The 115,343-nt window shown below is 57.4% G+C and carries 98 protein-coding genes, 1 tRNA gene and 5 pseudogenes (2 of these 104 running past the window's edge); 44 read left to right on the forward strand and 60 right to left on the reverse strand.

Going from position 1 to position 115,343, the window contains the following annotated elements:
- The 6 genes from RVM26_RS13985 to RVM26_RS14010 all read right to left on the reverse strand — a co-directional run.
- Window positions 1-102, reverse strand: the 5' end (the start) of a protein-coding gene (locus RVM26_RS13985; protein WP_498939264.1) for an amidase. The gene continues 1,299 nt to the left of window position 1, outside the view; 102 of the gene's 1,401 nt are visible here — the first part of the coding sequence; its start codon is at window positions 100-102; its stop codon lies beyond the left edge, outside the window.
- A gap of 20 nt (window positions 103-122) precedes the next feature.
- Window positions 123-590, reverse strand: coding sequence for a RidA family protein (locus tag RVM26_RS13990; protein ID WP_498939265.1), 468 nt, complete (start codon window positions 588-590; stop codon window positions 123-125).
- Between the two features lie 40 nt (window positions 591-630).
- The gene (locus RVM26_RS13995; protein ID WP_498939267.1) at window positions 631-1,905 is read right to left on the reverse strand and encodes a TRAP transporter large permease; all 1,275 of its coding nucleotides are present in this window, start codon (window positions 1,903-1,905) and stop codon (window positions 631-633) included.
- A gap of 15 nt (window positions 1,906-1,920) precedes the next feature.
- Window positions 1,921-2,442 carry a TRAP transporter small permease gene (locus tag RVM26_RS14000; RefSeq protein ID WP_239297147.1) on the reverse strand — a complete coding sequence of 174 codons (522 nt, stop codon included), beginning with the start codon at window positions 2,440-2,442 and terminating at the stop codon, window positions 1,921-1,923.
- 62 nt (window positions 2,443-2,504) lie between these two features.
- Complete coding sequence (locus RVM26_RS14005) at window positions 2,505-3,506, reverse strand: TRAP transporter substrate-binding protein (protein WP_498939270.1); 1,002 nt, start codon at window positions 3,504-3,506, stop codon at window positions 2,505-2,507.
- 76 nt (window positions 3,507-3,582) lie between these two features.
- Window positions 3,583-4,578 (reverse strand): asparaginase, encoded by a 996-nt coding sequence (locus RVM26_RS14010; protein WP_498939272.1) that lies wholly within the window; start codon window positions 4,576-4,578, stop codon window positions 3,583-3,585.
- 215 nt (window positions 4,579-4,793) lie between these two features.
- Between RVM26_RS14010 and RVM26_RS14015 the strand changes: the two genes are divergently transcribed.
- Window positions 4,794-5,552: a FadR/GntR family transcriptional regulator gene (locus RVM26_RS14015; RefSeq protein ID WP_498939274.1), complete on the forward strand. Its 759-nt coding sequence runs from the start codon at window positions 4,794-4,796 to the stop codon at window positions 5,550-5,552.
- Window positions 5,553-5,756: 204 nt separating this feature from the next.
- On the opposite strand, the gene RVM26_RS14020 is transcribed toward RVM26_RS14015, so the two are convergent.
- Both RVM26_RS14020 and RVM26_RS14025 read right to left on the reverse strand, forming a co-directional pair.
- Window positions 5,757-7,886 (reverse strand): PhoX family protein, encoded by a 2,130-nt coding sequence (locus RVM26_RS14020; RefSeq protein ID WP_498939276.1) that lies wholly within the window; start codon window positions 7,884-7,886, stop codon window positions 5,757-5,759.
- Between the two features lie 134 nt (window positions 7,887-8,020).
- On the reverse strand, window positions 8,021-8,527 hold the full coding sequence (locus RVM26_RS14025; RefSeq protein WP_498939278.1) for an Lrp/AsnC family transcriptional regulator: 507 nt from the start codon (window positions 8,525-8,527) through the stop codon (window positions 8,021-8,023).
- 207 nt (window positions 8,528-8,734) lie between these two features.
- Between RVM26_RS14025 and RVM26_RS14030 the strand changes: the two genes are divergently transcribed.
- The 3 genes from RVM26_RS14030 to RVM26_RS14040 all read left to right on the forward strand — a co-directional run bounded on the left by RVM26_RS14030 (window position 8,735) and on the right by RVM26_RS14040 (window position 12,340).
- Window positions 8,735-9,751: an aminocyclopropane-1-carboxylate deaminase gene (locus RVM26_RS14030; protein WP_498939280.1), complete on the forward strand. Its 1,017-nt coding sequence runs from the start codon at window positions 8,735-8,737 to the stop codon at window positions 9,749-9,751.
- Window positions 9,752-10,163: 412 nt separating this feature from the next.
- Entirely contained in the window at window positions 10,164-11,522 is a 1,359-nt protein-coding gene (gene mgtE, locus RVM26_RS14035; protein ID WP_498939282.1) for a magnesium transporter, read from the forward strand.
- Window positions 11,523-11,596: 74 nt separating this feature from the next.
- The gene (locus tag RVM26_RS14040; protein ID WP_287804467.1) at window positions 11,597-12,340 is read left to right on the forward strand and encodes a sulfite exporter TauE/SafE family protein; all 744 of its coding nucleotides are present in this window, start codon (window positions 11,597-11,599) and stop codon (window positions 12,338-12,340) included.
- A 9-nt stretch (window positions 12,341-12,349) separates the two neighbouring features.
- Here the strand turns inward: RVM26_RS14040 and RVM26_RS14045 are convergent, their stop codons facing one another.
- The 3 genes from RVM26_RS14045 to RVM26_RS14055 all read right to left on the reverse strand — a co-directional run bounded on the left by RVM26_RS14045 (window position 12,350) and on the right by RVM26_RS14055 (window position 16,811).
- A complete protein-coding gene (locus tag RVM26_RS14045; RefSeq protein WP_218313957.1) occupies window positions 12,350-13,243 on the reverse strand; it encodes an EamA family transporter in 894 nt (297 codons plus the stop codon).
- Window positions 13,244-13,349: 106 nt separating this feature from the next.
- Window positions 13,350-14,039, reverse strand: a complete 690-nt coding sequence (locus RVM26_RS14050) for an HAD family hydrolase (protein ID WP_498939285.1) — start codon at window positions 14,037-14,039, stop codon at window positions 13,350-13,352.
- Between the two features lie 72 nt (window positions 14,040-14,111).
- Window positions 14,112-16,811, reverse strand: coding sequence for a bifunctional diguanylate cyclase/phosphodiesterase (locus tag RVM26_RS14055; RefSeq protein WP_498939287.1), 2,700 nt, complete (start codon window positions 16,809-16,811; stop codon window positions 14,112-14,114).
- Window positions 16,812-17,028: 217 nt separating this feature from the next.
- On the opposite strand from RVM26_RS14055, the gene RVM26_RS14060 reads away from it, so the two are divergent.
- Entirely contained in the window at window positions 17,029-18,573 is a 1,545-nt protein-coding gene (locus RVM26_RS14060; protein ID WP_498939289.1) for a sensor domain-containing diguanylate cyclase, read from the forward strand.
- Here RVM26_RS14060 and RVM26_RS14065 read toward each other — a convergent pair.
- The 4 genes from RVM26_RS14065 to RVM26_RS14080 form a co-directional block, all read right to left on the reverse strand.
- Entirely contained in the window at window positions 18,570-19,874 is a 1,305-nt protein-coding gene (locus tag RVM26_RS14065; protein WP_498939291.1) for a TRAP transporter large permease, read from the reverse strand. The two genes, RVM26_RS14060 and RVM26_RS14065, sit on opposite strands and share 4 nt — an antisense overlap.
- 23 nt (window positions 19,875-19,897) lie before the next feature.
- Entirely contained in the window at window positions 19,898-20,461 is a 564-nt protein-coding gene (locus RVM26_RS14070; RefSeq protein ID WP_039174996.1) for a TRAP transporter small permease, read from the reverse strand.
- A gap of 65 nt (window positions 20,462-20,526) precedes the next feature.
- Window positions 20,527-21,516: a TRAP transporter substrate-binding protein gene (locus RVM26_RS14075; RefSeq protein ID WP_039174994.1), complete on the reverse strand. Its 990-nt coding sequence runs from the start codon at window positions 21,514-21,516 to the stop codon at window positions 20,527-20,529.
- Window positions 21,517-21,533: 17 nt separating this feature from the next.
- Window positions 21,534-22,523: a LysR family transcriptional regulator gene (locus RVM26_RS14080; protein WP_498939294.1), complete on the reverse strand. Its 990-nt coding sequence runs from the start codon at window positions 22,521-22,523 to the stop codon at window positions 21,534-21,536.
- 412 nt (window positions 22,524-22,935) lie between these two features.
- On the opposite strand from RVM26_RS14080, the gene RVM26_RS14085 reads away from it, so the two are divergent.
- The 9 genes from RVM26_RS14085 (at window position 22,936) to RVM26_RS14125 (ending at window position 29,528) form a co-directional block, all read left to right on the forward strand.
- Entirely contained in the window at window positions 22,936-23,688 is a 753-nt protein-coding gene (locus tag RVM26_RS14085; RefSeq protein WP_498939296.1) for a 5-oxoprolinase subunit PxpA, read from the forward strand.
- Window positions 23,685-24,389 carry a 5-oxoprolinase subunit PxpB gene (gene pxpB / locus RVM26_RS14090; RefSeq protein WP_189464069.1) on the forward strand — a complete coding sequence of 235 codons (705 nt, stop codon included), beginning with the start codon at window positions 23,685-23,687 and terminating at the stop codon, window positions 24,387-24,389. Before RVM26_RS14085 ends, pxpB begins: the two co-directional genes overlap by 4 nt.
- Window positions 24,386-25,330 carry a 5-oxoprolinase subunit C family protein gene (locus RVM26_RS14095; RefSeq protein WP_498939298.1) on the forward strand — a complete coding sequence of 315 codons (945 nt, stop codon included), beginning with the start codon at window positions 24,386-24,388 and terminating at the stop codon, window positions 25,328-25,330. Before pxpB ends, RVM26_RS14095 begins: the two co-directional genes overlap by 4 nt.
- 372 nt (window positions 25,331-25,702) lie before the next feature.
- Window positions 25,703-25,990, forward strand: a complete 288-nt coding sequence (tnpA, locus tag RVM26_RS14100) for an IS66 family insertion sequence element accessory protein TnpA (protein WP_016915086.1) — start codon at window positions 25,703-25,705, stop codon at window positions 25,988-25,990.
- Window positions 25,987-26,331, forward strand: coding sequence for an IS66 family insertion sequence element accessory protein TnpB (gene tnpB, locus RVM26_RS14105; protein WP_016915087.1), 345 nt, complete (start codon window positions 25,987-25,989; stop codon window positions 26,329-26,331). The genes tnpA and tnpB overlap by 4 nt, the downstream gene beginning before the upstream one ends.
- A gap of 28 nt (window positions 26,332-26,359) precedes the next feature.
- Window positions 26,360-28,015: an IS66 family transposase gene (gene tnpC / locus RVM26_RS14110; protein WP_193365618.1), complete on the forward strand. Its 1,656-nt coding sequence runs from the start codon at window positions 26,360-26,362 to the stop codon at window positions 28,013-28,015.
- Window positions 28,016-28,019: 4 nt separating this feature from the next.
- Entirely contained in the window at window positions 28,020-28,274 is a 255-nt protein-coding gene (locus tag RVM26_RS14115) for a hypothetical protein (RefSeq protein ID WP_498939299.1), read from the forward strand.
- Window positions 28,275-28,402: 128 nt separating this feature from the next.
- On the forward strand, window positions 28,403-28,843 hold the full coding sequence (locus tag RVM26_RS14120; protein WP_498939301.1) for a transposase: 441 nt from the start codon (window positions 28,403-28,405) through the stop codon (window positions 28,841-28,843).
- The gene (locus RVM26_RS14125; protein WP_016915293.1) at window positions 28,731-29,528 is read left to right on the forward strand and encodes an IS3 family transposase; all 798 of its coding nucleotides are present in this window, start codon (window positions 28,731-28,733) and stop codon (window positions 29,526-29,528) included. Before RVM26_RS14120 ends, RVM26_RS14125 begins: the two co-directional genes overlap by 113 nt.
- 89 nt (window positions 29,529-29,617) lie before the next feature.
- On the opposite strand, the gene RVM26_RS14130 is transcribed toward RVM26_RS14125, so the two are convergent.
- The 7 genes and pseudogenes from RVM26_RS14130 to RVM26_RS14160 form a co-directional block, all read right to left on the reverse strand.
- Window positions 29,618-30,808, reverse strand: a complete 1,191-nt coding sequence (locus RVM26_RS14130) for an MFS transporter (protein WP_100732235.1) — start codon at window positions 30,806-30,808, stop codon at window positions 29,618-29,620.
- Between the two features lie 26 nt (window positions 30,809-30,834).
- Window positions 30,835-31,080, reverse strand: coding sequence for a Rieske (2Fe-2S) protein (locus RVM26_RS14135; RefSeq protein WP_162129522.1), 246 nt, complete (start codon window positions 31,078-31,080; stop codon window positions 30,835-30,837).
- A gap of 1 nt (window position 31,081) precedes the next feature.
- Entirely contained in the window at window positions 31,082-32,137 is a 1,056-nt protein-coding gene (locus tag RVM26_RS14140; protein ID WP_100732283.1) for an iron-containing redox enzyme family protein, read from the reverse strand.
- A 2-nt stretch (window positions 32,138-32,139) separates the two neighbouring features.
- A complete protein-coding gene (locus RVM26_RS14145; protein ID WP_083844195.1) occupies window positions 32,140-32,781 on the reverse strand; it encodes a dihydrofolate reductase family protein in 642 nt (213 codons plus the stop codon).
- Complete coding sequence (locus RVM26_RS14150) at window positions 32,781-33,818, reverse strand: hypothetical protein (protein ID WP_100732284.1); 1,038 nt, start codon at window positions 33,816-33,818, stop codon at window positions 32,781-32,783. The genes RVM26_RS14145 and RVM26_RS14150 overlap by 1 nt, the downstream gene beginning before the upstream one ends.
- Window positions 33,819-34,015: 197 nt before the next feature.
- Window positions 34,016-34,207 (reverse strand): hypothetical protein, encoded by a 192-nt coding sequence (locus RVM26_RS14155; protein ID WP_498941805.1) that lies wholly within the window; start codon window positions 34,205-34,207, stop codon window positions 34,016-34,018.
- A gap of 62 nt (window positions 34,208-34,269) precedes the next feature.
- Window positions 34,270-34,802 (reverse strand): annotated as a pseudogene (locus tag RVM26_RS14160) (transposase); the annotation flags it as partial.
- Between the two features lie 195 nt (window positions 34,803-34,997).
- Here RVM26_RS14160 and RVM26_RS14165 point away from each other — a divergent pair.
- From RVM26_RS14165 to RVM26_RS14185, 5 genes and pseudogenes are all read left to right on the forward strand, one after another.
- Window positions 34,998-35,804 (forward strand): acetate and sugar kinases/Hsc70/actin family protein, encoded by an 807-nt coding sequence (locus tag RVM26_RS14165; RefSeq protein WP_156808511.1) that lies wholly within the window; start codon window positions 34,998-35,000, stop codon window positions 35,802-35,804.
- A gap of 13 nt (window positions 35,805-35,817) precedes the next feature.
- Complete coding sequence (locus RVM26_RS14170) at window positions 35,818-36,858, forward strand: AGE family epimerase/isomerase (protein ID WP_083844197.1); 1,041 nt, start codon at window positions 35,818-35,820, stop codon at window positions 36,856-36,858.
- A 117-nt stretch (window positions 36,859-36,975) separates the two neighbouring features.
- A pseudogene (locus RVM26_RS14175) lies at window positions 36,976-38,084 on the forward strand (IS3 family transposase).
- A gap of 17 nt (window positions 38,085-38,101) precedes the next feature.
- Window positions 38,102-38,919 (forward strand): annotated as a pseudogene (locus tag RVM26_RS14180) (IS3 family transposase); the annotation flags it as partial.
- A 150-nt stretch (window positions 38,920-39,069) separates the two neighbouring features.
- A pseudogene (locus RVM26_RS14185) lies at window positions 39,070-39,315 on the forward strand (biotin-dependent carboxyltransferase family protein); the annotation flags it as partial.
- 18 nt (window positions 39,316-39,333) lie between these two features.
- Here the strand turns inward: RVM26_RS14185 and RVM26_RS14190 are convergent.
- From RVM26_RS14190 to RVM26_RS14220, 7 genes are all read right to left on the reverse strand, one after another.
- Window positions 39,334-41,355, reverse strand: a complete 2,022-nt coding sequence (locus tag RVM26_RS14190; protein ID WP_498939305.1) for a PhoX family protein — start codon at window positions 41,353-41,355, stop codon at window positions 39,334-39,336.
- A gap of 103 nt (window positions 41,356-41,458) precedes the next feature.
- Window positions 41,459-41,746, reverse strand: coding sequence for a HipA N-terminal domain-containing protein (locus RVM26_RS14195; protein ID WP_498939307.1), 288 nt, complete (start codon window positions 41,744-41,746; stop codon window positions 41,459-41,461).
- A gap of 3 nt (window positions 41,747-41,749) precedes the next feature.
- Window positions 41,750-41,998 (reverse strand): helix-turn-helix domain-containing protein, encoded by a 249-nt coding sequence (locus RVM26_RS14200; RefSeq protein ID WP_016915307.1) that lies wholly within the window; start codon window positions 41,996-41,998, stop codon window positions 41,750-41,752.
- A 247-nt stretch (window positions 41,999-42,245) separates the two neighbouring features.
- Window positions 42,246-44,399 carry a catalase/peroxidase gene (katG, locus tag RVM26_RS14205; RefSeq protein WP_498939309.1) on the reverse strand — a complete coding sequence of 718 codons (2,154 nt, stop codon included), beginning with the start codon at window positions 44,397-44,399 and terminating at the stop codon, window positions 42,246-42,248.
- Between the two features lie 336 nt (window positions 44,400-44,735).
- Window positions 44,736-46,181, reverse strand: a complete 1,446-nt coding sequence (locus tag RVM26_RS14210) for an NAD(P)(+) transhydrogenase (Re/Si-specific) subunit beta (protein ID WP_498939310.1) — start codon at window positions 46,179-46,181, stop codon at window positions 44,736-44,738.
- Between the two features lie 16 nt (window positions 46,182-46,197).
- Complete coding sequence (locus RVM26_RS14215) at window positions 46,198-47,769, reverse strand: Re/Si-specific NAD(P)(+) transhydrogenase subunit alpha (RefSeq protein WP_096921937.1); 1,572 nt, start codon at window positions 47,767-47,769, stop codon at window positions 46,198-46,200.
- Window positions 47,770-47,966: 197 nt separating this feature from the next.
- Entirely contained in the window at window positions 47,967-48,890 is a 924-nt protein-coding gene (locus tag RVM26_RS14220) for a LysR family transcriptional regulator (protein ID WP_016915317.1), read from the reverse strand.
- A 157-nt stretch (window positions 48,891-49,047) separates the two neighbouring features.
- Between RVM26_RS14220 and speB the strand changes: the two genes are divergently transcribed.
- On the forward strand, window positions 49,048-49,953 hold the full coding sequence (speB, locus tag RVM26_RS14225; protein WP_498941769.1) for an agmatinase: 906 nt from the start codon (window positions 49,048-49,050) through the stop codon (window positions 49,951-49,953).
- A gap of 39 nt (window positions 49,954-49,992) precedes the next feature.
- Here the strand turns inward: speB and nusG are convergent, their stop codons facing one another.
- Window positions 49,993-50,283 carry a transcription termination/antitermination protein NusG gene (gene nusG, locus RVM26_RS14230; protein ID WP_498939312.1) on the reverse strand — a complete coding sequence of 97 codons (291 nt, stop codon included), beginning with the start codon at window positions 50,281-50,283 and terminating at the stop codon, window positions 49,993-49,995.
- Between the two features lie 33 nt (window positions 50,284-50,316).
- On the opposite strand from nusG, the gene RVM26_RS14235 reads away from it, so the two are divergent.
- From RVM26_RS14235 to RVM26_RS14260, 6 genes are all read left to right on the forward strand, one after another.
- On the forward strand, window positions 50,317-50,547 hold the full coding sequence (locus RVM26_RS14235; RefSeq protein WP_498939314.1) for a hypothetical protein: 231 nt from the start codon (window positions 50,317-50,319) through the stop codon (window positions 50,545-50,547).
- A gap of 9 nt (window positions 50,548-50,556) precedes the next feature.
- Window positions 50,557-50,784, forward strand: coding sequence for a hypothetical protein (locus RVM26_RS14240; protein WP_498939315.1), 228 nt, complete (start codon window positions 50,557-50,559; stop codon window positions 50,782-50,784).
- Window positions 50,785-51,011: 227 nt separating this feature from the next.
- Window positions 51,012-51,677, forward strand: coding sequence for a hypothetical protein (locus RVM26_RS14245; protein ID WP_498939317.1), 666 nt, complete (start codon window positions 51,012-51,014; stop codon window positions 51,675-51,677).
- An 8-nt stretch (window positions 51,678-51,685) separates the two neighbouring features.
- The gene (locus tag RVM26_RS14250; RefSeq protein WP_498939319.1) at window positions 51,686-52,387 is read left to right on the forward strand and encodes a hypothetical protein; all 702 of its coding nucleotides are present in this window, start codon (window positions 51,686-51,688) and stop codon (window positions 52,385-52,387) included.
- Window positions 52,384-53,058, forward strand: coding sequence for a hypothetical protein (locus tag RVM26_RS14255; protein WP_498939321.1), 675 nt, complete (start codon window positions 52,384-52,386; stop codon window positions 53,056-53,058). The genes RVM26_RS14250 and RVM26_RS14255 overlap by 4 nt, the downstream gene beginning before the upstream one ends.
- 62 nt (window positions 53,059-53,120) lie before the next feature.
- Window positions 53,121-54,158: an IS630 family transposase gene (locus RVM26_RS14260; RefSeq protein ID WP_498938783.1), complete on the forward strand. Its 1,038-nt coding sequence runs from the start codon at window positions 53,121-53,123 to the stop codon at window positions 54,156-54,158.
- A 361-nt stretch (window positions 54,159-54,519) separates the two neighbouring features.
- Here RVM26_RS14260 and RVM26_RS14265 read toward each other — a convergent pair whose 3' ends face one another.
- Entirely contained in the window at window positions 54,520-55,335 is an 816-nt protein-coding gene (locus tag RVM26_RS14265; protein WP_498939323.1) for an alpha/beta fold hydrolase, read from the reverse strand.
- A 394-nt stretch (window positions 55,336-55,729) separates the two neighbouring features.
- On the opposite strand from RVM26_RS14265, the gene RVM26_RS14270 reads away from it, so the two are divergent.
- The 5 genes and pseudogenes from RVM26_RS14270 (at window position 55,730) to RVM26_RS14290 (ending at window position 61,508) form a co-directional block, all read left to right on the forward strand.
- Window positions 55,730-56,659: a helix-turn-helix transcriptional regulator gene (locus RVM26_RS14270; RefSeq protein WP_498939325.1), complete on the forward strand. Its 930-nt coding sequence runs from the start codon at window positions 55,730-55,732 to the stop codon at window positions 56,657-56,659.
- A gap of 108 nt (window positions 56,660-56,767) precedes the next feature.
- Window positions 56,768-58,843: a TonB-dependent siderophore receptor gene (locus RVM26_RS14275; RefSeq protein WP_498939327.1), complete on the forward strand. Its 2,076-nt coding sequence runs from the start codon at window positions 56,768-56,770 to the stop codon at window positions 58,841-58,843.
- A gap of 188 nt (window positions 58,844-59,031) precedes the next feature.
- The gene (locus RVM26_RS14280) at window positions 59,032-60,201 is read left to right on the forward strand and encodes a M20 metallopeptidase family protein (RefSeq protein ID WP_498939329.1); all 1,170 of its coding nucleotides are present in this window, start codon (window positions 59,032-59,034) and stop codon (window positions 60,199-60,201) included.
- 51 nt (window positions 60,202-60,252) lie between these two features.
- Window positions 60,253-60,425: pseudogene (locus RVM26_RS14285) on the forward strand (AbgT family transporter); the annotation flags it as partial.
- Window positions 60,426-60,536: 111 nt separating this feature from the next.
- The gene (locus RVM26_RS14290; RefSeq protein WP_498941771.1) at window positions 60,537-61,508 is read left to right on the forward strand and encodes an AbgT family transporter; all 972 of its coding nucleotides are present in this window, start codon (window positions 60,537-60,539) and stop codon (window positions 61,506-61,508) included.
- Between the two features lie 2 nt (window positions 61,509-61,510).
- On the opposite strand, the gene RVM26_RS14295 is transcribed toward RVM26_RS14290, so the two are convergent.
- Window positions 61,511-62,407, reverse strand: a complete 897-nt coding sequence (locus RVM26_RS14295; protein WP_081194444.1) for a LysR family transcriptional regulator — start codon at window positions 62,405-62,407, stop codon at window positions 61,511-61,513.
- A 266-nt stretch (window positions 62,408-62,673) separates the two neighbouring features.
- On the opposite strand from RVM26_RS14295, the gene RVM26_RS14300 reads away from it, so the two are divergent.
- Window positions 62,674-62,760 (forward strand): small membrane protein YohP, encoded by an 87-nt coding sequence (locus RVM26_RS14300; RefSeq protein ID WP_443089279.1) that lies wholly within the window; start codon window positions 62,674-62,676, stop codon window positions 62,758-62,760.
- A gap of 57 nt (window positions 62,761-62,817) precedes the next feature.
- On the opposite strand, the gene pcaF is transcribed toward RVM26_RS14300, so the two are convergent.
- The 3 genes from pcaF to RVM26_RS14315 are packed head-to-tail and all read right to left on the reverse strand — an operon-like array spanning window position 62,818 to window position 65,637.
- On the reverse strand, window positions 62,818-64,020 hold the full coding sequence (gene pcaF, locus RVM26_RS14305) for a thiolase family protein (protein WP_498275621.1): 1,203 nt from the start codon (window positions 64,018-64,020) through the stop codon (window positions 62,818-62,820).
- 10 nt (window positions 64,021-64,030) lie between these two features.
- Window positions 64,031-64,804, reverse strand: a complete 774-nt coding sequence (locus RVM26_RS14310; protein ID WP_096921927.1) for a CoA-transferase subunit beta — start codon at window positions 64,802-64,804, stop codon at window positions 64,031-64,033.
- Window positions 64,804-65,637, reverse strand: coding sequence for a CoA transferase subunit A (locus tag RVM26_RS14315; protein WP_498939332.1), 834 nt, complete (start codon window positions 65,635-65,637; stop codon window positions 64,804-64,806). Before RVM26_RS14315 ends, RVM26_RS14310 begins: the two co-directional genes overlap by 1 nt.
- A 206-nt stretch (window positions 65,638-65,843) precedes the next feature.
- Between RVM26_RS14315 and RVM26_RS14320 the strand changes: the two genes are divergently transcribed.
- Window positions 65,844-66,638: an IclR family transcriptional regulator gene (locus RVM26_RS14320; protein ID WP_498939334.1), complete on the forward strand. Its 795-nt coding sequence runs from the start codon at window positions 65,844-65,846 to the stop codon at window positions 66,636-66,638.
- A 199-nt stretch (window positions 66,639-66,837) separates the two neighbouring features.
- Window positions 66,838-67,551, forward strand: coding sequence for an SDR family NAD(P)-dependent oxidoreductase (locus RVM26_RS14325; RefSeq protein ID WP_039174877.1), 714 nt, complete (start codon window positions 66,838-66,840; stop codon window positions 67,549-67,551).
- Window positions 67,552-67,628: 77 nt separating this feature from the next.
- Here RVM26_RS14325 and RVM26_RS14330 read toward each other — a convergent pair whose 3' ends face one another.
- From RVM26_RS14330 to hglS, 4 genes are all read right to left on the reverse strand, one after another.
- Window positions 67,629-69,131 (reverse strand): tripartite tricarboxylate transporter permease, encoded by a 1,503-nt coding sequence (locus RVM26_RS14330; protein ID WP_039174875.1) that lies wholly within the window; start codon window positions 69,129-69,131, stop codon window positions 67,629-67,631.
- 31 nt (window positions 69,132-69,162) lie between these two features.
- Window positions 69,163-69,654 (reverse strand): tripartite tricarboxylate transporter TctB family protein, encoded by a 492-nt coding sequence (locus tag RVM26_RS14335; protein ID WP_039174873.1) that lies wholly within the window; start codon window positions 69,652-69,654, stop codon window positions 69,163-69,165.
- Between the two features lie 97 nt (window positions 69,655-69,751).
- Entirely contained in the window at window positions 69,752-70,741 is a 990-nt protein-coding gene (locus tag RVM26_RS14340; RefSeq protein ID WP_498939338.1) for a Bug family tripartite tricarboxylate transporter substrate binding protein, read from the reverse strand.
- 178 nt (window positions 70,742-70,919) lie between these two features.
- Window positions 70,920-72,284 carry a VOC family protein gene (gene hglS, locus RVM26_RS14345; protein WP_498939339.1) on the reverse strand — a complete coding sequence of 455 codons (1,365 nt, stop codon included), beginning with the start codon at window positions 72,282-72,284 and terminating at the stop codon, window positions 70,920-70,922.
- Between the two features lie 284 nt (window positions 72,285-72,568).
- Here hglS and RVM26_RS14350 point away from each other — a divergent pair, with 284 nt between their 5' ends.
- Window positions 72,569-73,453 (forward strand): LysR substrate-binding domain-containing protein, encoded by an 885-nt coding sequence (locus RVM26_RS14350; protein ID WP_096921921.1) that lies wholly within the window; start codon window positions 72,569-72,571, stop codon window positions 73,451-73,453.
- Between the two features lie 77 nt (window positions 73,454-73,530).
- On the opposite strand, the gene RVM26_RS14355 is transcribed toward RVM26_RS14350, so the two are convergent.
- A complete protein-coding gene (locus tag RVM26_RS14355) occupies window positions 73,531-74,436 on the reverse strand; it encodes an iron-siderophore ABC transporter substrate-binding protein (RefSeq protein WP_498939342.1) in 906 nt (301 codons plus the stop codon).
- Between the two features lie 155 nt (window positions 74,437-74,591).
- Between RVM26_RS14355 and RVM26_RS14360 the strand changes: the two genes are divergently transcribed.
- Window positions 74,592-76,766 (forward strand): TonB-dependent receptor, encoded by a 2,175-nt coding sequence (locus RVM26_RS14360; protein ID WP_498939343.1) that lies wholly within the window; start codon window positions 74,592-74,594, stop codon window positions 76,764-76,766.
- 401 nt (window positions 76,767-77,167) lie between these two features.
- Here the strand turns inward: RVM26_RS14360 and brxL are convergent, their stop codons facing one another.
- The 10 genes from brxL to RVM26_RS14410 all read right to left on the reverse strand — a co-directional run bounded on the left by brxL (window position 77,168) and on the right by RVM26_RS14410 (window position 94,208).
- Window positions 77,168-79,219, reverse strand: a complete 2,052-nt coding sequence (gene brxL / locus RVM26_RS14365) for a BREX system Lon protease-like protein BrxL (RefSeq protein ID WP_498939345.1) — start codon at window positions 79,217-79,219, stop codon at window positions 77,168-77,170.
- A gap of 12 nt (window positions 79,220-79,231) precedes the next feature.
- A complete protein-coding gene (pglZ, locus tag RVM26_RS14370; RefSeq protein WP_498939347.1) occupies window positions 79,232-81,730 on the reverse strand; it encodes a BREX-1 system phosphatase PglZ type A in 2,499 nt (832 codons plus the stop codon).
- On the reverse strand, window positions 81,727-82,368 hold the full coding sequence (locus tag RVM26_RS14375; protein WP_498939349.1) for an HNH endonuclease family protein: 642 nt from the start codon (window positions 82,366-82,368) through the stop codon (window positions 81,727-81,729). Before RVM26_RS14375 ends, pglZ begins: the two co-directional genes overlap by 4 nt.
- Entirely contained in the window at window positions 82,365-83,645 is a 1,281-nt protein-coding gene (locus tag RVM26_RS14380) for an AAA family ATPase (protein ID WP_498939351.1), read from the reverse strand. Before RVM26_RS14380 ends, RVM26_RS14375 begins: the two co-directional genes overlap by 4 nt.
- A gap of 10 nt (window positions 83,646-83,655) precedes the next feature.
- Entirely contained in the window at window positions 83,656-87,183 is a 3,528-nt protein-coding gene (gene pglX / locus RVM26_RS14385; RefSeq protein ID WP_498939353.1) for a BREX-1 system adenine-specific DNA-methyltransferase PglX, read from the reverse strand.
- A 130-nt stretch (window positions 87,184-87,313) separates the two neighbouring features.
- Complete coding sequence (locus tag RVM26_RS14390; protein WP_498939355.1) at window positions 87,314-88,981, reverse strand: ATP-binding protein; 1,668 nt, start codon at window positions 88,979-88,981, stop codon at window positions 87,314-87,316.
- 9 nt (window positions 88,982-88,990) lie between these two features.
- A complete protein-coding gene (gene brxC / locus RVM26_RS14395) occupies window positions 88,991-92,560 on the reverse strand; it encodes a BREX system P-loop protein BrxC (protein ID WP_498939357.1) in 3,570 nt (1,189 codons plus the stop codon).
- A 43-nt stretch (window positions 92,561-92,603) separates the two neighbouring features.
- Entirely contained in the window at window positions 92,604-93,215 is a 612-nt protein-coding gene (locus tag RVM26_RS14400) for a DUF1788 domain-containing protein (protein WP_023008353.1), read from the reverse strand.
- Window positions 93,212-93,826, reverse strand: coding sequence for a DUF1819 family protein (locus tag RVM26_RS14405; protein WP_498939359.1), 615 nt, complete (start codon window positions 93,824-93,826; stop codon window positions 93,212-93,214). Before RVM26_RS14405 ends, RVM26_RS14400 begins: the two co-directional genes overlap by 4 nt.
- Window positions 93,827-94,131: 305 nt before the next feature.
- Window positions 94,132-94,208, reverse strand: a tRNA-Arg gene (locus RVM26_RS14410).
- 154 nt (window positions 94,209-94,362) lie between these two features.
- Here RVM26_RS14410 and RVM26_RS14415 point away from each other — a divergent pair.
- Window positions 94,363-95,358, forward strand: coding sequence for a TRAP transporter substrate-binding protein (locus tag RVM26_RS14415; RefSeq protein ID WP_498939361.1), 996 nt, complete (start codon window positions 94,363-94,365; stop codon window positions 95,356-95,358).
- 67 nt (window positions 95,359-95,425) lie between these two features.
- Window positions 95,426-96,412, forward strand: coding sequence for a LysR family transcriptional regulator (locus RVM26_RS14420; RefSeq protein ID WP_498939363.1), 987 nt, complete (start codon window positions 95,426-95,428; stop codon window positions 96,410-96,412).
- A 46-nt stretch (window positions 96,413-96,458) separates the two neighbouring features.
- Here the strand turns inward: RVM26_RS14420 and RVM26_RS14425 are convergent, their stop codons facing one another.
- Window positions 96,459-97,850 carry an FAD-binding oxidoreductase gene (locus RVM26_RS14425; protein WP_498939364.1) on the reverse strand — a complete coding sequence of 464 codons (1,392 nt, stop codon included), beginning with the start codon at window positions 97,848-97,850 and terminating at the stop codon, window positions 96,459-96,461.
- Between the two features lie 292 nt (window positions 97,851-98,142).
- On the opposite strand from RVM26_RS14425, the gene RVM26_RS14430 reads away from it, so the two are divergent.
- Genes RVM26_RS14430 through RVM26_RS14440 form a run of 3 tightly spaced genes read left to right on the forward strand, consistent with a single transcriptional unit; the run spans window position 98,143 to window position 100,963 of the window.
- Window positions 98,143-99,183, forward strand: a complete 1,041-nt coding sequence (locus tag RVM26_RS14430; RefSeq protein ID WP_287804755.1) for a TRAP transporter substrate-binding protein — start codon at window positions 98,143-98,145, stop codon at window positions 99,181-99,183.
- Window positions 99,183-99,704, forward strand: a complete 522-nt coding sequence (locus tag RVM26_RS14435; RefSeq protein WP_498939367.1) for a TRAP transporter small permease — start codon at window positions 99,183-99,185, stop codon at window positions 99,702-99,704. The genes RVM26_RS14430 and RVM26_RS14435 overlap by 1 nt, the downstream gene beginning before the upstream one ends.
- Window positions 99,701-100,963: a TRAP transporter large permease gene (locus RVM26_RS14440; RefSeq protein ID WP_193461289.1), complete on the forward strand. Its 1,263-nt coding sequence runs from the start codon at window positions 99,701-99,703 to the stop codon at window positions 100,961-100,963. Before RVM26_RS14435 ends, RVM26_RS14440 begins: the two co-directional genes overlap by 4 nt.
- A 70-nt stretch (window positions 100,964-101,033) precedes the next feature.
- Here RVM26_RS14440 and RVM26_RS14445 read toward each other — a convergent pair whose 3' ends face one another.
- The 4 genes from RVM26_RS14445 to RVM26_RS14460 form a co-directional block, all read right to left on the reverse strand.
- A complete protein-coding gene (locus RVM26_RS14445; protein WP_498939369.1) occupies window positions 101,034-101,987 on the reverse strand; it encodes a D-2-hydroxyacid dehydrogenase family protein in 954 nt (317 codons plus the stop codon).
- Window positions 101,988-102,263: 276 nt separating this feature from the next.
- The gene (locus tag RVM26_RS14450) at window positions 102,264-103,253 is read right to left on the reverse strand and encodes a TAXI family TRAP transporter solute-binding subunit (RefSeq protein WP_287804762.1); all 990 of its coding nucleotides are present in this window, start codon (window positions 103,251-103,253) and stop codon (window positions 102,264-102,266) included.
- A 67-nt stretch (window positions 103,254-103,320) separates the two neighbouring features.
- A complete protein-coding gene (locus RVM26_RS14455) occupies window positions 103,321-103,722 on the reverse strand; it encodes a carboxymuconolactone decarboxylase family protein (protein WP_096921871.1) in 402 nt (133 codons plus the stop codon).
- On the reverse strand, window positions 103,722-105,674 hold the full coding sequence (locus tag RVM26_RS14460) for a TRAP transporter permease (protein ID WP_498939372.1): 1,953 nt from the start codon (window positions 105,672-105,674) through the stop codon (window positions 103,722-103,724). The genes RVM26_RS14455 and RVM26_RS14460 overlap by 1 nt, the downstream gene beginning before the upstream one ends.
- Window positions 105,675-106,134: 460 nt before the next feature.
- Here RVM26_RS14460 and RVM26_RS14465 point away from each other — a divergent pair, with 460 nt between their 5' ends.
- The 3 genes from RVM26_RS14465 (at window position 106,135) to RVM26_RS14475 (ending at window position 110,282) form a co-directional block, all read left to right on the forward strand.
- On the forward strand, window positions 106,135-107,331 hold the full coding sequence (locus RVM26_RS14465) for a CaiB/BaiF CoA transferase family protein (RefSeq protein ID WP_498939374.1): 1,197 nt from the start codon (window positions 106,135-106,137) through the stop codon (window positions 107,329-107,331).
- A 12-nt stretch (window positions 107,332-107,343) separates the two neighbouring features.
- Window positions 107,344-108,252 (forward strand): hydroxymethylglutaryl-CoA lyase, encoded by a 909-nt coding sequence (locus RVM26_RS14470; protein ID WP_498939376.1) that lies wholly within the window; start codon window positions 107,344-107,346, stop codon window positions 108,250-108,252.
- A 65-nt stretch (window positions 108,253-108,317) separates the two neighbouring features.
- On the forward strand, window positions 108,318-110,282 hold the full coding sequence (locus RVM26_RS14475; RefSeq protein ID WP_498939378.1) for an aconitate hydratase: 1,965 nt from the start codon (window positions 108,318-108,320) through the stop codon (window positions 110,280-110,282).
- Here RVM26_RS14475 and RVM26_RS14480 read toward each other — a convergent pair.
- From RVM26_RS14480 to ureC, 5 genes are all read right to left on the reverse strand, one after another.
- On the reverse strand, window positions 110,279-112,039 hold the full coding sequence (locus RVM26_RS14480) for a methyl-accepting chemotaxis protein (protein ID WP_498939380.1): 1,761 nt from the start codon (window positions 112,037-112,039) through the stop codon (window positions 110,279-110,281). The genes RVM26_RS14475 and RVM26_RS14480 overlap by 4 nt on opposite strands.
- Before the next feature lie 272 nt (window positions 112,040-112,311).
- On the reverse strand, window positions 112,312-112,944 hold the full coding sequence (gene ureG / locus RVM26_RS14485; protein ID WP_498939381.1) for an urease accessory protein UreG: 633 nt from the start codon (window positions 112,942-112,944) through the stop codon (window positions 112,312-112,314).
- A gap of 23 nt (window positions 112,945-112,967) precedes the next feature.
- Window positions 112,968-113,681 (reverse strand): urease accessory protein UreF, encoded by a 714-nt coding sequence (locus tag RVM26_RS14490; protein WP_498939383.1) that lies wholly within the window; start codon window positions 113,679-113,681, stop codon window positions 112,968-112,970.
- Complete coding sequence (gene ureE, locus RVM26_RS14495; RefSeq protein WP_498939385.1) at window positions 113,671-114,222, reverse strand: urease accessory protein UreE; 552 nt, start codon at window positions 114,220-114,222, stop codon at window positions 113,671-113,673. The genes RVM26_RS14490 and ureE overlap by 11 nt, the downstream gene beginning before the upstream one ends.
- A gap of 148 nt (window positions 114,223-114,370) precedes the next feature.
- Window positions 114,371-115,343, reverse strand: the 3' portion of a protein-coding gene (gene ureC, locus RVM26_RS14500) for an urease subunit alpha (protein WP_498939387.1). 743 nt of this gene lie beyond the right edge of the window; only the last 973 of its 1,716 coding nucleotides appear in the window; the start codon falls outside the window, past its right edge; it ends in the stop codon at window positions 114,371-114,373.

The raw sequence follows: 115,343 nt of genomic DNA on the forward strand, positions 1-115,343 counted from the left end.
GGCCGCTATAGATGCTTCGACAAGTTCGGTCGCGGTTAGGGTACCTGCACGTAGGCGTGCATGCTGCTCGCGTAAAGGTAGATGAATGGGGGAGCTCTGCATCTTGTACTTCCTCTGAGAACTTAGCGCACTTCAAAAATCGCTTCGACTTCTACCGCCGCATTGCCGGGTAGTGTCGCCACCCCAATGGCAGTCCGAGCATGGCGGCCTGCCTCGCCGAGCAGCGCGACAAATAGCTCTGAAGCGCCGTTGATGACCAATGGAACGTCGTGAAAACCCGGCGCCACGTTGACGAAGCCATTCATACGAACGCAACGCACTACACGAGAGAAGTCACCATCAACCGCATCGCTCAATTCAGCCAGAAGGTTGAGTGCACACGCTTGAGCCGCCAGCTTACCGGTTTCAAGGTCAAACTCAGCCCCCACCTTGCCCGGATAGAGAACATCACCGTCACGCTCGCAAATCTGCCCGGCTAAAAACACCTGATTGCCCAATCGAGACCAAGGCAAAAAGAGGCCGCGCGGTGTCGGAATGGCCGGTAACGTCAGGCCCTGCTCAGCCACCGCTTGTTCAATCGTTTTACTCACTGTTCGTTATCCTTATTAATTAACGCGTTCAAACGACTCATTAATAAATCAGAGAGGGCAGCCAAGTACTAAGCCACGGCATATAAGTAATAATGATCAGTGCTAGCAACATCAAAGCAATCAGCGGTAAGCACGCTTTAAATACTTCCTGAAGCGACATTTTAGATATCGCCATGGCCACAAATAGGTTTAGACCGACCGGCGGGGTAATCATACCGACCGAGAAATTGATCAGCGTAATGACCCCAAAATGCACTGGGTCTACTCCAACCTGTGCGGCGATAGGCTGCAATAGCGGCGAGAGCACGATGATGGCCGACGCGCTATCGAGGAAAAAGCCAGCAACGATCATCACGACATTAAACAGCGCCATTACTTGAAACGGGTCGTCTGTCCACGACAGCACCTCGCCAGCCAGTTGGCTGGGCGTACCGGTAATCGCGAGCAACCAAGAAAAGGCAGAGGCTCCCGCCGTAATCAGCAACAGCGTGGCAGAGATTAAACCGGAGCTTCGTAGCGTCCCCATCAATTCCGTGACATCAATGGTGCGATAAACCACCATGCCGACGAACAGTCCGTACATGCAGGCGACCGCTGCCGATTCGGTTGGAGTAAAGACGCCGCTATAAATACCACCCAGCAAAATCACTGGTAGTCCCAGGCCCCAGGCAGCATCTTTAAAGGCGACTAAAATTTGCCGCAGCGAAGGAAAAGGAGCGCGTTCGTAGCCTTTGATGCTGCTAAAGATGATGCAGTAGGCGATGAGAATCGAGGCAATCACAATGGCGGGCAGCAGGCCCGCTGCAAACAGCCGTCCCACCGACGTACCGGTCACTGAGCCGTAGATAATCAACGCAATACTCGGCGGCACGATCGGCCCCAAGGTACCGGCGGTGGCGATCAACCCAATCGCAAAGCGCTTATCGTAGCCAGCAGCGACAAGCGCCGGGAACATGATCGAGCCAATCGCCACCACCGTTGCCGGGCTCGAACCTGAAATGGCCCCGAAGAACAAACACGACAGCACCGTGGCCGCTGCCAAGCCTCCTGGCACCCACCCTACCAAGGCCTTGGCGAGATTGATCAGCCGGTCGGAAAGTCCGCCAATCCGCATTAGCTCTGCCGCCAGGATGAAGAATGGAATCGCCATCAGCGAGAAGTTGTTCATACCGGTAAACATGCGCATTGGTACGATGACGGGGTTGGTGGCACCAAAGAACTCGATGGCAAGGAACACCGCCAATGCCAAAGAGGCAAAGATGGGCAGCCCAAGCAGTAGCACGGCAAAAAAAATCGGTAATAAGGCAGTAATCATGGTCGCTCTCCAGGGTTAAATGAGCTTATCCGACTCAGCCACAAGCTCTTCGGAGAGACTTACCGGCGGCTTTTTCCAGACTTCATTGATGACCCATAAATAACGCAGAGTCAGCAGCACTCCGGAAACGCCAATCGGCAGATAGAACCATGCCATTGGCAGGCGGAGTGCCGCGGTCAACTGCCCGCGATCCAGCGTACTGAAATAGAGCACAAAGCCGTAATAGGTCATGAAGCCAGCGAACACGATACCGATCAGCGCTGCGATCATATGCAACCAACGGTTCACAGAGGGCGAGGCAATGGCATTCAGTACATCCACCGATATATGCGTGCCATGGCGCACCCCCATACTGGCGCCGACGAAACTCATACAGATAATGGAGTAAATAACGACTTCTTCAGCCCAAAATAGCGAACCGCTAAAGCCGTATCGATACACGACTTGGATGGTGGTGAGGATGGTCGCAATCGACATGAAAACGACCATCGCCACACTTTCCAAGCGATCAAGACATTTGTTGAGCGCTTCGAACATGAGATATCCACACCCTGAAAGGGGTAAGAAGAGAAGAGCAGGGCCTTAGCAGACACCCTGGATCAATATTCGATACCCACCGCGTCGTATACTTTATGTAGCAACTCAGTGGTGACGATATCTTCATACTCTTCGTGTACCGGCATGCTGGCTTCAATGAAGGCGTCACGCTGTTCTGGGGTGAGTTCGTTGATCGCTATTTCGTCTTTGATCTCTTCCATGATGGTCTCTTCGTCCTGCAGCGTTAGTGCACGGGACGTATCTCGACCGTTATCGAAGGCTTCCAACATGATCGCTTGCAGATCTTCCGGCAGCGAGTCCCAGGCGTCCTGGTTCATGACCGCCGCATAGGCGTGATACGCGTGATTGGTCAGCGAGAGGTAATCCTGCACTTCATGGAAGCGCATGGTGTAAATATTGGCGAGTGGGTTTTCCTGCCCCGACACCACGCCCTGCTGTAGGCCGTTATAAACTTCGGTGAAGGCCATGGCGGTGGCGTTCGCCCCCAGGTTTTCATAGGTGGAGATGATGATCGGTGCCTGCATGGTACGCATGCGGATACTGTTCATATCATCGGGGGTTTCGATTGGGCGATCATTATTGGTGATATGGCGAAAACCCGCTCCCCAGAAATTGAAGCCGTGCATGTTATGGCCGTTCAGCGTGTCGAGAATTTCGCGGCCCACTTCACCATCCAGAGTGTTTACCATGGTGTCGTAATCGGCAATCAAGAACGGTAGATCCAAGATCTGCATGCGCGGCTCAAAGTTACCCAGGGTAGCCGTTGGCGGGATGCCGATATCGACCAAGCCCATCTGAATCTGCTCAATGATTTCGACGTCACCACCCACCTGAGCGGCAGGAAGTACGTTAATCTCGATACGTCCGTCGGACTTTTCCTCTACCTCTTCTTTGAAGCGCAGCGCCGCCTGGCCGTTCGGCGTTTCTTCAATCAACACATGGGCAAAGCTGAAGGTATAGTCGGCCGCATGAAGTTGCGCCGCACTGAGAGAAGCAACGGCAATAGCCGCAGAGAGGGTGGCCTTTTTCAGCGTTAGTTTCATGTCCAGCACCTTATTTAGTTATGGTAAATTGATGTTTAGTTTCCTGTTATTGCAGTTGAGCAGGTTAAAAGGCCGCTCACGCCATCAAGCGTTCCATCGCATCCCCCAACGCTTCGCGCGGGGTACTACTCAGCAGTAAGGCAAGGGCAAGCCTTGCCTTGCGTGCGCTGATATCGTTGAGCGCGATCACTCCAGCCGACGTCAAATCGGCCAGGCTGCCGCGAAACTCATAGCTGGTGTTCACCGGCCCTTGAGCACAACTACTCACGACCGCGACAGGAACACCCGAGCTAACCAATGCGCGTATGTCGTTCATCCAACCAGGGGGCACATGGCCTCGGCCCAAGCCATCGATCACTATCCCTTTCGCACCACTCTCCACGCAGGCTTTCAACAGCGTGGACGACGCATCCAGATAAGCGGGCAGTAGGTCGACACGGGGAAGCGGGGTATTCCACTCTTCGACGGGGGGCGCTATCGCCGTTCCCGTGTGATATAGCTTGAGCCTTTGCCCATCGATATAGCCAAGCGAACCGACCCCAGGGGCGTCAAACCCATGCAATTGGAAGCTGCTCACTTTACGAGCATGGCGCGCGGTAAACAGCGTCTCGTTGAACACCACGACACAGCCCAGCTGACTCAATTGGGAATCTGCCGCCGCCACGATGGCATCGCAGATATTTTTAAAAGCGTCAGTACCTAGCTGGTGTGGCGCCCGCTGGGAACCGGTAATCACGCAGGGTTTATCTGCTGGCAGCGTCAGCGATAGAAAGTAAGCGGTCTCTTCCAAGGTATCGGTACCGTGGGTGATCACCAGACCGTCCACATCGGCTCGCGACAATGCTTTCCGCCCCTCGCAATGGAGTTCAGCCAGATCGGCGAGCGTAACGGCGTTACTCGGTTTCTGCAGGATCGACCTCACTTCTACCGTGGCGTCGACACCTAACGGCAGCGCCACTTGATCCAGCAACTGCTCGCCGCTTAATCCTCCTGACAGGCTTCGACCTGAATCACAGGGCTTGCTCGCAATAGTGCCGCCTGTGGTCAACACCACGATGTGTTTTTTGACCATGCATGTTCTCGTGTTTTTATGTCTAAAATAAAAAGACAGACATCAGATGTCTGATTTCAGACTAGGATGAAGAACGAGCCTTTCGCAAGGCCGCCAAACAAAATAATAGATAATAACTATATTTCCTTTAATTATATTAAGCCGAGTATCTTTAGCCGCTAGGCTTAGGGTATTGATAAAATGAAGAAAACACCGATGAGCCACGTGAGGCCCACATGAGTTTTAAACGCCAGCCCGAGCCTCGCTCGACACATGCACCTGCGTTTGGTGATTCAATGGAACGCAGTTCCGTTGCATTGCAACTGCTGGAACGCATTAAAGGTGCTCTAATACGGGGCGACCTCAATCCTGGAGATTACCTGCCCTCAGAAACGGAGCTGACACACACCCTGGGCATTGGCAAATCCAGCGTTCGTGAAGCGATCAAAATGCTGCAAGCAATAGGGATCGTTGAGGTAAAACGGGGTCAAGGCACCATGATTCGCCGAGAACCAGGCACGCCGCTCGTCGACCCGATGGCGTTCGGGATGATTCTGGCGCGAGGCATGACGCGGGATGTACTGGAGTTTCGCCGCATGTTCGAACCGGCTTACACACTTCAAGCAATGCACAGTGCAACGGCAGAGGATCACCTGCGAATACAGCAAAGTATCGACGCCATGGAAGAAGCTATCAGTGTGGGAGCTCAGACCTCGAAGCACGATATCGCCTTCCATCGTGCTATTTTACACAGCACACATAACCCTATGACGATTCGTGTCGGGGAAACGCTACTGCAACTCATTGAGGCTGCGCTGGAAACCTCTATGCGTTCGCTACCGAAAACAGCATTGAAGGACCATAAAGCAATCTATGCTGCCTTCAAGGCGGGTGATACCGACGGTATTCATGCAGCAATAGCCGTTAGTAGTGAAAGCTGGGAAACAAACCTTACCTATAAAGGCGACGGGGAATTAGGACCCGCATCAAGTTAATCGACTAGCAGCATCGACGAATCACTCATGATGTGAACTCTCTTTTGCACAAAGCCTCTCCCATTCACTTGGTTCTACGTGCTTCATATAACGTTGGAAAAGTGAGCCAACCCAAAAAAAGAGCGCCGCACCTTAAAAGGCTCGACGCTCTGCATCAGCAGTGAACTACTAACTGCTCAAATATAGCCACTGCCTCGCTTAAGTTTATACTCCCACCGGCCCTCCATCGCGCTTCTGGATGACCACGGTGGCTGCACGCGGGCGCACCTGGCCACTCGCTGACGCAGTGGCGTCTTGCACTAAGGCATTGCCATCTGCTGGCCAGTTGCCGGGGTGTTGGATGTTGATGAACAGCGCGGTTTTATCCGGCGTGGCAAAGATACCGGTGACTTCGCAGCCGTTCGGACCCACCGCAAAGCGCTTGAGCTGCTGTTGGTTGCTGCTGTTAATCACCGGGCCGGTGCCGCGAATGTCGTCCAGCCCGTTGGGCACCACCGCCAAAAGCTGATCGTTGGTATGCTCGGTAACACCTTCGTAGCCGTTGTCGGTTTGAATCCACAGAATACCTTGGCCACCGTCGCGCTCATCGAACCACAGGCCATCGGGGCTGGCAAACTGGTTCATCTCGTTTAACCCTGAGTGGTTATCCACATCGTCGGCCGCCGCGCCGAACACGAAGACCTCCCAGGTAAAGGCGTTGGGCAACCGGCTCTCCCGCCAACGGATCACATGCCCGGCTTCATTATTGGCACGGGGGTTCGCGGCGTTCACGGGCGCCGTTGCGAAACCTACTCCCGGCTCGGCCAGCTCGCTGCCATCGTTCGTGAAGGTCGCATCGCTGCCCTCTTCGCTGCGCTGGGAGTTATTGGTGAGCGTCAGGTATACCTCACCGGAGGCCGGGTCCACCGTGGCCCATTCGGGGCGGTCCATTGGCGTTGCGCCCATGAGGTCGGCCGCATCGCAGGTATTGATGATGATGCCTGCCAGGTCGTTCTCGGCTAGGCCAAGTGCGGCAGCCAGCGTGCGACCAGCCTGAGTTTTGGCACTCGGTGTGAGCGGCAGCCACTCGCCGCTACCATCAGCATGGAAGCGCGCCACGTACAGCGTGCCGTTATCCATATATTTACTGCCAATGGCGAGACGGTCGTACTCCGCGCCGGGACGGTTGGCATCGGCGGGATCCCAGGCGGCATCAGAGACGTATTTGTAGACGTATTCGTTGCGGGCATCGTGGCCTGAATAGTAAACGATCGGCTTGCCCGCTTCTAACTTGCCCAACCAGCACCCTTCATGACGAAAACGCCCCAGCGCCGTGCGTTTCACCGCGCGAGCACCGCTATAGGGGTCGACTTCGACCTGGTAGCCGAAGGTACGCGCTTCGTTGCGGTAGTCATCTTCGGCACGCTCACCGCGCGGAGTGATATCAAAGCGCTCGAACTCGCCGTTCTGCTCTGTCGCGTCGCCTGCCGAGGTATCCCAACCGTAGCGGCTTTTATCGGTGGGAATACCGATGCGTGCATCGTCTGGGAAGCGCTCGCCACGGTTGACGAAGATATCGGGCCAGTTCTCTTCACAGGCGATATAGGTGCCCCAGGGGGTCACGCCGTTACCACAGTTGTTGTTAGTACCTCGGGTTTGCGTGCCGTCAGGGGAGAATTGGGTTTTCACATAGTCGCTACCGGCCACGGGGCCGGCAAGGTCCATCACCGTGGCGCTGGTGAAGCGGCGGTTATAGGGAGAGTCGGTCACGTGCGACCACTGCCCGCTGGCGTTTTTTTCAACCTCCACGAGGGTGACGCCATGGGCGTTGATTTCGGTGCGCGACTCTTCCGCCGGGCGTTTGCCTCCCGCATTGGTAGGGCCACCCTGGGGCGCCCATAGCGCATCCTGCTCGATATACTCATTGTTGAGCGCTAGCACGAAACGCCGCGACGCGCTGTCGACATCCAAGGCGAATCCGGCCATACCATCGTGGTTCATGCCAACGCTATCGGCCTGGCGCTCGGCGGTCATGTGTAGATCGGGCTGCCACTCTGCGGATGGGGTGAGCGGCGTGCCCCAGGGCACCAGCACCTGGGCCACATAGCCTTCCGGTACCACCACCGCATCGGTGCGAGAACCACGCACCGCTTCAAATGCGAGAGTCAGCGGCGTCTTGGCCTGCTCGCCTGCTAGCGCTTGGGCTGCGCCGCCAAACCCCAACATCGACGACGCCGCCAGCCCCAGGCCGCCCCGCATCACATCGCGCCGAGAGACGTGCTTTGCCAGTACCTCGGCAAATGGCTGGTTATGGCTGTGGTTAAACAGGCGGTGATCTTCGATTGCCTTGCTCATGGTACTCCCCTCGTCATCATTAGCCCGTACGAACTACGTGTTGTTTTCGAGGGAGAGTATTAGGTAAAGATGAAAGATGTATGACGCAATCACGACGGTTTATTGACGACCGAGCATGCCGTGGGCCATTAGGACTAAATCGGTACCTTGTGGGTCGACACCACCTCCCGCAGCCCCATGAACGAACGAATCTGACGCACGCCGGGCAGGTAGAGTAACTGCTCGGCGTGTAGCCGGTTGAAGCTTTGGCTGTCCCTGGTGCGCACCAGCATGAAGTAGTCGAACTCCCCCGTAACCACGTGGCACTCCATGCAGCCCGACACTTTTTGAGCCGCCGCCTCGAACGCCGCGAAGGATTCTGGCGTCGAGCGGTCCAGCACCACGCCAATCAACACCACCATGCCGGCCTGCAGGGGCTCCGGGTTCAGGTGGGCCACGATTCGGCTGATCACCCCGTCCCGCTTGAGCTTTTCGACACGCCGCAAACAGGCCGCAGGGCTGAGGTTCACCTGCTCGGCCAGCGCCACATTGGAAAGCGTCGCATCCTCCTGAAGCAGCTTGAGAATACGCTTGTCGATACGATCCAGCTCACCGCCCATGGCATGGGGCTCCGAGGCCCCTCCCGCTCGCTTGGCACTCATTATTGTTTACTCAAATAACGAATTTACGAATTAATCGAACCTACAAACGCAATCAGACAATTCATTATTGTTTATAACCCCCTTATTTCGCAACCCGCCTGGACACACATACGCCTACTATAAACCTCAGTGAGCACGCCAACGTTCCAACCACCGTTACCCAGCGATCCTTGTCTATCGCGTTGACTGCCAATGCAGGAGCTTGCCATGAACCTTGAACGCTACCCCCGTTATCCACTGACGTTCGGCCCCTCCCCGATCACACCTCTCAAACGGCTGAGCGCCCATCTGGGCGGCGAGGTCGAGCTGTATGCCAAGCGCGAGGACTGCAACAGCGGCCTGGCCTTCGGCGGCAACAAGACCCGCAAACTGGAGTACCTCATTCCCGAAGCGCTGGAGCAGGGCTGCGATACGCTGGTGTCGATTGGCGGAATCCAGTCCAACCAGACGCGTCAGGTGGCTGCCGTCGCGGCGCACCTGGGCATGAAGTGCGTCCTCGTGCAGGAGAACTGGGTGAACTACTCCGATGCGGTGTATGACCGGGTCGGCAATATCGAGATGTCGCGCATCATGGGGGCCGACGTTCGCCTGGACGCCGCCGGTTTCGATATCGGCATTCGCCCTAGCTGGGAGCAGGCCATGGAGGATGTGCGCCAGCAGGGCGGCAAGCCGTTCCCCATTCCCGCGGGCTGTTCCGAACATCCCTACGGCGGTTTGGGCTTCGTCGGCTTTGCCGAAGAGGTACGCCAGCAGGAGAAAGAGCTGGGCTTTACCTTCGACTACATCGTGGTGTGCTCGGTGACCGGCAGCACCCAGGCCGGGATGGTGGTGGGCTTTGCCGCCGATGGCCGCGCCCAGCGGGTGATCGGCATCGACGCCTCGGCCAAGCCTGAGCAAACCCGGGCGCAGATTCTGCGCATTGCCCGCCATACCGCCGAGCTGGTCGAACTGGAAGGCGGCATTGCCGATGACGATGTGATCCTGGACACCCGCTACGGCGGCCCCGAATACGGCCTGCCCAATGACGGCACGCTGGAGGCCATTCGCCTTTGCGCCCGCCTGGAAGGCGTGCTCACCGACCCGGTGTACGAAGGCAAATCCATGCACGGCATGATCGATAGGGTGCGCAACGGCGAGTTTCCGGCGGGATCCAAGGTGCTGTATGCCCACCTGGGCGGCGCTCCCGCGCTCAATGCCTACAGCTTCCTGTTCCGCAACGGCTGACCAGACCGAGTGTGGTTGGGCCATGCCCAAGCCCGAGCGGGCAACTGCTCGGGCTTTTTGGCGAGGGGTGGCCAATCCAACAAAAGCTATACAAATATGTCACATCCATTAGACTCATCTGGCATGCCTGCAAGCCAATGAGGTGACACCATACCATCGCCACTCCCCCTTCGCCTGACCCTGGACGAACTGGCCCAACTGGCCGAACCGCGGCCCGAGGTCGAACTGCACGGGCTCGACATGGGCTGGTACATTGTCCGGCTCCATCGTGACGACTCCGTCAGTCTGCTCAGCACGGCCCAAGGGGCAATCCCCTCGTGGCTTTCAACCTGACCTGCCGATAAGATGGTCAATGAGCCATCATGGGCTTCCAAGCAGTTGTTTCAAAAAGTTTTCCCAGAGGATGGGCTCTATGCGTGACGAAGAGAAGTACACCAATACCGAAGAACAACTGCTGTACCTGCAAAAGTTGTTGGATGACGAAGACACCCTAGCCCTGCACGAACTGTTCAATGAACTCGATTTTCTGGCCATCGCGCGCACCCTCGAGTCGTTCCCTGCCAAGACCCGAGACCAGCTATGGGACTACATTCCCGAAACCATCATTGGTGAGGTGCTGGCGGAAGTCGACGAAGACATCCGCGCCGACTACATCGAAGACCTGACCGCCAGCGATGTCGAGCAGATCGTCAAAGGCCTGGACGCTCAGGAAGTCGCCGAGGTTCTCGATGTTGCGGACGAAGAGATCAAAACGTCCGTTTATGCCAGCCTGGACCAGGAGATTCGCGCCCAGGTCGAAAACCTCTACACCTATGAAGAGGACATGGTGGGCCGTTACATGGACCCGGAAACGGTCAATGTAAAACAAGGCGTCTCCCTGGAAGCCGTTCAGCGCTACATTCGTATCCATCGGCTGCTGGATGTCGACTCTCAGCAGGTCATGGTGACCGACAAGGATAAACGCCTGCTCGGTACACTGACGCTGATCGACCTGGTCAAGCAGTCGCAGGAGTGCTCCGTCGACGAATTCATGGATAGCGCGCCTTATACCTTGCATGACCAGATGAAGGTCAGCGACGCTGCCAGCCTGCTGCGCTCGAAAGAGCTTCATTTCGTGCCCGTGTGCAACAGCGAAGGGCAGTTGGTGGGCCAATTGAATGCCGCCGACATACTCGAAATCACTCAGGATGACGCAGACCTGACGCTGAAACACATGTCCGGCGTCAGCGATGAGGAAGAAGTGTTCACCCCCATCTTACGCAGCGCGAAAAGCCGGGGTATCTGGCTGGGCATCAATTTGCTGACGGCTTTTCTGGCAGCCTTCGTCATTGGCCAGTTCGAGGCGGTGCTGGACCAGATCGTGGCACTCGCCATTCTCATGCCGGTCGTGGCCAGCATGGGAGGGATTGCCGGAAGCCAGACCCTGACCGTGGTCATACGCGGTTTGGCCCTGGGGCAAATTGCCGGTAACAACAAACGCTGGCTCTATAACAAGGAGCTTTGGGTCGGCATGAGCAACGGCCTGGTATGGGCCCTGGTGGTGGGCGGCATTTCCTACCTGTGGTTTGGCCAGACCCTGATCACGCTAGTCATTACCCTCGCCATCTTCATCAACATGAGCCTCGCCAACCTCTCGGGCGTACTGATCCCGCTGGTGCTGAAGCGCCTGCAGATCGACCCGGCTCTGTCTGGCGCGGTCATTCTGACCACCGTGACGGATGTAGTGGGATTCCTCTCGTTTCTGGGGCTCGCGACGCTGATCATTTTGTGATCAGCCAAGCGGTCTATCGGGTAAGATGTCCTTCGCCCGCTAACCTTTAACCGACCCAAGCATTCGAGGCGCCCATGCTTCCTGATTACTCCGTCATCGCCTGGCTGTTGATCATCTTTTCTGTCTATTTGACCGGGGTGTCCAAGGGCGGATTCGCAGGCGGGTTCGGCACGCTGTCGGTGCCCTTGATGGCCCTGGCGATCAGCCCTACCCAGGCGGCGGGGCTGCTGCTGCCGCTATTGCTGGTGATGGATGCATTTGCCGTCAAAGCGTGGTGGGGTAAGCACGATAGCGCGGAGGTATGGCGCTTTGTGCCGGGGCTTTTCATTGGCGTGACGGTGGGCACTTTGCTGTTTGGCAGCCTGAGCGAGCAGGGCGTGCGGCTGGTGCTGGGCATTCTCTCGGTCGTGTTTGCGGCCTATATGCTGCTCAAGCCCGTGGCGAAAAAACCCATTTCCACCTACTGGGCACTGCCCGCCTCTAGTGTGTGCGGCTTTACCAGCTTCATTGCCCACGCGGGCGCGCCACCGATGAACATGTACCTGATGCCGCGCAAGCTCACGAAAGAGACCTTTATTGCCACCTGTACGGTGACCTACGCGGTGGTCAACAGCATCAAGCTGGGCCCTTACGTATGGCTTGGCGAGGTCAACATGACCAGCGCCTGGGCCTCGCTGCTGCTGGTACCGGTTGCCTGGATCGGGGTGCGCAACGGCCTCTGGCTGCAAAGCCGCGTCAATGAAAAGCTGTTTTATCGTCTGGTGATCATGGCCATGTTCGTGGTGGGCCTCAACCTGGTCTGGCAGGCGCTGCGCTAGCGGCAAGCATTACAGCGCCACGATCAACAGGCCCAGCAGCATCACCAGCGTGCTCAGCGTCTTGGCGCTGGAGGCAGGCTCCTTGAGCCACAGCACCCCCATCAGCACGCCAACCGGAATCGAGAGCTGGCGCAGCGCCACCACGTAGCTGACCTCGTCGGTCAGCGCCATGGCCATGAGCACCAGCCCGTAGGTACAGGTCATCATCAAGCCCGTGGCCACCAGCATCGTCAGCCCCTGCTGTCGCAGCGCAGGCAATCGGCGGCGCTCTGCCGGCAACACGGCCAACAGCGGGAGCGCCCACAGCAGCGTCATCAATGCCTGCAGAACCATGAAGACCGCCCCTGCCGTCAGGCTGCTATGGCCAGCGCCTTGCATGACGCCCAGGGCTTGCTTGTCGATCAGCGAGTACCCCACGGTGCCCACCGCCGCCAGCAGCGCAAAGCCCATGGCGGGGGAAAGATACGAAGCAAGACGGCGAGCCTCGGGTCGGCTGAGCGGCAAGCCCAGCGCCCCTAGCATGATCAGCAGCATGCCGACGCCATCCCAGAGGCCAAGGCCACGATTGCCCAGCCAGGCAATCGATACCAGTGGCACCATCACCACCGGCAAGGCACGGGCAATGGGATAGAGGACGCTCACCTCTCCCCGGGCGTAGGCCCAGGCGAGCCCTCCCATATAGAGCATCTGGCAAAACCCGGACAGCACCAGCCAGCCCCAGAAGGCACCCGGCAGCGCCGTCAAGGAGGGGCCCAGCACCAGCAGCGGCAACAGCGCCACACCCCCAGCGCCATAAGCCAGCGCAAACGACCCAAGCGAGGGCGCGTTGCGCTTGCCCAGCACGTTCCACCCTGCGTGCATGCACACAGAGACCAGCACCAGCGCGAGCGCGGTGGAACTCATACGGAAGCCACCAGGGCAGGATCAGCGGGGTAGTTGATGAAACGGTAATCAGGCAGGTCGTGCGTCATGGGCTGGCAAATGCGTGGTGGGTTGACGGTTCACAAAGCTAAATGCTCTGCTCGGTATCGGCTCGCCAGTCTAAGCGTCGCCAGCCTTCGACGCCAGCCACCTCCGCCAGCACCGGGTCCGGGTTGACGGCAATCGCACAATCGACATATTGCAGCAGCGGCAGGTCGTTGCGGGAATCGGAATAGAACGTGGTATGGCACGCTGGACGCCCCTGCTCCGCCAGCCACTGCTGTAGCCGCGTGACCTTGCCGCCACGGTAGGAAAGCACCCCCACGCTGCGCCCGGTGTACACGGCGCCGCCTGGCAAGCGGTCCTGCTCCAGCTCCACCGCCAGCACGTGGTCGATCCCCAGCATGGCCGCTATGGGCGCGACCAGATGGCAGGCCGACGCCGAGATCAAGACCAGCGTATCGCCCGCCTGTCGGTGCACATCGAGACAGCGCCATGCCTGTTCGAAGATGCGTGGCTGCAGGTGAGTAGCCACGAAACGCTCGACTTCTTTTTGAACGTCGTCGACCCGACGGCCACGCAACGGCGCCAGCGTCATGGCCAGGTACTCTTCCAGCTTCAACTTGCCCGCATGATAAGCCTGCTGCATCGCTTCTGCGCGGGCCAGGAACCCTTCGGCATCGCTGACCCAGCCTTGCTCTATCATCCATAAATTCCAGCGGTCGCTGCAGTCTCCATCCAGGAGGGTGTCATCAAGGTCGAACAGGGCCAGGCGCATGGCAAACTCCTATCGTCGCGGTATGGCGCGCGTAGGGTATGCCATGGATGATGACAGGACGATGACGCGCGGCTAGCCCTGGCGGCTTAGCCAGGTGGCGGCAAACTCAGCCGCCGGCAGAGGCCGCCCAAACCAATACCCCTGAGCCTGATGACAGCCCAGTTGTGCCAGCAGCTCGGCCTGGGCCTGCTGCTCGACACCCTCGGCCAGGGTTTTCATGCCCAGCGCGTTGGCCATGGCGATGATGGTCTGCACGATGGCGCGATCATGGGGGTTGTCCAGCATGTCGCGCACGAAAGAGATATCGATTTTCAAGGCATCCGCCTCGAATCGGCGCAAATAGGAAAGTGACGAATATCCGGTGCCAAAGTCATCGATCAGCAGCGCATACCCCGCCTGACGCATGGCCTGGGTAATCATGACCGCCTGGTCCGGATCCCGCATGAAGTCGCTTTCGGTCAGCTCCAGGGCCAGCGCTTGCGGCGGCACTCCTTGGGTGAGCCGCGCGACGTGCTCGGTCAGCCGTGGGTCGGCAAACTGCTGGGCGGCCATGTTGATCGACAGCCGCCCAGGCAGCGGAGTGCCCGCCACCTGCCAGTCCGACCACTGACGCGCCGATGCTTCCAATACCCAATCGCCCAGCAGGCGGATCAGCCCACGCCGTTCGGCAAGGGGGATGAACTCGCCGGGGCTGACCCAACCCCACTCCGGGTCATGCCAGCGGCAGAGCACTTCGGCACCGGTCAGTGCATAGGTCTCAAGGTCTACCTGCGGCTGAAAGTAGAGTTCCAGACGCCGCTCGATGATGGCGCGGTGCAAGCGTTCGGTCATCCACTGCTGGCGCTCCAGCGTGCGGCGCATGGTCTGCGTATAGGGAGATATGCCCGCATCGCGCTGCTTGGCATCGTGCAGCGCAATGCTGGCGGCGTTGAACAGCTCGGCGGGGGCGGCCACGTCGCTGGGGTAGCGCGCGAAACCGATGCTGGCATCCAACTGAAACTCACGGTGCTCCAGATGAATCGGGTGCCTGATGGCCTCGATCACTTGCCTGATGAAGGCTTCCAGTGCTACTCCCTGATGCTGCGGCAGAAGTAGTGCGAACTCATCGCTGGAGAGCCGCGCGCAGTGGCCGCTCAGGTCATGCAGCCGCTGGAGACGCCTGGCGACGGTGGCCAGCAACGCGTCTCCCACCTGATGGCCATGCAGGTCATTGATCTCCTTGAAACGACGCAGGTCCAGCAGCACCAGTGTCAGCGACTTACGCTCGCACTGGGCCTGAGCGCCCAGCGTCGCCAACTGCTCCATGAAATGGGCGCGATTGGGCAGCTCGGTGATGGTATCGATGTAGGCCAACTGGTGAATACGGCGATGATCTCGGCGCCGCTCTAGCTCGGCCGCCGCACCGGTCGAGAGTATTTGAAGCACCGATGTGGCAAAGGCATTGGTGGACAGCGGCTGTCGGTAGAACACCATCATGACCCCAATGGCATCACCCTGGGCATTATCCAGCCGCCGCCCGATCCAGGCCTCGGCCCTCAGGGCGTTGCCCGGCAGCCAGTAGCCAGCACTGTGCAGTTCGGTACTTTCCTGTTCGATGACCACTTGCTCGGCGGGCGTGCCAGGCAAGGCAAAGTGCCCGCTCGCCTGAGCCTGGCCGTCCACGACCAGGCTGACCAGACTGGCGGTGCGTACCGGCATGGCACCGGTTGCATCAGGCAAGCCTTCACCAGGCAGAGGGGGCTCCAGCAGGGCAATCAAGCCTGCATCTGCCTCCAGCAGGCGCGTCAGGGTCGTGATCAGCTCAAGGAAGTAGTCATCCCCGATCCGCGAGGTCACCGTGGACGCCACCTCCACCACGGCTTGCTGCACCCGCTGCGACACTTGCTGATCGGTCACATCGGTAATGAAGCCTTCAAAGCAGAGCGGCTCGCCGCTCTGCGTATAGATGGCCTGGCCCTGCTCCCAGACCCAGCGTTCGCGCCCATCGCGATGCCGGAGCCGATAGATCACGCGGAAAGGGCAGCGTTCTTCGACCGCCCGCTGCGCGGCCGCCGAGAGGCGAGGGAAGTCTTCTGGGTGCACCAGCTCACCAAAGCTGATGACGCGACTTTTCACCAACTCATCCGGGTGGTATCCGGTCAGCGCCGTGGCGCCTTGGCTCACCAGCAGCATGGTCCAGTCGCGATCGTTTTGGCACCGGTACGCCATGCCGGGCAGGTGATTGAGCAGGGTATCCAGACGCCGCTCGCTCTCTTTGGCTGCCAGCTCGCTTGCCTGCAAGGCGCTTTCGGCCTGGCGACGGCCCAGCTCGGCCCCCGCCTGGGCTGCCGCAATACGCAGGATTTCGTTCTCGAGCCCATCGAATGCCCGTGGCCGATTGCTCAATACCGCCAGAATGCCAATGGCCGCACCATCGGCAGCAAACAGCGGCAAGCCCATGTAGCTCTCGGCGCCCAATTGCACCAATAGCTCATCTTGCGGAAAACGCTCTTGCACGTTGCAGGGGTAGAGGCAGGGTTGGTGGCCCACGACGGTTTCGCAGGGTGTCCCCGTCAACGAGTAGCGGATATTGCTCGCCAGCGCACCGCTTGACCATACGGACAAGGTTTCCGCTATATTAGGCGCTCGGATCGCTGCGATCAGGACATGCTCTACCGCCACCAGTCGCGCCAACTGCTCCACCAGCGCATCGAAAAAGGAGGGCCGGTGGCTATGCCCAAGCCCTTCTGCCAGTTGGCGAAACATCTCTGCTGCTTCTTGTCTGGTGTGCATCACGGCACTCGCTTGTGTCATTTTTAAGCAGCTCGGCTTTGACTCTTTTTAACCTGAATTCAGGTAAAAAAACACAGTGACATTTGCAGCATAAACCAGGGTCTTAGGGATAGAGGCTGTACCACCGTCATATCGGTGCGGCGTACACTATGGTAAACAATAGCTTTCCCTATACGATAAGTCGCCCACTCCGCTGTTCGGCGTACGAGGAGATCACATGACGGGCTCAGCCGCCATCAGCGACGCGTTCTACCATGAGCTTGCCAGTCAGCTCCCCCCTACCCTGGGGAGCACACTGCAGAAGTGTCAGGGGCTTCCGTCACTGCCTGCCGTTGCCATGCGTGTCCTGGAAGTTGCCAGCACGGCTGAGGCGACCCTGACGGACTATGCCACGACCATCGAACATGACCCTGCCCTGACGGCCAGAGTGCTGAGCGTGGCCAACAGCGTGCACTACCTGCGCGCCAGCCAACCGCCCTTGACCTGTTTCGAAGCGACCCAACGGCTGGGCACCGATGCCACTCTGGCAACGGTGCTCAGCTTCAAGCTATTTGAACAGCACAACGGTACGCCTAGCCAGCGCCTTTATTGGCAGCGCGCCTTTACGGCGGCCGTTACGGCCAGCTACTTCGCCCAACAGCACTGCCCTGAACAGGCAGGACGGGTGTTCACAGCCGCACTGTTGCAGGACATTGGCATGCTTGCCTTGCAGAAAGCCTTCCCGGCAGATGCGGAGCCTCTTTATGGTCATGAAGGCGTGACACATCAACAGGTCATACAGGCCGAGCAATGCCTGTTTGGCTGCGATCACGCGCTGGTGGGTGCATGGCTACTGTTGAAGTGGGGCGTACACGAGACACTGGCGCGTAGCGTGTATGAAAGCCATGGTCCGCTGGATACCGACAACCTGGCGGATCTGTGCATCCGTTTGTCGGGGCTGGTGGCCGATGCCTGGCTCTCCCCCGACCCGGCCCAGGCACTGGCGCTGCTGATGCGCCAATCAAGCCTGATGGCACTCCCTCAGCCATTGGCCCTTGATACGCTGCTGACCCATCTGCAGCAAACGCTGCCACCGCTGTCGCACTCGCTCGACATTCCGCTAGCCGTGACCGTGGATAGTTACTCGTTGATCGAACGTGCCCATCAGCGCTTGTTCGAACACACGCTGATGCTCAGCACTCAGCTGGAAGCGCAGCAGAGGAGCAGTGAATCGCTCCTGAAGGACTACACGCAGCTCGAACAACGTAGCCGCATCGACCCGCTGACCCAGCTAGCCAATCGCGCCTGGCTGGAAGAGCAGTTGCATGAATGCTTCGAACGCTGCCGCTCCCGGCAGCGCACGCTCTCGGTCGTGTTCATCGACCTGGATCACTTCAAGGTGCTGAATGACCGCTACGGCCACCAGGCAGGCGACCAGGTGCTTGCCCAGTTCGGCAGTACGCTGTCGGCCCTGACTCGGGCGGGTGACCTGGCGGGCCGCTATGGCGGTGAGGAGTTTCTGGTCATCCTGCCCGACGAAACGGCCGAAACGGCTCAGCATTTTGCCGAACGGATTACCCAACGCCTGCAGGAGCAGCCCATGGCCGAGGTTGGCCGGGAGCTGCTTTATATCTCCGTCTCGATCGGTATTGCGTGTCTCGACGATGGCGAGTTTGCCAATGAAAGAGAGATGATCGACGCCGCCGACCAGAGCATGTACGCCATCAAGCGCGCTGGTCGGGGCGGTATTGCCGTATATGGGCGTGATCTTCCCTCTCGTTAACGATTCATCGCCTGGGGCAGGTACAGCGCAATTTCAGGGAAGATATGCATCAAGGCGATTGCCAACAGCATCAGCAGAAAGAACGGTAGCGTTGCCTTGGTGATGGTCAGGATATCCTTGCCGGTAAGCCCCTGGATCACGAACAGGTTGAACCCGACGGGCGGCGTGATTTGCGACATCTCCACCACGATCACCAGATAAATCCCGAACCAGATCAAATCAAAGCCCGCCGCACTGACCACCGGCATAATGATGGCGGTCACCAGCAGAATCAGTGAAATACCGTCCAGAAAGCAGCCCATCACCAGCAGCAGAGCCGTCAAGGCAATGAGCAGCACCGTCGGCGACAGCCCCATTTCCCCAATGGCACGGGCCAGCTGCATGGGCACCTGAGTAAAGCCCATGGCCGAGGTCAGGAACGAGGCCCCGGCAATGATGAAGGCGATCATGCACGCCGTCCGCACCGCCGCAAACAGTGAGCTGGTGAAAATGGCTCGGTTGAAGTGGCCGTTGAAGTAAGCAATCACCATCGACAGCACGACCCCCACGGCGGCGGCTTCCGTCGGCGACGCCAAACCACCGTAAATGGACACGATAATGCCGCCGATCAGCAGCAGTATCGGCATGAGCGCCCAGGTATTGCGCAGCTTTTCCGCCAGGCTCATGCTCGACTCGTCGGCACCGGTCAACTGTTCCCGGTTGCCCTTGAGCAGCGCCCAGAGCACCAGATATGCCATGAACAGGGCCAGAATCATCAGGCCCGGCCCGATACCGGCCATGAACAGCCGTGAGATCGACTGCTCGGTCACCACGCCATACACGATCAGCACGATGGAGGGAGGAATGAGCAGGCCCAGGGTGGACGCACTGGCCAACGTACCAATGGCCATATTGCTGTCGTAGCCTCGACGTTCCAGCTCCGGCAGGGTCATTTTACCGACCGTGGCACAGGTGGCTGCCGACGAACCGCACACCGCCGCGAACATGCCACTGCCGATGATATTGGTATGCAGCAGACGGCCCGGCAGGCGGTTCAACCAGGGCGACAGGCCACGGAACATGTTGTCGGCCAGCCCCGAGCGAAACAGAATCTCGCCCATCCAGATGAACATGGGCAGCGCCGTCAAATCCCAGCCATAGCTGGCACCCCAGAAATCGGAGGCCAGAATCGGCCCCGGTGAAAACGGGCTAAAAAACTCCAACGCGATCCACGCCGTTCCGATCAGCGCAAACGCGATCCACACCCCACTGCCCAACAGCAGCACCAGGGTAAACATCGTCACCAAGCTAAGTAGTAGCACAGGAATTCTCCAGAGTAGCCGAGCTAGGGCATCTCGCTGTCATCGGTGGCCGTCGCTTCGCGGAAGCTGGACGGGTCGCGGGCGGCAATGCGCAGCGCCGTGATCAGCGCTTCCAACAGCGCCAGACACAGTAATCCCACCCCCGTGGCTAACACGGTTTGCGGAATCCACAGCGGAATGGCCATGAACCCCGACGAGACATCGTTGTATTGCAGGCTTTCCCTGGCCAGTTCGATCAGCCCGTACCCCAGCAGCAGGCTGATGGCCAGCGCGACGATGAGACCGAAGACTTCAAACCAGACGCGAATGGCGGACGGCAGTCGCGAAATCAGCAGGGTGACACGAATGTGTGCGTGGTGAACGAAGGTGTAGGCCAGCCCCAGAAAGGTGGCGCCGACCAGCAGGTAAGAGGCCATTTCCGAGACCCCAGTAATGCTGATGCCCAGCCGCCCCAGGCCCACCAGCACCAGCAGTGCATCCACCAGCCGGAAGGTGACCTGCAGGGCGATCAGCGCACAAATCGCCACCATGCACGCGGCGGCTCCCCAGGCACCCAGGCGGTAGAGTTTGTCGAATTTAAACGTCATGTTCGCATGTCTCGCACAGTGCGCAGAGAAGAAGGGGCGGTCACACCGCCCCACGTGGAGCCAGATTATTCGCCGCGCTGGGCTTGATAGGTTTCCAGCGCTTGTTCGGCTTCATCATCGGCACGGGCCAACCAGTCGGCAAACAGCGCATCGCCTGCTGCCTGCAACGCCGCAGCCACGGCCTCATTGGGCTCGGAAACGCTAATGCCGTTGGCTTCGAGCGCCGCCAGGCTGGCCTCGTTGTTATCGCGGCTCATCTGCCAGCCACGCTCTTCGGCACGGGCTGCCGCTTCCATCAGCGCCTCCTGGGTGGCCTCGTCCAGACGATCAAAGCTGCGCTGGCTGATGAACACGATGTTCTTCGGTAGCCACAGGTTGGCATCGGTATAGTCCGAGACATAGTCCCAGGCGGCCATGGAGTTACCGGTCGAGCTGGAGGTAATCATGGCATCCACACGGCCGGTGCTGAACGCCGTGGGGATGTCCGACTCTTCGGTTTCGGTGGGGCTGCCGCCCAGGTTGTTGACGAAGCGCTGGGTGTTGATATTGGGCGCACGCACGCGCAGTCCTTCGAACTGTGCCGGGTCGGTCAGCGGTTTGGCGGTATAGATTCCTTGGGCGGGCCATGCCACGGCGTAGAGCGGAATCAAGCCCTCGTAAGCGAACAACTCCGTGATCATCGGTTTGGTCGCTTCCCACAGGGCGTAGGCATCGTCGTAACTACCGGCGACGCCTGGCAGGGTGTCGACCTCGAAAATCGGGTCATCGTTGGAGAGTACCGACAGGAACACCTCACCGGCATCGATGGTGCCACGGCGCACTGAAGGCTTGATCTCACCATGCGATACCAGCGAGCCGCCGCTGTGTACCGTGATGGTCAGCTCACCACCCGTGGCCTCGGCCACGTCTTCGGCGAACTGTTTGGTGTTTTGAGTATGGAAACTGGCATCGCCGTAGGGCGTGGCCATGGTCCACTGGGCAGCTTGCGCCGTGGCAGCGGCGGCAAGACTACAGGCAGTGGCCAGCAACAGCGGAGTCGCAAAACGTGTACGCATGGGAATGATCCTTTTGTTCATATTGATAGGGATGATGCAACGGGGTGGGAAGGAAGCACGCCAGGGGTCACCCAGCGGCCGGTAGAAGCGGTATGACGAATGTCGCTCTGCTTGTCATGGGCATAGCCCCGTGCGCACTCCTGGGCCAGACGGCCCACGCTGCGGCAAAACCGGGAGTGGTTGGCCGTGCGCCAGATGACGTCGTAGTGCATGGCAGGCAGCGGCGCGGGCAGCGCCAGCCGGTACAGCTCGCCCCGCTGCCACTCCTCCAGCACCGTGGCCACCGGCAGGGCACCGATGCCCAGCCCTTCCACGGTGAGCCGCACGATGGTCATCAGCGTACTGACACTATGGATACGCGGCTGACGAACGCCCTGGTCGCTCAAGTAGCGCAGCAGCTCTTCATAAGGGCGCGCCAGCTTGCCAAACGAGATGAACGGCAGGCTACTTGCCCAGGCATCGGGGTGCTCGCCCAGCATCCGCGCATGACGGGGCGACACGAACATGCCCATTTCATAGGGGCTGAGGGTGTCGTACTCGATGTGTTCGGTGGGCAGGTAGCCGTTCATGGCCAGCAGCACATCAAGTTCGTTGGAGAGCAGCCGCTCGTTGAGCGCCGGGGAGTAATCCACGGTCAGCTCGATGATCAGCGCAGGGTAACGCGCCGTGAGCTGCTGCATGAACGTAGGGAACCAGCTGTGGGCAATGGTTTCGATGGTGCCCAGCCTCAGCGGCGCCGAAAACGTTTCGTCGTTGTCGAAAAGTTTGAGGGCTTCTTCGCGCTGGGCCAGCAAGCGCTCTGCATGGAGATAGAACTCGCGGCCGCGCATGGTGGGCTGAATGGGGCGCGCCGAGCGCTCCAGCAGGATATCGCCCACGCTGTTTTCCAACCGCGAGATACGTTCGGAAACCGACGGCTGAGTGATGTGCAAGCGCAAGGCCGCCTTGCGAAAGGACCCCAGCTTGACCGCCCAGACGAAGGCGTCCAGTTCCTTGAAATCGAGCATGATGCCTAACCAGCCATATCGAGACAGCCACAGAATGCCACGCCGCAAGGCAAGCACAGGGGGCTGTACGGAGAATGTATGTTCAGCATATCCGGGCAATCCCGGATGCGCTGTCGCGGGGCTGGCGACGACCGCATGATGCACTCCTGGGAAATCACTCGTGGGCGGCCATTGTTCTGCGTCGCGATGACGTGTTGCCGAATCCTGCCTGAGCGTTTCTTTTATGTTTTTTTGAGGTGCTTTATTTAGTTGATAATCGTATCGCGCCCTAGCGTCAACCATTTTTCCACTAAATAACAGCATGATAGGAAGGGCCGATATTAAGTATCGCTAAAAACGATTGGCACTTGATATCGCGCCTCCATATATTGATTCGCACAATCAAAAACATAATCCATCTGCTGGAGGTGCTATGGCCATTCCCCTTCTCAACTGCGACATGGGCGAAAGTTTCGGCAACTGGTCGATTGGCTTGGACGCAGACGTCATGCCCTACGTCGACTGCGCCAACATTGCCTGCGGCTACCACGCTTCCGACCCCCATGTGATGCGCAAGACGGTGGCCCTGGCGGTCCAGCACGACGTGAAGATCGGTGCGCACCCGGGCTACCCGGATCTCATGGGGTTTGGCCGCCGCTCCATGGCCTGCACGCCGGATGAAGTGGAAGACATGATGCTCTACCAGATCGGCGCGCTGGCGGGCATTTGCCAGGCGGAAGGCACCGCGCTGAGCTACGTCAAACCCCACGGGGCCATGTACAACGATATGGCCGCCAACCTGGCGCTGCTGGAAGGCGCCATGCGCGCCGTGAAAGCCTTCGATACCCGCCTGCCGCTGATGGTGATGGCCACCGCTGACCCAGCGCCGCACCGTCAGCTAGCGGAAAAAATGGGCGTCACGCTGTGGTTCGAGACCTTCGCTGACCGCGCGTATGAGGCCAACGGCCATCTGGCCTCTCGTCGCCTGGCAGGGGCCGTGCACCACGACCAGACCACCATCGTCGCCCAAGCGGTTGCACTGGCCAAAGGGGAAGCGCTCACCGCCCGAGATGGCAGCGCCTTGCAGTTGCCCTGCGACACGCTCTGCGTGCATGGCGACAACCCCGAATCCGTGGCTGCCGTGCGCGCCATTCGCGAGGCCTTCACGGCGCTGGAGTCCGCGTGAAACTACGCCTGGAAACCGCCGCCATGGACGCCTTGACGGTGCGCCTGTTCGACGCCATCGATGAACGCAATATGGCCTGGATCATGGCCGCCGACGAGGCGCTACGCCGCGCCTTTGCTCATGCGCTGATCGACCTGATTCCCTCGTACACCACTTTACTGGTGCACTACGATTGCCAGAAGCTCACCTTTACCCAGGCCACGACGCTGGTACGTAGCGCGCTGCACGATCTCACCCCTGCCGACACACAGCAGGGGCAGCTGCACGAGATTCCCGTGTGGTACGACGAAAGCGTTGGCCCCGAATTGCCCATGGTGGCAACGCGCGCCGGGCTCAGCGTCGATGCCTTGATCGAGCGCCACTGCAGCCACGATTACTGCGTGTTTGCGCTGGGCTTTGCCCCTGGCTACGGCTTCATGGGCCTGGTGGATGAGGCCATTGCCACGCCACGATTGAAAACGCCTCGCCGCCGCGTCGCGGCGGGCAGCGTCGGCATTGCCGACCGACAAACGGCCATCTACCCGCTGCTTTCCCCGGGCGGCTGGAACATTCTGGGTAGAACCGCCGTGCCGCTGTTCGAGCACGCCAAACGCGGCGAGCCGCTGCTGCGCCCCGGCGATAAAGTGCGCTTCAAGGCGATCTCAAAAGCCGAGTTCGAAGCGGCCGGCGGCGACACCACCCCGCTGGAGGAGCGCCCATGAGCCAGCCCATGTTGACCGTCAAGCAAGCCGGGCCGCTGGCGCTGATTCAGGATGCAGGCCGCTTCGGCGTTGGCCACCTGGGCATTACCCAGGGCGGTGCCGCCGACTGGATCGCCTTCCGCTGGGCCAACTGGCTGCTGGGCAACCCCTTGCATAACGCAGCCCTGGAAATCGTCATGGGCGGCAACCTGACCCTGGTGGCCAACCGCGACGTACGCCTCGCCCTGACCGGGGCCGACCTGGCCACCACACTGGACGGCCAGCCCCTTGCCCCCAACGCCAGCTTCCTGATGCAGGCGGGCCAGACGCTGGTTTTTCGTCAGCCAAAGCAAGGCCTGCGCGCGTACCTCGCCTTCCCTGGCGGGCTCGATGCACCCGCCGTGCTGGGCAGTCGAGCATGCACCGCCCGAGAGCAGATAGGCGGGCTGCATGAAGATGGCCAGCCGCTCAAGGCGGGCGATACGCTGACCTGGAAAGGCATTTCGGCGTCGGTGCGCACACTGCCCGCACACGCTGAGCTGCCAACGGCTGCGATTTCCAGCACGCCGCAAACGGTACGACTCGATATGGTCCTGGGCTCCCAGGCCGCCCACTTTGCCGGGCGCAGCCTGTTCGATGCCTTCAACCAGCCCTGGACCGTAGACCAACGCGCCGACCGCATGGGCATTCGACTCACCGGCAAAGCGTTGAACAGCCGCCTGGGCGGCATCGTCTCGGAAGGGATACCGCTGGGGGCCGTGCAGATCCCCCCCGATGGTCAGCCGATCATCCTGATGAACGACCGCCAAACCATTGGGGGCTACCCGCGTTTGGGCGCCCTCACGCCTATGGCCTGCGCCCGGCTGGCACAGTGCCTGCCGGGTACAGAAGTGCGTTTGCAGCCGATCAGTGCGACGCAGGCGCAGGCGGCGTATCGCAAGCAGCTCCAAGGTTGGCTATAAAAATGAATGGATCTGCTGCGTTGCTCCCAAAGCGGCGCCATACTCTTTTCTAATTCTGAGTGTTATTGGTCTTGAGCTGCCGGGCATTGAGGTGGTCGGCAGCAAACGTAGTGCTACAGGCATCGCCAGCACCTCGACCCACACCGATACCAAAGAAGCTCATATCGCCTTGGCCAGCACTCAGCCCGACGCTGGTGCTGTATGCCTCATAGCTGGCGCGGTTGTCGATGTCACTTAAGGTCAGCGCGCCGCTTTCTAGCGCCTCAGTGGCGTTTTGCCCGGCGGTGGGTAAGCGTTCATTCCACGACGTTCTGCCACCCCGCTAAAATTCGCCCTAAAGTAACCTCACAGTTTCCAAGCGAGGTTACCCCCATGAGAAAGCACCGCACACCCGAACAGTGGCAGGCCCTGGTCAATCAGCAGCGAGACAGTGGTCTGTCAGCTTCGAAGTTCTGCAAACAAGAGAACATCGGCTACGCCAGTTTCTGCAACTGGCGCAAGCGCCTGTCCGATCAGGCGGCCGGTGACTCAGCGGATTCCGGCGAAGCCGGTTTTCTGGACCTGTCCTCTCTGATGGGTGCAGCGCAGTCCGGCCCAGGCTGGAACATTGTGCTCAGCCTCGGCAACGGCGTCGAATTGCGGCTGAGCCAGAACGGATGATCGGGCTCGATAGTCAGGCGCGCATCTGGCTGTGCACCGAGCCCACGGATATGCGCAAATCGTTCCGGGGCCTGAGCGCCCTGGTCCGGAATCAGTTGAAGCACGACCCACTCAGTGGCCAGTATTTCGTCTTCGTCAATCGTCGCAAGACCCAGATGAAGATGCTGTATTTTACCGCTACCGGTTATTGCCTGTGGGCCAAGCGCCTGGAGCAGGGGCAGTTCCGGGTGCCGTTATCCGCCTCCGGTCAGCGAGCCCTGACCCTGACGGATCTGCAACTACTGATCGATGGCATCGAGGTGCAGAAATACCGCCAATTCAAGCGTTTTCGAGGGGTATAGAAGACGGACTTCCGGTATAATGTCGGCCATGAATTCAACGGCTTCCGACCCCCAACCCAATGCACCTTCCTACTCGGCCCTGGCCGAGGAAAATGCGTTGCAGCGCGAGCAGTTGGAGGCCCAGGCGGAATCCATTCGGCAGTTGAAACACCAGTTAGACTGGTTCAAGAAGCAGCTGTTCGGCCCCAAATCCGAGAAACAGGTTTACGATATTCCGGAACAGGACAACCTGTTCCAACCGGATGACGCACCGCTACCGGAACAGCCTGCCGAGGAAGAAAAGCGCACCATCAAGGCCTACCAGCGCGGCACCGGCAAAAAGCAGCGCGATGACGACTGCCTGAACGACACCGGCCTGCGCTTTACGGCGGATGTACCGGTGGAAGTGATCGAGCAACTGCCGCCGGAGCTGACCGGGCCGGACGCCGACCAATACGACATCATCGGCACCAAAACCACCTACCGTCTGGCCCAGCGGGCCTCCAGCTATGTGGTGCTCAAATGCGAACGCCCGGTGTTCCGTCGTAAGGGCACGGATCAAAAACCTGTGACAACACCAGCCCCGTTCAACGTGCTGGACAACAGCCTGGCCGATGTCAGCCTGCTGGCCGGGTTGCTGGTGGACAAGTTCCAGTTCCACCTGCCGCTGTATCGCCAGCACCAGCGCATTCAACAAGCGGGTATTACCCTCAGCCGCAGCACCCTGACGAACCTGGTGAAGCGGGCCATCGACCTGCTTCGGCCCATTGTGGACGCCCAGACCGACAACGTGCTGCGCAGCCGGGTGCTGGCCATGGACGAAACACCCATCAAAGCGGGCCACCAGGGCCGGGCAGGCCCGCAGAAAGGCAAGATGAAAACAGGCTGGTTCTGGCCCCTATACGGTGATGACGACGAAGTGGTGTTTACCTACTCGAACAGTCGGGGCCGACTGCACATCGAGCAGGTTCTGAACGACCAATTCAGTGGCACTCTGATCAGCGATGGTTATGCCGCATATGCCCGCTATGCCGCGGCCCAGAAAGGCATTACTCATGCTCAATGCTGGGTGCATAGTCGCCGTTGCTTCGTTGAGGCCCAAAAGGATCATCCTGAGAAGGCCACCGAAGCCCTGCAACAGATCGCGAAGCTGTACCAGATTGAAGATACCATTAAGGAAAAGGAGCTCACCGGCGAGAAGAAGCGTCAATACCGGCTGGACCATGCGAAGCCGGTCGTCAGCGGCTTCTTCCAATGGTGCCGGGATCAGTTGGGGCAAGGCGGCCTGTTACCCAGTGAACCGTTAACCAAAGCCCTGAATTACGTGCTCGGCCGGGAAACGAGCCTGACGGTGTTCCTGGAAGATCCGGGCGTACAACCCGATACCAATCACCTGGAACGGGCCCTACGGCCCATCCCCATGGGCAAGAAAAACTGGATGTTCTGCTGGACCGAACTGGGCGCGGAACACCTGGGCATCATCCAGAGCCTGATCAGCACCTGCAAGCTGCACGATATTACCCCCTACACCTACCTGGTGGACGTGCTGCAACGCATCAGCCAGCACCCGGCCAGTGACGTCAGCGACCTGACGCCTCGTCTCTGGAAAACCCGGTTTGCCGACAACCCATTACGGGCGCTGATCGACCCACGCCATCCTGATCGACAGAGCAAACAGCCGGAGGCTACCGTCCGTGCGCATTGAGGACATGAGCATCGACCAGTTGCTGGAATTGAATCAATACGTCTGCCGGCGCATCGACGAACTGAGGGATCAGGAAAATCTGCAGGCACTGAGTCAGTTGCGGGTGGGCCTGAAAGTAACCTTCGAGGGCCGGGAAGGCCCGGTGCTGGGGATCGTCACCAAGATCAACCGCAAGAGTGTGATTGTTCTGGCCGAGGACGGCACCAAACAGTACAAGGTCTCGCCGGAGTTATTAAGGCCACTGCGTGACGTGAAGTAGGTCAACTACGTCGTGGAATGAACGCTTACGGCGGTGGTGAAGTGGTTACCACCTCAATCATCTTGCCAGTTTTGAAGTGACCCCCTTCGTAGCTGCACAGGTTATAGTGCAGCCATCAGGAGGACGATATGAGTCACGAACCTACCGTTAAACGCTGGACCGCCAAGCGCAAGGCCTCCGTGGTCATGGACATTTTCAAAGGTAAAGCCACGGTTGCCGAAGTCGCTCGGGAGCACGACCTCACCGTTTCAGACGTCGAAGGCTGGATGGAGGAAGCGCAGCGCAACATGGAAAACGGGTTCCGAGCCCGCCCCAGGGACATGCGCGAGCAGTACGAGTCCGAACTGCGGGAAACCAAAGAAGCCTTGGGTGAGGCCCATCTTCAGATTTATGCCTTAAAAAGTTCAAACGCCTGCTCGACGAGGACGAGAATTCGTAAGGTCGTTGCAGGCGGAAATGGCCCAGAAAGGCCACGTGGTCTCGCTCGTCAAGCTGTGTCAGTGGCTGGGGCTTCCTCGAAGGACGTTATATTACCAGCCCAGGACTCGTTGCCGTATCATCAATGCTGAGCTGGTTAGCCGGGTAAAACTGGCCCTGGAGCGCTTCCCAACTTACGGCTATCGTCGTCTGGCGTGTGTTCTGGGAGAGAATCGCAAGCCTATACAGCGCATCCTTCAGCTGAAGGGATGGCAGGTGCGCAAGCGGCCTCAAGGCTGTCGGCCTCGGGCCAGGAGCCTACCGTCCATCGCCTCAAGGCCGGATGAGCGTTGGGCGACCGACCTGACGTACGTGTGGTGTGGAAAGGATCGGCGAGCCAGTCTGGCGGTGGTCATCGACTGCTGTACACGTGAGATCCTTGGCTGGCGGTTATCGGATAACGGCAGTAGCAAGACGGCTGAGGCGGCGTTGGAAGAAGCGCTCATCTATCGCCTGGGAGCGCTGGGGAGAGTTCACTCACCTCTGGCACTGCGTTCCGACAACGGCCTCGTCTTCAGCAGTCGACACTATACGGCGACGGTGAAGGCCTACGGGCTCACCCAAGAGTTCACGACGCCCTATACCCCGGAGCAAAACGGACTGGTCGAGCGCTTCTTCCGGTCCTTGAAGGAAGAGTGCATCTGGCAGCACCGATTCGAATCGCTGGGCCAGGCGCGGGCAGTGATCAGTCGCTGGATCTGGTACTACAACGAAGAGCGGCCACATCAGTCCTTGGGCTATGTGGCACCCCGAGCACACCCGGCATTAGCCGCGTAGGGTGTGCAGAAACCAGGGGGTCATTACAATAGACACCAAGCACTAGACTGGTTAGCCACTCTAATACTGAATTTCAATTTAGTTGCATGTCAAAAATGAGACTTTCCCTTTTCTCGGCTTTTTAAATTTATAATGAGGGCAATAGTTAACAAAAAAATATAAATTAAGGAGATAGTGCTTGCAGCATTACGGTAACCAAAAATGTCAATTAAATGACCACCAGCTAGCAAACCAATTGCCAAACCAAGTTCTGCAAAACATCTAAATAGCGAGTAAAACTTAGCTTGATCTTTCTTTGATGATTCGCTATTAACAATAGATGCCGACCCTACATCAAAAAGAGGTATCCCAAAAGAAATAATCAATATTGATAAAAATGAAGACAGTAGTCCAGTTGATAGGGACAGCAGAAAAAAACCTAAAGAAAAAACAATAAAACCGAGAAGCACCGAGTTCATTTCATCCTTAATACCTTTCTTATAGATTAATATACTTGACATCATTGCCCCTAGAGACAGTAAGAACATTGCAAAGCTATAACCTCTCTCCCCTGACAACATAATTTCATCGTAATAAACAGGCAAAAACACCCATAAAGAAATTGAGTAAACAGGGTTTATAAAAACATATAAAAAAGCCAACCTAGCCAGTTTGGAGTTTCGGAAATACCTAAATAAAGAATTTTTAAGCGACTGTAAAATCAATTCTCTATTGTTATGATTTTTTTCTTTCGGAACAACTATTTCAATATAACAAGAAAAACAAATAAATACATGAAAGACCATGGTAAGAACAAATATCAAACTTTCCGAAAAATAAAAAAGCATTAAGTAAGCAACTAAGGGACCTGTCAGCCTTCCTGCTCTTTTTGAGATATCAATTAAAGTATTTGTCTTGACATACTCATAACCCATAGAGATTTCAGCAACAATTTTTCTCGTTGCAAGCATATCAAAAACTTTACAAGATGAATACAAAAACACCAAAAAACAAAACAAATAATAATCTAATATCCTAATGTAAAAAAACATTGGAATACCCACCAATATAATAGAACTTAACAAATTTGCAAAAAATATAGTCTTCCCAGGCGATAATTTATCAACCAAGAATCCAATCAATATAGAGCACAACCAATATGGCAACCTTGATACAAAAACAGCTATCCCAACTGAAGCTGCAGATTCTGTTAGCTGCCAGGCAAACCAAACAATTATCAATTCAGACAAATGGTCTGCCAAATAAAAAAAATATCTGCCAGACCAAAATGGTTTAATCATGAGTGTGCCGTTTTATTTGATGCAAATTATATTAAAAAATCACTATTAGATTTTAAATCAAATTCTACACAATTCTTTTTTATCATATTTTTAGTATAAATTTTATGATGTAATGGACAGATGATTCCTTTTTCGCAAATTTTTCCTCTACTAATTAGCCCCCCTCTATGCGGACACTTATCTTCAATAGAGTAATGAACACCGTCTATCTCAACTAATAAAAGTCTTTTCCCTTGGAAATATATATCCCGCGCAACAAAAAAAATACTCACTTTAATACAAAACCTTATATAATGGGTAATCGCAAAGATTGTGTTTTTCTAGCTGTTTTTTATTAACAATAAAAGAGCCGCTAATTAGATAGTCGTCATCCTCATCAGACGGTTCAAAAATAAGAGCGCTATCTATAATCATATCATTACTAAAACTTTTCATGCCTGCTTCTACAATACATTCCATTGCATTAGAAATGCTGTCAGCTAAACGCTTACCGTAAAACTCTGTCATTTTAAAACCTGCAGCGAAATCTTGTTTTGCAAGATCACCGAATTCTTTTATTTTATTCTCGTATATATCCTGCATAATTTCCGTATGGAAAATATCAATATGGGCGTGCTCTGAATGATATTTCCTATACTTATTTTCAACCCCTAATTCTTTTAATGCCTCATTGTGTTCGTGTGTTGACTTCCTATATGATGATTCTGCGCACGCAAGAAATCCGAGTTGCAAGAAAAAATTACGCCTGTTCTGAAACAGGAAATGTACAAAATTATGGAAAACAATTGCATCAATTGAAAAATGTTTTAGATAATGTAAATAACTTGAATCGAGATCAAATTTTTCCATTAGCACCGCATACAAAGTAGAGTGCTTCTCACTATAATTACCGCATCCAAATTCGTCTACTAATATTCGAAATAAATCAGTCTGCAGTTCTCCTCCAACTCCAAGACAACCAAAGCCTGATGCAGAAGCTTCTGCCAGTAAGTCCATTGATGCTTGGATTAGATATACTTTATATAAGTCTAAGCGTTTATGTTTTAAAAGAGTTTTAGCAACTGGGTCGCAATCGCTTTTACTTATTTCTTCAATCTCGCGATTTAGATTAAATTCAGCATTATCTTGTGTTATTTTATTATAATGACGCCGGAAAAATTCCTCATGCTCATGTTTTTTAATAAAAAGTTTTTCCAACTCGCATCTATCGTATTGTGAAACAAATCTTTTATAATTATCATCTTCATTTTGTGCGCCTCCAACTAATACTACGTAGTTTGAAACATACCACTTTGACAACTCTAGCTGGCTAGAATGAAATTCATTCATGATTACATTAATCCAGTTTTTAACAACTCATATTCAGAAACAGAAACATTTCCAGCAGTATAGCTTTTTAATAAACTCAGTTTAATGGTTGGGCTGTCTATTAAATCTAAAAAATCACTTGCTCCGCTTGAGCATAATATTGGAATAGACTTAATAATCAATCTATCAAAGCTACCTGATATTAAAAACTTCTCCAGAAGCTTCGCCCCACCTTCTATCAATATTCTATTAAAACCTGCTGACCTTAAAGAAGAAACAATTTCACATGCTTCTAACTCATTCTTATCTACAGGCATTAACCTTACACGAGAGTCTATAGGGTGCTTTATATTTCCTAAAAAATATACATCTCCATTGCCATCAAAAACATTTAAATTTTCATTTTTTATTGGCTTCCTTCCAACAATAACTTTAGAAATCTTCTTACCTGGGAATAATTTCTGATCGACACTTAAATATGGATTATCAGTTTCAAGAGTTTTTCTCCCAATCACTATACAGTCTGATTCAGATCTAATCTTATGTGTAAAATCTCTTACAGAGCTATTTTGATAACGATAAAATGATTTACTTGAAACACCATTCCCTTCGTCGATTTTTCCATTTAAACTCACCTCGACTAATAACGTTACTATGCTATTCATTATTTATAACCTGCAAGGATTTTTGCTTCAATCTCTATGTTTGATTCTTTAGGGATTATCTCTTGGTAATTGACTCCAGTATTTTCAATTATTATATTTTTATCGCCTAGAGCCTTAGTCTTGTGAGGGCTCATTGAGACAAAATTTTTTACTACTTTTACTCCAGCCCAATATAATATTTCAGCTGCTATATCCTGATTCCTGATATCAGAATGATTTGTAATGTCCACCGCACTACCGAAATAATCAGTTACCTTATTTTTATAAAAATATTTTCTTTGGTTATATATTAAAAACTTACTTACTTCGCCCATGGCACGGCCTTCATGGCGCATATACAATATTGCTGCATTACCACCTGACTGAGCAGACTTGATCGATTTTACTATACCCTCAATTAAAAAAGGCCTGCAACTACACATAGTTGAACCGAATACATCTGAGCTATTGCACTCATCATGAACTCTAAGAATATCTAAACTATGCAAGCTTCCAATTGATATTGGTTTTTTCGTTACAACATAAAGAGTATTAGCTGGAACAGATGGAATAAACACTCTCTTTTTCAAAAAAGACTCAGATTCTAAACCGGTATACTTAAATAATTTGCTTAAATAATTCTCCTCAGTAACTGAATAATAATCACATATACTCTTTATATCCCAAACAGGTTGTATCGAAATCTTTGTTACTTTTACACAACCATCATGATTAATTATTTCACCATCAATATCCAAGTCGCCTGATTTTATCATGCCCTTTATCTCAGAAATATCTAAGAAAGAGTCAGTCAAAGCAATTGTAATATCTTCAACCTTTTTTTTATCAAACAACTCATTACTAGGGCTTGACACCCACCCATATCCATCCATAAACATCAGATTTGAAAAATGATTTCCGGGCGTTATCATTCCAAAAGGGTCAGCTAATACATTTTTACTTATTGTTGGTGCTATTCCCGAAATTGCCTCAGCATGCGCAGCATGAACTCCGAATGTACCGAAACTAAAATCAAAAGAGCTTTTCTTACCGTTCATTAGCGCCACCTAAATAATTTTAATAAAGGATGATATATTGTTTTTTTTTAACATGTCAACGGATGAAACAAAAAATTCACTAATTTGAAATATTGCAAATACCTACCCGACGTCATCCATTGATGAAGAAGAGTCTTGATGGCCTGCCCCCTTCAGCCTATGCAGTGCAACTAGTGTTAAAAAGCGATAAAGTAACGTCAGACTCTAAACCCGGGTGCTACTGAAGATGGGGTGACGTTGGCCACACCATTATAACCCTGGATCGTGCCTTTACTGGTGATCATCTTGGCGCTTTCGTTATCGGTGAGGTTGCTCTTCACCTCATTAATTCGCTTCCCTCGGTCCATCATTGGGCTGTGCGTCTTTAGGAAGCGATCCACTTTGTTCATAACAGCATCTAGTGAGAGGATCATCCTGGCTCGGTGAATGTCCCGATCCAAATCGGCTTCCGTTTCGGCTTTATCACGAGCGTAGTGCTCTAGCAGGTGATGCCGAACCAGGCTTCTCCCGCTTCTCGCTCAACACCTTGAACGTACCCGACCACTCTTTAAAGGCATCGGAGGACATCTTGCGGCCATCAATGGTAAAGAGTTCGTTGCCCAGTAAGCCTTGTTCGTGGCACACCAATAGCACTTGTTCAAAGAGCGCTTCAATTTCGTCGGCATGCAGAGTGGTAAAGTGGGGAACGGTATCGCAGGACAGGGCTTTGAAAATGATATTGGTCTCGCAGCACCACTGCATCTCGCGACTGGAGGTGATCCCTTTTGAGTAGGCAAACAGGATGATCTTCAACAGGATGGCCGGATCATCGGCCAACCGACCTGTCTTGTCGTTGCGATATCCCGGATGGAAAACCGACAAGTCGAGTTTATGCTCGATCAGGTAATGCACTGCGTGTTCGAAGGTGCCAGGCTGAGGCTGATCCTGGTAGTTGATCACCACCATGGCGTTCTGATCGTAGTTGTAAACCTTGAAGCGCGGCATGCTGACCACTCCCCGCCTGTTTTCCCGATCCTACCAAAACCTGGCTGTCAAAGGGGTTTTTCTACAGCCTCAACGTCGTACCTAACCCTCGACATTTAACTTACTAGCATGCTACAAAATGGTAGGTTACACTTTACATAAAGAAATGATGAATTGGGCAAAACTTATAAACCAAATGAAAAATTATGAGCAAAAATGATTACTTACATTGACACTTCTCAAAGTAGCGTGGCCTACCTAGATGTTGGTGGTACTAATATAAAAATAAAGTCGTCGAATGGGTCCTACAATGTACCTACATCAGACATCAACTCATTAAGTAAGCTCATCTCGCTAGTTAAGAACACCTCTCCATATGCTACAAAAATTGTGGCGGCTTTTGCAGCTCATATCGGAGAGAATGCAGTTTTTTCCAATGATATTCCTTTTCTTAACTTCGATATAGATGAATGCAAAAGAATTTTTCATTCACAGAAAATGTCGTTACATGCAGTTAATGATGTTGCTGCTGCTGCTTTGGGCGCAACAAAGTATTATAGTGGATCTACATTAGTTGTTAATTTAGGCACAGGTACCTGCGCATGTTACTTAAATGTACACGATGGCTTTATATCTATCTTACGGTCTGAGTTTGGGTTTTGTGCTATAGACCTAGATGGAAGCAGGTTGGTAAGAGAAACAATCAAGACGAAAAAAACAAAAGTTCATATGTCAGAAGAATATACTTCCCTATTAGCTCTTTGGCTGTCTAACTTATCATGTCTTTACCTGCCTGATAGAATAGTGCTGGTTGGTGGTGTAATTTCAGCAGATGAAAATACTAAAGCCCTTAAAAGTTTATCTATGCAATATGCATACTTAAACCGAAAGAAACAAACCATGTCACATCAGCTGGGTGATATCGCAGTTTCACTCCATCCAGAACCTATCGCTTTAGAAGGTCTTTACATCATTGAAAAAGAAAATATTCACTTCTTTAATGATAGATTATTAAAAATTTAATGGAATTAACTTCATGTTTTCAAATTGTGAAAAAATCATTTCTGAGCTTATCTTCAACATTTCCTCATCTCTCAATAGCTTTGGTCTCGTCCCGGAGGTTATTTTCCCTGATTCACAAGAGCTTAGAGCCAACGCCTCTCCTAGACTACTTTGTCAGACTCGCGGCATTATCTTCCTTCTTAAAAGCTACGAATATTTTAACGATGAAAAATTGTTAAAACTAGCAATAAGGCTCTACGAAGCTGTAAAAAACAAAAGTGAGTACTCTTCTTATTTTGATAAAGAACACAATATTACTGAACTATCTAAGCTATCCGCTTACGAGTTGAGCTTTCTTCTTTATTCGCAATCTATTCTTTATCTTCACTCTGATGCCATGCCAAAAAAAGAATTAAATAATGATATTAGAAATTCTCTGAAGTTAATTGAAGATATTACGCTTTCTGGCTTGCTATTCAGACCAATAAATTTAAAAGTTGGCATAGAACAAAATTCTGCCATGCATATATTTGAGTCTTTAACTCAATGCGCAAAGACGAAAATAATTAATGAAAGTTATGCTTTAAAGTACTACAAAACCATCATGCATAAATTTTTAAACCCTAAAAATAATATTATTGCTGAATATGCTAATGAAGATGGCAGTTTTGAATGCTATCAGTTAGGGCATAATTTTGAATGGGTATCTTTACTACTTAATTTAGAAAAAAGTAGTGGTGCTCATGAGATTGCACAGTCACTTTATAGGGCATCTCTATCACTCGTAAAGAGAAATGAGCATGGAATAATTATTAATGAATACGATGACAGCTTTTTACCTATTAATCAAAAACAAAGAATATGGCCTAGCCTAGAGTATATTAGAGCAAGCATACTTGTTGGTGAATTCGAAAGAAGCTTATCTTATTACAATGTAATGGAAAGAAGATTTTTTACTCGGAGTTCCCATTACAGAGAATATGAAGATGATGTTAAGTTACAGTGCAAAACCACCACAGGATATCACATAATAGAGATGGCCTCCGTGTTAAGAAAAGCTCGACCAAAATTATAGGCCAGCTAAAAAACTTTGATGCATACGACTTAGACAATAGTTTTACAGGGTCGACGTCACCCCCAGATTGAGTAGCGCTACACTTTAGAGTCCGATCCTATGCTAAGGAGATGGGACATGAAGAAGCGTTTCAGCGAAGAACAGATCATTAGCTTCCTGGGCGAAGCCGAAGCGGGGCTGCCTATCAAGGAGCTGTGCCGTCGGCACGGCTTCTCGGAAGCCAGTTACTATCTGTGGCGCAGCAAGTTTGGCGGCATGAGTGTGCCGGATGCCAAACGGCTCAAGGAGCTCGAAGCCGAAAATGGACGCCTGAAAAAGCTGCTTGCGGAGTAGCTCCTGGAGAGGGAGGTCACTCGCGAGGCGCTGAGAAAAAAGTGGTGAGCGTCCCGGCACCTCGAGACGCGGTGCGTTTTATGGTGTCACGTGGCATGAGTGAGCGCCGAGCGCTCCGTGTCATGCGTATGAGTGCCAGTGCCTTGCGCTACCAATCGGCCCCTGACCGCAATGAGACACTGCGTGAACGCATTATTGCCTTGGCACACCGGCATCGTCGTTACGGCGCGGGCATGATCTACCTGAAGCTGCGTCAAGCCGGTGAACAGGTCAATTACAAGCGCGTCGAACGCCTCTACGCTGCGGCTCGGTTACAGGTGAAGCGACGCAAGCGTAAGAAGATTCCCCTGTCTGAACGCAAACCCCTTGGCCGCCCTGGTGCTGCCAATCAGGTCTGGTCCATGGATTTTGTGTTTGACCGCACGGCGGAAGGGAGAGTGATCAAGAACCTCACCATTGCCGACGACGCTACTCACGAAGCCGTGGCTATCGTGCCTGCCCGTGCCATGTTAACACGAGTTCTGGATCATCTAGCGCTACAGCGTGGCCTACCAGGCGCCCTTCGTACGGATAATGGCAAGGAGTTCTGCGGGCGCGCCATGCTGACGTGGGCTCATCAACGTGGTGTTGCCCTGTTTTTAATCGAGCCTGGAAAACCCAATCAAAACAACTACATCGAATCATTTAACGGGCGCTTTCGAGATGAGTGCCTGAATGAGCATTGGTTCACCAGCCTTCATCACGCCAAGGTGATCATCGTGGCATGGCGGCGTGAGTACAACGAGGAAAGACCGAAGAAGAGTCTTAGTGGCTTGACCCCTGCAGCCTATGCCAAGCAATTGGTGGTAAAACACGATAAAGTAACGTCAGACTCTAACCCCGGGTGCTACTGAAGATGGGGAGACGTCGGGTCTGTAACGCGTTTGATATTAGCCACTCCAGTTACTACGAGTACCGCCAGCGGCGGCACCGTGTGGATGTTGAACGTCTGGCCTTAAAAGCTCAGGTAAGCCGCCTTTTCAAAAAGAGTCGCAGCTCAGCGGGCAGCCGCTCAATCAAGAAGTTGCTCAGCGAAGAAGGCGTCACCATCGGCCGTTTCAAGGTTCGGAGTTTGATGAGCGAAATGGGGTTGGTCTGCAAGCAGCCGGGCCCCATGCTTACGAGCAGGCGACCGTTGAGCGACCTGATATTGCGAATCATCTTGGCCGCAAATTTGCACTAGGCCAGCCCAATCAGGTCTGGTGTGGTGACATCACTTATATCTGGAGTGGCCAGCGTTGGAGCTACCTGGCCGTTGTGTTGGATCTTTACGCTCGTCGTGTTGTTGGCTGGGCCATGTCGTCCAGCCCAGATGCAGATCTTGTTGTGAAAGCGCTGGATCACGCTTGGGAACAACGTGGTCAGCCTAAGAACGTCATGTTCCATTACGATTAGGGTAGTCAGTATGCAAGCCGCAAGTTCCGCCAAAGACTTTGGCGCTATCGAGTGAAACAAAGCATGAGCCGACGTGGCAACTGCTGGGACAACTCGCCGATGGAAAGACTGTTCCGGAGCCTGCAATCAGAGTGGATACCGGCGTGGGGATATCGAAATCTACCTGAGGCCAAGAAAGACGTTAGTAGCTATCTGATGGGTTACTACAACCAGCAGCGCCCTCACTCGTTTAACGATGGCCTGCCTCCCGTGGTGGCTGAGGAAAACCTTAAATTACTGTCCGGTATTAGTTGACCACTACAGCTGCGTCTCAGGGAATAGTGTGGTCGCCATAAGCTGGCCTAGCAATCGGCAGACCGCTGCGCCAGTCTTCCTGTTCGGCAATAGGGGTGTCATAACGCCCTGGACGGTCGATAGGAGTGGCGGCACTACCTCCGAGCACATCGCCTGGGCGGCATCGTCTCGGAAGGGATTCCTTTAGGGGCCGTGCAGATCCCCCCCGATGGCCAGCCGATCATCCTGATGAACGACCGCCAAACCATTGGGGGCTACCCGCGTTTGGGCGCCCTCACGCCTATGGCCTGCGCCCGGCTGGCACAGTGCCTGCCGGGTACAGAAGTGCGTTTGCAGCCCATCAGCGCAACCCAGGCGCAGGCGGCGTATCGCCGCCTGCTGGATACCTGGTTGTGAGGGCGTTGAGAGCACTACTCACGCGCCGATAATGCCGCCATCTTCACGGGTAATGACCAGCGTGGCAGAACGCGGGATGGCGCTGCCGCCCTCCGGCCAGTGGCTGGTGAAGCGGCCTTCGGCAAAGGCTTCTTCGGTGGTGGTGGCGCCGGGGTGCTGGACGTTGACGAACATGGTGCGCTGGTCTGGAGTGGTCACCACGCCGGTGATTTCCTGGCCCACAGGCCCGGTCAGGAAGCGCTTGATCTCGCCGGTTTCCGGGTTGGCGACCAGCATCTGGTTATTGCCGAAGACTTCGTAGATACCGGTGTTCATTTCGGATTCGCTGATGTCGGTCTGTATCCATACTCGGCGGTCGGCATCGATCCACAGGCCGTCGGGGCTGGCAAAGATGTTGTCTTCTACCAGCGCATTGCCCGCCAGGTCGCGGCTATCGTCCTGATCGCCTGCCAGCACGAACAGGTCCCAGGCAAAGCGCTCGCCTGCGTGAGTGCCCTCTTCCTGCCAGCGGATGATATGGCCAAAGCTGTTGTTGGCACGCGGATTGGCGGGGTGCTCGTCGCCCTCTGCGCGGCGCGTATTGTTGGTCAGCGTGAAGTAGACGTCGCCGGTTTGCGGGTCGACGGCGCCCCACTCCGGGCGATCCATCTTGGTGGCGCCCACATGGTCGGCGGCACTGCGCGTATTGACCAGGATATCCGCCAGGTCCGCAAAGCCATTCTCGGGCGTCAGGCCGTTCTGGCCGGGGGCCAGCGCCAACCACTCGCCGCTGCCATCATCGTTGAACCTGGCCACATAAAGCGTGCCTTCATCCAACAGGCTGCCGTCCGCCGTCGCGGCGTCGAAGGGGCGCCGTGAAACGAACTTGTAGATGTACTCGAAACGGGAGTCGTCCCCGGAGTACGCCACCACGGGCTGCCCTTCCACCGCAGGGGCAAAGATGACGCCTTCATGGGCAAAGCGCCCCAGGTGGGTACGCTTGACCGGCACGGAATCGGGGTTCATCGGGTCGATTTCGACCATCCAGCCAAACGCATGGGGTTCGTTACGGAAGTCCTCTGCCGGGCTGGCTCCCCGGCTACTGGCATCGAAGCGGCTGAACTGATCGCTCTGCTGATCGGCGCGGTGCCATTGATAACGACCGGTGTCGCGGGTTTCTATCCCGTAGCGCGACTGGCGACGATCGATGTCGGTATCCGTGTTGGCAAAATAGCCCGCCCAGTTCTCTTCGGCTGCCAGGTAGGTGTTCCAGGGCGTGACCCCGTGGGCACAGTTGTTCAAGGTGCCACGCGTCATCAGACCTTCCGGGCTGTACTGGGTAACGAGGTGTTCCGTGCCCGCCACCGGGCCCGAGAGCTGCATGGGCGTTTGGGCGGTAATGCGGCGATTCAGGGCATCCTGCACCACTTCCCACTCGCCTTGCTCATTGGCACGAACGCGCACGACACTCACGCCGTGGGCATTCATCTCCTTGATCACCTGATCGGCATCGCGGCTGCCATCGTCATGCTGAGGAAAGCCATTGCGGTCCAGCGCCAGGCCACTGGCCGCTGCGTGCAAAAAGCGTGGTTCCACGTATTCATGGTTGAGCACCAACAGACCGTCGGTGGAGCTGCCGTTCAGCGCAAAGAAGTGCATGCCGTCGTGATGGCTGCCCACCTGATGCGCCTGCTGCTCCCCGGAAGCTTCCAGGCTGAACGCGGGCATGTCGCCCGTGATGGGCGTCCCCCAGGGAATGAAGCTCTGCACGCGATAGCCCGCAGGCACCACGACGTTATCGGCAGCGCTGACACCTACCGGCTTGAAGCCCATGGTGGGTGAACCCGCGCCCGCATTGGCGGCCAGCGCTTGCGTCAACGGCAGCCTGGTCGCCATCAGGCCCGCGATCACCGTTGCCAATCCCCCTTTGAGGACGCCTCGGCGGCTCAAGCGACGCTCCAGAATGTCGCCAAAATAGGCATTGCTGGAACGGTTGCTGAGCGGCTCATCCCCCTGAGCCATTACGCTATCGACACTGCCTGCCACGGTTTTCTTCGTCATGATGCATCTCCCTGATGAGCGGCCTACTGCTGGCTTACCCATTTGCTTGCTTATATGAGAAACAGCCAATATGGCTTGCTCAGCAGCATCGGCGCGCAACATGTCATGCTCGTGACAGTTGGGTGAAGGTTTGACGAAGCCTGAATAGCACCTGAAATTTTGCCTGCATTCTGGCGCGAATCGCTTCGGAGTCGGGCAGCAGGTTATCGAAGAAGTTGTAAACCACCGCGCCACGATAGCTTGCCGAAGATAACGGCATGGATAATGAAATAGCGCGTGCGCCGGGGCGGTTTAGCCATTCAGGCAGATAGCGGAAAGCCATGGCGCCGGAACGGCCGAGACTGAGTCGGCCTACCTCGATACCGTTGAGTGCTACCGTCAGGTTAGCCACTGGTTACCACTCCTCATCCCACACCTGTTCACTTTGCTTACTCTCTCTCTTTGCCACATGTAACTCTAGCCCGAGGGCAGCCATCAGTTTGAAGAGCGTTTCAACGCGGCTTTTTTCCGGGTGATTCTCGAAAGCGGAGACGGTGGCTTGTTTGATGCCGACCTGTTCGGCGGCATCTTTCTGGCTCATGCCATTATGGGAGCGGGCTTCTTTCAAGGCCTTGGCCAGCATATCGGGTGAGGTAATTTTCATGGCTATGTCTCAGAACGATTCCTCAGGACGGCCCCTTGGATCTATCCCTTTTAGCGGATAAGACGCATTTTATCCTCTGTAAAGGATTTTTCGCAATTATCCGCTGTAGAGGATTTCTTGATATGCCTGTTGGCCGTAGCATGTTCAGAGCACCTCAGAAAGGACTTTGGCACGTAAAGACTCGAGGGCTGCAGATACAAAAACCCCGCATCTTGAGATGCGGGGTTTTTGCTGGCACTAATAGTGATTACGCGACGTCAAAGCGATCCGCATTCATCACCTTCGTCCAGGCGGACACGAAATCCTTGACGAATTTCTCGGCGTTATCGTCCTGGGCATACACTTCGGCGTAGGAGCGCAGCAGCGAGTTGGAGCCAAACACCAGATCCACCCGCGAGGCGGTCCATTTCACGGCACCGGTCTTGCGGTCGCGAATTTCGTAGGCGTTGCTGCCCACCGGCTTCCAGGTGTTGGCCATGTCGGTCAGGTTGACGAAGAAGTCGTTGGTCAACTGGCCTTCACGGTCCGTGAAGACGCCGTGCTTGGTGCCACCGTAGTTGGTGCCCAGCACACGCATGCCACCCAGCAGCACGGTCATTTCCGGGCCTGTCAGGCCCATCAGCTGCGCACGGTCGAGCAGCATCTCTTCCGGCTTCACGATGTACTCTTTCTTCTGCCAGTTGCGGAAGCCATCGGCCAGCGGCTCCAGCGGTGCGAAAGAGTCCGCATCGGTCAACTCATCCGTTGCGTCGCCACGGCCTTTCAGGAAGGGCACACGGATATCGTAGCCCGCCGCCTTGGCAGCTTGTTCGATACCGACGCTACCCGCCAGCACGATGATATCCGCCACGCTGGCACCGGTGTCGGCTGAAATCTGCTCGTAAACGCTGAGCACTTTGGCCAAACGCTCGGGCTCGTTGCCCTGCCAATCCTTTTGCGGTGCCAGACGAATACGCGCGCCGTTGGCGCCACCGCGCATGTCGGAACCACGGTAGGTACGGGCACTGTCCCAGGCCGTCGCGACCATCTCGCCGATGGACAAACCGCTGGCCGCAATCTTCTGCTTGACGACTTCTTCACAGTAGTCGGTGCTGCCTGCGGGCACCGGGTCTTGCCAGATCAGGTCTTCCGCCGGTACTTCCGGGCCGATGTAGCGCGCTTTCGGGCCCAGGTCGCGGTGGGTCAGCTTGAACCAGGCCTTCGCGAAGGTCTGCTTGAAGTACTCCGGGTCCGCCATGAATTTTTCACAGATGGCGCGATACGTCGGGTCCATCTTCATCGCCATGTCCGCATCGGTCATGATCGGGTTATGGCGAATGGAGGGGTCGGTGGCGTCGACCGGCTTGTCTTCTTCTTTGATATCGATCGGCTCCCACTGATGGGCACCGGCGGGGCTCTTTCTCAGCTCCCACTCGTAGCCGAACAGCAGGTCGAAGTAACCCATGTCGAATTTCGTCGGGTGAGTGGTCCACGCCCCTTCGATGCCCGACGTGACCGCCTTGCTGGCTTTACCGTCCATGTGCGGGTTGTTCCAGCCAAAGCCCTGGTTTTCGACGTCGGACGCTTCGGGCTCGGCACTCAGCGCACCGGCATCGCCATTACCGTGGGCCTTGCCCACCGTATGGCCACCCGCCGTCAGCGCGGCCGTTTCTTCGTCGTTCATCGCCATGCGAGCGAAGGTTTCGCGCACTTGCTGGGCGGTTTTCAGCGGGTCGGGCTGGCCATTCACGCCTTCCGGGTTCACATAGATAAGCCCCATCTGGACGGCCGCCAGCGGGTTTTCCATGGTCTCGGGCTTGTCGACATCGCCGTAGCGCTCGTCGGAGGGCGCCAGCCACTCTTTCTCGTTGCCCCAATAGATGTCTTTTTCCGGCTCCCAGATGTCCGCACGGCCAAACGAGAAGCCGTAGGAGGGCAGACCCATGGACTCATAGGCCACAGTACCTGCCAGGATCATCAGGTCGGCCCAACTGATCTTGTTGCCGTACTTTTTCTTGATCGGCCACAGCAGACGACGCGCCTTGTCCAGGCTGACGTTGTCCGGCCAGGAGTTGAGCGGTGCAAAACGCTGGCTGCCAGTGCCACCGCCCCCACGGCCATCGGCAATACGGTAGGTGCCTGCGGAGTGCCACGCCATACGAATCATCAAGCCACCGTAGTGGCCCCAGTCGGCTGGCCACCACTCCTGACTATCGGTCATCAGCGCATGAACGTCTTTTTTCAATGCGTCGAAGTCGAGCTTGCGCACTTCTTCACGGTAGTTGAAGTCTGCGCCCATCGGGTCTGATTTATGATCTTGCTGATGCAAGATATCCAGGTTCAACCCTTCCGGCCACCAGTCCTTGTTGGAAGTACCAGTCGATGTGTTGCCACCATGCATGACAGGACATTTACCGCTCATAGCTCTCTCCCTTATTGCTCTATGCCTTGGAATGACCAAGGGAACAAGTACAGTGCATCTGCGCTGAAGGCGATGATTGCTGGCGCCTCGGATGCATTATTGATGTGTCACAGTTTTATAGCACCTTGCTAATAGCCACAATTTGCATTTTCTGACCAACTCAATAGCTCTCGGCTATTGGAAATCATTTCAAGCGTGCCAATGCCTAGGGCATCGAACGCGCTCCATCATCTCTTTCCAAGATAGCCACTATCAAGTGCATGTCACGATCTTCATCAACACCCGCCAACAAATCGGGGAGCCCATGGGCTCCCCGAGTTCATCTTCCAGCGTTACTCATCCTTCGACCAGCGGTAGCAGGGCATTCACGCTATCCCGTGCATCGCCGTAGAACATTCGCGTGTTCTCCTTGAAGAACAGCGGGTTCTCGATGCCCGAGTAGCCGGTGCCCTGGCCACGCTTGCTGACGAACACCTGCTTGGCTTCCCACACCTTGAGTACCGGCATGCCCGCGATGGGGCTATTGGGGTCCTCTTCGGCGGCGGGGTTCACGATGTCGTTGGAGCCGATGACGATGACCACGTCGGTGGTGGCGAAGTCGTCGTTGATTTCGTCCATTTCCAGCACGATATCGTAGGGCACCTTGGCTTCCGCCAGCAGCACGTTCATGTGCCCCGGCAAACGCCCAGCCACCGGATGAATCGCAAAGCGCACGGTTTTACCCGCAGCGCGCAGCTTGCGTACCAGGTCGCTGACCGCCGCCTGCGCCTGCGCCACGGCCATACCGTACCCGGGCACGATGATGACACTATCGGCGTCGTTCAAGGCCGAGGCAACGCCGCTGGCATCGATGGCCACCTGCTCGCCTTCGATCTCGGCGGCAGGCCCCTGAGTGCCCCCAAAGCCCCCCAGAATCACGCTGATGAAGTTGCGGTTCATCGCCTTGCACATGATGTAGGAGAGAATGGCCCCGGAGGAGCCCACCAGGGCGCCGGTCACGATCAACAGGTCATTGGAGAGGGTGAAGCCCACTGCCGCCGCCGCCCAGCCGGAGTGGCTGTTGAGCATCGACACCACCACGGGCATGTCCGCCCCGCCGATGCCCATGATCAGGTGGTAGCCAATGAAGAACGCCAGTGCCGCCAGCAGGAGCAGTGTCCAGAAGCCCGCGCCATTGAGGTACAGGATCGCCAGCAAGAGCGACAGCGCCGCCGCCCCGGCATTGAGCCTATGTCCACCGGGCAGTTGGCGAGGTTTGCCATCTACCTTGCCAGCCAGTTTGCCAAAGGCCACCACGGAGCCGGTAAAGGTCACCGCGCCGATGAAGATGGCGAACACGACCTCGATCTGCAGAAAGGTCAGCTCGTCCGGTGCCTTGGTGGCCACCAGCGCAGCAAACGCAGAAAACTCCTGCATCACGCCATCGGCAGCCCGCGCGGCCATCACCCGGCGACGCTCCAGGTCGGCACTCCAGGCCACGAACACCGCCGCCAACCCGACAAAGCTGTGCAGCGCCGCGACCAGCTGAGGCATTTCGGTCATCTCGACCTTGCCCGCCACGTAAATCCCTATCCCGGCGCCAATCACCATCATCGGGATCAGCCACCCATAGCCGCCAATACCGGGGCCGAAGGCGGTGAACAGCACCGCCACCGCCATCCCGACGATGCCGTACCATACGGCACGTTTGGCCTTTTCCTGGTTGCTCAGCCCACCCAACGAAAGAATGAACAGCACGCTGGCCGCAATGGCCGCGGCAGATACGAACCCTTGTCCTAGCATATCGTTTCTCCGCCGCTCAGGATTTCTGGAACATGGCCAGCATCCGGCGTGTCACCTGGAAGCCACCCACGATATTGATAGACGCGATCAGTACCGAAATCGCCGCCAGTACGCTCACCACACCGCTCCCCGACCCCATCTGCAGGATGGCCCCCAGGATGATGATCCCGGAAATGGCATTGGTCACCGCCATGAGAGGCGTATGCAGCGAGTGGCTCACGTTCCAGATCACCTGGAAGCCAATGAAGCAGGCCAGCACGAAGACGATGAAATGCTGCATGAACGACGCTGGCGCGACTTGCCCCAGCAGCAGCATCACGGCACCGCCTGCCGCCAACAGGCCGACCTGGCGTTTGGTCTGTGCTTTGAAGGCCGCCTGTTCGGTGGCCTTCTTCTCTTCCGGCGAGGGCTGCTTCTCTTTCTTCTTCGGCTTGGCCGCGCCAATGGCTTTGACCTTGGGCGGGGGTGGCGGAAAGGTGATTTCCCCCTGATGGGTCACCGTGGCCCCACGAATCACGTCGTCATCCATATTGTGGTGGAGCACGCCATCCTTCTCCGGCGTCAAGTCACTGAGCATATGGCGAATGTTGGTGGCATACAGCAGCGACGCCTGGGTGGCCATGCGTGAGGGGAAGTCGGTATAGCCAATCACCACCACGCCGTTATCGCTCACCACGCGCGCATCGGGCTGGGTGAGGTCACAGTTGCCGCCCTTTTCGGCGGCCAGATCCACGATCACCGAGCCGGGTTTCATGGCCGCCACCATGTCGTCCAACCACAGTTTGGGCGCGGGTTTGCCGGGAATCAGCGCCGTGGTGATGACGATGTCCACCTCGGGCGCCTGCGCGCGGAAACATGCCAGCTGCTTTTCCCGAAACTCAGGGCTGGAGGGCGAGGCATAGCCACCGCTTTCCGCGCCGTCCTGGGCGTCTTCGAAATCGAGGAACAGAAACTCGGCGCCCATGGACTCGATCTGCTCGGAAACTTCCGGGCGCACATCGAAGGCGCGCACCACAGCCCCCAGGCTGGTAGCGGTACCGATTGCCGCCAACCCCGCCACGCCCGCCCCGATCACCAGCACCTTGGCAGGGGGCACCTTGCCCGCAGCGGTCACCTGGCCAGTAAAGAAGCGGCCAAAATTGTTGCCCGCCTCGATCACCGCCCGATAACCCGCAATGTTGGCCATGGAAGAGAGCGCATCCATCTTCTGGGCCCGGGAGATACGCGGCACCATGTCCATGGCGATCACGGTGGCACCCTGAGCTTTGCAGGTTTCCAGCAGCGCCGCGTGTTGGGCTGGCCAGAAGAACGCGATCAGCGTTTGGCCTTCGCGCAGCCGCTGCGCCTCTTGCTCGGAGGGCTCCCGTACCTTGACGACCACGTCGGCTTCTTGCCATAGCGCCTCGGCATGTTCGACCACGGTGACGCCAGCCGCCCGGTACGCCTCATCACTGAACCCGGCCCCGGCCCCCGCACCCGCTTCTACCAGGCACTCATGGCCCAGCTTGTGGAGCTGCTGCGCGCTGTCCGGCGTCAGCGCGACCCGCGCCTCGCCTTTAGCACTCTCTTTTGGTGCGCCTATTTTCACACGCGTTCTCCCTGGTTAGCCCGCCCTGCGCACGCCTCTCCCCGTGTATTACCAACCTCAGAAGCGGGTACGCCGTCGTGTCATGGCAACGTCATGGCGTTGCTCGTTAGCAGTTTAGGATCTAACGCCAGGCCCGCCAGTGGCCATTCAACCTTCGATTCAACCCGGTTGTAGAGCGACGACATCTTAGGGCACTGCTAGCGGGTGCTGCTGCTGGCAAAGGCCATCAGTTGATCGGTGAGCCACACGTTGGCTGGGGCATTGAGGTAAAGCTGATGCTGGATCAGCGTCATGGTCAGGGCGGGCAGCGCGGCGGGCGGCGTCACCATGCGTACCGGCAGCATGGCCACGAAGCGCTCGGCCATCTGGCGTGGCAGGGTCATGATGGCATCGGTGAGGGCAACCACGCGGGCAGCGGCAATGTAGTTCAAGTTCTTGGAGATGACACGGCGCGTCAACCCGTGCTGAGCCAGGCAGTTCTCGATGGGGCTGGGCAGCAAGCCGCTGATGTCGGCCAACTCGACGTGCGCCAGCTGAGCAAACGCCTCCAGCGCCAGCGCATCCCCCACGTGGGGGTTGTGCTGCGCCACCAGGCACACCAGTTCCTCATGCAGCCAGGGGGTTTGCACCACGCCACTGGGCAGCGACGATTGGCGATCCAGCCCCACCACCATATCCACCTGGCGCTGCTCCAGTGCCTCGTTCAGCACGTCGGGGGTAATCAGCTCTATCGAAAAACTGAGACCGGGCGCACTGCGCAGCAGCTGGCTCAAAAACGCCGGGTACATGACCTCCTCGAAATAATCCGTGGTGGCCAGGGTGAAGCGCCGCGTACTGGTGGCGGCTGCAAAGGTCGCGGGGGGTGCCAGCCCCGCCTGCAGGGCGGCCAGGGATTGCTGCACGACCGGCAACAGTGCCAAGGCACGGGGGGTCGGCTGCAGCCCTTGCCCGGAACGCACCAGCAGCGGGTCATCCAGCGCTTCACGCAGGCGCTTGAGCGCATGACTCAGGGCGGGCTGGCTCAAATGGAGCTTTTCCGCCGCACGGGTGACATGGCGCTCGCGCATCAGCATCTCGAAGACGAGCAGCAAATTCAGGTCAAAATGGCGTAACGAACGCATGAGGGCTCACTATCCATAAGATGAATGATTTCATTCTAAACATTCATTTCATTCATCGCCAAAAATTCCTTATCGTCGCGCTTTCTCGCCTCGCGAACCCACGTTTCCCCCGCTGCACGCTGATAGGAGAACACATTAGGTGAACCCATCGCAGATCATGCCGAGCCTGTTTGGTGACGTCATCTCCACCTTCATGGGGGTACCCAAAGCCACCGACCCAAGCGCTACCGACGCCGAGGTCGTGGTCAGCGGTGTGCCGTTTGATCTGGCCTGCTCCGGCCGCTCGGGCACGCGCATGGGGCCTAATGCGATTCGCCAAAGCACGGCCAACCTGATTTGGGAAGGCAAGCGCTGGCCGTGGGATTTTGCGTTGGAAGAGCGCCTGCGGGTGTGCGATGCAGGCAACCTGGACTACGCCTATGGCGAACCAGAAAGTCTGATCGACAACCTGGAAAGCCACGCCATGCGCTGGCTGAAAGCGGGTAAAAAGATGCTCACGCTGGGCGGCGACCACTACATCAGCCTGCCGCTGCTGCGTGCCCATGCCCGTGAACACGGCCCGCTGGCGCTGATTCATTTCGATGCTCACACCGATACCTACGAGCAAGGCACACGCTATGATCACGGCACCATCTTCCATCATGCGCTGAAGGAAGGCCTGGTCGTCCCGGAGCATTCACTGCAGATTGGTATTCGTACCAGCTATGACCGCCACAACCACCCTTACGAGGTGCTGGACGCCGACTGGGTGAACGACCACGGCCCAGCGGCAGTGCTGGAGCGCATTCGCGCGCGGGTTGGTCATCACCCCGCCTACGTGACGCTGGATATCGACGGCCTCGACCCGGCCTTTGCGCCCGGCACCGGCACGCCGGTATGCGGCGGTATGTCCACCGATCTGATGCTGAAAGTAATGCGCGGCATGGTGGGGATGGAACTGGTGGGCATGGACTTGGTGGAAGTCAATCCGGCCTATGATCACGGCGACATTACCTCGCTGGCCGCCGCCACGTTAGGGCTGGAATTCCTCTACACGCTGGCGGCTTCCAAGCCCGTCAAGTGATGGCAAAGCCGGTTCCCTAACGCGACGAGGCCATAAGCGTTAGCGCATCAAATGGGAGACAGGCACTTCAACGGTCTGAGTACGGTTCAGCCACTGCAGGAGGATGATGGCACGCTCCTCACCATTCCGGGCTCCTTGCAGTTGCTGAAACACCGCTGAATAGCCTGCAAAGGGGCCGCTTTCAACCGCAATAGCTTGCCCTTTCTCTAACAACGGGCCAGGTTCACTCTGCTGTTCACGTGTCTTCAGTGCTGCCACCAGCGCATCGTCAATCACCGCAGGCTGATCACCACATGCAACGATGCGGGCCCGGAAATCAGCACCCTCCATACCTCCAGCGTTGAAGCAGTCATTCAGCAGGTCATGGCCATTAACCCTCAGGCGGTAATGGTGATCAAATCCACCGTGCCGATGGTCTATACCGCTGACGCCAGCCAGCTATTTGGCACGCAAAACCTGATTTTCTCGCCGGAACTCCTGCGGGAAGGAAAGGCGCGTTACGATAAACTGCACCCTGCTCACATTGTGGTAGGGGAGCACTCGCCCCGTACCCAGAAGTTTGCCGGGCTGTTAGCCCAAAGGGCTATCAAATAGGATATTCCCGTGCCGCCTACCAACAGCACCTACAAGGATTTTATTGCTGAAAGCATCATCAGGCGTCAGCCCCAGGTGGTCGGGGTGTACAGGCGGATTATGAGAACCGGCTCTGATAACGTCTACGTCGGTGCCATGCAGGGCGTGGTGAAGCGCACCAAGGCCAATGGTATCAAGGTAGTGTATGAGCCCGTGCTGAAGGAAAACGCGCTTTTCGGTTCAGCGGTTATTCTATGAATTCAGGAGATGTCATTGCGAACCGTAATTAACCAAACTGAGGCTGCCGTAAGCCAAGGCTGTTTCGCCGTGCTGAAATACCGTCGGCTGGTGATACAGCGCGCAACCCATGTGTTGCTTTTTCATACAAGCTGGTCATTTCTTACCCTTACCTATTGACTTACTGCTAGTACTCACCGAGTGTTGTCCCGTGTCCCAGGACACGGGACACGGGGATTGAATATGCCATGAAAAGTCAAGACATCGTTTTACTATTCAAGCTGATTAGCTTGAATCAATCAGAAAAAGCCCTGAAAGCAGGTGAGGTTCCCACCCGTGCCAAGAAGGCGCTGCCAGATTGGCAAGACTGGGAGGTAGAAGGCGAACAGAACTCCCTCGACCTGGAGCCGCATTGGTCGCGCCATGAGCTGCATGAACGATTTATCGCCGAGCAGTACGGTGTACGTGCCTTGGAAAAATCAACAGGCATCAGCCGTACTCAAATCAGCTTAGCATTGAAGCGGTGCTACGCGGTGGGCCTAGCGAAGCCCGAGCACTCAACCGGCATACCCCGTGTTAATAGAAAGGCATTATTTGAGTTTCTTGTGTTCGGGCTTCGCTATGTGTTCCCCGCCACCGCTGGGGCCGTGACGCGTGGCATTTCAACCAGCCTGGGCGCGCCGGTGCTTGAAGGTAAACTGATGACTGCTGGTGAGCTTTTACCGGTGTGGCCTGATGCACGCGGCAATACTAAAGGAGTCAGTGTAGAGCCACTATACAAAAGCGTGACCTATGCCGTCAGGCAAGATCAGCAGCTATACGCGCTTTTGGCGTTAACCGACGCCCTTCGTTTGGGCCAAGCACGTGAACGAAAGTTGGCGGAAAATCAGCTGTATGCACTTATACGCAAATAGGTATCACCATGGCACAAATCTCATCCCATATCGCCATGATCGCCAAAGTAGCGCAGGCACTGGGCAGTGACCTTTTACAGCAGGTTGCTTTTGTCGGCGGGTGTACAACGGGATTACTGCTCACTGATGATTTTTCCCGCGAGCAAGTGCGTCACACAGATGATGTGGATCTTATCGTTCATGTCGTAGGTTACATGGGTATGCATGAACTGGAAAAGGTGCTGCGTCAACGGGGCTTTAGCCACTCACTGGATGAGAATGACCCTATTTGCGCCATGAAACTGGATGAACTGCGGGTAGATTTCATGCCCGACACAGGTCATGCCTATGGTTTTACCAACCGCTGGTATGCTGAGGCGCTGAGTACGGCGCAGCCCTTCGTGCTGACAGATACCGTCACCATACATTTAGTGCAGCCTGTTTATTTCTTAGCAACCAAGCTTGAAGCCTATAAAGGGCGTGGAAAATGCGACCCTTTGGAAAGCCGCGATGTTGAAGATCTTCTGGCCTTGGTTGATGGCCGCGAAGAATTACTGGCGGAGGTAGCCGGCGCTTCACAAGAACTGCGTACCTATCTCGCAGAAGAACTCGCTGAACTGCTTCGCCACCCTGACTTTGAGTATGCCGTACAGGGGACTGCCTTGAATGACTCAGCGCGTGAAACGCTGATCTTCGAAAGATTGGAGAAACTGGCAGGAAACACTGCATGAGGGGGGCCAGTTGGACAAGCCAACGCGGGCAACACTGCCCTGACAACCGGGACATGGGCGGCCATGTCGCCAATGAGCAGTTTACGTTTGCTCTGATTGTGGATATTTCGCAGCGCGGGCCTAGAGGTGTTGATTTCGCCTACGAGTGGACGAGGCATGTCCTTGAAGGTGTACGTCATCACCGTTCACTTTCTCCAGAAGAAGTGATCATAGCGATGAAGCAAGCTTGCCAAGCACTGCGCCGAGATTACCCGGCAGAATCTGGAAGCTACGCAGCCGTTATCGTCAATTCACCACAGCACACTGCGTTTAGCATTAACTGCGGTGACTGCCGGGTAGGAGTTCGCCAAGGTAAACACATCACGTGGATTTCACCGGTGCATACCCTCGCCACCTCTTTGAACAGCACAGAAAGCGAAGCACCTGAGCAGTCTCCAAATCGTCACATACTGACTCGAAGCTTAAAAGCAAAACGTTTCACCCAACCTGACGTAATACCCTTTGAGGTCGGGCAAGGCTCTATCATCCTGGCAACGGATGGCTATTGGGTAGAACACCTCATCGAGCATGTGCCATTTAACCAGTTAGCGGACGATGCTAGTTATCTAGTGCTATTCGCTGGTTCTTCTACTGCTCGTTCTGATGACGGTAACTGGCTTGCTCTGTCATAGTTTCAGGTGACATTGCGCACGCTATTAACCCGGCATCCAAATAGATATGCTATAATGCCGGCATGAACAGAGAAGATGCTCGCACACTCCATCCCGCCGCTCAGGAAGAAAAGCGAAAACTTGCGGTTCGCCTTTCCAAGCGTGGGATGAAGAACAAAGAGATCGCCAAGGAGGTTGGCGTTCACCCCCTCACCGTCGGCCGGTGGCTTACGAAATACCGTGAAGGCGGTCTAAAGGCCTTGCTCGCCCAGGTTCGTGGGCGAAGAGAGGGCTCTGGCCGCCAGCTCACCCCTGATGAAGAAAGTCGACTCCAGGCCATGTTGGTCGACAAGACACCTGACCAGTTGAAGCTTCAGTATGCCCTGTGGACACGCAAGGCCGTACAGGAGTTGATCAAGCTGGAAACCGGGAAGTGGGTGCCAATTCGCACCATTGGCGAATATCTGAAACGCTGGGGGTTCACTGTTCAGAAGCCCAAGAAGCAGGCCTATGAGCAGCGTCCAGCCGAAGTAAAGCGCTGGCTGGAGGAGGACTACCCAACCATTCATGCCCGAGCCAAGGCCGAAGATGCCGAGATTTACTGGGGCGATGAGACCGGGTTGCGTAGCGATAGCCAGCATGTGCGTGGCTACTCACCTCAAGGCGTCACCCCCGTCCTCCGGCTCAATGCGAGAAGAGCGACGATCAATCTCATTTCCGCCGTCACTAACCAGGGCAAGGTACGGTTCCGGTTTTTCGACGGCACCATGAATGCGCAAATTCTGATCGACTTCATGAAGCGCTTGATTCGTGAAGCCAAGCGGAAGGTCTTCCTGATCCTGGACAACCTCAAGGTCCATCACGCCAAGATCGTCAAGGCCTGGCTGGCGGAGCATCGGGATGAGATTGAAGTGTTCTACCTTCCACCCTACTCGCCGGAATTGAACCCCGATGAGTATCTGAACTGCGACCTCAAAGCCGGCGTGCATAGCGGTACTCCGGCGCGCAGCAGAGACCAGCTGAAGAGGAAGGCGATGTCTCACCTTCGGAAGCTTCAGAAGCTCCCGAGGCGAGTCGCGAAATACTTCAAAGCCCCGTCAATTCGATACGCCGCATCATAGCTATTTTATTGCCGGGTTAATAATGACGCGGCTGGCTGAGATTGCTGTGTCGTTGCCTCTTCACAATGACACAGTGCAGGCTGCCGACCATGACACGGAGAAGCCAAGTGACGGCTGTTCTAACCACCGGTAGACAATGATGTCTGTAAGTTTCCAGCCGATTAGCCCTGTAACTCACTGTGATGCGGGCTGGCAGCGGCTGTTCACGCCTGATAGCGAGCTGACACCCACGTAGGCTAATCTGCGTACGTTTTTAGAGGCGTGGGCCTGACTACTAGTGCCCGGGTGGCCGAACTGAACGAGCACGGCTTGATCGTATTGAGCTGGGGCAGAAACCGTCGTGGACCGCCTGCGCCATCGCTCAGGCGGCCTGGTTCAGCCAGCGAATGACCTGCTCGGCGACGGCGTCCGGGTGGGTCATGTGAATACAATGCCCTTTGGTCGGCATGACGCAAAGCTGGCTGTTGGGCATCAGCTGATGCACGAACTCGCCCACGGCCACGCTGGCCAGCTTGTCATCTTCGCTTTGCAGGATCAGCGTCGGGTGTTCCGAGATGGGCAACAGGTAACGATAATCGGAAAAGAACGTTGCCACGGCAAAGGTCTTGGCCACGGTCGGGTCGGTGGAGCAGAAACTCTCCGACAGCTCGCCGACGAGGTCTTCGGTGCCCTCTTCCCCCACCACGATAGGCGCCAGGTACTCGGCCCAGCCGGTATGGCTGCTCTCCATCAAGTCGATCAGCGCATCCAGGTCGGCCTTTTCGAACCCACCGAAATAGTCGGGGGGCATGTTCAAAAAGCACGGCGAAGGGCACACCATCACTTGCCGGGTAATGCGTTCAGGCGCCTGCGCGGCGGCCAGCAAACCGATATTGCTGCTGACGGAGTGGCCAATAAAGACGGTGTTGGTCAATTCCAGCGCTTCACACACTTCAATGACATCTCGGGCATAGCCATCCAGCGTGCTGTAGCGTACCTCGTTGAAGTCGGATTTCAGCGAATCCCCCGACCCGACGTAGTCGAACAGCACCAGGGTATAGGTATCTTTCAACCTGGGTACCAGGTACTGCCACATGTTCTGATCGCAGCCAAACCCATGGGCCAGGATCAGCGTGGTGTCGCCGCTTCCCAGGATCTTGACGTTATTACGAAACACCACCCGCTCTTTGGTCAGCATAGGTCCTCACCTGGTGGCACACCGTGCCATACCAAAGGTCACTCCAGGGCCTGATCCACCTTCCAGCCGGTCATGCCCGCCATCGTTCATACTCTCGTCCGTTCCATCGTTACATAACGAAATGGCGATGGACACTCCGAAATCGTGAACGATTGTTTCTCACGAGCCACCACCTGCCACGAGAAAATATCCTCGGCCCACCGCACAAGCAAAACAGTCGTTATTGTTAATGATTGGCATTAATATTAATATCGGTAAACCATGACGGACGATGGGTTCCCATCGCTTCGTGGGCGTGGCCCTCATCCGTTGCCCACCATGACACGTGCCGACCAGACTGCCGCCATTGGCCTCTCGACCAAGGTAAGCATCGCCCCCGACAGGAGACAGCGAGATGACCCGGGCTGCCATCGATCGGATCACCGTTGCGGATTTTCTCGATTACGGCCAGCGCTACTGTATCGAATACCGCTTTCCTGCGTTGGCACACCCACTGGAGCGAGCCGGCCAGTTGCCTGTCGCCCAAGGGCGAGTCGAGGAAAGCCTGCTGTTTCCTGGCGTCAAGCTGGTGCTCTCTGACATCGAGGTCGTGCACCCCTATGCCTCTCACTCTCTGGGCACGGCTGCATGTCTGGTCATCGTCGTGATCGAAGGGCGTGTACGCCTGGGAACCGACAATGAATGGCACTGGCTGACCGCAGGACAAGCCCATACTGTCTGCCTGAGCGACCAACATTTTCTCGACGCCTACCAGCCAGAAGGGCAAAGACTTCGCACCCTCTCGCTCTCCCTTGATGCTACTGCTTTGCAGCAGTGGTGCGGCGAGCCGCTGCCCACCCAGTCCATCACCTGGTCTCTGCCGCCGGCCCTGCACCTGTCGTTGGAGCATGGCGTTCAGTCGCCCTTGACGGGCCATGCCCGACGCCTATTCTTCCAAGGGCTGGCCCTACAGCTAATGGCTCAGGGGCTCTCCCGCCCCCACCAAGCGCCGCTTCAGGCCACGGCTTCTCCTGGCCGCTTAGCGGCTGTTCGCCGCCTGCTGGAGGAATCCCCCGAGCGCGAGCATCGGCTAGAGGTATTAGCCGCCAGCGCGGCCATGAGCCCCAGTACATTAGTGCGTCACTTCAAGCTGGCCTATGGCTGTTCACCCACCGACTACCTGCGCCGATTGCGCCTGAACCGAGCCCGCAAACTGTTGCTCGATGGGCACACCATCCAGCAGGCAGCACACTTGAGCGGTTATCGTCATACCAGCAACTTTACGACCGCGTTTCGGCGCGCTTTTGGCGTTTCACCAAGCGCTCTGACGAAACCCTCACCTTGAGCGCCGCCTGCTGGCTGTGCATAACGAATTGCTCAGCTTGCATAACCCAACGGGGCGTTTAAATGAAATAATTCTCATTACCAAAATAATTCACGTCGAGAATTATCCATGCCCCCGTCAAATCGCCTTTCCCTAGCCGTCGCCATGGCCTCCGTCACACTTTCCATGTCGCTTCAGGCCGATACATCGCTGGAAACCCTCACCGTGACCGCCAGTGCTGCCACGAAGACAGACACACCTTTCATCGAGACGCCCCAAGCGGTTTCGCGGGTCGAGCGTGACGATTGGGAGGCCCGTGGCGCAGAAACCGTTCAGCGAGCAGCCGACTACACTTCTGGCGTCTTCACCAACCAGATCGGTGCTTCCAACCGCTACGACTACCTGGTGCTGCGTGGTTTCGCCGACGGCAGTATCAACAACACGTTCCTGGATGGATTGAAGGTGATGAGCGATGGGGGCTCCTATAGCTCACTCTCCATCGACCCTTGGTTTCTCGAGGCCATCGAAGTCGTCAAGGGACCTGCCTCCGTGCTTTACGGACGCGCCTCGCCTGGGGGATTGGTGGCCCAGACCAGTCGTCGACCCGAATTCGAACCAGGCGGCGAGCTACGACTGCGCGTGGGCAATAACGCTCAGCGTAGCGCCGCATTTGACGTGACTGGCCCATTGGATGCCGAACGGCGTGTCGCTTTCCGCCTGACGGGGTTGGCGGGGTCTTCCGACACGCAGTTCGGCCCTGTCGAAGAGCAGCGTTATGCCATTGCTCCGCAGTTGAGCTGGGATATCAGCGACGATACCAGCCTGAACCTCCATGCCTACTTGCAGCGAGACCCTGAAGGAGGCTATCACTCTGGGCTTCCTTACGAAGGCACGGTGGTCGACCGCAACGGACGACGTATCTCTAATGCCTTCTTCGAAGGCGAGGATACCTTTGAAAAATTCCGCCGCGATCAAACCATGGTCGGTTACGAATTCGAGCACCGTTTCAACGACGCACTCAGCGCCCGCCAACGGCTGCGCTACACCGAAACCGATGTCGAGCTGGATCAGGTATATGCCTTTGGCTGGGCCTCGGCCACCGAACTCGCGCGCTACTACTCTGGCGGCGACGAGTCGCTTGATGCCCTCACCGTCGACAACCAGCTGGAAGCCAGGCTGTCCACCGGTGCTTTGAGCCATACGCTCTTGTTCGGCCTGGACTATCAGCAACGCGACAACGACGTGACCTGGACCTCAGGCGCCTTCCCGACCATCGATGCGTTCAACCCAACCTACGGCGCAGGCCCCAGCGCCATGTACCCAGAGGTGCGCCAGCACCGTGCGCTGGAGCAAACCGGCGTTTATCTACAAGATCAGATGTCCTACGGCCACTGGCACGCCAACCTGGGCTTGCGCCACGACTGGGTCGACATCACCAATACCGACCAGGACAGCGGTGACACCAGTTCACTGAATGATACCCAGTCGAGTGGCCGCGCCGGGCTGCTGTATCGCTTCGACAGCGGGATCGCGCCTTATCTCAGCTATACCACATCGTTCAGCCCCAACAGCACTACTGACCAGAACGGCGACCTGCTGGCCCCGTCCGAAGGCGAGCAGGTGGAGCTGGGGGTGAAGTATCAACCTCCTGGCACTCGCGACCAGTACAGCATTGCCCTCTTTGATATCACCCAAGAGAATGTGGCCACCAAACTGCCCAATGAAACCTTCCATCGCGCCACCGGCAGAATCGAGTCCCGTGGCGTCGAGCTAGAGGCGCACCATCGGTTCACCGACGCCCTCTCCATGCAAGCTGCTTACAGCCACACCGATGTCACGTTAGCCAAGACCGACGATGCCAATGAAGGCAACCGCAGTAATCAGGTTCCCCGCCACCAGTTGGCCGTGTGGGGCAACTATACCTTCCAGTCAGGTGCCTTGGCGGGTGTGGACACAGGTCTTGGCCTTCGCTACCACGCAGATATCCAGGCCGATGATGCCAACACCGAAAAAGTGCCCAACTACACCCTGGTCGATGCCACCTTGGGCTATGACCTGAGTCGCGTGGGCCTCGACAACATGTCAGCGCGGCTCAATGCCACCAATCTGCTGGATAAAGAGTACGTGGCCTCCTGCTACGACCTGAATTTCTGCTATTTCGGTGCCGAGCGCAGCGTCACAGCCTCGTTCCACTATTCGTTCTGAACGACGCACATCCGCAGCCTCATGACATGAGCGGCTGACTGACAGTCAGACATCCAGCCGCTCGCTATCATCGAGTGTTGCTTTCAAGGCAACAAACTCACCCTGCCAGGCACTCGTTCCTGCCCGTCAAGTCGCTTAGCGTTATAGAAGCCCATAACGACACAGACAACGGCACCAGAGGACAGGAAATGCCTTACCCCCCCTTTTTCAATGACGCACAGATCGAAGCAGCAGTTGCCATTCGGCACCAGCTGCACCAACACCCAGAGCTGAAGTTCGAGGAAACGCAGACCGCCCGCCTCGTGGCCCAGCGCTTGCGCGACCTGGGGTATCACGTGACCGAAGGTTTGGCGACCACCGGCGTCATGGCCGAGCTGGCCACCGGCCGCCCCGGCCCCGTGATTGCCTTTCGGGCCGATATGGATGCCCTGCCCATCAGGGAAGCCAACGCGTTCGAGCACCGCTCCCAGCGCGACGGGCTGATGCATGCCTGCGGCCACGACGGGCACACCGCCACGCTGCTGCTGGCCGCAGAAGCCATCATCGCCCAGCGCGACCAGCTTTGCGGCTACATCAAGCTGCTGTTTCAACCGGGTGAAGAGGGCGGCAACGGTGCGGATAAAATGGTCAAGGCCGGTGTGCTCCAGCACCCGCAGGTAGAGGCCATTTTTGGCTACCACAACCGCCCAGGCTTTCCCGCAGGGCAGCTGTTCGTCAAACCCGGCCCGGCCATGGGCGGTAACGATACCTTCAAGATCACCTTGTCGGGCGTATCAGGCCACGCTGCCATGCCGCATCTGGCAGTCGACCCCATTTATGTGGGGGCGTCGCTGGTGCAGCAGTTGCAAGGGCTGGTGGGCCGCCACAAATCACCGTTGGAAGCTGGCGTGATCACCGTGGCCGCCTTTCATGCGGGCGATGCCGCCAATGTCATTCCGGGCACGGCAGAGCTGCTGGTCAATATTCGCAGCGACCGTGAAAGCTCACGCAACGCCCTGGTGGGCAAACTGGAACAAGTGGTGGCTGGGGTGTGTGCCGCCCACGGCGCCCACTTCTCGATGGAGCATCAGCACCAGATTCCGCCGCTGGTCAACGACGCCGAGTGGTCCCGGCAGGTGCTGGCCATCGCTACCGAGCAGGGGGTCAGCCCAGACATCCAGCAGCTCGATTACATGCCCACCATGGGCGCCGAAGATTTTGCCTTCTACCTGCAAGAGGTGCCTGGCTGCTTCTTCTTCGTGGGCAATGGCGACAGCGCGTACCTCCACAACGAACATTACGACTTCAACGATGCCATCTTGCCGGTGGCCGCCGGGATGTTCGTGGCGCTGGCCCGTTCACTGCTCCAGTGCCGTTGAGCGACACCTCCAACACGATTGCAATAACAACGTCTCAACAAGGATTCACTCATGCAAGGTGTTCTGACTTCCATTGAACGGGTGGGCAACAAGCTGCCGCACCCCTTTATTCTGTTTACTGTGCTCGCCGCCCTGGTGGTCGTGGTCTCGGCCCTGCTGTCGGCACTGGGCGTCTCGGCCATCAACCCCCAAACCGGCGACGAGGTCGTCGTGCGCAGCCTGCTATCGGCCGAGGGGGTCGAGTTCATGCTGACCAGCGTGGTCAGCAACTTCGTGAACTTTCCGCCGCTGGGGCTGGCTTCGATGCCAGCCTGTTTATCACCGTCGGGGATGCGCTGTTCGCGGGCATCACCACGGAAGCAGCGCGACTGGTCGACCCCGAGGCGTATGTCTCGCCCGTCGACAACTACTACTTCGTTGCCTGTTCGGTCTTCGTGCTGGCGATGGTCGGCACCTTGCTGATCGACAAGGTCGTGGAGCCCCGCCTGCAGCGCACGCTACCCATGAGCAAGGACTTCAAGACCGACGTGGTAACCCCTGAGCTGACCGCTTCGGAACGCCGGGGCCTCAAGCGCGTGGGGCTGGCAACGCTGGCGTACATCGCGCTGGTGTTACTGGCCGTGCTGCCGGAGGCCTCGCCGCTGCGCAACGATGACGGCGGTTTGATTCCCTCGCCGTTTTTGAGCTCTCTCGTTCCGCTGATGTTTCTCTACTTCGTGACGATTGGTCTGGTGTATGGCATCACCACGGGCAAGATCACCAGCAGTCGCGACGTCCCGCAGCGCATGGCCGAATCTGCCAGCGACCTGGCCCCCACGCTGGTGCTGTTCTTTGCCATTTCCCAGTTCATCGCCTATTTCGGCTGGTCGGCACTGGGGCAGTATATCGCCATCGAGGGCTCCAACATTCTCCAGAACACGGGCTTTACCGGGCTGCCGCTGGTGGGCGCGTTCATCGTCATGAGCGCCACCCTTAACCTCTTCATGACCAGTGGCTCGGCCCAGTGGGCATTGATGGCACCGGTGTTCGTACCCATGCTGATGATGATCGACTTCGACCCAGCCTTCGTGCTGGCGATGTTCCGTATCGGCGACTCCAGCACCAACATCATCTCGCCCATGAGCCCCTACTTCTCGGTGGCTTTGGTGTACATGCAGCGTTACAAACCGGACATGGGACTAGGCACCTTGATCGCCACCATGCTGCCCTTGGCCATGGGCTTCATGCTGGCCTGGTCGGCGTTTTTGATGTTCTGGCTGATGATGGGCTGGCCCATCGGGCCAGGGGTCTACATGATGGCGAACTAGCCTTACTGCATCGCTTTCATCAGCTTCCACAAATAGTCGGCAGCGGGCGACAGCCTTCTGCCGACGCGGCGTACCAGATTGCCTTGGCTGCGGGCGGCCATGGGGTGATCGATGGGCACCGCCTGCAGCAACCCCGCCTCGATCTCGCTGCGCGCCGCGGCGGCCGTCATGAACGCGACCCCCACCCCTGCACTGGCCATGCGCCGGGCCACCGAGTGCAAATTGCAGCGATACGCGGGCGTGGCTGGCTGCCCTGCTGCTGCAAACAGGGCATTCACGAACTGCTGCGACCCGGACACCTCCGGCAGAAAGATCAACTTCTGCTGCAACAGCTCTGCCACGCTTACGCTGGATTGCCTGGCCAAAGGGTGAAACGACGCCACCAGCGCACACAGCGGCCCCCGCTCGAACGAGTGCACCACCAGCCGAGGGTCCGAAATAGGGCCATAGGTAATGGCGATGTCCACTTCATCGTTCGCCACCATGTCATGGGGTTCACGCGGGTAGTAGATGCCGGTCTTGATCTCGATCAACACCTCAGGGTAGTGCTCGGCAACGCGCCGCATCACGTGATTGATGAAACTGTCCACGAACCCATCCCCCACCGACACCACGACCTTGCCCGCCTGCAAATTGCGCAGCCGCGCCAGCGTATCGGTCAGCTCGGCATTCAAGCGCCGCTGGGCCAGAAAGCCTTCCACGACCAACTGGCCAGCCTCGGTAAGCGTCACATGACGCCCCTGGCGCTCCAGCAGCGCCATACCCAACGCCTGCTCCAGCGAGCGCACCTGCCGACTCACCACGGAAGGGTTCAGCTGAAGATGCTCGGCCGCCGCGCGAATCCCCCCACAGCTACTGACTTCCAGCAGGTAGAAGGCCCGTTTATCGAGAAGGGTCATAGGCGTCACCAGAATCGTCTCCAGGCGTCGCAGTCATCGAGTGGGCAACCTTTCAACGACTACAGGAAACTGGCATTTTGCCATCGGCATCACCCTGAGCGCCAAACACTCGTCTGAATAAGCGTTCCAGGTACGCTCGTTTGCACAAACCCCTAGTGACTCCTACCCTTTAACTCGAAGGCTGAAGCGGCCATCTTCAAGGCTTTCGCCAGTAGCTGCGCCGTTAGTTCATGAAGAGCTGACCGATACACTTAAGAAGAAACGACATGTTGAAATTCCTGGCAAGCACCGTCGGTATCATTTTCATGATTGGCCTGCTGGTGGTCATTGGGCTACTGATGTTGATCTTCTAGTGTCAAGATGACGTATTGAAAGTGCCTGATGCTAGGCACTTTTCGTTTAGCGTATGCTCAAACGCGTTCGATCAGCGTCGCAATGCCCTGCCCCACGCCGACACACATGGTGCACAGCGCATAGCGCTTGCCACTGTTTTGCAGTTCGTGGGCCGCCGTCAGCAGCAGCCGCGCACCCGACATCCCCAGCGGGTGCCCCAAAGCGATGGCACCGCCGTTCGGGTTGACGCGTGGGTCATCGTCGGCCAGCCCCAAGTCGCGCATACAGGCCAAGGCTTGGGCAGCAAAGGCCTCGTTGAATTCGAACACATCGATATCGTCCATGGCGATCCCCGTGCGCTCGAGCAATTTCTGCACGGCGGGCACCGGTCCGTAACCCATGATGCGCGGTTCGACACCGGCGGTGGCCATGCCGATAATTTTGGCCATCGGGGTCAGGCCATGGCGTTTGACCGCGGCTTCGCTGGCCACCAGCATGGCCGCCGCTCCGTCGTTGACGCCCGAGGCGTTGCCCGCCGTGACGCTGCCCCCATCACGGAAAGGCGTCGGCAGGCCCGCAAGCTTCTCCAGCGTGGTTTCCCGCAGGTGTTCGTCCTGGTCGAAAAGCAGCGCTGCCTGCTTGCGACGCGGAATCTCGATGGCAGTGATCTCCTGGGCAAAGCGACCGGCCTTTTGGGCCGCGGCGGCTTTTTGCTGGGAGCGCAGCGCAAAGGCGTCCTGGTCTTCCCGGGAGATATTGAACTGCTCCGCGACGTTTTCGGCGGTTTCCGGCATGGAGTCCACCCCATAGGCCTTCTTCATCGCAGGATTGATAAAGCGCCAGCCGATGGTGGTGTCTTCGATGGTCTGGCTGCGGGCAAAGGCACTGTCGGCCTTGCCCATGACGTAGGGCGCCCGAGACATGGACTCCACACCGCCCGCCAACGCCAGCTCCATTTCGCCCGCCTTGATGGCGCGGAAAGCGGTGCCCACGGCATCCATCCCTGAACCACACAGGCGGTTCATGGTCGTGCCGGGAACCGAGGTGGGCATGCCCGCCAGCAGCGACGCCATGCGCGCCACGTTGCGGTTGTCTTCTCCCGCCTGGTTGGCGCAGCCCATAAAGACTTCTTCGATGGCCACCGGGTCCAGGTTCGGCGCGTCAGCCAGTACTGCCTTGAAAATCGCGGCGGCAAAGTCGTCGGGACGCACGCTGGCCAGGGTGCCGCCAAAGCGACCAATGGCGGTGCGACGGGGATGACAAAGATAAACGTCACTCATGGCAAACTCCTCATGCGCCCGCGTGGGCCCGCTCGGTGCGCGCTTTCAGCTCACGCAAGATGGTTAATTCGTGTTCGCTGGGCTCCGGTGTGCTCTCGAGCTGTTCGGCAAAGCGAATCTCCCAACCAGTGGCCTCAATCACATCGTCACGGGTCACGCCCGGATGCAGCGAGACCACCACCAACTCTTTGGTGTCCGGGTCGGGCTTCATCACGCACAGGTCGGTGATCACACGGGTGGGGCCCTTGCCGATATTGGGCACGTTATCGCGCCCCTTGCCATCACGGCCAAACCCGAGCGTCGTCACAAAATCCACGCGCTCCACGAAGGCACGCCGAGAGTGCTTGAGGGTGATGAACACCTCGCCCGCATTGGTGGCAATTTCCGGGGCACCGCCGCCGCCCGGCAGGCGCACTTTGGGCTCACGATAATCACCAATCAAGGTGGTGTTCAGGTTGCAGTAGCGGTCGATTTGCGCGGTGCCCAGAAAGCCCACGTCGATCTTGCCGCCCTGCAGCCAGTAGCGAAACATCTCAGGCACGGCCACGGTGGTCAGCGCCGTCTCGGCCAGCTCACCATCCCCAATGGAGAGAGGCAGCACATCGGGTTTGGTTTGCAGGGTGCCGGATTCGTAGATCAGGACCACTTCCGGGGCATGGGTCAGGCGCGCCAGATTGGCCGCTTCCGAGGGGAGCCCAATGCCCACAAAACAGGTCATGCCATTTTCCAGCGCCCGCGCGGCGGTCACCGACATCATTTCAGAAGAGGTATATTCCAGACTCATCAGGCTTGGCCTCCTGCGGGATTGCTGGCAGTGCGGTACACGTTATCATCGAGCCACTGGGTGAAGGTATCCCGGTCACGGGCAATGGCATCCCACTCTTTATAGAAACGGTTACTACGCCCGTAGTAGCCGTGGGTATAAGAGGGCAGCGCCCCTTTTTCGGCGACGGCAATCGCGCTGATCGCCCAACTGGGGATCACACAGGCATTCGGATGGGCGTTCAGGTCATCGACGATCTCTTCCACCGTGACGATGCTCTGCCTGGCCGCCAACACGGCTTCTTTCTGCACGCCGACGATTCCTTCCACCAGTACATTCCCCTGCCGGTCGGCCCGCTGCGCGTGGATGATGGAAACATCGGGGCGCACGGAGGGCACGGCGGCCAAGCGCTCGCCGGTAAAGGGGCATTCGATGAACTTGATCTGCTCATTGACGCTGGGTAGCTCGCTCCCCACGTAGCCACGCAGCACGGCCAGCGGCAGGCCAGCGGCCCCTGCTTCGAAGGCGCAGGCCATGGCGGCGTGGCTATGCTCCAGAATCTCGACCTGATGCGGCCAGCCTTTCTCAACGGCATCGCGCAGGCGATGCAAGGAACCCACGCCCGGGTTACCGCCCCAGGAAAAGATCACTTTCCTGGCGCAACCCGCCCCGATCAGCTGGTCGTAGATGATATCTGGGGTCATCCGAATCAGCGTCAGGTCGCGCTTTTTCTGGCGGATCACTTCGTGACCTGCCGCAAAAGGAATCAAATGGGTAAACCCTTCCATGGCCACGGTAGCGCCGTCCTGGACGTAGCGCGCTACCGCGTCATGCAAGCTGAGAAACTCGGCCATTGTTGGTTGCCTTTTCGTTGATGATGATTTGACTGTTTTTATTCGCATAACGAACATAGATTCTTTTTGCGAACAAAATTACCGCCCATGGCGCGATAAGTCAACACCGTATCCTGGCGAACGAAGGCGGCTATTGTTCGTCATTCGAACAAAATGTTATTTTTGCGCAATGATCAGTTGTTCAAATCAATGACACCGAGACGCTCATGAGCAATACCACGCAAGACGATGCACTCCAGCCGACGGATCGCGACTTCGTATCGGCGCTCGCCAGCGGGCTGGAAGTGGTGATGGCTTTCGATGAAACGCATACGCGGATGACACTTAGCGAAGTGGCCGAACGCACAGGCATGAACCGAGCAAAAGCACGCCGCTTCCTGCTGACGCTGCACGCCCTGGGGTATGTACGCAAACAGCAGCGCTATTTCGAGCTGACGCCCAAGGTGCTTCAACTGGGCTACTCTTTCCTGGCCTCCAATAATTATCGCGGCGTGATTCAGCAGTACCTGGAGGACATTACGCAGCAGTGCGGCGAGTCTTCATCGCTGGGCGTGCTGGATGGGGACGACGTGATCTATCTGGCTCGCTCTGCGGCGCCACACCGTTTGATGGCCATTTCCTTGTCGGTAGGAACCCGCCTGCCTGCGGTCTATACGTCCATGGGCAGAGTCTTGCTGGCTCAACTCTCGGATGAAGCGCTGGATCGCTATTTGAGCCAGACCACCCTGACCCGCTATACCGACAAAACTCTCACCGATGTCGCAGCACTCAAGAAAGCGATTCAGGAAGCGCGCACACAAGGGTATGCGATCACGGATCAGGAGCTTGATTCGGGCCTTCGCTCGATTGCAGTACCGGTATTCGATACCCATGAGAAGCTGATCGGCGCCATCAACATCAGCACCAACGCAGCCCGCGTGGACTTGGCAACCCTGCTGAACACCTATCAGCCGCTTCTGCAGGAAAAAGCGCGTCTCATCCGCCTCACCGTCAGCATGTAACGCTCACGCCCTCCGCGCTCATGCCGCACCTGAGGTATGGGCGCCCCCATCACCGCCTTTGACGACAAAAGTCGCATTGCCGATCAGGGTTGCATGCGCACAATGGTCGCTATGCGAACTTGTGTACGCATAAAGCATGTTCAACAAGACCCTATCTTCTACACGGCCTTCGCGGCCCCCTCTCTACAAGGACCATTCCATGCCTAACCCCTGCGCGGTCGTCACCGGAGGAGCACGCAACATAGGTCAAGCCATTGCGCTGCGCCTTCAGCACGATGGGTATCGCGTGATCGTGCTCGACATCGAGACACCCCAGGCAGCGTCGCTACAAGCAGATGCCCACGTCGTCGACCTCAGCGATATCGACGCCACGCAGCAGGTGCTGGAAACGATTGCCAACACGCAGCCGGTCACGTGCCTGGTCAATAATGTGGGCATTGTGCGCCCCGCCATGTTGGAAGAGGCCAACCTTGAGGATTTCGACCTGTTGATGCACCTCAACGTGCGTTCGGCGCTGATGTGCACTCAGGCACTGCTGCCTGCCATGCGCGCGCAGGGCCACGGGCGTATCGTCATGAATGCCAGCCGGGTGGTGCTGGGTAAAGAAGCGAGAACGCTCTACAGCGCCACCAAGGGCGCCTTGCAGGCCATGGCCCGCACCTGGGCGCTAGAGCTGGCGGCCGATGGCATTACGGTGAACTGCGTGGCACCAGGGCCCATTGCGACGACGGCGTTTTGGGAGAACAACCCACCCGACTCGGAGCAGGCACGCCGCATCATCGACAATATCCCTGTGCAGCGCATGGGCACCCCCGAAGACGTGGCCAACGCCGTCAGCTTTTTCTGCGCGCCGGAAAGCAGCTTCGTCACGGGGCAAACCCTGTTCGTGTGTGGCGGGGTCACGGTAGGCTAAAACACATCAGCCCCCTTGCCCGCCGGGCAAGGAGGCTGATGACACGACAAGCCCTGAGCGGGGCTTGCTACCCAAGCTTACGCATCGGGTTCGTTCACGCGCTGCCGCGCCTTTTGACGTGAGGAGACGAACCGATAGAGCGCCAGCAAGATCGAGCCTATCGTCAGCGCGATGAAGAACCAGGTAATCGGCCCGCGCACGAAGATGGACAGCTCATTGGCACCAATCAGCAGCGAGCGACGCAGGTTGTCCTCGAACATGGGCCCCAGGATGAAGCCGATCAGGAAGGGGGCCGCCGGGATCCCCGTCCGGTTGAACACATACCCCAGCACGCCAAAGGCCAGCATCAACCAGACGTCGAAGGTGTCGTTGTTGACGGCATAAGCGCCGTACACGCAGAACATCAAGACGATGGGGAACAGGATCGATTTCGGAATATCCGCAATCAGCGAGAAATAACGGATGGCGGCATTACCCACGAACAGCAGAATCACCGAACTCAGCATGATGCCCAGGAACAGCGCATAGATGAGCGAAAGGTTTTCCTGGAACAGCAGCGGCCCAGGAGTAAGGCCATGGACCATGAAAGCGCCCAGAATGATCGCGGTGATCACATCCCCCGGAATGCCCAGCGACAACAGCGGAATCAGCGTCGCCCCTGCCACACCGTTATTACCGGCCTCGGATGCCGCCACGCCTTCCACTTCCCCTTTACCGAAACGGTCGGCATTGGGCGAGCGGCGCTTGGCATCGCTGTAAGAGATGAACGCCGCCGCCGTGGCGCCAGTGCCTGGAATGGCCCCGATGATGACCCCGATCAGGCTGCCCCTGACGATGCTTTTGAGGCTGCGCTTCATCTCGCCCAGGGTAACCCCAGCCCCACTCGCCTTGGCACGAAAGTGCGGCACCACCTTTTTACGGTAGAACTCGATGATCTCGGGAATGGCAAACAGACCGATCAACAGCGGGATGAACGAGATGCTATCCATCAGGTTGTAATTGCCGAACGTGAGCCTTTGGGAACCAAACACGGAGTCCAACCCCACCAGCGACAGAAGAATCCCCAGCAAGGCAGCAATCAACCCTTTGACCATGGAACCACTGGCCAGGGAAATGATGATGGTCAGCGAGAAACAGATCAGCCAGAAGAATTCGGGCGCACCGAAATTGAGCGCGATCTTGGCCAAATAAGCGGCAAAAAAGATCAGGGCGATATTGGAGATGAAGTCGGCAATCACCGACGCATAGAGCGCCATTTTCAGCGCTTTCTTCGCCTCCCCGTTCTGCGCCATGGGGTACCCATCCAGCAAGGTACAGGCAGAGGCCGGGGAGCCAGGCGTACGTATCAGGATGGCCGTGATGGAACCACCGTACATGCCCCCTTTATAGATACCCACCAGCAGCAGGATGGCCGCCACGGGCTCCATGGAAAAGGTGAACGGGAGCGCCAGCGCCACGGCCATGGTGGCCGTCAAGCCAGGGATGGACCCCACGATCACGCCGATCACCACCCCGATGGCAATCGCCAGAAAGTTCTCCGGGGCCAGAAAAAGCTGCAGTACTTCTGTCATGTTTTCCATAAATCACCAGATCTCGGTAATGGCCGCCGACTCAAAACGGCAACGCAGGCAGCGGAACATTCATTACCTCAGTAAACAGCAGCGTCACTCCCACTGGAAAAACGATGGCCAGACTGTAGCTCCACACGTTACGTACCGGATGAGCAATGAACAGTATCAGCGTGGCGATGATGCCGCTGATGACGGCACCCAGCAGCTCGAATAGCCCGGCATATACCAGCAATGCCAACAGCATGAGGGCAAAGCGCAGCCATGGTCCTCGTTCAAAACGGCGACCACTCTCCTCGGCGTTGTCAGCAACGAGAAACCCCTGAAGGATCAGCAGCACTGAAAACACCAGCAGCAGCCAACCCACGATATTGGGCAGCCAACGGGGTGACATCATCGGGTTCTGCATGATGGGGGGCTGACCAATATAGTTGGGCACCAGATAGATCAGCAGCAGCAAGGAGAAGCCCAGCATCCCTACCCCGGTGACCACATCCCATGGGTCCTTGATCAGCGCGCTACCGGTTTTCGTCATCGGAGCACTCTCTTGACGTGAAAGGTTCTACACGAAAAATCAGTAAGGCGAGGTTAGCCCTACACCTCGCCTTACCACGCTCGATTGCCGATACGGCTTATTCCTGACGAATACCGGCGTCTGCGGCCACGTCATCCCAGCGAGCCACTTCTTCGGCAACGAAAGCCTTGAAGTCGTCACCCGCGATCGTGCCTTTTTCGGCTCCCAGCTGCGTGACGAAACTGGTGAACTCTTCGCGGTTCATGACTTCTTCCAGCGCTTCCTGCATGGCCGCCGAGGCTTCGTCAGGGAAAGAGTTATGGGCAATCAGGCCAAACCACGCAGTGGTGATGAACTGATCGAGGTTGTGCTCGCCGATTTCGCTCAGCGTGGGCACATCCGGCAGGTACTCTGAGCGTTCTGCCGAGGTCACGGCCAGGGCTCTCAGGTCACCGGTCTGGATGTGGGGAAAGACCGTTGGCATGTTCTCGAAAGAAACGTCCACATCCCCACCCAGCAGTGCAGGCAAGGCGGCGCCGCTGCCGGCAAAGGGCACGGCGGTCATGTTGGTCTCGGTCAGGGCCTTGAACAGCTCTCCCGACATATGAATGGAGCTGCCCACGCCACTGTGGCTGAAGGTCATGGTGCGCTCTTTGGCCGCTTCGACGAACTCCAGCACGTCGTTATAGGGGCTGCTGGCGGGCACCACCATCACATTGGGGATGTCGATCAGGTTCTGGATGAAGACAAAGTCTTCGACGGGGTCGTAGGTGAGATCAGGGTAGATGGCCGCGCCGATGGTATGACCAGGCGACGCCATCAAAATGGTATGGTCAATGTCCCGCCCGCCACGCGCCAAGCGGCCTGTCGCCACGGTGGAACCCGCGCCTGGGCGGTTTTCGACCACCACATTGGCACCCAGTTCGTCCTGCAACAGGTCCGCAACACGGCGCGCGAGAACGTCCGTCGTGCCACCCGGCGCGTAAGGAACCACCAGACGCACATCTTGCGTAGGCCACTCCTGGGCCTGCGCGGCAGAAATGGAGAGGGCAAGCGCAACGGCACCACCACAGGCGGCAAGACTCCGGACATTGAGCAATGTGTTCATGGATACCTCTATTTTAGTAGTTGTTTGCTATACGAACAATTATTCGCATTTCAATTATAGAGTACTGTGAAAAAGAGAAGGCCAGGTATCCAACTTTAGTTTTAAAGCACTGAGGGCTCCCTTATAGGAGCCCTCAGTAAAACATCACCAGCGGATCACTCTGCTAGTAAACGCTCCATCAGCCTATTCGACCACCCAACCACGCCAGCACGGCCTCTTTCGAGCGCTGTTCGCGTTCGGCATACAGCGCCAGCTCATCCTGCACCGGGGCGCCCAGGGCGGCTTCGAAGGCGTCGCGGTTTGCGTTACCGGCGTAGGCGCCGTTTTCGCTACCGCCCAGGTTGGATTGGAAAATACCGGCGGCACTGACGGGCAGGAAGTCTTCGTAGGTGATGGGCTGGGCCTCGACCCACCCCTGGGCCAGCAGCGTTTCCAGGTCGGCGTGCTCGGCGCGGCCCTTGGCTGCCCGCCCGGCGTCGGTCAAGTGATAGTGGAAGTAGGCCAGCTGCTCGGTGCGAATCGCCTCGTGGTGGTCCGGAAACGCGGCGAACACGCGCTCCATGATGGCCTGGTGGGCATCATTGTCCAGGCCAGCGGTCTGGGCACGCCCCTGGTTCAGCAGCTCATCATAAAGCGCCCGCCCTTTGGGGGTCAGCGCCATGCCGCGCTGCTCGATTTCGCCAAAGCGCGCCGTATGAGTGCCCTGGGCCTCCCCGGCGAAACGAATCGACTCCTCCAGCGCCCGAAAGCTGGTTTGGCGCAGCAACATGGGGCACTCCCGACGGGGCGGCCCTTCGATCACCGCTTTGGGGTTCATGCCCATGCTCGGCATACGACGCTGCGCTTCATCGATATCCAGGGTTCTGGGCGTCAGGTGGTTGATGTGCGGCCCCTTGAAACACACCACATCAGCAATCAGGCGATGCTCGTCGTGCAGCGCCTGATAGGTTTCCAGGTCGACGGTCGCTTCCTGATGCCAGCGGAAGGTTTCCAGCGCCTCGCTGACGAACTGGTCGGCCTCTTCACTGTTCAACCCGCCCTGGGTTTCGTGGCGCTGGATGAGCGCCCGCACCGTGGGGGTAAAGATATCCCGCTGGGCCAGAATCTCCTCGGCGCGACGGCGCAGCGCCTCGCTCTCGATCAGCTCCAGGCGCAGTAAAGAGGTAAAGACTCGGAAAGGGTTCAGCGTCAGGGCTTCGTCCTCGATGGGCCGAAACGCCGTGGAGTGCACCGGCACGCCCGCCTCCGAGAGGTCGTAATACCCCACCGGGTACATGCCCATGACCGCAAACAACCGGCGCAACATGGCAAGCTCGGCCTCGGTGCCCACCCGGATCGCCCCGTGACGCTCAACGCTCAGCCGGGCCAGCTCGCCCTGAGCCTCCAGGCGGCGGTGCAGCTCGGGCTGCTGTTGAAGAGTTTCATGGTTTACCCGCTCGACCAGTTCCAGCAGCGCACCGTACTGCGGCACTTCCGCTTGATACATGGCCGACATCGCCTTGGAAAAACGGTCGCGTATTGCATCAGTAGTGATAAAGGACATGTTGTAGCTCTCTGGGGTCGATAAAGAACGGCACGCGTCGCCAGCCTCATGGCCTCTTTATGACACGTGCTTGCGCTGCGTTCTATCAAACCGACTCGGGGAGCGAACCACAAACGAAAAAAAGCACTCAATGCATGCCAAAAAGGAATGCGTAAAGGCTTTTATAAAGAGCGGCGAGCACCGGGTACGCAACAGCATGGCGCCCAAGGGAGCCCTTTGATAGGGTAGGATTCCTTACCGTCATTCCGTTGAGTGACGCTTGCCCAGGAGCGCCCGCGTTCACCATGCGCAATCTTCCTTCCATCACCGCCATGCAGTGCTTCGAGGCGGCCGCCCGCCACATGAGCTTCACCCGGGCCGCCGATGAGCTGAACCTGACCCAGAGCGCGGTCAGCAAACAGGTGGCACAGCTGGAAACCACCCTGGAGCACAAGTTGTTCCGCCGAGTACGGCGCAGCCTGCTGCTGACCCCCGAAGGGGCGATTTTCCTGAGCGATGTGCGCAAGGTGCTGACCCAGATCGAGATGTCCACCCAAGCCATCATGACGTACAGCGGCCATAGCGAAGTGCTCAACATCGCCACCCTGCCCAGCTTCGGCAGCCGCTGGCTGGCCAACAAGCTGCCCTCGTTCATGGCGGCGCATCCTGGTATCAGCCTGGCGTTTCACGACCGCGTCGAGGATTTCGACCTGGAGCAGGAGAACATCGACATTGCCCTCTTGTATGGGCATGGCAGCTGGCCCAACCTGGCCTGCCACAAGCTGGCCGACGACCTCATGGTCGCCGTCGCCTCCCCGACCTGGCTGGCCCAGCACCCCATTCATTCACTCGACGATTTGACCCAGCGCCCGCTGCTGCACCTTTCGACCCGCCCGGATGCCTGGCACCACTGGTTTGCCAGTCAGCACGTCATGACCGAGCGCAGCTACCACGGCACCCGTTTCGAAACCTTCCCCATGCTGGTCAGAACCGCCATGGCAGGCGGCGGCGTGGCACTGGTGCCCCACTTTACCGTGGATGAAGAGCTGGAGAGCCAACGGCTCGCCCTGGCATGGCCGTACCAACTGCTCAGCCGCAACGCCTACTACCTCGTCTACCCCGAACACCTGGGAGAGCTCGCCAAGGTGCGCCGCTTTGTTGAGCATGTGGTGCAGTTTGGGGAGGGATAAGGCCTTGATGAGGTTGGGCAGATACATAGAGAACAGCCTCCAGCCCGCCCCAAAAATAACATTAACCGCACAACCCCTTACTCCAAGGAACTGCTTAACGTCAGGGCAGCCACCAGCTCCCGCGCGAAGCGTTGCGCCGCAGGCAGTGCGCCAAAACTCCATACCGGCGGTAAGCGCAATAGCGTGGCGTTTTTAACGCTGGGTAAGTGCTGCCATAAACCACTTTGCGAAAGTGATGCTTCGACTCCGGCGGGCAGCGGCTCGACCACGACCAGCGTGGCCTCTGGGTAGTCGTAGAGCGCTTCGATCCCTACCAGTGAAAATCCCCAGGCGTTAGTGGGCCGGTCCCAGGCATTGGCCAAGTCGATCTGCTCCAGCACGGCGTGATAGAGGCTGTTGTCGCCAAACACCCTGACATGACGGGCATCCATGAACTGCACTATCAGTAGCGGCGGCGCATCGGGGCGCTGTTGGCGAAGCGTTTCCAGCAGCGCCTGCGTTTCGTTGATGAGCTGCGCGGCCTGCTCTTGGCGGCTGGTCAACTCACCCAACTGGCGGGTGAGTGTGTGTATCTCTTGCCAGGTATGGGTGCCGGGGGAATAGGGGTAAAACGACGTGACCGGGGCCACTCGCTCCAGCCGCTCCGTCAAACCGGCGAACATCGGTGAAATGAACGTGTGCGCCGGGGGCGACTGGGCCATGAGTTCGAGGTTGGGCTGCGACCGCAGGCCCAGGTCTGCAACGCCATCGGGAATCCCTGGCTCCCCTACCCACTCATGGTAGCCCTTGTGTTGAGCGGTACCGCTCAGCGGCGCGTCGATGGCCAGCAGCGTTTCGGCAATGGTCCAGTTGAGGGTGGCCCACTGCGCGTGGGCACTCGACAAGGGCAGCCAGCAAGCGGCCATCAAACAGCAGCGAGCCAGGAAAGAGAGCATCGACCGGTGGCACATGGCAGCGAAAGCATCAGAAAAGAGAGACCACATTTAGACGCCAATAGGCACTTTTTGCAAGGCATCACGAAAAAATCACACCTGCATATGCCAATGTCTCTCATTTTGTTTATCATATAGATCCACATCGGGCAGGTGGCCGTGGCGCCAACGCCAGGCGCTGCCGTACACAAAACTGGATCGATACCATGCCTCTCGGGAACACCTCCAACACAGCGGCCCAGCGCCGCAAAGCACGGCTGTTGCGCGCGATGACACTGCTCGCAATGGGCATGACGCCCGTGGCCGCCTGGGCACAAACGAGTGCCGACACCCAATCCCTGGATACCGTCACTGTCACGGGCACCATCCCCACCTATGGCGATACGCCGCCGCCAGCCTTCGCCGGTGGCCAAATCGCGGCGGGGGGCCGCGTGGGCCTGATCGGTGAAAGGGACGCGATGGACGTGCCTTTCAACGTCATCAGCTATACCAGCGAGCTGATGGAGAACCAGCAATCCCAGACGCTGGGCGATACGCTGCAAAACGATGCCTCGGTATCGGTAGGGCTGGGCTTTGGCATCTACGGCGAAGCGTACAAGGTGCGCGGCTTCAACCTGACCGGTGACGACGTGGCCTATGGCGGCCTCTACGGTGTCCTGCCACGGCAGATCATCAACAGCGACCTTGCCGAGCGCGTCGAAGTCTTCAAAGGCGCCAGTGCCTTTACCTCGGGCATTCCCATCGGCGGGAACGGCGGCATTGGCGGCACCGTCAACATCGAGCCCAAGCGGGCAGGGAATGACCCGATGCTCAACCTCTCCAGTGGCTATCGCTCCGATGGCTACGGCGAAGTGGGCGTCGATGCCAGCCAGCGTTATGGTGATCAACAGCAATGGGGGGCGCGGGTAAGCGCCACGCGCGGCCGGGGTGACACCGCCATCGATGACGAAAACCAGCGCGATACCTCCGCCGTCGTGGGGCTCGACTACCGTGGCGAACAAGGCCGGATACTGCTCGATGTCGGCCATCAAAAGCTCACCCTGGATAATGGCCGCTCAAGCGTCAACACCGGCGCGGCCACCCAGGTGCCCGCTGCGCCGGACGCCTCGTTGAACTACACCCCCTCGTTCGGTGGAACTGCGCTTGAAACCAATTTCGGCATGGTCCGGGGCGAATATGACCTCACCGACGCCTGGACCGCGTTCGCGGCCATAGGCGGTAACCGCACGCTCGAAGGCATCGTATCGGCAACTCCGACCCTGACCGATGACGCGGGCAACGCCAGCGTCAACGACTTCGAAACCAGCAACCACATCGACAACTTCGCTAGCCAGGCGGGGCTGCGTGGCTACGTGCTGACCGGCCCGGTCAGCCACGACATCACCGTTGGCTACTCCAGCGCCTATCGCAAGTTCGACACCGACTGGAGCTTCCTCTCGGCAGGCACCACCAACATCTATAACCCGGTCGATTTATCCCGCCCGGAAGGCACGCCGTTCGTGGGGGGTAGCGTAACGCGCACCCGCTCCCAAGGGGTCACGCTGAGCGATACGCTGGGCTTCATCGATGACCGGCTGCTGCTGACACTGGGCGCACGCTATCAGGAGCTCGAAATCGACGAACGCCCCAGTGCCGATAGCAGCAACCGCTATGCCGACCGTCGGATCACTCCCGCCGTGGGCGCGGTGTTCAAGACCACGGAGAATGTCTCGCTCTACGCCAACTACGTCGAAGCCTTGCAGGATGGCGGCACGGTCACCGATACCACCGCGATGAACTTTGGCCAGCACCTGGGCATTGCCCGTGCCGAACAGCACGAAGTGGGCGCCAAGTTCGACTACGGCAACCTGGGCGGTGGCATCAGCCTGTTTCAGATCGAGCTGCCCTCGGCTGCGGTCGTCGATGGCGTGGGCAACCTGGATAACGAGCAGCGTAATCGCGGCCTGGAGCTAAGCCTTTACGGCGAGCCGACCCCCGGAGTGCGCCTGTTCAGCAGCGCGACCTGGATCGACGCCAAACTCACCAAGACACAGGATGGCAACGAAGGAAACGACGCCACGGGCGTGCCTGAGTACCGGTTTGTGCTCGGTGGCGAATGGGACACGCCCTTCATCGAACGCCTCACGGCCACGGGTCGCGTCCTGCACACGGGCTCGCAGTACGCCGATGTCGCCAACGACCTGCAGCTGGATGCCTGGACACGCCTCGATCTCGGCCTGCGCTACACCACCCCGCTGGGTGGCGCTGATTGGGTATGGCGCGCAGGCATCGACAACGTGACCGACGAAGATTACTGGTCCGGCGCCTCGACCTCCTTTGCCAACTACCTGGTCCAAGGCGAACCACGCACCTTCAAGCTGTCCGCGACGGTCGAGTTTTAAGGCACGCATTCTCTCTAACGTGACGATGAGGGCGCTTCCTGTGAAGCGCCCTTGCTGTTTGCGGTATGGGTATAACGGCTAGCAGTGTGATGGCCACCAGCTTCCACCTAGCCAAGATCGCAACGGCTGAACACCTGCCAATGCTGGGTAACGGTGCGAGCCCTCAGCAGCAGGTCACTGATGAGCGTTGAAAAGAAAGAATTACGAGTCTCAGCTTGATTTCAGAGGGTTATGCTGAAGCGCCTACCCTTCGTAGCTGCACAGGTTGTAGTGCAGCCATCAGGAGCGACGTCACCTCCAGATTGAGTAGCACTACACCAAGTCAGAAAACGTCGACCGGCTTTGCGGATATTTAGGCAGCAAGGTCAAAGATGTTATTGAGTATGTGGGAAAAATCTTAATTAACAAAACTTTATATAAGTTATCTCAAAGGCTTTGCTAGACCGAAACTGCTGCAACCGGTTGGCAAACGCGAAGGCTTCATTCATCTCGTAGTGCTGAAAGATGTCCAGCCCTCGATCCAGTGAAATCTTCCAGCCGTGGTCCGTAACAATATGACGGGCGTGAATGGTGCCGCTTTCGTCAAACTCCCAGGTGAAGTCGATGCCCACGGTGCGAGCGGATTCCTGTATTTTTTCAAAACTCTCGTCTTGCAGGTCACCCTTGAATTCGTCCCGGACGGTGATGAGATGAACCGATACTTCATTCTCGTCGGCCTTGTTTTTCACGATGGCTTCGAGAAACTCCATGAAATTGCGGATCTGGTAGAAAAGTCGGATGTAGGGGTCTGTAACAGTGATCCTGCTGGCTCCTTTCAGGTAGGCGCCAAACAAGCCGTCGAATGAGATGCCCTTCTGATTTTCCTGGAAAGTCAGGTGCTTTTCTTCCAGTACGGGCTCGGGGGCATTCGGCTCTTTGGGCTCGACACCTTTAACGTCCCCTGTTGGCTCGGGATTTACTCCCTCGCCATCAGGAGTAGACACTGCCTGATGGTAGTAACCCGGGTACTCTTCTTCCTCAAGTGTCCTGACCAGTATTTCCTGGCCTTGTTGATCCTGATAGGAAAAGCGTACTTCGCCGTAGGTGGTATCGATCCGCTGTAACTGGTCCTTGACCCGCTTGCGCCCCTCGATGGCAAAACGCAGCACTTCTTCCACCTCTTCCCTGGTCGCTCCCCCCTGGGGGAACAGGATCTTCATCAAGCCGGAAAAGGTCTTGTTGATACCATCCCGGTCACGGGTCGAGATATCCGAAGAAAGGGTAAAGTGCTCCCGGTACTGATCGGAATAATCGTAGTTCCGCATCGAGCGCAGGATTTCCGCAAGATAGTCCACCACAAAGCCATAGCCGTCGGAGAACATCTCGCCCCGGATGATGTCGACCTCCCATCCCGGAATGTAGAAGTGGATACGGTCCAGAAAGGCAGAATCGTAGAACTTGTCCGGCAGTTCATCGAACAGGTCCGAATGCTTCAGCATGTAAGGCACGGTATGCCGGGTGTTCCCCACGAACACCATGGACGCTTCGGCGCCCAGGGTTTCCACACCCCGGGAGAAAGACTTGTTGGCCATGTAGTTCTTCATGATGTCGACCAGTGCTTTATCGACGCGCTTCTGTTTGCCGGCAAATTCGTCAAAGGCCACGCAATCCCAGTACCCCACCAGGCCGATCTTGCCGCTGGAGTTATTCACAAACAGCTTGGGTACAGTGACCTCACCACCAGAAACCAGGATCCCATGGGGCGAGAATTCGGAATATACGTGGGATTTACCCGTCCCCTTGGGACCCAGTTCAATCAGGTTGTAGTTCCGCTCGCAAAACGGAATCAAGCGGACCAGTTGGGTCAGCTTGCTGCGCCGTCCGAACATCTCCGGGTTAAAGCCGATACTCTGGATCAGCAGGTCAATCCACTCATCGGTGCTGAACTGCTGCCGCGCGGCGGCGTAGGCGTCATAGTCGAAGTGAGATAGCTGAATCGGCTTGAGGGTGGACAGAATCCAGGGGCTGACGTTCTGGTCTTCAGAAAATACGTATTCGATGTCCGCAATGCACCAGACGCCGCTTACCAGCAGTTTGGGGTGGGCCTTCACGGTCCCAGAATCCACCAACACTTTCTTGATTCCCAGGTTGGAAAACTGTGCCTCGTAGGCATCCGTCTTCTCATTCAGGGCCACGCTGATCTTATCGATGACCTTGTAGCGCCCCTTTTCCTTGATATTCGAGCGCACCAGCCCGGCCTCGTTGCGGTGGACATAGTGCTTGGCCAGAATCTCCTTGACCGTTTCAATCCCGGTTTGAATCGTGGCCTCGTCGTTAGTGGCGCAGTATTGGCCGAGCAGATACTCCAGCACATATGAGGGGACGATGGCGTTGCCCTTGACCGTTTTCACCAGGTCTTTGCGCACCACCAACCCGGGGAAGTGTTCGTTGATCTTTTGGTCAAGCGTACTCATTGGCTATAACCCTCAGAAATCAAAATCGCTGGTAAAGGACCGCCGCATCAAATACCTGAGCGACTTGTATTCCTTGTAGTGGGAGGTGCCGGCGTGCTGTTCTTCCAGCTTTAGGAAGACCTCCTGGCCGTTGGCCTCGTCCGCCTTGCGGCTGAGCACAAAGCGCACCTGAAGCTCCCGCTCGCGGGGGTTCTCCGAGGTCAGGTCGAACGACAGATCGTGACTATCCGAGATCAGTTCCCCTGACTGGGTATAAATCCCGGCCCGCAGGTGGCGAGGCTGTACTTTCTCGGTAACCGGCCCGGACTGATACAAGGTGACCGCCAGTTGGCCGGACGTGATCACCGAGCTGGCCCCACGCAGGATGTCCACCTCAACGGCGCTGACATCACTTTGGCGCTTCTTGTTAACCTTCAGGACCGGAATCACAACCTCCTGAAGGGATGCGCCGCCATGCACAAACCGGCTGCCAGAGCCCTTAAGGCGCAGTCGGTTGATGGACTTGGGAATCTGCACTTCCATATCGCCATCCAGCCCAAGCTGCTCAGACGAGAATTGATGGAACGCCGGAGAAGCGGACAGCCCCTTACCCAGCACGAACCGACGGTCCCGGTAGCGAATATCATCGCCAGAAACGACGTCGCCCAGGAAGTCACTCTCATCCAGCTCACGGTTCTGGTAAATAAAGCCATGGTCAGCGGTGATCAGCAGGTTATTGGCGTTGGCCGCCGTGAGCTTCTTGATCAGACGAATCAGATCATCCAGGGTTTGTTCTGCGGCTTCAAAGGCCTGCCCCTCTGAGTGCATCTTGTCGCCAGTGTGGTCGATGCGGTTGTGGTAGATGTACAGCACATCATTACCCTTGAGCAGCTCCCGGCTGTCGTCCCGGTTGAGCTGCATAAAATCCTCCGCCTTAACAGCCTGGCCCCGCCCATCCAGGGCGGCCTGCAGGATTTTGGTACGGTTGACCGTACCCTGTGAGCTTTGGCCATCCACCAGTACCGTGCCGGTATCATTGTCTGCGATCGCCAAGGACTTGTTGGGCAGTAGCGCCGCCATACCGAGCTGCGTATAGCTGGGCAGGGTTGAGAGAGCCGGTTCAAGCTCCGCGCTGTAGCGATCTTCCTGCCGGATAAGGCCCAACAGCTCATCACCAATCTCATAGCGCATGGCGTCGGAAATGATCACACAGATCCGCTTGTCCTTGCACAGGTACGGGCGAACCCAGTGCTCGAAAAAGGCCTTTTGCTGAACGACCGGATAGGCCTCCCAGCGCGGCGCGGCGTCCACGTGAACCTGGAAGCCGTCGCCCAGCTTGAGCAGATAGTTGTTGGAATACAGGTTCTCCACCTGCTCACTGAGCTCGCCCATTAACGATGCCTGGCCGGACATGCGCACATGGTAGGTAAATTTGCGGTAGAGCTGATCCAACTGGAACCAGGTGCGGCTGTATCGCTGAACGCCGTCGGAGAGGCTGTCCATGGTGAGCCGAGCCTCACCGAGAATCTGGACAAAGCGGGCCGCAAACTCAATGGCTTCATACAGGTGTCGGAACTCGCCATACCAGTGGCCCTGACGCCGCTGCCGCACCCACAGCGCCACATCACCGCTGGTGACCGTGCGGCCTACCACCGCCCGCACCAGGTCACTGATAATCTTCTGGTCGATCAGCCGGAAGTAGTCCAGCTCAACCAGGTCCCGGAAATCCCGCTTACCCAGATCCTGCTCAATGCCCAGCACCTCGGCACACTCGGCAGACAGAGTTTCAAACCCCTGCTCGAACTGCCGGCTGTCTTTCCATCGCTTGAGGAACACCAGGGCGTCGCCGGTCAGTTTGACATCGCCATCGGTACCCATGGCGTAGCAGGACTTGAACAGCTCAATCACGAAGTCGCGAAGGCTGGGTTCACTAGCCTCGTAGCCGTAAAAACGGGTCAGTTGCTCCCACAGGAAGCTGTCCAGACCGCAACGCTCAATCAGCCGGATGCCATCATCGCGCCCTTCCGCCAGTTGCTGCAGCAGGGTTTCAACCACCGAGTCCATACGGGGCTCACTACCGGCACACACGGCCAGCATCTTCAGGCGCAGCTGACCGGCGGTATCGTCCGATTTCAGCAGCTTCTTCAGCGCCTCCTTGCGCTTGATCGCCTGGAAAAACTCCGCGTGAGCCTGGGCCACCTCGGCAAACTCCAGGCCCAATTCCAGTTCGGATAGCCAGATGGCCACCTGGTCGGTCCGGAACTCGCCGTGGGCCAGCTGTACGTCCAGCAACCAGTTATCCAGATCCTCCGGTTGCGGCCCCTCCTTGTACAGCAAGAATTTCTGTTCCGGTGACTCCCGCAGGATGCGATATTTCAGGCCGTACTCGTTGTTGGCGATTTCCAGCTTCTCCACGTGCGGGATGGAAACCGTCTCGAAATCACCGCGCAGCTCTTGCTTGGTGTCATACCAGAACACGACCCGGTGCCGCTCGAATAATTTTTTTAACGCCTGGGAAATTCGGTTACTCATGCGGCTGCGTAGTCTCCAAACAAATATTTGATAGTGGTCCAGAACTCACTGAAACGGCCGTCTGCTCCCATGGTTAAATAGCCCGATACGAACCTGCTCAACTCGTCATGAGTCAAACTATCATCAAGGAAAGGCTCAATTGCGCCAGCTCGCAAGCCATTCAGCTTGGGCAGGTCCAGGCCCAGTCGGGTAATGGTTTCACAGGCCGCCCGGTCGTTCTTGTCAGCGGGTTTGATCAAACCATCACCTTCAAAACCGAACCGATTTTCGCAATCCGGATCCAGCGGAGATATCAACAACTCGGAGTCAAACCAGTCGCCTTTGAGGTTACCGCAGTGGCGGGGCTCACCCTTTTTGATCTGGTTCTGGCAGGAACACAACAGATTGCCGTAATCCAACGGATCCACTGCCGGGTCACTCTGGGGCTGGAAGTGTTCTATGTGGGAATCGCCATCGGTTAACCGACGTTCACAATAGCAGCAAATGTAACCCTGCTCCCGCATCAACGATCTCTTTACCGAGGCTTTGGGATCACCCCTCAGGTCGCCATAGGTAGGCTGCCAGTCTTCATTGACATTGGCCAGATCCTTCCATTGCGTAAAAGCTTCAGGTTCGTGGCACTTCTCCACATACTTCATCGGCCAATCAGCTCCTTGCGTTTGATCAGCACCTTGGCTTTTACCAGTTCCGGATCTTCGCCAATGTCTCGTTCCAATGCAGCAATGCCTTCTCTGGCAGTATCAAGCTCGCCATCATTGATTTGCCCGTAAATAGCTCGAAGAGCATCTTCCACTTGGTCAGGGCGTGTGGTCTCAAGGCCCATCAGATCTTCAAGTACCCTGTCCACCGTCTTCCCGTAGGACTCATTCGGGCGAACAATCTCCAATTCCCCGGCATCTGTCATGTTCATAAGGAACAGATTCTCCGGTTTCACATGGGTAATTACATGCGGTGAATGAGTGGAGATAAAAAACTGACAGTTCGGGAAAACCGCCCTCAAACTGGGCACCACCAAGCGCTGCCATTTCGGATGCAGGTGCAGATCAATTTCATCGATCATCACAATGCCATCTCCCAGCAGCGGATCTTCTCGCTCCGGGTTGGCTATGGCCATGCGCCTGGCAAGGTCGCCAACCATGGCCATCAAGCATTTTTCGCCATCGGAAAGCTGGTTTACTGTGAGTCGCTGGCCTTTCTTCGTTACCTCCATCCGCAGCGGTTGGCGCCTTACGGTCAGGTTTTGGAAGTCCGGCATGAAAATCTCAAGAGCCCGTCGCACCGCCGTTAGCTGCGAATCCGGGAACTCGAAATCGTCCGGCTTGATCAGATCATCTATGTATTTGCGGTTCTCGTTCTCAAGGTCTTCACGCTCTCGGAACCATTCAAAGAAAGTACGGAAGTTGGCGCCACTGGTTAGCGACTCCTCGTAAGCAGAAAGAAGCCCGAACTGATGCTTTTCCCGGATACGCAGTGGAATATCCAACACAGCGCGATTCACCGGGTAGTAAGCAAACAAGGGGATGTTTACCTTCCCGTTGTGCTCGGTGATGCCGGCCTGAATACCCTTGGCCGTTTCGGATGCAGAAATCAGAACAGAGGCCAGGTCCTTTTTGCTGTACCCCTTACGCACCTTCGCCAAGTTCCAGCCGAAGTAAGTACCCTCATCAAACAGCTGAATGGTCAAATTAGCGGAGGATTCACCATTTTTGATGTCAGATTCGGCAATCGGCCTCCCAGACGCACCCGCATGCTTAATCCGGTTAGCTAACCAGGAGAGCATGATGGCCGAGGCATCCAGAATGCTGGATTTGCCCGCGCCATTCATACCGACAAACACATTAAGCTTATCGTCCAGATCCAGCGGTAGATCTTGAGCGCCACGAAAGCGCTGCAAGGTTAGTTTGCTGATATGCATGACTGTGCTCCTAGCCAGAGAGGCCGGTAATCTTCTTTAAAGCGTCGCCAAATTTCGGATAGTTGGCCTTCACCCCGTCATCGAGATCGATTTCCACCTGCTCGGTAGCCAGCGGATAAAGTACATCCCGCTCGTAGTCATCCAGCTCGGCGAGGATCTTGTTGATCTTCTCAATCTCTTTCAGGGCCTTGGTTTTCTCACCCTGGGAAGCCCCGGCGCTGATACTGACGGCCTCCAGATGGTTTTTCCGGGCTTTTAGCTTTTCGTCTTTGAAATCGCGCAGATACTCCAGCACCGTGCCCACGGTGTGAGGCTGGTAGCGGTGCATGTAGATCAACGCATTGAATGAGCCCTTGGGTGAGGAGAACAGCCAGTAGATGGGTCGCTTCTTGTAACGGCGCACGTGGTCGTTGTAGAAGTCCTTCAGGAAGTACTTGCGGATGTCCTTACCCAGCGCCTGCTCTACAAAGCGGAGGTTTTCGTCATAGTGTTCTTCGCCAAAGGCGATGCGCAGGAATTCACGAAAGCGTTCGGTGATGTCGTCGGTGAACCAGTCGCCATCGAGCATGGGGATGACATTGTCATCGTCCGCCGGGAAGCTCGGCTCCGGAACCCGCTTCAGATAGTCCTCGATGGTATCTCCCTGATTGGCCAGGATCAGCCCCGGTTCTTCCAGAGAATAACGACCGAACATACAGCCTACGGCATAGGAGACCAGTTCGCGTATGGTGTCAGCCAGTAGAAGCGCCTCCAGCTCCTCCTCACTCTTGTTGTTCCCGTAGCGGTAGTGGGGGTTGCAGGTCAGAGTGACCTCCTCCATCGGTACATCTGGTGTCAGCTCATCCTGCAGGCCGTAGGCGTCGATAAAAATGCGGTTGTTTTCCTCCTCCAAACGTTGCTGTTCCTGAGTCGCCTCTCGCCAATGGTTGCGGAGGCTGGCATAGCTGGCTTCCAGAGAATCCGTGCGTTGAGTGAACGAGAGCAGTGGGATAGTGGTGAAATCCCACGAGGTCTCGTAGATGTCCCAATCGAGTTTGGCTCTTGAAATACAATTATCAGCAATTGCTCCAGCCCCAGTTGGCACGGACACTGGAATGTCCGCAAGATTTCCGGGGTTTACATTGAGTGTTGGGTTCAAAGCCCCAAGTGCTGAGTACACAACTGGCGAGTTAAGCAAAGCAGCGAACTGCGCCTGCAGTGATGGATCGTGTATCGGGCAAAGGCCGGATGCGTCGTCAAATAGGAATCCCTCTCCAGTAGAGCGAAAGCTAACTAAACCGGTGGTAATCTTTGTCCACGAAAGCGCTGGCTTGAAGATGTACTCAAGGTTGTGGTTAGTTGACCCTACCTTATAGCCATTACCCCTCATATTTAGAAGTTCGTAACCATCGTCTTCCCAGTTGACGACATGTTCGACATTGCCGTACCAGCGTCTAAAAGGTCCGCCCTTAAGATATGGGAACCATTTAGCTCCAGAGGCATGTGCCGCCTGTCGGTCCGGCAAGCCCTTAGCAAACTTTGAATGCTCAACTTCAAACCACAGTCTAATAAACCTAGGATTATCAGCTGTAACCATCCCTTTCCTTGGGCTTGCAAAGTCGCTGAGTTTTTTTGAATTGGCAAATGTTTCTCGAAGTTCATTGCTTGCCCAGTAGGATAATGGAGCGCCTGGGAGCTTAGAAAAATCGTCTACTTCCGCGACAAAGTAGTAGGGAGCGCAGCGCTTATCTTTACCAGTCGCAAATTCACATTCTTTTTCAGCTTCGCTTTTGCCATTAACTAGCCGAAGGAACTCGGCCTTCTTGTTTGGGATTTTTGCGTTAGCAAATACAAACGCGGTGGTCGAAACTACATCTCCGCCAATAGCATCGAACGCATTTTCACCAAGATGGACCATCGAGAGCAGTGTGTTTTCACTGAGGAGCTTTCGGCGCAACTTTGAAAATGATGACAGAAACATCCATGCCTGCATATTTATCATAGCCAGCATACCGAAGCGCAGTGAAGACTGAAGCCCTCGCTCCATAAAGAGAGCAAAGAGATTCGCGGAACTATCGGGAAACTCTTTGAGAGCCCATGCTTTCAGCTCTTGATTCGCGCTGCTGATGTCCATGTAAGGCGGGTTCGCCACTACTACGTGATATCTTTGGGAAAGAACCTCAGCCATGCGCAACACGGAAACGACACGCGCCTGCACCTCCTTCAGCAGCAGATCGCCGCCAAAATCCCGAGCTTCAATCACTCGCAGCATCTCGGCCGGTTCGCGCAACCTCGGCACGATTAATGAGCCGAAGTTTCTCGCCTGCCCAAACTGCCTTAGCGTCTCGCGCAGTTCTTCAGTAAAAAAATCTTTACCCACAAGAGCAGCTACATCCTGCATCTCGGAGTCAGTAAAGGTGACCTTCTCCAGAACGACAACATTCGGCTGCACCGGTTTCCGGAAGAACCGGCGCTGCTTAGCCCGTGCCTTCATGCTTAGCGCAAAGGCGGCGAGCTCGCCGGCACGCTCATCTATCTCAACACCATAGAGGTTGTGAGTCAGAATCTTGGCCGGAATATCACCAGGTTCGTAGCCTTCCTCTTCGTAAATGGCATACAGCAAATCGAAGGCATAAGTCAGCATATGCCCCGAACCGCAGGCCGGGTCACAGATCTTGATCTCTTCCGGGCTATTGATCCGCAGGAAGTCGGTCTCAGGCTGCTCTTTACCATCCGCCGCAGGCGCTGGCTTGATGTAGTAGTCCATCTGCTCAATCAAGCCAGAGTTGGGACGGTTGAGCATCCAGAGGCGGCCCAGCGAGTTTTCCACTAAGTAACGAACAATCCAGTGAGGAGTGAATAGCTGGGTCGCCGCTGGGATATTCTCGGGAGTAACCTTCTTGTTCTTCTTGAGATCAGCAAATACTTGGTCTTTCTTCTCGGCGATATAGAACTGATACAGCCAACCGATTACCTCAACATCTTTACAGGCATCCGGTGTCATAGCCTCGCGGGTATAGGCCAGAATGGAGTTACCGGAAAGCAGATCATCCGGCATCAAAAGCTCGGTGTAATCGTCAATGCGCTGGAACAGGAACGGCATCGCGCTGTACCAATAGTTACAGGCGGCTACGACCAGCAGGCGATAGGCTTCCCCCTGCGGATCCTGACTGGGTGTCTTTCCATCCAGGAGAGCGAAGATCTTTTGACGGGTTGACTCCGACACCATTTCTTCATCGATATGGCCCATTTTGGCATCGGTCAGGATCTCGGGCTGGAACTGCCCCTCAGCAGGGGAAACAATGCCAATGCGGTTGTAACGATTCACGTCCATAAAACGCAGGGCACAGAAGCGGTTGAACCAGATATAGGCCACCCGCTCGATAACCTGCTCTTTGCCCTGCTCGGCTATCGCCTCTTCCAGCTTTTTAATCGCTTGTGGCCTTTCTCGCCGGGCGGGACTCTCGTCGGCCAATACCAGTTTGAGCTTGGCGGTAACCTGTTCGAGGAGGCTGCGGCGAGCGAATTGGGCGAACTTTTTAAGTTTTGCGGTTTCCATTCAATAACCTGCTGAATTGCTTTTGAACGCAGAGCAGGCGCTCTGTGTTGTCGTTACGCTTTCGCATGCAGCATATATATGCTCGGTGAGCATATATATGCTCGGTGAGCACATGTTGCGCGCAAAAAGCTTAAACCCGCTCATAAGTAGCGCCTTTCTGCTCACCTATTTGCTTGATTTGTTTGGCGCCTTTCATTCTGGTTAGCAGCCGGTAAGCCTGATTTCTATCGAGGTGGCAGAGCTCCATGACGTCCGCGCGTTTAATGCTTCCGTGAGTGTCAATAAAGCTCAGTACCATCTGCTCCTGCTGGATGGCATCGAACCCGGCTTGACGCACGTAAGCCACCTTTTGGCCCGCCCCCTGGTATACCTTGGCGCTCAGGGTATAGCTACGGCCACGACCAGTGCCGTGAGCCTCAACCAGGCCAACCTCGAGTAATCTTTCGAGAATAACCCGGGTTTGCGGCTCACTTTTCTGTAACGCTGGCGCCAGTTCGCCCGTGGTCAGTCGGCGCTCATCTTTCAGGCGGGCAAGTGCGATCAAGGGCTCAACATGCGAATTCCCCAGCTTGTCATGCTGTTCGACCACCATCCTCAGGAAGTCTCGATCTGCGGCGATATTGGCCATGAAAAGATTGACAAAGTAGGCCGTGGACAAGGTGTAATCGGGCTCGGGCCGGCCATAACGCAACATCCCCTCGTAAATACGGTCGATACCACGCCCGGTACGCTCAGCCAGACCAATTCGCTTGATGATGTCAGCCAGCAGGGGGTTGCGAGATTGTGGTGGGGCCACCAGCAAATTATTGAGATTGACCCCTTCGATAAAGCCGCCGGGGCTGCTGATATTCAGACCGCTGTCATCCAGTTTGACATGGACTGCCCCGAGGCGACTAAAGTCCCGGTGCACGAGCGCGTTGACGAAACCTTCCCGAAAGGCGCGCCGATCGTAGTTGGGGATCGGTACGCGAAACAACCCGACTTCCAGCTCTTCTTCTATTACCCACGGCTTGAACTGAAGCTCTACTTGTTCGAAGGTTTCCAGCAGCGGCTTGCGGTAGAACTCGTTAACACGTACCTCAGTGCCGTGCAGTACCTGAAAGGCGACTTCATAGGCTGGGAGGTGCTGCCGCAACAGTGCCTCAGATCCCAAGAGCAATAGGCCTGCAACAGTCGGGAGTGGTTTGCCATTAATGGTTTTGACTAAACCCAGTGCTCCATCCAGCTCTTCATCCGACAGGGCCAAAAGAGACTGCTCACCACCGTATTTTTCAATGGCATTGCGAATGCGCAGACGTTGCAAGGGATCGAGTTGGTCGGTGCTTATTTCTTCAAGCATCATGGCTGAAGGGTCCATAAGCCCCATCGATGATTGGCGTTGAGTGAACTCATGGGGATAGAACGGCACGGCCTCCGGGGAGCCATCGACTCTCAGGCGCCGGCGCTGCAGCAGGCCATCCGAGGTGGATATCAACTGCCGTGATTTGGGTACGTGGATTCTGGCAACGGGCTTCCCCTGCAGCTCAAGGGCTTCAACACGCACAGCCAGCGATGGGATGGTCTTGTTGGCAATCAGTGCTGGCAGGCCAGTGAGGTTACGGTGGTTGGCGTGCAGCCCGGTCGGCGTGCCATCGTCTTCAACACCCAGAAACAGGTCGCCGCCCTCGGTATTGGCCAAGGCCACCACTGCGGCTATCAGATCCCGGTCCGGCAGGCTTTTGATATCGCTCTTGAACTCAACGGTCAGATTTTCACCGCCGCGAATTAGCTCAAGGAGATCCCGCTCTGTATCGTTCATAGCCATCTCTTATATTTGCACCTTGCGGCCTTGCTGAATTTCTTGCAGCAGGGCTTCGCGCAGAGATTCCAGGTAACGCTCCACGTCGGCTTCACTGGCCAGCCAGGCTTTGTCATAAGCAACCTGAAGATTACGCGCCCGCACGTAATCCGCCGGTGATTCATTGACTTGAGGCGGCTTCCCATCACTTTCCCTTGAACCAGTAGGTTCTGGCGTTTCCTCTGGTGCCGCTTTCTGGTGGGCCATAGAGACCATTCGAGCGAGAACCTTCTGATAGCCTTGGTCTTCAAAAAAGCGCAGACGATCATTGATCACAGCAATCAAGCGCTCCTGCCCGATGTAATCGACCAGATCTCGGAAGGGTTTGTTGAGCTCATCCTGGCGCGGCTCCGGCAGGGACTGATATTCGTCCATGCTCTGCATTCGCTCCTGCATGGTCTTCAGTGACGTTTCTGCCTGGGAGCGGGTTTGCTGCACTTTCTCGTTGATGCGCCCCTGTAGGCTGTCCAATTGGCCCTTCAGCTGCTGAATGCGGCTCCCCTTGTAGCAATTGGGATCGTTCAGGGTGGAACGGATCTGCTCAATCTCATCGCCAGAGACGTAGATGAAGTTGGGCTCCTGGCTCTGCAGAAGGGACCGGGCCTGGTTGTAGATCTCTTTTTGTGAGCCCCCCATGAATTTGCGGATGGGATCGATCACATCTTCTTTCACGTCCAGCAGTTGGTCTTCCTGCTTGCCCAGTTCCGTCAAGTGCCAGGTGTAGGGCTTGGTGGCAATATCATTCAGCGTCTCCAGAGCCGGTTTCAAGGCATTAAGAAAGGGGTACTGGTCGACTTGTGCTATCCGCCGATCCAGGTCGTGGTGCATCTCCTGGAAAGCTTCGCCGGTTTCTTTACCCAGGGCCTTGGCTTCGCTGCTGCGGGGCGGGCTGTCAAAGAAGTCCTCGTAGAACGACTTGAGGGCTCGGACCTGAGACGCGGTGAACTCAATCTGTGGCTCCAGCACAACATTGCCCTGGCCGTGAGTGTTACGCAGGGCGCGCTCCAGCCCGCTGTCCTCCAGGATATTCCCGTCGAGACGAACTTCCACCTTGCCACGGGCACACAGGTTGGCCAGGGTGCAGAGAATCGCGGCGTAATACCAGCCGTAGGGTTTGCGTTCGAATTTTTCCAGCAAGCTCTTCAAGGTGGTGCGGACACCGCCCCGGTTGTTGCTCTGAATGAACGCCAGCACCTCTTGCTCGGATTCCGCCAGGGCCGTGGCGTCGTTACCGAAAAGGCCATCGTCTGTACGGTTGAGGCAATTGTTGATGTCGTTTTCCGTGTAGGAAACGCCGCGCAACATGCGGAGGTTGGGGTAAGCCCGTGAAATCAGCTCGTGGAAGCCCCGGATAATGCGGGTCTGGGGGTCCTCATTCGCCACTTCCACATCGGCGCCGCCAATGAGCAACCTGGATTTTCCAATGAGGGTCTGAACCTGCTGCCGGAGCCTGGCCTCGCGCTCACGGTTCTGGAAGCCTTTATCATTCAGGATCCGCTTGACGGCTTCCTGCTGGGTAACAGAGATATTCTGTTTGATGTACTTCTCGGTGCGCTTGAACATGAGCAGATCACGCACCAGGCGCTCGTCCGACGGCATGAGCACGAAGAGCTCGTCCGCCTTGTAGGTTGAAGCTGTACGGAGCATTTGCTCATTGTCGGTATGCTCGTGGAACGGGCTGATGACATTGATCGAGAGCTCGTATTCACGCCCATGCAGTCGATCATCCAGTTTGCGCGAAAAAGAGTAGTCCTGCCCCTGGTTCTGGGAAGAGCCGGCGTCATAACGGATCTTGCGCTGCTTTATAACAAAGTCGAAAACGATCTTTTCCAGCTCGTCCGCGACATCCGATGATTCGACCTCGGTGTTCTTGATCTCCTGCTCGACGTCCTTTTCCTCGTCCGTCAGGTACTCGTACTGGTCCCCGTTGCGCTGTATGTAGGTCTGTTGCTCCAGAAGGCTCAGGGCTTCCTCGACCTTGGTGCGAAGTGCCGGCAGATCCTGATCGAAGGCATCCAGCATCAGCACGCAAAGGTTACGCACCGTGGGCTTGAATTCCTTGACGTATTTGACCAGAAACAGGGCCTTCAGAAGACGAATGGCGAAGGCATTATCGAGGTGGTTCTCGGCCTGAATAATCGCCCGCTGTATCTGTGATTTCAGTGCAGAGCGTATGCCTTCAAACATCAGGTCAAAGGTGGCCAGCTGGCCCACCTCATGGTTGCCGATGTGGATGGCCACCTGCTGGAAAACCCCCAGCATGGAGCGCTCACCGACGGAACTGTGTTTACCCTCGAAGGCGTTGTGCTGCGACAGGTTCTGAATCGCCGATTGAAACAGCGCGAACTGGTAGGGAACGAAAGGATAGCTGTGGATGAAGTGGTCCCTGTCCCGGAAGTTCCGGTAGGTGGCCGATCCATCCGCGAAGTCAAACAGGGTTTTGAAGTTGTTCGCTTGCGCGTGGTAGACGTCCGATAGCTGATTGACGCCCTCCTCAGTCTTGGTCAGCAGGCGCTTCTGGATAACCTCCGCCACGTCCGCGCTGGACAGCTTCATGCGGTTATTGAACCGTGCCTGAATTTTCGAGAAATCGTTGCCTTGCTGCTTGCCCATTTCGCCCACCACGTTTTTCATTTCTTCCTGGGCGGTGACGATAATCCAGGCCCGGCCCCGACACTTGGTGGCGAGGCTCTCGGCAATGGTTTGCAGGTTGGTCATCAGCTTGGTGTTGTCGGCAATGTACTGGCCGACCTCGTCCACAAAGAAGTTCAGGCGAAACTCTTTGTGGCCACCCTCTTTTGCCTGCTTCTCGATATAGGCATTCACATTGTCCGCGAAGTCTTCAATTGAAACGCGGTATTCGCTGCGGTACTTGTCCAGAATGCCCGCTGCCGACTGCGGGTCGCCACCAGTCACAGCGGCGTAGGCTTTGGCAATATTCGGGCCTTCCAGAAGGGCTTGCTCCCGGCCTTTCTGCCAAGGGCGACCGGCGATGGCCTCGTACTCGGCTTTGAACTGTTCGTACAGGCCACGGCCGTCCAGATCGCGCTCAAACTGGGCGATGTGCCCTTGTTTGCCGTAGTAGCCGCACATTTCGTCAAAGACTTTAACGAACACGGCCAGAAGCGCATCGATCTGGGTTTTGCTGATGACATCGGCTTTCTGATCGATGTTGAACAGAATGCTCTTCGCCGGAATTGAGACAGCTCGCTTCAGGTCGCCCCGGAGAATTTCATTCTCGCTGCACTTGGGAAGGAACAGGTCCAGGGTCGTAGCACCGTCCATTTCCCGGTTTTCAAGCAGAAGGGCAAGCATTTTGAGCAGGTGTGACTTACCCGAGCCGAAGAAGCCGGATACCCAGACCCCGTTCGCCCCTTCGTAGTTGTTGTAGGCGTCCAGAAACTCTTCGAGGCGTTTCTCGACTTCGTTGGTCAGTACGTATTCTTCAATTTCGAGGCGAAGACTGGCTTCATCGTCGGCTTTGATAACGCCTTCAATGGGGCGATCAACGGGCTTTAGAAAAATATTCTTCAATGTCATTGTGCTTTCCCTTAATGATTACGCCTCGAATCGTATCGTCCGCTCAGGCTTCGTAATGAAAGATGTTGAACGCACGGTAGTACTTGTCGTCATGCAACCTGCCGAACAGATCCAGCGATGCCCCGGTTTCCAGCGAGTGGGTATAGGAGCCCGGGAAGAACATCACCGTTGGCTGGTCTTTGGCGGTGCTCTGCAAGTTGTTGAGCACGTTATGGGAGCGTATGTAGGGGAAGACCTCGCCCACCCCTGAGAGAAACAGCACGTCAAACTCAACGGACTGGAGTTTTGCCGCAATAGCGGGCACCAAATGGGCTTCCGGGTCCAGCACTCCCTGTAGCAGCTCTTTCAGCTGATCCTTTGAGACCGTGGGCTCGAGCTCCAACACCTGCTCCCAGATGTCTCTTTCTTTCAAAATATCGACGGCCAGGTCGTACAGATTGATACTCAGGATCCGGATGCCCGCCTGCTCCAGTCGGTTAACCAACTGTCGCTGAAGGCGCTCCATTTCGACCGCCTCTTCAGGCCGGTAGGGGCAGATGAAGAAAGGCACTTCATTACCCAGCCCCTGTTTGTTCAGGAATCGCTGGCCGGAAACCACGCTGAACAGGTGCTGTAGTCGCTCCTGCATCGGCATTTTGGCAATGTCCTTTCTCAAGCTGACATCCCCCTGATATCGGATTCATAGACTGGGAAGTAAAAAAACTCGTCAGGATTGTTCTGACGCAGCAACTCAACCAGCCTGGGGTTTAGCAGTACCGCGTTGATGGTTTTGTCCTTAGCTAACAACCCTGCCTCCCGCAGCATTCTGAACAGGACCTGTCGCAATTTATCGCGCGTTGAGGCGCTGGCATTATCCAGTTCGTCATGCCATTCCGATTTACGGTTATAGAAGGCATCGAAATCCTCAAAACTGAGATCCAGCTTCATCGCGACAAACCGTTCGTGTAGCACTTCCACCGCAAAGTCCGCTATAAAGCGATAAAGGCGGCACACCGCAACCCAGAGGAGGTGCGCCTGATCCTGGTGGTTTGCCTCGGCCAGGAAAGTGAGTTCGCTTTCGCCCAACGTCTTCAGGCGTGCAATCGCCTCTCTACAGGTGCGCTTTGCCGTGCTTTCCGTTCTGGCCTGTAGCAGGTTGTCATGCAGCGCTTGAGCACGCACCTCTTCCCAATCATGAAGCGAGAGGTACAGTTCGGCCAGGCTCACCGATTCGCGGTGATACAAGCTGCCGGACGTGAAGGAAATGCGATACCGTTGAAGCTTCATCCCAGCACCGTTTACTGATTGACGTAAATAAATAATTTATCAGGCATTTAATCGCTATAAAAAATTTTGAAAATGAGATGTTACATCAATCACACTTCATATTGTTGGAGCACGTGATATCACTGAAAGGTAGTAACCGCCAACATAGCCTGTTATGTAAACAAGTGTGTGTGGCAAAAAGCCAAGAGGCATCATTCAAAATCATTAGATGGGAATATCAAGACAGTGTGGTCACAATTTAGTCTCGGGATAGTCATAGCCAAAAAAACAAGGGCTTACGAATTAACGTAAGCCCTTGATATATTTGGCGCGCCCGGCAGGAATTGAACCTGCGACCTTCGGCTTCGGAGGCCGACACTCTATCCAACTGAGCTACGGGCGCTTTGGGTGCGTATCGTACCCGTGTGGGCGCGTGGTGTCCAGCCGCTTGGCGGTTTTCGGCGCGTAGATGATTGACCGTTTTCCCTGCGGTGGTGCATGCTCTGGGGGCACTTTTGCGCCTCGCACCTACCCTGATCCGTTTGGGAACATAAAGAATGAAAACATTCGCACGTAGTACGCTGGCACTGGGCATCTCACTGGCGCTGGTGGGCGCCGCGAACGCCAACGAATTTGCCGACATGAACCCCGTGACCCTTCGCCTGGCCCACGTGGTGAACGAGCAGGATGGCTTCCATGTTGCCGCCACCAAGTTCGAAGAGCTGGTGGAAGAGCGCACCGAAGGCAAGGTGAACATCGAGATTTTCCCCAACGCCTCGCTGGGCGATGAGCGCACGCTGCTGGAAGGCATGCAGATCGGCACCGTGGACATGGGCGTGATCACCAACGGGCCAGTGGCCAACTTCGTGGAAGAGATGGCGGTCTTCGAACTGCCCTTCCTGTTCCCCACTCCCGAAGCCGCCTATGGCGTGCTGGATGGCCCCATTGGCCAGGAGCTGCTGGACAAGCTGGCCGACGTGAACCTGAAAGGCCTGGCCTACGCCGAGCGCGGCTTCCGCAACCTGACCAACAGCGAGCGCGCCGTGAATTCGCCGGAAGACCTGGATGGCCTGCGCATTCGCGTGATGGAAAACCCGGTGTACACCGATACCTTCCGCGAGCTGGGGGCCAACGCCATCCCGATGGCCTGGACCGAAGCGTTGACCGCCATGCAGCAGGGCACCATCGACGGCCAGGAAAACCCGGTGAACGTGATTCACTCGTTCAAGCTGGATGAAACCCAGAACTACATGACCCTGTCACGCCACACCTACGCCCCGGCGATTTTCGTGATGGGCATGCCTGCCTGGAACCAGCTGCCTGAAGCCGCCCAGGACGTCATCCGCCAGGCCGCCCAGGAAGCCGCCGAGCATGAGCGTCAGGTGAACGCCGATATGGAAGCCGAACAGCTGGCCGCCCTGCGCGAAGCGGGCATGGTAATCAACGACTCCCCCGATATGGAAGCCTTCCAGGCCGCCGTTGCGCCGGTTTATGAGAAGTACGGCCAGCAGTTCGGTGATTACCTGCCGCGCATTCAGGAGGCGCTGGAGTAAGCAAGCCATTCCATAGCAGGACTGGCCCCTTGAAGCGCTGTCGAAACGCTGTTCGCGTTGCGCTAACATGCCGCGTGAACAGCTTCCCCAACGAGAGAACACACTGATGTCCGCAGCAGCCCGTGTGAAGCTGGCAGCCCGACTACATAAGGTGAACCTGAACTTATTGCTGGTTTTTCATACGCTGTATTGGAAGAGAAGCCTGACCCTGACAGCCAAAGCGCTTTGTTTAAGCCAACCGGCGGTGAGCCACTCATTAAAAAAACTTCGTCAACTGATGGGCGACCCGCTGTTTATCAAAACGCTGGATGGTATGCAGCCCACCCCTCTTGCCCAACAAATGGAAGCTACCGTAGCAAAGGGGATGTTTTACTTTGATCAGGCTATCTACGGCAACCGAGAATTTATACCCGCCTCTTCAAAGCGCGAATTCCGCGTCAGCCTCGTGGATTATATGAGCCAGCAGCTGCAGCCCAAGCTCATTCAACACTCGTTGATACATGCGCCTGACGTCTGCTTCAACATGCTCTCTACACGCATTGCCAGTGCCGACGATGCACAGGAGGTCATTCAGGCCAATGATATCGACTTGGCCATTGTGCAATTTGAAACCTTACCCCTCACCCCATATCACGAATATTTGTGTGATGACGTGATTGGCTGTGTAGGCGACGCCACCTACTACGGCTCGGGCAGCGCCATCAGTCTGGAGACGTTTTTAGGCGCGCCGCAGGTTGCGCTCTCTCACCGAGAGGATAGCCCGCTGCTGATTAATGAGAAATTAAGGCAACTGGGGCTCGAGCGCAAAATCGTTGCTAAAACACCTTACATCACGCCGTTACAGGAGGTTCTGGCCAACACCCAGCTACTATGCGTGGTGACAGCGAGTGCAGCCGAGGTGATCTGTCGTGGCAACTCGCTGAAGTTTTATGCCCTGCCTCTAGACCTTGCCCCTTTCAAGGTGTGCCTGTGCTGGGACGAACACAAGGATCATGATGCAGGCGTTCATTGGCTAAGGTCATTAATGAGGCAGCTGACCTCACCCGTCTCTTGATCGCCGCCCCACGCACTCACCACGCTGGCATGGTGATTCTGGCTACCTATTCAAACGCGATGACCTTGCCTGGATTGAGCAGTCCTTTCGGATCCAGCGCCACTTTCAAGCGTTGCATCAAGGCAATTTCCTCTGCCGTACGGGACACCGACAAATACGGCTTTTTCTCCAGGCCAATACCATGTTCAGCCGAAACGGAGCCGCCAAACGCTTCAAGCGGTGGGTAGACAAGCTGCTCCACTTGGCGACGGCTATCGGGGCTATCATCGCGTACCGTAATCATGATGTGTAAGTTGCCATCTCCCAAATGGCCGAACACCACTAACCTACCGACGTCTGGCCACTGGCTGTGCAGACGTCTTTCAAGCTCTTCCACGTAGGCGTTTATATGCGGAATCGGCAGACTGACATCATAGGAGAACATCGGTTTGAGCTCGCGTACCAGCACTTCGATATCTTCTCTGATGGCCCAGATCTGACTACGCTGAGCATGCGAGCTGGCCAGCACCGCATCGGTGATGAGCTCAGCCTCTAGAGCACGCTGCAACACCTGTGAGAAACGTTCGGCATCCTGAGCCTCATCCACCCCTAATGTTTCAATGATGGCGTAAAAGGGCGAATCATCGGCCAGCAAAGGTGCATGCTTACCGCTTTCAGTGGTCATGAGCTGATAATGGTTGTGCCATAAGGCTTCGAAGGCACTCAGGCTGTTGGCCAGTTCGCGGGAAACAAGGTTTAAAAGTTGGGTCAAGGCATCAAACGAGGGCACGGCAACCAGTGCCGTTTGCTCACTGGGCATGTGAGGCTGTAAACGCAACACCGCACGCGTGACGACCCCCAAAGTACCTTCGCTGCCAATAAACAGCTGCTTCAAGTCATAGCCCGCATTGTTTTTGAGCATTTTATTTAGCGAGCTCACGACAGTACCGTCGCTCAGCACGGCTTCCAGCCCCAATACCTGTTGGCGCATCATGCCGTAGCGTATGACGCGAATGCCCCCGGCATTCGTCGCAATATTGCCACCAATAGTACAAGACCCTCTCGCCCCCAGATCCAGCGGAAACTGCATGTCAATGGCCTGCGCCGCTTCCTGTACATGCTGAAGCGTCACTCCCGACTGTACCTGCATCGTCGCACCGACCGAGTCCACTTCCTCGATCTGATTCATCAACTCCAGCGACACCACTAGCTCCTCAGGGCTAGCGACACCGCCATGCACAATGCCGGTCATACCGCCGTGGGTCACGACAGGCTGGCCAGCCTCGTAACATATCGCCATGACCTGACTTAACTGTTCCGTACTACGTGGCCTGATGATGGCTTTCGCGCGACACGGCGCCCCGGTAAACCAATCCACGCTTCGCTGCGTTACATCGTCTCCCGTCAAGACTCCTGCCGAGCCCACGACACCTAGAAGATCGTTCAGCAACTTATCCATTTCTTATTCCTGTTTGAGCGAGCTATATCATTAGTCGAAGCCACTGGGCTTTTCGAAAACCGTTCACAGCCCTGCTAAAAGGCAGGTCATGAAGAGATATCGCTTGCAGGCTAGCGCTAACCACCAAATCACTCAACCCGCAGATCTATAAAGATTTTTCTGATTACCTGAATGAATAGACGTATCAAAATAAGTAATTTGCCCCTCGAAGTGAATGTGGTATAGATGCCCCTCAAGAAGATAAAAACGACGCTTCACGACAATAAGAAATTGCCCATGCCCAGGAGATAATGTGAACCACTTTTCTCGTTTGATACCCCACGCTGCGACGCTGCCCTCATCTTCGTTGAAACACCTGGCGCTCTTTTCCATGTGTGTGAGCCTGCTCTCGCTGTCACCAGCCAGCAGCGCCAACGATATTAGCCCGACGACATTACGCTTGGCCCACGTGGTCAATACGGAAGATACCTACCATATTGCTGCAGAGCGTTTTCAGCAGCTCGTCAGTGAAAAGACCGATGGCGCGGTGAGCGTTGAAATTTACCCAAACGCTTCGCTGGGCGATGAGCGTACGCTGCTGGAAGGCATGCAGATCGGCACCGTGGACATGGGTGTGATCACCAACGGGCCGATTGCCAACTTTGTCAATGAGTTCTCTGTGTTTGAGCTGCCGTTCCTCTTCCCCGATGCGGATGCTGCCTATTCGGTGCTCGACGGTGAGATTGGTCAGGAAATATTGGCCAAACTGGAAAACGTGAATTTGAAAGGTTTGGCCTACGCAGAGCGTGGGTTTAGAAATATCACCAACAGCCGCCGTGCCATTGACGTCCCCGAGGACCTTCAAGGCTTGAGGTTGCGCGTGATTGAAAACGAAGTATATGTGGAAACCTTCCGCACCCTGGGGGCCAATGCCATCCCCATGGCCTGGACTGAAGCATTGACGGCCCTTCAGCAAGGTACCATCGACGGCCAGGAAAACCCGGTCAATGCCATACACGCCTTCAATCTTGCAGAAACCCAGGACTACCTCACGATGACACGGCATATTTATGCCCCAGCCACGTTCATCATGAGTCTTCCTGCCTGGAACGGGCTCGATGAAAACGTCCAGCCCATTATCATGGAAGCCGCACAACAAGCATCAGCCTACGCACGCGAACAAAACGCAGTGATGGAAGCCGAGCAGCTTGTCGACCTGCGCGAAGCGGGCATGGAAATCAACGACTCCCCCGATATGGAAGCCTTCCAGGCCGCCGTTGCGCCGGTTTATGAGAAGTACGGCCAGCAGTTCGGTGATTACCTGCCGCGCATTCAGGAGGCGCTGAATCAGTGATGCCCTTTGCACAGCCTCTTTTGACGCTGCTGCAACGCATTGAACGTGGGCTGGATGCCATCATCCAGCCCGTCGTGTTTGCGGGCATGGCAGCTTTGATCGGTGTGATCACGCTACAAATCGTGTCACGGGTGTTTTTCAGTGCCGTGGGCTGGACCGAAGAGGTCGCGCGGTTTCTGCTGGTGTGGATCACCTTTCTCGCGGGCACGCTGGCCTTCCAGCGTGGGCGGCACATTGCGGTCACCTTTGCGGTGGATGCCCTGCCCCTGCCGCTACGCAAGCTGGCCAGGTTGGCGGCGCTGGCGATTGTGGTGGCGTTCATGATCACGCTGATCGTTATCGGCTACCGCTACATGCAGGTGCAGAGCTTTCAGAAGTCGGCCGCGCTGCGTCTCTCGATGACCTACGTCTACGCCGTCATTCCGCTCTCGGCGGGCATCATGGCGTGGTATGCGCTGGTAGACATGATCGAGGTGCTGGTGCACGGGCAGCCCATCACCGCCCAGGAGGAAGTGCTATGACGCTGGTGCTGTTCGGGCTGTTCTTCCTGTTCATGCTGCTAGGCGTGCCGATTGCCTTTGCCATTGGCGCCAGCACGCTCTACGCCCTGCATCAGTCGGGGGTGCCGCTGATGGTGGTCACCCAGCAGATGTTCCAGGGCATCAACTCGTTCGCCCTGGTGGCCATTCCCATGTTTATCCTGGCCGGTGATTTGATGGCCCAGGGCAAGGTGAGTGAGCGGCTGGTGAGCTTTGCCGACTCGCTGGTGGGCTTCATGCGCGGCGGGCTCTCGGTGGTCTCGGTGATGGCAGGCATGTTCTTCGCGGCCATTTCCGGCTCCGGCGCGGCTACTACCGCAGCGGTGGGGTCTAGCCTGGTGCCGGAGCTGAAGCGCAAGGGCTACGACCCCGCCTCGGCGGCCAGCCTGATCGCCGCCAGCGGCACCATCGGTGTGGTGATCCCGCCTTCGGTGCCGATGATCATCTACGCGGTGATCGCCCAGCAGTCGGTCTCCAAGCTGTTCCTGAACGGCTTCTTGCCGGGGCTGGCCATGGGCCTGGCGCTGATGGCCATTGCCATCACCCAGGCGTACAAGCGCCAGTACCCGAAAGGCACGCCGCTCTCGCTGGCCACCATTTGGCGCACGTTGAAATCGGCCAGCTGGGGGCTGATGACGCCGGTGATCATTCTGGGGGGTATCTTCTCGGGGATTTTCACGCCGTCGGAAGCGGCGGTGGTGGCGGTGAACTACGCGCTGCTGGTGTCGCTGTTCGTGTACCGGGACTTGACCCTGCCCCAGGTGTACAAGCTGTTGATCCGTTCGGCGATGACCACCGCCGTGATCATGCTGGTGATTGCCATGTCGGCGGTGCTGAGCTGGACGCTCTCCAGCTGGCAGGTGCCCGGTGCGATTGCCCAGTCGGTGCTGTCGCTCTCCACCAACCCCTACGTGATCATGCTGCTGGTGGTGGCGGTGATTCTGCTGACCGGGGTATTCATCGAGACGGCCAGCGCCTTGATCATCCTAACCCCGGTGCTGCTGCCGCTGGTGCTACAGCTGGGCATCGACCCGATCCACTTCGGGCTGATCATCGTGGTGGGGCTCTCGATTGGCATGATTACCCCGCCCGTGGCGATCAACCTCTACGTGGCATCGTCCGTCACCCAGCTGCCCCTGGAGCGGATCACCCGCGCCATCATCCCCTATCTGCTAGGGCTGATTGGCGTGCTGCTGCTGGTGGTTTACGTGCCTATCCTGCTGGGCTGGTCGGGCCACTGAACCGACGCCTCGGCCTCTATCACCTCGCGGGCGGTGACTTTTCACCGCTCGCGGGGTGTGCGTCAGAGGCTTAGCCCTCTTCGGCCAGATTACGCCCTGGCGTGCCTGCTTCGAACGCCAGCACATTCTCGAACGCGTCGCCAAAGTAGAGCTCGTAGCTGTCTTTCTCTACGTAGCCCAGGTGGGGCGTGGCCAGGAAGTTGGGCAGCGCCAGCAGCGGATGCTCGATCACCGGCTCTTCATCGAACACGTCCACGGCGGCCATGCCGGGGTGGCCAGCCTTCAGCGCCGCTTCCAACGCGCCCGCTTCGATCAGCGGGGCACGGCTGGTGTTCACCAGCACGGCGGTCGGCTTCATGCTGGCCAGGTTGGCGGCGGTGACGATCCCGCGGGTTTCCGGGTTCAGGCGCAGGTGCAGGCTCAGCACATCGCTGCGTTCGAAGAATGCTTCCTGCGAGGTTGCCACCTCCAGCCCCGCCTCGGCGGCCCGCTGGCGGGTGCCCTCGCGGCCCCATACCAGCACGTTCATCTCGAACGCCTGGCCGTAGCGGGCCACCAGTTGGCCAATCTTGCCGTAGCCAAACACGCCCAGGGTGCGCCCTTTCAGGCCCATGCCCAGGGTGCGCTGCCAGCGGCCAGCCTTGAGGTTGGCCACCTCGTCGGGAATGCGCCGCATGGCCGAGAGCACCAGCCCCCAAGTGAGCTCCGCGGCGGCGTAAGGCGAGCCGGTGCCTGCCAGCACCATCACGCCGTGCGCTCGGCAGGCGGCCATATCCACGTGGGCCGCGCCGCCGCCGGTTTGGCTGATCAGCTTGAGCCTGGGCAGCCGCGCCAGCAGGGACGCGGTGATCGGCGTGCGCTCACGAATCAGCACCAGCGCGTCGGCCTCCTTGAAGCGTTCGACCAGCGCATCCTCATCGGTGACGGTGTCGTTGTAAATCGTCACCTGGTGGCCCGCCAGCTTGGCGAAGGCATCCAGGTCGCGCACACAATCCTGGTAATCATCGGGAATGACAATGTTCATCAAAGCGGCTCCTTGCTTGCTGCCTGCTTTAGGGAAGTGCCCTGTTTCACGGCATGGCTAACATAACGCTGTCAGGCAGATACCTCTCGCTCGTACCTCACGTTCATACCTCACGCTCATACCTCAAGGCCAGCGCCCTGCCCTCCTGGGCGCTGAGGGCCTGCCCGCTCGTCAACAATAAACGCAATCAGCAAGCCGCCCTAGGACATTTTCGTGGCGGCATTCGAGGTCACGCTGCCGCAATACCATGACTCCACAGGCACGGGATTGTTGGATTTATTCCGCCTCCGGCGGCACGAGGTCGCTGGGCACCTCGATACCGATCTCGCGGTAGTAGCGCAGCGAACCGGCGTGCAGCGGCGTGGTGGTGTTCTCCACCGAGATCTCCGGCGTCATTCCACGGGCGGGGGCGAACGTCTCGCCCAGCCGCTCGATGTTCTCCCAGTAAGCGCGGGTGAATGCGTAGCCTGCCTCTTCAGAGAGTTCATGGGTGGCGGCGATGCCGATGTAGGTGCCGAGCGTGGTGGCGGCGGGCATGTCTCGGTAGGCGTTTTCAGGAATCTCGGTGGCGGCCAGGAAGGGCAGCGTCTCGGTGACGGTGGACACCTGCTCCTCGCTCATCGAGAGCACCCGCAGCGGGCGCGCGGAGTGCACTTCGGTGAACGCCGGGATAGGCGGAATGCCGTTGTAGCTGAAGCCGACGATGCGCCCATCCACCACGGCATCGGCGGCATCCGACATGCTCATGCGCTGGAAGTCAGGCGAGATTCCCAGCGCATCGAACACCAGCTCGGTGATGTACTCGCCGCCCCCACCGATGCTGCTGGGGTTGAAGCGCGCGCCCTCCAGATCCTCGAAAGTCTCGATGCCACTGTCTTTGCGCACGGCCCAGTGCATGGTGGAAGGTGCCACCCACAGCACGACGCGCATCTGCTCGATGGCGTCGTTTTCGTAGCGGCCCTCACCGTTGTAGGCCTCGTAGGCGCCCGGGGCGTCTATCAGCCCCAGGTCAATCTCGCCACGGCTCAGGCGGATGGCGTTCTCCCTGGAGCCGCCGGTTTCGCGCACCGAGACTTCCAGCGGTGAATCGCCGCTCACCAGCCGCGAGAGTTCCGAAAAGCCGAAGTACCAGCCAGAAGCGGCCGGTGCCACGCCGATGCCAAGGGCCACGTTGGCCACGGCCTGGGTAGCCACACCCGAGGCGACACCGGCGGTCAGCACCGCCGTGGCCAGCGGGGCGAGCAGGCGTTTGGGGGATAGCGTCATGGCAGTTCTCCATACTCGGTTATTGTTGTCGTTCGCCCGGTGGCGGCCGGGTCGTCGGAACACGGCCTCAGCGGCCGTTCTGCTCCTCTTGCCAGGCGGCCAACACCTCGCGGGCGGTACGCAGCCCGTCGATGGCCGCCGGAAAGCCACAGTAGGGCACGCACTGCAGCAGCACCTCGCGAATCTCCTCCTCGGTGCAGCCGTTGTTCAGCGCGCCACGCAGGTGCACCTTGAGTTCATGGGGGCGGTTCAATGCCACCAGCATGCCGATGTTGATCAGGCTGCGGGTGGGCCGTGCAAGGCCCGGGCGGTTCCAGATGTCGTTCCAGCAGTTGCGGGTCACCAGCTCCTGCATGGGCCAGCTGAACTCATCCACCTGGGAAAGCGCGGCATCCACGTAGGCATCGCCCAGCACTTCGCGGCGGGTGGCCAGGCCGTTCGGGTCCAGTGTGTCCTGTCGATCACTCATCAGGCGGGCTCCTTGTGGGTGGGGGGCGTCAGAGCTACCTCTGAGCGCTGATTTTTAAGGTACTGCCAAACGAACAACCCTCCGATCACGGCAATACCCGCCACGTCGGTGATCAGTTGTCCGCTGATCAGCATCAACGCTGCCGCAAGCAGCAGGCCGCGTTCCAGCCAGGAACAGGGGCGCAGGAAGTAGCCGATGGTGGAGGCCGCCAGCGCCGTGATGCCGATCACCCCGGAGCCCACCGCCAGCGCAATCTCCAGCGCCGTGCCGTTGCCGAGCAGCGGCGGGTGGTAGATGAACATGTAGGGAATCAGGAAGCCGCCCAGCGAGATCTTGGTGGCGGTCAGCGCGGTTCGGAACCAGTGGGAACCTGCGATGGCGCCGCCGATATAGGCGGCCAGCGCCACCGGTGGCGTGACCCCGGAGAGGATCGCAAAATAGAGAATGAAGAGATGCGCCGAGAGGCTCGGCAGACCGGCTTCGATGAAGGCCCCTGCGACCACCGAGGCGGCCAGCATGTAAGCCGCCACGGTGGGCAGCCCCATACCGAGGATGATCGCCACCACCATGGCCAGCACCAGCGTCACCAGCACATCACCACCGCTGACCACCAGAATGACCGAGGAGACCTTCAGACCCAGGCCGGTCAGGCTGATCACCGAAGCGATGATGGCCACGCTGCCGATGATGACCGCGATCATGGCGGCGGTCATGGCGCCCGCTTCCAGCGCTGCGGGCAGCGACTTGAGGCGCTCCACGAAGGTTCCCGGGCTGCGCCAGGAGAACAGATAAAGCGCCATGGCGGTGAAGTAGGCGGCCACCGCTGCCGTGGTGGGGGTATAGCGCATCACCAGCAGGGTGATCAGCACGATCAGAGGAATCAACAGGGTCTCGATGTTGAACAGACCCTCGCGCAGGCTGGGGCGCTGGGACTTGGGAATCGGCGACAGGCCCAGCCGCTTGGCCTCGAAGTGCACACTCATCCAGATAGCGAGATAGAAGAGCAGCGCGGGAATGAGGGCGGCGCTGATGATGGCAAGATAACTGGTCGAGATGACGTCGGCCATGACGAAGGCGGCGGCCCCCATGATGGGCGGCAGTATCTGACCACCGGTGGAGGCAGATGCCTCCGTGGCCGCCGCAAAGCGCGGGCTGTAGCCGTTCTTCTTCATCATCGGGATGGTGAACACCCCGGTGGTGGCCACGTTGGCAGCGGTACTGCCGCTGATACTGCCGAACATGGCGCTGCACAGGGTGGCGGCCTTGGCGGGGCCGCCCGAAAGGCGACCGGTAGCGGCGTTGGCCAGGCGCATGAAGCTGTCGCCGCCGCCGGTGGTCACCAACAGGGCACCGAACATGATGAACACGACGATCACCGTGGACGAGGTGCGCATCAGGCTACCGTAGACGCCGGTAGGACTCAGGTAGAAGGTCGCTATCAGGTCGTCCCATCGAAAGCCGCCATGCCCCCAAACGCCGGGCAGGTGCTGGCCGAAGGCGGCATAGGAGAGCGCGATGAGTACAAGGATGGGGAAGGCGAGGCCGATGGCTCGTCGACAGGCTTCCAGCAGCAGCAGGATGGCCGAGATACCAAAAATGATATCCAGTTGGGTGGGCATCAAATAGCCCAGCTGATAGATGATTCGGTCAAAGTGGATCACGTAATAGATGCTGACCACCGCGCCGAGGCTGATCGGCACCAGGTCATACCAGGGAATGCGGTTGGCATCGCGGCTACGGCAGCTGTAGGCCAGAAAAATCAGCGGCAGAGCGAACAGCAAGTGGATCGCGTTCTGGGTATTCATGGGGCCGGTGAGGGCCGTATAGAGATGAAACAGCGCCATGGAGACCGCCGCCAGGCGCGTGACCATGAACCAGAAGCCGGACAGCTGACGCTTGCCCGAGTCCTCCGAATATTTCTCAACGACGTTGGGGTTTGCAGGGGTGTCCATTGGAATAGCTCCCGCACCGCAGCACGATAGGATGGCGGCGCGTCAGGATAAGGGCATCAGAAGCTTCTGCGGGCGATGGGCCCGCAGAAGTAAAGGGTTACTGCGCTTCAGGAGGGATGATTTCCTCGGGGATATCGAGCGCCAGGTCGTCCCGGTAATAGCGCAGAGCACCGGCATGCAGCGGTCAGGCGCCCTTCATCGGCAATCGCGACGAACAGTCTGAGCGTGACAAAATCGAATCGCAGCATGGCATCTACCCGGTCAGTGGTTGGAAACGTGGTCGAAAATATCGTTGGAAAAAGTACCGCGCGTCCACGTCAGGGTTCGCCAGTGACGAACGCCCGTTTCCTGATTGCCTAATTGTGATGCTCGGCAGGCTCGCAGATGCTTGATGGACAACAACAGTCGAGTCTGCATCCAGACTCGCTTGCTCGCTCAAGCGTTACCAGGAGTCTCTATTATGACGACGCGACAGCTTCCTCTCGATGGACTTAAAGTCGTAGAGCTTGGCCAGCTCATCGCCGGTCCGTTTGCCACCAAGCTGCTGGGGGAGTTCGGGGCGGACGTGATCAAGATCGAGCCTCCCGGCACCGGCGACCCCCTTCGCAAATGGCGTATTCTCGAAGAGGGCACCTCGCTGTGGTGGCACGTCCAGAGCCGTACCAAGCGTTCGGTGACGCTGGACCTGCGCAGTGAACAGGGCCAGGAGGTGGTGCGCCGCCTGGCCGCCGAAGCCGATGTGATCGTCGAGAATTTTCGCCCCGGCACGCTGGAAAGCTGGGGGCTGGGCTACGACACGCTGGCCGCCCGGAACCCGGGGTTGATCATGGTGCGGGTTTCCGGCTTTGGCCAGACCGGCCCCTACCGCAACAAGCCAGGCTTTGGGGTGATTGGCGAAGCCATGGGCGGGCTGCGCTACTTGACCGGCCACCCCGGCGAGCCTTCGGTGCGGGTGGGGGTCAGCATCGGCGACTCGCTCTCGGCGCTCTACGCGGTGATCGGCACCCTGCTGGCCCTGCAGGAGCGCCAGCGCAGCGGCCTGGGGCAAGAGATCGATGTGGCCCTGTACGAATCCGTGTTTGCCATGATGGAGAGCCTGCTGCCGGAGTTCGATGCCACCGGCCAGGTGCGGGAGCCCAGCGGCAGCGCGCTGCCCGGCATTACGCCCTCCAACGCCTACCGCACCTGCGAAGGCGAATACGTGCTGATCGCCGGTAATGGCGACAGCATCTTCAAGCGCTTGATGGGTGTGATTGGCCGTGAGGATCTCGCCAACCACCCCGCCATGGCCCACAACGACGGCCGTAGCCAACACGCCAGCGAGATCGATGCGGCCATCGAAGCCTGGACCCAGACCCGCCGCCGCGACGACATTCTCAGCGCACTGGACGACGCCCGCGTGCCGGCAGGCTTCCCCTACACCGCCGCCGATATCGCCAACGACCCCCACTACCTTGCCCGGGAGATGATCCAGAACGTCACCCGCGCCGATGGCCGCCCACTCAAGGTGCCGGGCGTGCTGCCCAAGCTGAGCGCCACCCCCGGCAGGCTGGGGCAAGGCGGGCCGACGCTGGGCGCCCATACCGATGACGTATTGGAAGAGCTGGGCATCGATGCCGCCACCCGCGACAAGCTGCGCCAAGCGGGCATCATCTAAGTGGAGACCCCCATGATGACGTTACAAATCAACGAAGTGGCCCCCCGCGATGGTTTTCAGAGCGAAGAGCGCTTCATCCCTACCGAACAGAAAATTGCGCTGATCGATGCCCTCACTGCCACCGGCATTGCGCGCATCGAAGCGACGTCTTTCGTTTCGCCCAAAGCCATTCCCAACCTGCGCGATGCCGCCGACGTGGTGAATTCCATTCAGCGCCGCGACGGCGTGGAGGTCACCGTGCTGGTGCCCAACGTCAAGGGAGCCGAGCGGGCGCTGGCCTGCGGCGTGGATGAAATCAACCTGGTGATGTCGGCCAGTGACGCCCATGGCCGCGCCAACCTGCGCATGACGCCAGAGGCGTCGCTCGAACAGTTCGCCTCGATCATTCAGCTGGCACAGGGGAGCGGCGTGTTCATCAATGCCTCGCTCTCCACCACCTTTGGCTGCCCCTTCGAAGGCAAGGTGCCCGAAGCCCGCGTGCTCACCCTGATCGAACAGCAGCTGGCGCTAGGCGTGGAAGGCATCACGCTGTGCGATACCACCGGCGTGGCCAACCCCGCCCAGGTAGCGGCACTGTGCCGCCAAGTGCTGGAACGCTTTCCCGGCGTGCCGTTTACGCTTCACTTCCACAATACCCGAGGCATGGGGCTGGCCAATGCCCTGGCGGCGTGGCAAGCGGGCATTACTCGGTTTGATGCTTCGCTAGGAGGCTTAGGCGGCTGCCCGTTTGCCCCCGGTGCCACGGGGAATGTATGCACTGAAGACTTAGTGCATATGTTCGAACAAATGGGCGTTGCCACCGGCGTGAACCTGCCCGCGCTGCTGGACATTTCCGCCACTCTGCCCGAGCTGATCGGCCATGAGACACCGGGGCAAGTGGTGAAAGCGGGCAGCGCGGACCGCTGTTACGCCCTCCCCTGAAAACGTGTTTCCCGCATCCCTGCATAAACGTGTGATCCATAACAACGATAATCTGGTGATTAACAATGACTAACTCCTCCCCTGTTCCACCGTTAAACCTTGCCCAGCAGTTAATTCAGCGCCATTTGGTCAGCGGCGAGCTAACCCCTGGCAGTGAAATCGCCCTTCGCATCGACCAAGCCCTGCTGCAGGACGTGTTAGGGACGCTGGTGATGTTAGAGCTAGAAGCCATGGGGCTCGACCGTGTACACACCGAGCCCAGCGTGCAGTACATCGACCACGGCCTCGTCCAGGCCGATAACCTAAATGCCGAAACCTACCTGTTTTTAAAGAGCGCCTGCGAGCGCTTTGGGGTGTGGTACTCCGGCCCCGGCAACGGCATCAGCCATCCGGTGCACATGGAAAACTTCGGTGTGCCCGGCGAGTCCATCGTCGGTTGCGACAGCCACACCACGGCGGCGGGTGCCCTCGGCATGCTGGCGATTGGTGCGGGCGGCATCGAAGTGGCCATGGCCATGGCAGGCGAGCCGCTGTACATCACCATGCCGAAGATTTGGGGCATCAAGCTGGAAGGCCAGCTGCCCGACTGGGTCTCGGCGAAGGACATCGTACTGGAGCTGCTGCGCCGCCACGGCGTGGCGGGCGGCAAGAACACCATCATCGAGTATTACGGGCCAGGGCTTGCTCACCTTTCCGCCATGGACCGCCATGTGCTGGCCAACATGGGCACCGAAATGGGGGCAACGGCCACGGTGTTCCCCAGCGATGACGAGACCCGGCGCTTTTTGGCCTCCCGAGGCCGAGAAGCCGACTGGAGCCCGCTGGCTGCCGAGCCCGGCTGCCACTACGACCTGCACGAGACCCTCGACCTCAGCCAGCTGGAACCCATGATTGCGCTGCCCTCCAGCCCGGATAACGTCGTCACCGTGCGCGAGGCGGCGGGCCAGCCGCTGCATCAGGCGTACATCGGCTCGTCGGGTAACCCCGGCTTTCGCGATTTTGCCGTGGTGGCCGAGATCGTGCGCGGCAAGCAGGTGGCCGACGGCGTTTCGCTGGATATCAACCCCTCTTCCCGCCAGGTGCTGACCTCGCTCATCGAGCAGGGCTACCTGGCCGACCTGGTCGCCAGCGGCGCTCGGCTGCACCAGGCGGGCTGTAATGGCTGTATCGGGATGGGGCAAGCACCCGCCGTGGGGCTCAACAGCCTGCGTACCGTGCCGCGCAATTTTCCCGGGCGCTCCGGTACGCGGGAAGACAGCGTGTTTTTGTGCAGCCCGGAAACCGCCGCCGCCTCAGCGGTGGCCGGGGTGATCACCGACCCACGAACCCTCGATATGCCCTACCCCCGCCCCCAGGAGCCCACCAAAATCGAAGTCAACCGCGCGCTGTTTAATGCGCCGCTGCCTCCCCATGACGCAAAGCTGAAAGCGCTACAGAAGACCGACAACACACCGGCCCTGCCAGAGCTCGCTCCATTGCCGGACCGCCTGGAAGTGCCGGTACTTCTGGTCACGGGCGACAATATCTCCACCGATGACATCATGCCTGCCGGGCAGCGAGTGCTCCCCTACTGGAGCAGCGTGTATGCCTCGGCCCCCTTCACCTTCGAGGCGGTCGACCCGCACTACGCCGAGCGCGCAGAAAGCACTCGCACCCAGGGTGGGCACGCGATCATCGGAGGAACGAATTACGGCCAGGGCTCCAGCCGCGAGAATGCCGCACTGGTGCCGCGCTATTTGGGGCTACAGGTGGTGGTCGCGAAGAGTTTTGCGCGGATTCACTGGCAAAACCTGATCTGCTTTGGTGCCCTGCCTCTCACCTTTACCCGCGAGGAAGACAGCGCCCGGCTAACCCAGGGCGACTGCCTGGTGATCGAGGGGCTCTACGCGCAGCTGGAACGCGGGGACACGCTGACCGCGCATATCCCCGGCAAGGGCGAGCTGACGCTGCATCATGGGCTCAGCCCCCGCCAGCGGGAGCTGATAGCGCAAGGTGGCGTGATCAACCACCTGCGCCAGCGTCACGCCTAGAACTCTTCCCAGTCGTCTGCGCCCTGTGCGGCAGACGACGGCTTGGCGGCCAAGGCTGGGCGCTTGAGTTGCTGGGCCGCCCCCGTGCCGTTGGCGGGCAACGCTTGGCGCACCCCGCTGCGTGACGGCGCCGAGGCGCTGTCTTCTCCCAGCACGAACGAGTTGATCAGCTCGTTCAAATGCTCGGCGTGACGGCGCATATCCGCCGCGGCGGTGGTGGCCTCTTCCACCATGGACGCGTTCTGCTGCGTCATGGTGTCCATTTCGGCCACGGCGGTGTTGATCTGGCCAATCCCGCTGCTCTGCTCTTTTGCACCCGCGCTGATTTCCCCGATCACGTCGGTCACCTTGGACACGCTCTCGACGATCTCACGCATGGTGTCGCCGGCGCTGCGTACCAGCTCGGCACCCGAGTGGGTATGCTGCACGGACGTATCGATCAGCGCGCGGATCTCTTTAGAGGCATTACTAGAACGGCTGGCCAGGGTGCGTACTTCTTGAGCAACCACCGCAAAGCCACGGCCATGCTCACCCGCACGGGCAGCTTCCACCGAGGCGTTTAGCGCCAGAATGTTGGTCTGGAAGGCAATCGCATCAATCATGGTGATGATTTCACTGATGCGCGTAGCCGAGTCGTTGATATCGCGCATCGTGTTTTCTACCTGCCCCATGGCCCGCTCACCCTGCTGGGCGACTTCCGCCGTCGACTGCACCAGCTTGTTGGCCTGCTGCGCATTGTCGGCGCTATGGTTCACGGTGGAGGTGATTTCTTCCATGGAGGCAGACGTCTGCTGCAGGTTGGCAGCGGCCTGTTCTGTGCGGGTAGCCAGCTCTTCGGAGCTGCGCGCAATCTCTCCTGCTGAGTGGTAGACGCTCACGGTGCTGCGACGCACGTCGCGCAGCGTTTCCTGCATGCGCGCTACGAATGCATTGAACTGCACCGCCAGATTGCCGATTTCATCGCGGCTTTCGACTTCCAGGCGACGCGTCAGGTCGCCGCGCCCCAGGGCAATATCATGCATGGCGCTGGCCGTGCGTTTGATGGGCCCCACCAGACGACGCACGAGTCCAAACGCCAACAGGGCAACCCCGGAAAACAGCCCAGCACCCAGCAGTGAGGCAAACAGAATCGAGTCGCGCAGATTGGCATTGGCAGCCGCTTCCAGCTCGGCCACCGACACATCGACATCCACCACATAAACGCCTGCCCCGATTATCCAGCCCCATTTTTCGAGGCGGTCGATATAGGAGTGCTTGGTTTCCACATCGCTGGTGCCCGGGTATTCCCAAGGATACTCGTAGAAGCCGCCGCCAGACTGAGCGATACGAATCATGTCGCGAATCCTGTAGTCACCCGAAGGTGTCTGGAGGTCGATCAGATTGGTGCCCTGGCGGTCCGGAGAGATATTGGTGCCATCGTACTCATAGACGAACACATAGTTGTTGCCTTCAAACCGCATGGCCCGAAGCATCTCGGCCGCCTGTGCCTTGGCCTCGGCATCGTTGGCATCAGCAGCATCATAAATCGGCGCAATGGCAGTGGTGGCCATCTGGACGATGTCGCGTACGGCGTTGCGCCGTTCGGTAATCAGCAGCTCGCGCTGCTCTGCCAAGGAAGTGCGGGTATCTTGAATACGGCTGTAAGCATCGAAGCTGACCAGCGCGATGGTCAGCAACAGCAGGGGGAGCAGTACGAGTGTCAGGACTTTGGTTTGCAAGCCAAAGGAGCGAGACGGAGGAGCAGCGTGGGTTGGCATGAAGGCATCCTTGAGACAGAGAAAGGTTGGATCTTTTTATCTAATCAATATCGACCTGGAATGTGCCATCTTTAGCCACTTTCGGCGCTTTTTTACTTTGCGGACAAATAATTAACGGCCGATTGGGGACTTCATAACCTAGGTTAAGGTTATCAGGGACTTATCAGTCCACTGTGTCCAAGTGGTGGCCAGGGACGGCCCGTTTTGGCACGACGCTGACCACACTCTTCCGCTGCCCTGACCGCTTACCGCCTGGTCAGGGCAGCTTTTTATCAGGCGCTTGCTGCCGCTGGGCGCCGCTCTTCCAGCATGCCTTTGTCGAGTATGAAGCGGATGATCTCTTCAAGCCCGACGCCATCGTAGAGGTTGGTGAACACGAACGGGCGCTCGCCGCGCATCTTTTTCGAGTCGCGCTCCATCACTTCCAATGAGGCGTGGACCTGCTCGGCAATATCGATTTTGTTGATAATCAGCAGGTCGGATTTGGTGATGCCCGGGCCACCCTTGCGTGGAATCTTGTCGCCTGCCGACACGTCGATCACGTAGAGCGTCAGATCGGAAAGCTCGGGGCTGAAGGTGGCGGAAAGGTTGTCGCCACCGGACTCTACCAGCACCAGCTCCAGGCTGGGGTGGCGGGCGTGCAGCTCGTCAATGGCTGCCAGGTTCATCGAGGCATCTTCCCGAATCGCCGTGTGCGGGCAGCCGCCGGTTTCTACGCCGAGAATACGGTCGGCGGGCAGCGCATCGTGGCGCAGCAGGAAATCGGCGTCTTCGCGGGTGTAGATATCGTTGGTGACAACGGCAATGTCATAGTGGTCTCGCAGCGCGGTGCAGAGCTGCTTGAGCAGGGCGGTTTTACCTGAACCGACCGGGCCACCCACGCCAACGCGTAAACAGTGAGTCATTGTCTTCTCCTGAATGATGCCAGTTAACTTCTAAATAAACGGGAGTATTGGGTTTCGTGTAGGGCGCTGGCCAGTGCCACGCCGGGCAGCACGGGGCCCAGCGCATCGTCGTCCAGGTGCTTCGCCCGATCGACGGCCACGACCAGTTCGCTGCGTAGCCGCTCGATGATACGTTGTGCCGCAGTATGCCCCAGCGGCAGTGCCTTGCAGGCCACGGCCAGCTGGTTTTCCAGCCAAGTCCAGGCAAACCCCAGCTGCGCTTGGTGAACGGGAATGCCCCGTTGATAAGCTGCCCAGCTGAACATCGTGACGTAACCCGCCTGCGGTGGCAAAAGCGGCGTCAGTGAGTCTTCACTTTTCAGCAGTTCATCGTTTGGTAACAGGCCCAGGCTGCCCAGCAGCCGTGTGAGCGATGCGCCCAGGCGGCTGTCTTCAGCAGCCAGTTCAGCGGTTTCACGGGTGGCGGCCAGCCAGTGGTCCCACTCGGCAACCGTGCCGCCTTGCTGGGCGGCAAAGGCGCCGTATAGCCGGTCGATGACGGGCAGTTCACAGCGGGTCAGGCCATCTTCCAGCACCCCGGACAGCCACTCGCTCAGGCTCTCTTCATCGCGGACCCAGCCCAGCTCGAAGGCGCTTTCCAGCCCTTGGGAAAAGGCGAAGGCGCCGATGGGCAGCGCCGGGCTGACGAGCTGCATCAGCCCTAGCAGGGCGAGGTCTGAGGGCTGTTCAGTGGACATGGTGGTGCTCATGCGCGTGGTCGTGGTCGTGGTCGTGGGAGTGAGCATGACCGTGGCTGTGTGAATGACCGTGCGAATGGCTGTGCGAATGCCCACCCCCCACCTGGTTATAGGCGCCCGGTTCGGGGTCGAAGGTGGCGTTGTGGTGCTCGAGCGTCGCGCCCAGCAGCTCGGCCAGCTCCTCGAGAACGTGGTCGGGAGGGAAGCGTACCCAGCCACCTTTAGCATCTTCACCCAGCGCGAGCTGCACATGGCGGTTGCCGAGGTGGTAGGCAAGCCGTGCCAGGGGTAAGCCAGTACTCACTCGCGCGGTCACCACGGGCTCGATAGCGGCACAAACGCGCACGATCTCGCCATTTTCGGCTTTCAGGCCTTCACCATCGCGCAATACCGGGCCGCGATCCAGAAACAGGCCCAGCGGCTGGCCGCTGTCGCTTTCGGCTTTCAAGCGGCCGCGAATGCGTAGCTCGAAGGGCAGTGTCAGTGTGTCGCTGGCAGCGCTTGCGTCTATCGGCCCTAAGCGCTCAATTAATTTCAGCATGCTCTCATCCTTTCTCGATCCATGAAGGCTGAGCCGGGGGTAGGCCGTAGAGAGGGTCTTTTGCCATGGATGGCAAAAGTAGCGTACAGGGAGGTATTTACAGCGCCCTCTCGTAGGCCTACCCCCGGCGCCCCGGGCAACAACTCAATCAAAACAAGTGATACCGCTGCGCCAGCGGAAGTTCAGTTGCGGGTTCGCAGGTGAGCAGTTCGCCGTCGCAGCGCACTTCGTAGGTTTGCGGGTCGACGGTGAGCTCTGGGCAGGCGTCGTTGAGCTTCATGTCCTTTTTGCGCACGCCGCGCACGTTCTTGCAGGCCGACAGCGTACTTTGCAGGCCCAGCCGCTCCTTGATGCCCGCATCGATGGCGGCCTGGCTGACGAAGTTGAGCCTTACCTGACTGGCGGCGCGGCCAAAGGTGCCGAACATGGGGCGGTAGTGCACCGGCTGCGGTGTAGGAATCGAGGCGTTGGGGTCGCCCATGGGTGCAGCCGCAATCATGCCGCCTTTCAAAATCAGCGATGGCTTCACGCCGAAGAACGCGGGCTTCCACAGCACCAAATCCGCCAGCTTGCCGACCTCAATCGAACCGACCTCGTGGGCAATACCGTGGGTAATCGCAGGGTTGATGGTGTACTTGGCAATGTAACGCTTGGCGCGCAGGTTATCGGCCCCCATCGCCTCGTCTTCCGGCAGCAGGCCGCGCTGCACCTTCATTTTGTGCGCCGTTTGCCAAGTGCGGCAGACCACTTCACCCACCCGGCCCATGGCCTGGGAGTCGGAAGCGATCATCGAGATCACGCCCAGGTCGTGCAGGATATCCTCGGCGGCGATGGTTTCGCGACGAATACGTGAATCGGCAAAGGCCACGTCTTCGGGAATATTGGGGTCCAGGTGGTGGCACACCATGAGCATATCCAAGTGCTCGTCGATGGTGTTCACCGTGTAGGGACGTGTGGGGTTGGTGGAGGACGGAAGCACATACTCCTTGGAGCAGGCGGTGAGAATGTCCGGGGCGTGACCGCCGCCTGCGCCTTCGGTGTGGTAGGTGTGGATGCCGCGCTCTTTGAAGGCCGCCAGGGTGTCTTCCACGAAGCCGGACTCGTTGAGCGTGTCGGTGTGG

Source organism: Halomonas sp. KM072 (genome assembly GCF_050710315.1).
Lineage (GTDB): Bacteria > Pseudomonadota > Gammaproteobacteria > Pseudomonadales > Halomonadaceae > Vreelandella > Vreelandella hamiltonii.

Coding starts and splice junctions, on each gene's coding strand:
- RVM26_RS14220 (WP_016915317.1), bottom strand. CDS start 48,890: ATGCGTTCGTTACGCCATTTTGACCTGAATTTGCTGCTCGTCTTCGAG.
- RVM26_RS14030 (WP_498939280.1), top strand. CDS start 8,735: ATGAACCTTGAACGCTACCCCCGTTATCCACTGACGTTCGGCCCCTCC.
- brxC (WP_498939357.1), bottom strand. CDS start 92,560: ATGACATTGAAGAATATTTTTCTAAAGCCCGTTGATCGCCCCATTGAA.
- tnpC (WP_193365618.1), top strand. CDS start 26,360: ATGAATTCAACGGCTTCCGACCCCCAACCCAATGCACCTTCCTACTCG.
- tnpA (WP_016915086.1), top strand. CDS start 25,703: ATGAGAAAGCACCGCACACCCGAACAGTGGCAGGCCCTGGTCAATCAG.
- pcaF (WP_498275621.1), bottom strand. CDS start 64,020: ATGAGTGACGTTTATCTTTGTCATCCCCGTCGCACCGCCATTGGTCGC.
- RVM26_RS14010 (WP_498939272.1), bottom strand. CDS start 4,578: ATGGTCAAAAAACACATCGTGGTGTTGACCACAGGCGGCACTATTGCG.
- RVM26_RS14085 (WP_498939296.1), top strand. CDS start 22,936: ATGGCCATTCCCCTTCTCAACTGCGACATGGGCGAAAGTTTCGGCAAC.
- RVM26_RS14270 (WP_498939325.1), top strand. CDS start 55,730: ATGACCCGGGCTGCCATCGATCGGATCACCGTTGCGGATTTTCTCGAT.
- RVM26_RS14125 (WP_016915293.1), top strand. CDS start 28,731: ATGGCCCAGAAAGGCCACGTGGTCTCGCTCGTCAAGCTGTGTCAGTGG.
- RVM26_RS14250 (WP_498939319.1), top strand. CDS start 51,686: ATGGCACAAATCTCATCCCATATCGCCATGATCGCCAAAGTAGCGCAG.
- katG (WP_498939309.1), bottom strand. CDS start 44,399: ATGAGCGGTAAATGTCCTGTCATGCATGGTGGCAACACATCGACTGGT.
- RVM26_RS14435 (WP_498939367.1), top strand. CDS start 99,183: ATGCCCTTTGCACAGCCTCTTTTGACGCTGCTGCAACGCATTGAACGT.
- RVM26_RS14150 (WP_100732284.1), bottom strand. CDS start 33,818: ATGAACGGTAAGAAAAGCTCTTTTGATTTTAGTTTCGGTACATTCGGA.
- RVM26_RS14155 (WP_498941805.1), bottom strand. CDS start 34,207: ATGAACAAAGTGGATCGCTTCCTAAAGACGCACAGCCCAATGATGGAC.
- RVM26_RS14490 (WP_498939383.1), bottom strand. CDS start 113,681: ATGTCCACTGAACAGCCCTCAGACCTCGCCCTGCTAGGGCTGATGCAG.
- RVM26_RS14310 (WP_096921927.1), bottom strand. CDS start 64,804: ATGAGTCTGGAATATACCTCTTCTGAAATGATGTCGGTGACCGCCGCG.
- RVM26_RS14280 (WP_498939329.1), top strand. CDS start 59,032: ATGCCTTACCCCCCCTTTTTCAATGACGCACAGATCGAAGCAGCAGTT.
- RVM26_RS14235 (WP_498939314.1), top strand. CDS start 50,317: ATGGCCATTAACCCTCAGGCGGTAATGGTGATCAAATCCACCGTGCCG.
- RVM26_RS14470 (WP_498939376.1), top strand. CDS start 107,344: ATGATGACGTTACAAATCAACGAAGTGGCCCCCCGCGATGGTTTTCAG.
- RVM26_RS14350 (WP_096921921.1), top strand. CDS start 72,569: ATGCGCAATCTTCCTTCCATCACCGCCATGCAGTGCTTCGAGGCGGCC.
- mgtE (WP_498939282.1), top strand. CDS start 10,164: ATGCGTGACGAAGAGAAGTACACCAATACCGAAGAACAACTGCTGTAC.
- RVM26_RS14480 (WP_498939380.1), bottom strand. CDS start 112,039: ATGCCAACCCACGCTGCTCCTCCGTCTCGCTCCTTTGGCTTGCAAACC.
- nusG (WP_498939312.1), bottom strand. CDS start 50,283: ATGGAGGGTGCTGATTTCCGGGCCCGCATCGTTGCATGTGGTGATCAG.
- RVM26_RS14375 (WP_498939349.1), bottom strand. CDS start 82,368: ATGAAGTATGTGGAGAAGTGCCACGAACCTGAAGCTTTTACGCAATGG.
- RVM26_RS14140 (WP_100732283.1), bottom strand. CDS start 32,137: ATGAATGAATTTCATTCTAGCCAGCTAGAGTTGTCAAAGTGGTATGTT.
- RVM26_RS14315 (WP_498939332.1), bottom strand. CDS start 65,637: ATGGCCGAGTTTCTCAGCTTGCATGACGCGGTAGCGCGCTACGTCCAG.
- RVM26_RS14450 (WP_287804762.1), bottom strand. CDS start 103,253: ATGACGCTATCCCCCAAACGCCTGCTCGCCCCGCTGGCCACGGCGGTG.
- RVM26_RS14210 (WP_498939310.1), bottom strand. CDS start 46,181: ATGCTAGGACAAGGGTTCGTATCTGCCGCGGCCATTGCGGCCAGCGTG.
- RVM26_RS14070 (WP_039174996.1), bottom strand. CDS start 20,461: ATGACGTTTAAATTCGACAAACTCTACCGCCTGGGTGCCTGGGGAGCC.
- ureG (WP_498939381.1), bottom strand. CDS start 112,944: ATGACTCACTGTTTACGCGTTGGCGTGGGTGGCCCGGTCGGTTCAGGT.
- RVM26_RS14380 (WP_498939351.1), bottom strand. CDS start 83,645: ATGCATATCAGCAAACTAACCTTGCAGCGCTTTCGTGGCGCTCAAGAT.
- RVM26_RS14455 (WP_096921871.1), bottom strand. CDS start 103,722: ATGAGTGATCGACAGGACACACTGGACCCGAACGGCCTGGCCACCCGC.
- RVM26_RS14475 (WP_498939378.1), top strand. CDS start 108,318: ATGACTAACTCCTCCCCTGTTCCACCGTTAAACCTTGCCCAGCAGTTA.
- RVM26_RS13995 (WP_498939267.1), bottom strand. CDS start 1,905: ATGATTACTGCCTTATTACCGATTTTTTTTGCCGTGCTACTGCTTGGG.
- RVM26_RS14440 (WP_193461289.1), top strand. CDS start 99,701: ATGACGCTGGTGCTGTTCGGGCTGTTCTTCCTGTTCATGCTGCTAGGC.
- RVM26_RS14170 (WP_083844197.1), top strand. CDS start 35,818: ATGTTTTCAAATTGTGAAAAAATCATTTCTGAGCTTATCTTCAACATT.
- hglS (WP_498939339.1), bottom strand. CDS start 72,284: ATGTCCTTTATCACTACTGATGCAATACGCGACCGTTTTTCCAAGGCG.
- RVM26_RS14130 (WP_100732235.1), bottom strand. CDS start 30,808: ATGATTAAACCATTTTGGTCTGGCAGATATTTTTTTTATTTGGCAGAC.
- pglZ (WP_498939347.1), bottom strand. CDS start 81,730: ATGAGTAACCGAATTTCCCAGGCGTTAAAAAAATTATTCGAGCGGCAC.
- speB (WP_498941769.1), top strand. CDS start 49,048: ATGCCGAGCCTGTTTGGTGACGTCATCTCCACCTTCATGGGGGTACCC.
- RVM26_RS14445 (WP_498939369.1), bottom strand. CDS start 101,987: ATGAACATTGTCATTCCCGATGATTACCAGGATTGTGTGCGCGACCTG.
- RVM26_RS14025 (WP_498939278.1), bottom strand. CDS start 8,527: ATGAGTGCCAAGCGAGCGGGAGGGGCCTCGGAGCCCCATGCCATGGGC.
- RVM26_RS14425 (WP_498939364.1), bottom strand. CDS start 97,850: ATGGATAAGTTGCTGAACGATCTTCTAGGTGTCGTGGGCTCGGCAGGA.
- RVM26_RS14265 (WP_498939323.1), bottom strand. CDS start 55,335: ATGCTGACCAAAGAGCGGGTGGTGTTTCGTAATAACGTCAAGATCCTG.
- pglX (WP_498939353.1), bottom strand. CDS start 87,183: ATGGAAACCGCAAAACTTAAAAAGTTCGCCCAATTCGCTCGCCGCAGC.
- RVM26_RS14050 (WP_498939285.1), bottom strand. CDS start 14,039: ATGCGCCTGGCCCTGTTCGACCTTGATGACACCCTCCTGGATGGAGAC.
- RVM26_RS14000 (WP_239297147.1), bottom strand. CDS start 2,442: ATGTTCGAAGCGCTCAACAAATGTCTTGATCGCTTGGAAAGTGTGGCG.
- RVM26_RS14020 (WP_498939276.1), bottom strand. CDS start 7,886: ATGAGCAAGGCAATCGAAGATCACCGCCTGTTTAACCACAGCCATAAC.
- RVM26_RS14255 (WP_498939321.1), top strand. CDS start 52,384: ATGAGGGGGGCCAGTTGGACAAGCCAACGCGGGCAACACTGCCCTGAC.
- RVM26_RS14200 (WP_016915307.1), bottom strand. CDS start 41,998: ATGAAAATTACCTCACCCGATATGCTGGCCAAGGCCTTGAAAGAAGCC.
- RVM26_RS14080 (WP_498939294.1), bottom strand. CDS start 22,523: ATGCTCGATTTCAAGGAACTGGACGCCTTCGTCTGGGCGGTCAAGCTG.
- RVM26_RS14390 (WP_498939355.1), bottom strand. CDS start 88,981: ATGAACGATACAGAGCGGGATCTCCTTGAGCTAATTCGCGGCGGTGAA.
- RVM26_RS14075 (WP_039174994.1), bottom strand. CDS start 21,516: ATGCGTACACGTTTTGCGACTCCGCTGTTGCTGGCCACTGCCTGTAGT.
- RVM26_RS14275 (WP_498939327.1), top strand. CDS start 56,768: ATGCCCCCGTCAAATCGCCTTTCCCTAGCCGTCGCCATGGCCTCCGTC.
- RVM26_RS14415 (WP_498939361.1), top strand. CDS start 94,363: ATGAAAACATTCGCACGTAGTACGCTGGCACTGGGCATCTCACTGGCG.
- RVM26_RS14295 (WP_081194444.1), bottom strand. CDS start 62,407: ATGACCCTTCTCGATAAACGGGCCTTCTACCTGCTGGAAGTCAGTAGC.
- RVM26_RS14465 (WP_498939374.1), top strand. CDS start 106,135: ATGACGACGCGACAGCTTCCTCTCGATGGACTTAAAGTCGTAGAGCTT.
- brxL (WP_498939345.1), bottom strand. CDS start 79,219: ATGAGTACGCTTGACCAAAAGATCAACGAACACTTCCCCGGGTTGGTG.
- RVM26_RS14040 (WP_287804467.1), top strand. CDS start 11,597: ATGCTTCCTGATTACTCCGTCATCGCCTGGCTGTTGATCATCTTTTCT.
- RVM26_RS14460 (WP_498939372.1), bottom strand. CDS start 105,674: ATGGACACCCCTGCAAACCCCAACGTCGTTGAGAAATATTCGGAGGAC.
- ureE (WP_498939385.1), bottom strand. CDS start 114,222: ATGCTGAAATTAATTGAGCGCTTAGGGCCGATAGACGCAAGCGCTGCC.
- RVM26_RS14325 (WP_039174877.1), top strand. CDS start 66,838: ATGCCTAACCCCTGCGCGGTCGTCACCGGAGGAGCACGCAACATAGGT.
- RVM26_RS14320 (WP_498939334.1), top strand. CDS start 65,844: ATGAGCAATACCACGCAAGACGATGCACTCCAGCCGACGGATCGCGAC.
- RVM26_RS14360 (WP_498939343.1), top strand. CDS start 74,592: ATGCCTCTCGGGAACACCTCCAACACAGCGGCCCAGCGCCGCAAAGCA.
- RVM26_RS14165 (WP_156808511.1), top strand. CDS start 34,998: ATGATTACTTACATTGACACTTCTCAAAGTAGCGTGGCCTACCTAGAT.
- RVM26_RS14405 (WP_498939359.1), bottom strand. CDS start 93,826: ATGAAGCTTCAACGGTATCGCATTTCCTTCACGTCCGGCAGCTTGTAT.
- RVM26_RS14095 (WP_498939298.1), top strand. CDS start 24,386: ATGAGCCAGCCCATGTTGACCGTCAAGCAAGCCGGGCCGCTGGCGCTG.
- RVM26_RS14005 (WP_498939270.1), bottom strand. CDS start 3,506: ATGAAACTAACGCTGAAAAAGGCCACCCTCTCTGCGGCTATTGCCGTT.
- RVM26_RS14060 (WP_498939289.1), top strand. CDS start 17,029: ATGACGGGCTCAGCCGCCATCAGCGACGCGTTCTACCATGAGCTTGCC.
- RVM26_RS14420 (WP_498939363.1), top strand. CDS start 95,426: ATGCCGCGTGAACAGCTTCCCCAACGAGAGAACACACTGATGTCCGCA.
- RVM26_RS14260 (WP_498938783.1), top strand. CDS start 53,121: ATGAACAGAGAAGATGCTCGCACACTCCATCCCGCCGCTCAGGAAGAA.
- RVM26_RS14340 (WP_498939338.1), bottom strand. CDS start 70,741: ATGAACACATTGCTCAATGTCCGGAGTCTTGCCGCCTGTGGTGGTGCC.
- tnpB (WP_016915087.1), top strand. CDS start 25,987: ATGATCGGGCTCGATAGTCAGGCGCGCATCTGGCTGTGCACCGAGCCC.
- RVM26_RS14245 (WP_498939317.1), top strand. CDS start 51,012: ATGAAAAGTCAAGACATCGTTTTACTATTCAAGCTGATTAGCTTGAAT.
- RVM26_RS14145 (WP_083844195.1), bottom strand. CDS start 32,781: ATGAATAGCATAGTAACGTTATTAGTCGAGGTGAGTTTAAATGGAAAA.
- RVM26_RS14015 (WP_498939274.1), top strand. CDS start 4,794: ATGAGTTTTAAACGCCAGCCCGAGCCTCGCTCGACACATGCACCTGCG.
- RVM26_RS14335 (WP_039174873.1), bottom strand. CDS start 69,654: ATGACGAAAACCGGTAGCGCGCTGATCAAGGACCCATGGGATGTGGTC.
- RVM26_RS14055 (WP_498939287.1), bottom strand. CDS start 16,811: ATGCACACCAGACAAGAAGCAGCAGAGATGTTTCGCCAACTGGCAGAA.
- RVM26_RS14120 (WP_498939301.1), top strand. CDS start 28,403: ATGAGTCACGAACCTACCGTTAAACGCTGGACCGCCAAGCGCAAGGCC.
- RVM26_RS14355 (WP_498939342.1), bottom strand. CDS start 74,436: ATGTGGTCTCTCTTTTCTGATGCTTTCGCTGCCATGTGCCACCGGTCG.
- RVM26_RS14190 (WP_498939305.1), bottom strand. CDS start 41,355: ATGACGAAGAAAACCGTGGCAGGCAGTGTCGATAGCGTAATGGCTCAG.
- RVM26_RS14115 (WP_498939299.1), top strand. CDS start 28,020: ATGAGCATCGACCAGTTGCTGGAATTGAATCAATACGTCTGCCGGCGC.
- RVM26_RS14330 (WP_039174875.1), bottom strand. CDS start 69,131: ATGGAAAACATGACAGAAGTACTGCAGCTTTTTCTGGCCCCGGAGAAC.
- RVM26_RS14045 (WP_218313957.1), bottom strand. CDS start 13,243: ATGAGTTCCACCGCGCTCGCGCTGGTGCTGGTCTCTGTGTGCATGCAC.
- RVM26_RS14300 (WP_443089279.1), top strand. CDS start 62,674: ATGTTGAAATTCCTGGCAAGCACCGTCGGTATCATTTTCATGATTGGC.